Genomic DNA, 115,343 nt, shown 5'->3' on the forward strand with positions numbered 1-115,343 from the left:
CATTCCGTTACAGATGGCCGCCACACCTGACAGCCGCCGAAATTCAGATTCGTTGGGAAAGAGCTGACATGCTTCCGCGCCTTCAGCCTGAACTTCCGCCCACTTCAGAGATTTGGCCAGGATTCCACACTTAAGGCGATAATAATCCGCTGTTTTATCTGCAGCGGGAGTGTCCATGAGTAACTGCAGTGCCTGTTCGGAATAGCCTTTCTGCAGAGCAAGACCGGCCGCTTCCAGCCGAACTTCAGAATCCACACCGACGGAATGCCTGTCGAGTTCGACAAGCTCATCAAAAAGTTTGCTGAACTCCGGTGACGCCACCATCGCTGCAGTACATCGAATTTTCAGCATCTGGCGATCGGCGATCGACCAACCTGTACCGTTTTCGACGGTATCTGCTTTGTCCAGCAGCGCCATTGCTTTCTCAAACCGCCCGTCCTGATAACACAGATTCGCGGTCTGAAGGATGAGATCCATATTTTCAGGAAATCGTGTAATAGCCGCCTCAAGCTCGCGAAGAACGAACCCTGGGTCCGATTCCGTCCACTCATCTACGAAAGCCCAAAGAAGTCGTTCGTTGGCTGAAAACGGCTGATAACTGTCCTTAACCAGTTTACGAATGTGTTCCTGAGTCGTGCTGCCATGTTTCTGACCGAAATGCAAAGACTCCAGAAGCAGACTGGAACGAAGGAGTGTTGACTCATCCACACTCAGACAAAGTTCGACACAGGTTTCCGGGTCCTCACACTTCAGACAACAGTCGGCCATCTGCAGTGTTTCCAGGGATGTTAGTCGCTGCGGATTTAGTCTTCGATAAGCTGTCAGTGCATCGGAATAGTGACCACCCCAGTAAAGACCGTTTGCAGCAAATAACAGCACGCCATCCTGTGCCGCAAACCTGGCAATCAGTTCATTGCAGGCATCCTGTGTACCGGCCCAGCCGTCAGCTGCTGCCAGTGCATAAATCTGAAGAATTTTCGCCTCAAGCTGTCTGTCCGCCGAAAAAGATCCAGGAACAGTCATCATGTCCGATGCAATGTCAGCGACATCAGAATTGATCGCATATCCAATGCATTCAAGGCGCTGTGTCGAGGTCAGTCTGTGATCGCTGCTCAATCGTTCCAGTATGCGGGCAATCGCGTCAAGCCTGTCGCACGCCACAGCTCTTCTTAACGTTTCCAGCAGAAGTGGTGTCGACGGATCAGCCTGAATTTCCACACGATTCAGACATACCTTGAGGAGATCATCCGCAGAATGTGTCTGACCGAGACCTTCGGCATAACGCAAAAAATAACCGTCGTTATTCGGAAACTGTTCACAAAGCCGTTCGGTAACCTGTATGGACTCTGCCACGCAGCCGTTGGCGTTGAGCACATTCACCAGCCGCGAGGCCATCAGCTCATCACGCATCTCTCCATCGAGAAACCGGGATGTCAGTTCACGAAGTTGGTCTGCAGTCTGGTCCGGTGAAACCAGTCCCTGCTCCAGCATCGTCAGCGATATATGAGGCCGGTGAAACGTATAGATCATTCCAAACGTGGTGAGCAGACCAGTCATACAAATGACACTAATGGTCTGTACAAACCTTTTTGTTATCCGAAACGGAGCTTTGTTCTGTGCTCTGTCGACCAGAACAGCAACGGTGTCTTTCTGCGTGGTTTCCGCAAGTATACTTCGTCCCTGTTCTTCAAATTTGTCAAATGTGATCGTGTGTCGGTCTCCCGATGTTCTGCTTTGACCGCTTCCTGCGACAGCTCCCAGCGGAGTATCGATTTCAAATTTAACACTGCCGTCAGACACATCTGATTCGTCTACAGTGATTTTCCACTTGTCCGCAACAGTACACACTCCAAGGGATCTGGTATCACTGATGTCTCCGGTGTGAGACATTTCCTGACTGATCACGGAAATCGGAAGTGGTAAAGAGCCATCGCTGCTGGCTGACCCCGATTTGGATTCAGGATTCAGACGTTCGTAGACGTCGTGAACAACTTTGCCGACTCCAACCTGCCATAATTCACAGATGTCCTGTTCGGAAAGCTTTTCAAAACGAATACCGATCTCGTACTCGGTCCGGGCCAGACGATGAGGAATCGATTTATCCCTGCGGCGACAGACAGTCCCCTGAAAGTGTGACACTCTTCCATCGTGATGAAGGTCAATTTCCACTTTCGCGTTCACCGGAACAGGTTCGTACGATCGTACACCCATCCCGTTTTCGTTGATGTCTGTGCAGACACCCAGAACACCTGCTGTGGTATCAGAGTCTTCCGTACACACTATAATTTCAGCAGGCATCCGCGCGTTTTCGTGACGCGTTGAAAATCTTTTTTCACCCGGGGACAGCGCTCGCCGAAGGTACATCACAGCAACCCCGCCGTGCAGAACAGTCAGGACGCCCCCGATTAGAAATGTATGTAAAGACTGCGGAACTCCAATCAGCAATCGGCCCAGGCCCACAACCAGGGCAAGCACGCTGAACGAAAGCAGAATAACCTGTGGCAGAATCGCGCCCAGTATTTTGTTCGACTGCCGGCCACGTTTTTTCGTCACAACAAAGTTAGTATTCCTGCGTTTGATTGCCCGCCAGGTGGCCTGAATCTGCACCCAAAAACAGGCCATGCCGCTGAATTCATTTCCGATCAGTGAAAAACACCCGCGGCCCGAGGCATACAAAGCTGTCCAGGCCAGCGTCAGGTGCAGCGCCAACAGCATAAAATACGTCGCCGTAACGTGACCGATGGGGCTAATCCCCGTCAGCATCATCAAAATCGGCGTGGCGTATATGATTAGCCGGGGAATTCCGCTCGTCCATCCCAGCATACTGCCAAGGTAATGCAAACGTTGCGACAGCGTCAGCCCGGGCATTGTGAGTGGATTGTCGCATTTGACAATGGACATGTTGCCTTCACCCCAGCGAAGTCGCTGAGACTGAAAGGTTGTTACATCCGGCGCGGCCTGGCCGGCCACCAGTCGTTCGTCACAAAACACGGATCTCCAGCCTCGTGCGTGAAGACGCAGACCGGTGTGCATGTCTTCTGTGATTGTTTCAGTTGCGATGCGCCCGACATCTTCCAGCGCTTCCCGTCGAAACATCGCGGCACTCCCGCAGAAAACCACGGCATTGTCGTTGTGTTTTCCAAGCTGAATGCACTTGTAAAAAAGATTGCCCTCTTCCCAGTAATAGCGTTTCTTCAGATCATAAAAGCTCGAGAAATTGAAGAAATTGTAGAATGCATGTGGCGTCTGCACATAGGCCACACGGGGATCTTCAAAGTATCCGACGGTACGACTGATAAAGTTGCTGCGGGCGACATGATCGGCATCAAAAATGATGACAAATTCGCCGTCCGTCTGTTCCAGCGCATTATTAATGTTCCCCGCCTTGGCGTGTAGATTGTCTTCCCTCGTGATGTAATTCACGCCCATCGACTCGGCCAGTAAACGGACTTCCTCTCGATTTCCGTCATCCAGCACATGAATCCTGCACGGATAGTCGAATTTCAGGTAAGACTGAATACTGCCACGAAGCAGCGGAACATCTTCGTTGTAGGTCGCAAGGAAGACGTCCACAGTCTTCCCGGAAAGAACCGCTGGCGCAGGTGCGGGTTCCGTGTTGCGAATCTGATAAAAATACAGCAGCATCAGCATGATGCCGTGTGCTTCCCCCACGAGTAACAGAACAGAAACACAGACCGCGTAATAGCCATCCATGTTCATCGTGTACAGCAGTCGATACACGAGATACACGATGCTCGCTACGCTGCTCAGCAGGAGAGAAATACTCTTTGTTTTGGAATCACTCATGATGTGCAGGTGTGTCTGACTTACTTTGGATAGATTTCCAACTCGTTTGAGTTGCCCGCAGATTTCGAGCGTCCAGCTCACCATAAACAGTTGTCACCGGGGCTACTGAGATACCAAAACATTCCTGGCCGCACCGAGTGACCTGAAGGTCCCGAATCGTGGTTCGCCCGCACGAATGCAGTTTTCCGTTCTCCGGAATACATCCGAGTGGAACTTAGTTCATGTGCAGGATGGCACTTTGCAACTCTCACATTTTCAGGCGTTCACACCCTGCCGGTCAGTCATTCATCCGGATGACCGGATCCACCGCTACAAGCTGCCCAGTGGAGGCCAGGCAGGTTCGTGTCAGGCGGCCCTCCACACACCAGCCTGGCCGACACGCGCCCGAGTTCACAGGTTTGAAAGATTGTGTTCAATAAAACGTACGATTCGACGGTACCGGGTGACACCCGTGTGTCACACCATGTTGACATAACGACACATTCGTTGACGTAACGCAATCCGGAGAACATTGCAGTAGTCAGCACAGACACACTTCACGGACCTGTCTCACAGAAAATCATGCAGGTTTTCGTGACAGTATTACGCAGGCAAATACTGCGAATACCCCACACCCGCCATAACTTCACCGCGAAGTCCGATAAGTGGCATCCATTTTGCGTCGTGAGTTCGTCATATGCCGGCCGTTTTCGAACGTCACTTTCGGGTGCCACAGTTCAATGACAACCTACATTTTCAATGCTCTCGATGCCACAGGACAGAGGCATGAAGGAACAATGGAAGGCGTTTCTCGCAGGATTATTGTCCGTCAACTCCTTAAAAAAGAACTGCATCCCACCCTTATCGAAGAGACAGTGACGTCCGATCCCGGAACGAAATCCGTTCGCCAGTCAGCCGTGTCTTCGATGTATGGCCGACTTGGTGAATTGCTGGATACCGGAGTTCCACTGGCACAGGCGCTAAAACTGGTAGCAGACATCACCACAAACGAAAGTCTGCAGCACGTGATGCGCACACTGCACCGTGACGTCAATGATGGTATTGACCTGGCAACCGCCGCTGCACGCCAGCCCAAAGTTTTCTCCCCCGTGGCCGTTGCTGTTTTGCGTGCCAGTATGGCCGGAGGATTCACCGCAGCCGCTTTGAAACAACTTGAGGCCAGCATGCAGAAGTCAATTGAAATGCGTAATCGTCTGATCGGAGCAATGCTTTATCCGGCATTTCTGGTGGTCTCAGGCGTCGTCATGCTGCTTGCATTATTTCTGTTCTTCATTCCTCGTTTTGAAACCATGTTCGCTTCACTGAAAGATGCAGATCAACTTCCGGTTATTACGACCGTGATGATGTCAACACACGAATTCATCGAAGCTCACCTGATGTCACTCGTCACGGGTTTCGCGGCATTATTTTTTATGGTGGTGACCATGCTGAGCAGACCGGCGTGCCGTTTGGCGGGACTCCGGTTCCTGATGCAAATCCCGAAGCTCGGTGAATTCATTGCGATTATTTCACTTTCACGGTTTTCACAACTTATTTCGACACTCCTGAAAAACGGAGTTACCTTAGACAAGGCACTGCAACTCTGCGTCAACGCCACTAACAATATTCTGCTGAGAGAATTAGTCCGAGATGCAGCCGGTCGGGTGTCTGAGGGAGAAACTTTGAGTTCACGGTTCCGTAATGTCCCCTGGGTTCCTCTCGAATTCAGTGAACTTCTGGTCGTAGGTGAACGAACTAACAGACTTTCAGAAACACTGAGTGATGTGTCGGCACTTTATGAAACACGAATCTCCAACATAGTGAAGTCCGCATTAACGCTTGTTGAACCCGTACTGCTGGTGTGCATCGGACTCACCGTTTCAGCGATGGTATTTGCTGTGGTGCTGCCGATTCTTCGGGCTTCCAGTCTCGTGTGACTCGTTACGCTGATTCTGCCGGTTGAATCATAAACAACGGGTCAACTAAGCGAAGGAACAACGTACCATGAACAAATCACACCGACCTGCTGTCATGTGTTGCCTGACAGACAACTCACGCCGGGGCCGTCAACTTTCAGGAATCAGCCGGCCTCTTCGAGGCTTCACCCTGCTTGAGATCCTGCTGGTCCTGGCAATCCTTGGTGCCATTGCTTCTGTGATCGTTCCGGATTTGCTCAGCCGACAGAACAAAGCCAACCGGGACACCGCAATGCTGACACTCCAGTCCGCGGAACAGGCACTAAAAATGTACCTGATTGACCATCAGGGACGGTGGCCTGATTCCAAGTCGGGACTTGACGTACTGGTTGAAGAACCACCGAATGACCCACGATGGTTCGGTCCATACCTCACCGCTGAGCCGGTTGATCCGTGGGGACAGAAACTACTGGTCCGGGCGTCGAGACGAAAGGAGGGGCAGTTTACATTTTATTCTGTCGGCCCCGACGGCCGCGAAGGTACAGACGATGATGTGGTCATTCCTGACACTTACAGCCAAAGTAATTCATGAAAGATCTGAATCGTGACACAGCGCACACTCACTCATCAGCAGCAAACCCGCGCTGGGTTTACTTTTCTGGAACTGATGGTTGTATTGACTCTGCTGACCGGAGTCATCGGTGTTGCCACCCCTGCGATGATCCAGTGGATGAATGCCAGAAGTATCCGCAACACTGCGGAATCTGTTGCCGGAACGCTGCTGCAAACCTCTTCTGATGCCATGTGGACCGGATTACCGCATGCCTTTGAATATTCGCCGGAACTCAATTCCTATCGGTCAGTGACCGTTAATGAAAAACCACAATCTTCCCCGACCGGACAGCCCCTGGATGAAAACCGTAACTGGAAATCTTTACCGGACTCGCTGAGTCTGAGCCGCATGAATCGTCAGGACAACTCACCTCCGTATTTCAAAATCATCTTTGATGTCAACGGGCACAGTGACTGTTTGGGCCTGAATATTATTGGCCCCGGCATACATCAGGGGATTCACATTGATCCCGTATCCGGACTTCCGTCTCTGACCACAGAATAAACTGACTGAAGTGGTAAGTTATGTTCTGCCGCCGACATTTCTGCAAAGTTCAACGCAGCCGCAGAGGCGCCCTGGTGGCCGAAACAGTCATGGCGATCGCTGTTCTGATGGCCGTTGCCGTCCCGGCGGGTGTGCTGGTTGACAGTGCAATTGAAGCGGCTGGCCGCGCACGTCGCAACGTTGTTGCCGCCCGTGCTGCAGAGCAACTGATCAATCAGGTCGCCAGTACGGATTTCATGGCAGACAACGGGGGTCTGCCTCAGTCGAACCACGGTCTTCATGCGGCGCACCCTGCCTACAACTGGACAAGAACCGTCGAACACGACAACCAGAGTGGCGGCGTCATTGTGAAGGTAGAGATCACATTCTTCGATCGGTCTCAGCCTGATGTCAGTATGTCTCGCGTACTGGCCGTTTTTGATGAACAGTCTCGACGGAACAGTGACGAACGGCAGCACGGCCTTCTGCGAAGGTCAGATCAATGAACAAAACACAGAAACCGGGCAGCTACTCAATCCTGTCTCGTTCACAATACCTGAAGAAACCAGCAGTCAAACGAACCGGGTTTACGTTTGTTGAGTTGATGATCAGCCTGAGTCTGCTTGCGGTATTCGCTATGATCATCAATCAGATGCTGATGAATGTTGGAAGGATCTCGTGGGACAGTAATCATGAACTTCTGGCCTTCAGAACAACATCAGTCGTCACAGATCACCTCCGTACCAGAATGAATACCACGTTCTCCTGTGTTGGGCTGCAGACAGTCCTCAGCCGTTTGGACACCGCTTCTTCGGACAGTCCGTCTGTGCCTGACAACGAAACAGCCGGTCTGTCAGAAAACACCCGTAACCCTCGCCAAAACACCGTACTTACATCCCAGCAAAACGTTACGAACGGTCCTGACACCGGCCAACCCGTGATCTGTGCCCTGATCGGTACAAAAAAACAACTGTTTCTGTCGGATCAGATTCGTGACGGTGTGGCCACCCGGGGAACCTTTTACGGTGGTCCAAAACAGCAACTGACCCGTTTGCTGGGCAAAGCGGGAATCATTGTGCTGCACGCCGAGCAGCAAATTGATTGTTTCGCCACGATGTCAGCCGAATCACCGGTATCAGCCGGAGACATCCGCGGCGAACAGGTCATCATGCTGAGCGATTTTCCAATCAGCATAGATTTCCGATATCAGACCGAAGGAATGTGGGTATCAGAGTTCAATTCACTCGTCAGCGATCGTCTGCCTTCTGCGGTTGAGATCACAGTTCGTATGTGGCCAAATACGCCAAAGGAATATGAGAGCGTGAGTGTTTACAGCCCGCGGACTTTTTTTGACTGTGAAACGGCCACTACCCGGCAACAGCAACAACGGTCTTCAGGTTTCGGAAGTCGTTAAAACCGACAGACCGTGTCTCCCTATTAATTTCAAATGACTGTAGACAGTCGTTCCGCATCTGCACCGAAACTGAAACCAAACCCAACACCTATACAGCCGGTAAAAATGTGACAACGTTTCCTGTGCAATATTCAGACAGGCGGTCAACATGCGTAAACTAAACTTCAGCTCAACTCTCAGGGCCGGCCTGAAGCGTCAGGGCGTGATTCTGGTCACGGCAATGATTCTCCTGACAGTGGTTGCGTTTTCCGCGTTCCAGCTGGCGTCATGGGCCAACAACAGTTTAAAGATTGCAATAGCGATCAGACAGCAGATTGATCTGCGGGTTGCCATGCATTCGGGTGTCAGTCAGATGTGCCTGCGTCTGCGTCAGGGAATGATTTTTCCCGGACAGACAGATAACGAGGCCGTATCGACCTGTCAGGTCCGGACCGGAACTGTCCACGACCCCGTTACAGTGTCTGCCTGCAGACCCGTCTCGGACGACAGTAACGAAATACGTGTAAATGGCTTTACCGATGAAAGTGCAAAACTGGACGTGAACTGGGCTGCAGGACTGGAAGCACAGGCAGGCAGAACACTTTTGATGCATGTCCCGGGAATGACAATTCAGGCTGCTGACAGCATTCTGGACTGGATTGACAGTGACCACACTCCCCGACAGTTCGGTGCAGAGAGAAATTACTATGTTTCGCAGCACAGTCGAAGTCTGCCGCCAAACACAGGAATCAGCGATCTAAAAGAACTGCTGGCTGTTCGCCAAGTCAGCTTCGATCAGCTGTTTGGAACGCCGGTGACTGAGCGGAGTCTGGCAGGACCGGACTCCGCCAGTTCCCTCCAGCTGCGCAAAACACAGTCTTCGTACCAGCAGACGGCTCGGCCTATTCAGCCGTGGAACAATTTTCTGACCGTATTTGCTGCGGAAGAAGATGCGACCCGCACACAGCGTATCCCGCTGAACTCAGACGATTTGAAAATGGTTTATGAGTCCGTCAAAGAAGAACTGGGAAAAGAGGCAGCGCAATACATTGTCGCTGTCCGGTTGTTTGGAATTAAACAGAGACAGTCCCAAAGCTCTGCCCGGTCGCAGGTGCAGAATGTTCGAACACGTATCGAAGAGCAGCTGGGCATGCAAGATCCTTCTGATGACAGAAAGCAGTCCGACCCTGAACTAAAAACACTGGGCGGCTTCGATGCCTCCGGCGGACCACGCTGGAGCGTGGACAGTTTTTATGACCTGATTGGCACCTTTGTCATACCAACAACCGGAAACCGAAGACATAAAGTACTTCGCAGTCCCTGGCAGGGTGACAATAAAACAGGCGCCGAACTGGTGGTAAAAATTTCCGAAGTTTTGTCACTTGCAGGAGAACAACCAAGACGGGGACGACTGAACATTAATGAAGCCCCTGAAGAACTGCTGAGAAGTCTGCCTGATATCACAGACACTCACATCAAAAAGCTGTTGTCTTCCCGGAACCAGCGAGTTCGCAACATACAGCCTGCTCAGTGCCGTACTACAGAATGGCTGCTGACAGAAAACGTTGCCAACATTGATTTAGTCAGAAAATGGGGGCCGTATATTACGGGATGCGGAGATGTCATGACGGCCGACATTTTTTCAGCCTCCGATTCCGGCAACGGACCGGTTCTCACCTGCCGGTTGTCCCTGAGCGCAGCAAGTGAACCACCAAGAGTCCTCTATGCAGACTCAGCACGTCTGGTCCCGGCCAATGTCCGTACAATGTTACCCTGAACAGTCCATGTTTTTGCGAATTCATTGCAAAAACATATGACCTGAGACGTTTTGTGAGGCATGGTTCAACCAGAACAGGTCCGTAATACCCTTCTGTAAAGGTCGTTTCAGCCTGTGCCGAAGGAAATCATCCGACCATGCGCCAGATAACTGAACGATTAAGGATGCTTGCCAGACTGCAGCCGACCGCTGCCGTCCCGCCAGTGGAATCCGGCTGGATTCGTCCCGTTCCCAGCGGTCCTCTGCTGCTGATCAGAATCTGCTCCGACTGCTGTGTGATTTACGAAATTGCGGGTAAAGGCAGAAATCTAAACTGTCGCCACCGGACCATTGTACAGCAGTCGAATGTGTCAGAAGGTGACCAGCTGCCTTCCGCCGCAGAGATGCGCGCCGCACTGAAACGGTCAGGAATCAAAACACGCAACGCCGTCTGGATCCTGCCGGAAGCATCGGTACGACACTCGGCTTTCGTACTGCCGGCATCTACAGACACGGAAGAATACGCAACAGCGGAACTGGTTGCCGACGAAAAATTCGGTGACGGCATTCCAGATCTCCAGATGATCGTACACAAAGTATCTGCGGAATCTGTGGAACCTGCGTTGTACAGTGCCCACGTGATGTCGGGAGAATTGCTGGAAGACATTCATGAACTTTCGGACACACTGAAGCTGAAATGTCGCGGTATTTTTGCAGCAGAAATCCCGACCATCCTGCATGCTGAAACCCTGAAGACAAAGTCAGCCGTCACATGCGTACTTTCGTTTCAGAACGAAACATTCTGGATCTCTGTTTTTCTCGGCAACAGTCTGATAGCGGCTCACTCACGCGTTATTTCGGCCGACAGTCCGGACAAAGATAAAGATCAGCTGGTTGCCGGAGAAATCCGGCGAACTGTCCTGGCCACACGAAAATACAGTCCGTCCTCCGTTGAGGTTGGTTTTGTCGTGGTCAGTGAGTCCGCACTTTCGGATGAACTTCTTCAGGTGATGGAAGAAGATTTTCACGGAACCGTAGATTTGTTCGCGCCGAGTGAATGCCCGATCCCGGTATTACCGGGTTCACAGGATACTCCCCATTCATCTTCAGCAGCAGAACAGCGATGGCTGCACGATGTCTGCTGCAGCATTCGCAGCAGAACAGGCCAAGAACTGAACTTTATTGGCAAATACAAATATCGGCGCCCTCTCACAACGCGGCAGAAGATTACTGTCACCGGACTGGTGATTTGTCTGGCGGTCATCTGCTGGAGTCCGTTCCGCAATACCGAAGACAACACTTATCTCATCCATCAGCTCACTGCCATCCAGTCTGAGCAGACAAAACTGGAAGAGCATCTCAGCAGGATCATGAACTCCGGCAACACGGCTGAACAGTGGCAGCAGTGGTATGATGCCAACACCTCCAGTGTCCATCTGCTGTCAGACATCACCGGTATTTTTTTAGCCGATCGGTCCATTCGGGTGGAGCAGATCGACTGGTCTCTCGCCCCGACTCCGGAACTATTCCGCACCGTGATCGTGACAGGAACAGCACGGAATGCGGACAACGTCCTGGCCATTAACACAGAGATTAAGGTCGTACCAAATCTCGTGCTCGAAGACTGTCAGCTGGAATCAATGCGGGAAAACGAAAAATACGATGTCCGGTTCACTATGTATCTGCAGTGGCACCCGCAGAAATCACCGCAGATACAACAGGATATCTATGCGAAGGAAACCGACAGCAATATTCAAGCAGCCCCGGTACTTGGAATGGCAGACCAGACAAAGGTACCGCGGTCATGAACAGCAACAGAAAAAAAATACTGGTGATTATCATTGCCGCCGGATTTATCTGCACACGACTGGGCGAACTGAGACCAGTCGGTCAGGAAACCGGACCGGCTGTTACACCGCAGTCAGTTCTGGACGCCCAGTCACTCCTGTTACGCACTCGAAGGCAGCTGACAAAAACTGAACGTCGGATTGCTGACATTACATTATCACTTCAAAATGCACTTCCATCCGATCCGGTCGACGCGGGATTACTCCTGAGAAAACGAGTCTGTGACCTTTCTGAAGAAGCAGGACTTGACTCACCACAATTCCTCACAGAACCCACGATCGAAAGTATTGCGGAATCCGAACTGCTGACGCTGTCCTTCGAGTTCTCCGTCGAAGGCTCTCTCAAATCCTGCCTTCACTTTCTGGAGTTAACGGAGTCGATCCCGGAAGTGACTTCGATTGCGTTTGCGAGATTGTCGGCGCTTTCCCGTCAGCAGGGAGACCCGCTCAAACTTCAGCTGCGTCTGGAATCGATCGTGAGTGAGTTCTCGAACGAAGAATCACTACTCAGCAGTTACGAAACCACCCTGAGAAACCTTCCCGTCAACAAATATCATCATCAGCTGGAACAGCTGATGATGCCGGAGTCTCGTCCTCCGGTCGTTGTCCGCAGGCCCGCCTCTCCACCGAAAACTGCAAAGCGCAATCCACCACCACGAAAGAACGTCCCGCCGCCACCGCCTCGTGCCCCGGCCTTTATTCTGGTCGGAACGATGAAAGAAAAACATTCGGGACACGCAGTTTTCTACGACACGACAAATCGCAAAAGCATTGTTGTCAGACAGGGAGAAAAATTCCAGGAGCAGAATTTCGAAGCCAAGATGCTGCTCGTCAAACATCAGAGCGTTTTCCTGAAAATGCGAGGTGGAACTAAGGAGCTCCATTTATCTGAGTCACTGCAGACAATCCCTCAGAAATTCTGGCTGCCCAAATAGCAGTACTGCGAAATATGTCTGGCCGTCACCAGGCTTGAGTTCTGTGAAACACAAGTTGGTTTCTGATGCCCGCTCCCCACACACGAATCTGTGACCAACCTCTGTGCCACCGGTGGTGAATCAGTATGAACAGCAAACTTATTGTTGCCGTGGCCGGCGGAATCGTGCTGTGTGTACCCGTCATCCCACGTGGAGAAATGACCACGATAACGGCTGCGGACACCGAAGATGTATTCCAGACTGCTCGACGTCTCGGGCGAGGAATCAATCTGGGTAACATGCTGGAAGCTCCGAATGAAGGAGACTGGGGAGTGCGTTTCGACGACTCTTTCCCTTCACTGATTCGTGACGTCGGTTTTGATCATGTCCGTATCCCGATCCGCTGGTCTGCCCATTTGGTCGACCCCCAGGCTACATCCATCCGGCCTGCATTCCTGCGGCGAGTTCGTGAGGTCGTCGATCAATGCCTGGCTCACGATTTGCGAGTCGTATTAAACGTCCATCACTTTAATGAAATTCATGAAGATCCCGCAGGCCAGACAAAGACACTGCAAAACATTTGGACGTGCATCGCTCGCGAATTTTTTGGGTATCCAAATCAACTCTATTTCGAACTGCTCAACGAACCGCATGGAAAGCTGACCACTCAACAGTGGAATCAGATGTTCCCTCAAATTCTCCAACAGATTCGCCAGCGTCATCCGACCCGCTGTGTGATTGTGGGACCCGGCGAGTGGAACTCGCACCGCGAACTCCCGCAACTCAGGCTGCCAGTCGAAGATCGGTTGCTGATCGCAACCTGTCACTATTATCACCCCTTTGAATTTACTCATCAGGGTGCTGAGTGGCTTGAGGCATCTCCCCCTCCGGTGGGACGCCGCTTTCCGGCCAGCAGACAGGAACCCGCTTACATTGCGGAAGACTTCGAAAATATTGCCAGGTGGTCGCGCCGACATCAACGCCCCGTTTACATCGGCGAGTTCGGAAGTTATTCCAAAGCACCGATGCACGACCGTGTCCGCTGGACAGAACTTATTTCCCGACAGGCCCAAAAGCACTCCTTCAGCTGGGCCTACTGGGAATTCTGTTCCGGATTCGGTGTGTACGATCGGAAAAACAGAAGCTGGAAACACGAGCTGCTGCAAAAGCTGATGCTGAATTCAAACTAATTGCCGAAGTTGGACTGAGTGTCGGTCCGGGGATCTTTTAAACACCGAACGCTGCAACACATGCAACATGTCATTTGATTCTTATAATGACCGACGTGTTGTCTGACTTCCGAAACAACCGCCGGAATTTGCAACACAGTTTCCAGGAGCAGGTTTCTTTTACGTGCGTGCTTCCGACTCGGTCAACTCAGACACCGGAAGCCTCTCATAAACAGACCCGCCGCCCCTGTGATTCGTACTTCTTTTCCCTGACTGTTCTTCGCTGGCTTACGAGAGATGCCCGCCGCAGCACCGGCTCTCTTGCTCCATGTGCCGCCGGTTTGATAGTACACTCGCACGCCACGATACGGTAAAGAACCACGCCCCTTGCGTCTCATCGCCCACACAGGTAAACGGCGGTTTGAGAACATCCCGCGGTCCGGTCTGCTCCTCAGTGTCAGGTTGACGCACGGTCCAGGCAACCGGTACTCCCGATTTATGATCTCAGCAAGCAAACACAATCTTTTGGGTCTCGGCTGTTCCTCGCAATTAAGTTATTCTGAATCACGGATGATGTCCTGAAGCTCTGCCGGGGCATCGGTAAACAGACCGTCAACTCCCGCATCAATCAGTTGTCGAATGTCGTCCGGCTGATCGGCGCCGGCAACTAATAAAGCAATGCCGGCGTGGTGAAATCGGCCGACAAGTGTTGGCGTCAGTTCCTGCCAGGATTCGGGCGTGCAGCCGAGAACACGAAGTTGTTTGAGTCGATCGAGCAGTGACGCTGTTTCCTGTTTTGAAATCGAAGTGCGCAGGACGCATTGAAGTCCTGGATCAATTTCCCTGAGACGCTCAATCTCTTCAGCACTGTTGACCCGAAACACCACACGTTCGAGTGCCTCCGCCTGACTGATGATTTCCACCACCAGTGGCACCGCTTCCGGAACTTTGACATCCAGTAATATCGTTCCGGCGTCTTCGATGGTACTCAGTGCTTCTTCCAGCGCCGGAATACGTTCACCCGCGAACAGCGGTACACCGGTTGCCTGATCAACATATTTTGACCCCGCATCCAGCTGTCGCAGTTCTGCATATTTCAGGTCCGCAATATTGCCGGTTCCATCTGTCGTTCGGGAAACATCTGCATCGTGCATGAGGACAGGGACACGGTCTTGACTGAGTCGCACGTCGAACTCCAGTATGGGAACCTCGAGCCTGAGTGACTGTTTGACCGCGGCAATCGTATTCTCGGGTCCGGGTCCACCTGCGAAGGCGATCACCTGAGTTTGAGACCGGATGAACGGATTGTCGGATTTCACTCCGGCCTTGCTCCGGTTTCTCCGATGCTGCCGGTGCAGCCGACGCCGCATTTCCTGGTTTCGCCATGACAGAAACTCCCGTTCAACCCGGTCCCGGTCATCAGGACTTTGCCTGACGGCTGACGCAATCGTAATTTCACCAAACGTGATCACCTCTTCCTTTCGATCGACGGATGTGATTTGATTGTCGTTCACGACCAGAGTGACTCCCACGTTGGCTTCCACAACGGGAACACCGTTTTCCCGTCCGCGACTGAGGACCGCTTCGTCCTGAGCCTTTGATCGCGATCCCATTGACGGAATGATCAGAAATTGCGCACCGTCAAGGACCGGAATCCTTGCCAATTGCGGATTCCAGCGGTCGTTACAGATCATCAGTCCGCAACGTCCGAACGGTGTATCAAACGCGCGGCTTTGCGAACCAAGACGATTGAACCACCACGAAGAGTGGTAGCCTTCGGCAAGCTGCATTTTGTGGTACTTACCACTGATGTCTCCGAAATGGTCAATGAACACTGCGCAGTTGAAGACGTCATCTTCAATGCGTTCGGCCAAACCAAACACAAGACACATCTTCAGCTCACGGGCCAAACCCCGAAATTTTTTGATGACCGGATGATCGAGCGGAACGGCAACATCGTTCATCCTCTGTTCGTCGACTTCACCGGCAATGATCTCGTTGACGACATAACCTTCCAGAACGCCTTCGGGAGCCACAGCAATCTGTGCACCTCCCTGTCCGGCCTGACGAAATGCTGCTTCCAGACGTCGGGCGTTCCCTGCCAGATCGAATTTTTTCGGTACAAACGAAATGGCTGCCACACGTACAGTTCGAGACTCTGATTCGTCTTCAGCAGCAGCAATCGGGTCGCCAATCGCTGCGGTCAAAACAGTCAGGCAGCTGCAAAGACATCCAACAATGTCAGTCCGTGTCATGAAACCTCTCCTGTACCAGGTCTATCCCGTTTCCGGCGTGATGAATTTCCACGATGACAGTGCGTCACTGCCATAGCGATGATCCAGCTCAAGCATCAGCGGTACCATCAAATCCAGAGTCCGTGCGTTTATCAGCTCGCCACAATCCACGGCTCGCAATCCTGTTTCATCGATGAGCTGCATCACACGTCGTTTTGCTTCGTTATCGTCACTGCAAACCAGCACGTCCCTCTTGTCCTGACCGACGTTAGCCGACGGATCGATTGTCTGCCAGAAATTCGTCTTATACGCAGCAACCCACCGGGCCGCCGGTGCTGACTGGCCGTTCTTTTCGATCCCCGATGTCGTTCCTGGCGGCACGGCACCGAACGGGTTGGTGATGTCGATCAGAATTTTTCCGACAAGTACGTTTTCCACGGCCAGCACCGTCGCCGCCGCATCAGAAAACCCAACCGCCAATACGACAATCTCTCCTTCCTGAGCAGCCTTCTGCAGCGACGCGCCCCGCACACCGGGTCCAATTTCTTTCGCAGCGTTTTGGGCCCTGTTCGGTGAGCGAGATCCGAGAATGACCTCATGCCCGGCATGAACGTAACTGTGTGCCAGCCCACGACCCATGCGACCTGTCCCGCCCAGGATTCCGATTCTCATAGCTGTGTTCACTCCTGTTGTCTGGTCGATCCGATCTTTTGGGGTCTGAACAAACTGATCAATCTGTCCTGGACACTCGAACCCTGAACCTGTCTGCCGAATTGTGAGCACCGGACGACCGTGTCATGAAGGACTCACAGAAGGAATGAACCCTGGTGAACCGGACATCTCCCGGACTCAGAATCTGTCGGGCATCCATGGCGGTGGTCCGGCAAAAATCGATGTTGCGGTTGCAACAGTCTGATCTCCTGCTTCGATGTGTCCCATATGCCGCAACACGACCGGTGACAGAAATCCTGAAAACAGGGGACTGAGGCCTCGAACATGCGTTTTCAGGTCGCCGCGACCCCCATTACAAACCGTCGCAGATCCGTTCGCCACATTCAGAATAAATCGACCGTTGTTTACAGACACGATGTCATCCGTAATTTCCATATGGAGTTCTGCGTGGACGTGCGGAAGGTATCCACGCGCACAAAGTGCCCTGCGTACATCCACCAGACGCATCATCCAGCGTTCGTGGGAAACCACCTCGGCTTTCAGTTCCGTCGGCAGCAGCAGCAAGGGTTCGACGGCCGGCCCATTCCAGGAGACCGACTTGGCCACAGAGCGGTAACTCGAAAGGAATGCCCAAATGGCCTTCGCTGCTCCGGGACTAACCGCCATCATGTCACGTACACAGAGATTGAACGGACCGGGCTTGTCGGCATCGTAATAAAATATCAAGTATCCTTCCGGCTGATCTGATTCACCGACCAGATAACGATAGACAGATTTGTCGGCATAGGGGAATGTCACTGTTCGTTCCCACAGGCCGGTATTGCGTTCCAAATTTCCATTGGTGATCCTGGCACGAATCCGAGCCGATTCGTGATAGGGTTCGTGGTGGACGCCCTCGATTCTGGTTAGTGGAACATCTGTTTCCCTGAGTTGGATCGAGTTCAGTGACAACCGATGCAGACAGCAGCTGCCAGCCTGTTCGTAGCCAGACCCGCGATACAGCCGCTGAGTTGTAGGGTACAGCACCGAAAGCGGCACACCCTGATCCTGCAGTTCGTTCAGTGCACAGGCCATCAGATGAGCAGCTGCACCTGAGGACCGATCCTCCGGTGCTATTGCCACGGCAGCGATGCCGGCCATGTCCAGGCAGCGTCCACCAAACCACTGGCCCGCGTGATAAATTCCCAACCCACCGATAACCCGACCGGCACGCCGTATCACACGAAAATTCGTCCGCCCGATTCGACTGACGTACCTTGTCCAGTAGTCGGTCGACAAGCCAAATGACTGGCACTGGATTTCGCACAGACGTTGTTCTTCAGTGGCGTCGGTGAGAGTTGCGACTTCAAACAAAGCTGCCTCCATTGACACAAACTGGCAGGAATGCCCCTGATCGATCGAACAGGAACCAACCATGGCCACGGCTCTTACTGCCATTGTAGCGGGATCCCAGACCAATCGCATTTCCGGACGACCGGAACAATTGAACGCTGAATCGACCGCTACCGGCAACCACACAGCTCATCATCGCTGCTCAAAACAAGGCACGTCTCCGGCACACGAATCTTAATTGTCGCCATCGAGCCGGCGATTCTGTCGTCAAGCAGCAGAGAATGCGGGCACTGAAAACGTCCCATCGAATTCATGCAATATAAGACAAGCAGTTGAATCAGGTCATGCGAATACTACGATCCACTGTCAATCAGGCTCCGAGGAGAATGTACCATGATGACACGAACCGTGACGGTATCAATTCAGATGACGATTGCTGTTCTCACGTGCCTGAGCTGTACGGGAGCAGAAGAACTGCGGAAAGACCGTACAAAACCAACAGATCCGAATATCGCAGAAATCAGTTTTCGGTCCACGTCACGACCTTGCGCAGATATCATCGTCACACTGCCCGAACAATACGCCCCCTCTTTCCGTGTACTGCTCCCTGAAGATGTCAGCGGCTGCCCTCATCCGGGTTACTTCCACGTCAACCCTGTCGAATGGAAAAGGGAAGAACATGGCTCATGGTCAGGAATGATCAAGTTCAAGGATTATGGACGAATACTGATCTCTCTGGTGCCGCGTGATTACTATGTTGAAGTCATTTGGACATTAGAGAACCTTTCCCCCAGGCCCCTGCAGAGGACAGTCCTGAACTTCTGCTTCAATGTGAACAACGGGGGAGGTGGCTGGGCCAATCGGGAGTTCCTGCCGAAGAGCAGGCTGGATCGTATAGAAGACGGAGAATACTGGCATAACCAGCTCGCCAACAAAGGAACATTTGTCCACCGTGCCGGCAACTGGAGAAACGAGCCTGAGGGGACGCTCGACGCGTCGATCTTAGTGATTGCCAACGAGGTCAGAGACAGATATGCATTTCAGATGTGGGACAAACCGGTTGAAGATCCATGGATCAATAATGGCAATGCCTGCATGCACCTGCGTGCGGTGCTCTGTGAGTCGTTGGGCGTGGGAGAACAGGCCGTGATCCGTGGGCGAATCGGCATCAGCAGCAGGGGCCTCGATGAAATTTGGCTCCTTCATCAGAGTCTCACTCAGACCAGCAAAGAAGCTGCCGCGAAGGACAGGGCCCAATCAGAACGTTGAAGTCACCGGTGCCCGTCAGCAATGGCGTCTCCTGAACTGCTGACAAAGTCACAACGCGTCAGATTCCGGCCCGAAATGATTCGAACATGCGTACTCAACGGGTTGCACACAGCGGGCTGTCCAGGCTGCTGATCCTGCAATGTCAATGTGGAGAACCCGTTTCGGACTCTGATTCCAGCCTGTCTGAAGCTCAGGTTCGGTCGCGGAGTTTCGTCAGACGGTGTTCCGCTGAGCGAGTGTCATGCGTGCGAGAGGGAATGGCTGGCACCTGACTGGCAGGCCAATACTGAATATCTTCGTCGGTTCGTACGGGGCCCAACCACAAATCATCAAATCCAATTCTGCAGCAATAGAGCCTGAACTCCTGCGACCGCCGAATTCAGACAACGTCACGTTTTTTTTCGAAAAGGGCCGTGGGACGATAAAGAAATCCAAATCATGCGATTGATCGTGCGTATAATCAAACAATGATCGGACTTCGTTTCAATCAACCAGGTTTTCTGGCCGCCTTCGTGATGGCCCTGCCCTCACTGTGCTGCGCCGATTTCTCGCTCGACAGTCTGCAACACAGCACCCGGGAATCCTGCTGCCACACAGCACAGCACTCACCACCAGAATGTCCCTGCGATCAAAAAACGCCCGTCATCCATTGCTGCTGTCAGCCGGCGGCGTTGACCTGCAGTCCGGTTCGAATGGCAAACAACAACGTGGCGTTATCCGTTGTTCCTGTCAGCGCACCGGAACCGCCATTGACAATGACCGCTGCTGTCGGTTGTGGATTTGCCGACGCCGGCCCACCTTTTCGTGTGCTCCAGTGCGTGTGGCTGAACTAAGCTGCTGATCTCTGCACGGATTCCTGATCTCAATTCACTGTTCCATCGGTCCGCGCTGACTGAATGCGCTGACGTCAGGAACACATTCACCGGAGAAAACCATGTTTACGAAAATTGCTGCAGCTACCGTTCTGTCGCTGGGCCTTGTCGTTACCGCACTGACTGCGACCGAAAAACAATCCGAAGATTGCTGCTCCGCCGGACTTGCCTGTTGTGCCGTCGGAGCCGAATGCTGCCAGGTGACTAACCGGCCTGCCTGCTGTGCGGCCGGCGGACTGTGCTGCGAAGGTCCCGATGAGTGCTGCTTCATCATACCAGCCTGCTGTGTGAACGGTGAAGCCTGCTGTGACATCACAGAACCTTGCTGTGATGCTGATTCTGTTGAGCAGTCCTGATCTCAGTCCTGCTTATCGACGCTGCTCCCGGCAGGACATGTTCTCTGCCGGGAAGCTGCGTTTCGATGTGTGGACTGAACACCCGGACACTCAGAGCTGAACCTCCGGCATTCACCTGCATTTGCATACAGAACTTTCTGCAATTGAACTGGACATTTTGCTGTGACTCCGTTCGATTCATCGTCTATCCGTCTGATTGTCTTCGTCCCAGAAAACGCTGAACGGTCCGATCATGCAGGACATCTTCCCGGTCAACGACGACCTGCAGATCCGGGAAGAGCACGGGAAGCTCGCCAGGAGCCAGTGTGAACAGAGGATTACTGATGTGACTGTCTCCTCGGCTGCATTGTGACTCGGAAAACGTTTCATAAACCAGCCAGCCGCCCGGACGGAGCCCCGTTCGCACGATCCGCGGAATCGTTTTCCTGTCCAGAAATCGGAACACCACCACAAGATCATATTCACCGGCAGCCGGAGTCCAGTCGTCGAGATCCGCGAGGATCCAGCGGACGTCAGCGTCGTTTGCAGTGGCACACCGGCGAGCGAGCTCCAAACCGTTGGTTGAAATATCAACGGCGTCAGTCTGCCAGCTCCGCTGCGCCAGCCAGATCGCGTTATGTCCGAGGCCGCAGGCAACATCCAGTGCTCTTTGACCGGATTCTGTTTTCCCGCTCGCTGTCCCGATCAGCTGAAAGGCTTCCACAAGCCACTCATCCGGATCGACGTTCGGCAGCGGGTGACGTTTCGCGTACTTCGCATTCCAGCGATCTTGATCACGTACCGACATGATGATCATTCCAACTTGTCCGGATTCGGTTCACCGCATATGACCGGTTTCCAGCAACGGCACACACCGTCCCGCATCGTGACACCGACGACTTGCTCTCTGGTACTACGGTTTTGTACGCTCGGTCAGTTCCGAACGGGTTACTGATGTTGTCAAGTTCGGGATTCATGGATCGATGAAGTAACAGCTCGTGAACGTCACGGATCAGTCTGTTCGGCTGCGATCAGGCCCAGCTCGTCCGCAATTGACTGCATAGCCGCGATCACGAAGGCAATATGCTCGTTCAAATCAACGTCGAGGTCCTGAGCACCACTGATGATATCCTGCCGCTGAATCGCGGCAGCGAAGGAGGCCTGCTTCATCTTTTTGCGAACGCTTTTCGGAGCCAGCCCCTCCAGGCGTTTTGGACGCACTAGCGCGCACGCACTGATGAACCCACACAGTTCGTCGCACGCATACAGAGCTTTGTCCATTAGCGAGACCCGTGGACAGTCCTCAAGGTAATCGGCATGTGATTTGATCGCATAGATGATCTCCTGCGGATAACCACGATCGGCAAGGATGGCAGCCCCTTTGAGAGGATGGTCGGGCGGATCAGGCCATTTCTGATAGTCAAAATCATGCAGCAGCCCCACAGTCCCCCATGTTTCCTCTGCCTGATCAAACCTGCGGGCATAAGCCCGCATTGCTGCCTCAACAGCCAGCATATGCCGAATCAGACTTTGGCTCGTGGTGTACTCATTAAGCAAAGCCAGATCTTCCTCTCGTGACATCCGGTTCCCCATCAGTGTTGATCGCAAAACACGAGCACGTTTAACAAAACGTAAGGCGCGTTCCACTGCACAGGTCGTTCTTCATGGCCGACCGGATGCATGCATCCAGTCGGTGGCAAATCACTCTAAATTCATGGAAACACGCTGTTGTCTGATCACAACTCCGGGTGAAACCGATGGTCACCCCGCCGGTAACATTCGAGGTATACCTGCCAGCTTCACAGCCCGGTCAGGCACCTGATTCGATCGATTTCATCCGTGTCCAGACTGAAGTCATAAACATCAAGATCCGCCTGCATATGATCGACATTCGTTGTCCCTGTCAACGCAGTCATTCCGAGCTCCAGTGCGAACCTGAACGTGATCTGTGCAGCAGTTCGGGCATGACGCTTTGCAATTCGGGAAATCAACGACGATCCCAGCACGGCCCGGTTCGCAGTCAGTAATGAAAACCCCTGATAAACCATGCCTCGAGTCTGGCAAAATTCTCTGACCGGACCATCCCATCCCTGCACAGCGTAGCATCTGTTTTGAACAACATGCGGCTGAATGTGAGCATGCCGGCAGAAGAGTTTAAGCTGTTCCAGAGAGACGTTACTGACACCGATCAATCGAGTCAGTCCACGGTCATGAATGGCCTCAATCGCCCGCCAGACAGCACGATCGCCGGGTGTCAGGCCGTTCGCCGTTTCCGGACCATGCAACAGAAAACAATCGACGTTTTCTACACCCAGATGTTCCAGCGAACCGGCAAACGACTGGTCTACCTGGTCGGGAATCGATGCTGACGGGTCGTAGGGCAGACGACGATCCTGACCACGACGGAAGGTAAACTTGGTTTGCAGGAACAAATTTTCCCGAGTCACCATTCCGCGGGCGATTGACGTTCGGATCGCCTGTCCAACCGCGGATTCGTGATAATGTCGTCGCTGATTAGCCGTATCGATTCCACAAAATCCCTGGCTGATCGCCAGTTCAGTCAACCGCTGCGTCTGCTCCTTCTTCCAGGCGGTTCCATAAATAAGCCGGGGGATTTCGATCCCATTGATCAAAGCCGTCTGGTGAGTCATCCGGTCCTCCAGGCAGCATTCGAATCGGAACACGCGCCAGCAGAAACATCGGGTTCACTAATGATAACGAAGTGTTCAAACAGAACGTCACGGAGATCTGCAGTCATCTTCCCGCCTCACTCGTGTTGTCCAGTGCATCAAGTTCAACCGCACCTTCTCGAACTGCGGATGCCAGCTCGACGGTTACCAGCAGTGCCATGGCGCCACCGCGGTCGTCCGTTCCAAGAATTGCGCTGCGGTCAAGGTAATCCCGAAAACTGTTCTGTTTACCGGTCCCCGTGCAGACATCCACCAGATGACCGTCCGGCCCGATACGGCATTTGATGGATTCCCAGGCGCGCTGCAGAACCGGCTCGTACTTTTTCCGATCCAGCCACCCGTTTCGAAGCCCGCGTGCAATCGCAAACGTGGTCATACATGTCACGGTCAGTTCGCGATAACTCTCCGGATGATCGACGACCTGATGCCACATCCCCGTTTCATCCTGATAGCGAATCATCGAGTTGAGATGAGATCGATACACCTGCAGCATTCGGCTGTGATGTGAACTGCCCACTGGAAGATCACTCAGACACAGAGCCAGCCCCAGTGCGGGAAACCCATTTCCACGCCCCCACGCAGTCCCGTCCGGATCGATCGGTGAGTGCTGGTGCAGCCCGTCGTCTCGCAAATTCAGATCAAGCATGAACTGCAGATGACGCATCGCCATGTCGAAGTATTTGGTCTGGCCGGTCAGGTGACCAGTCCGCACCAGAATCGGCGTCCCCATGAAAACAGCGTCGCTCATTTCACTGTGGAATGGCATCACCGATTTCGGTGCACCGTCATTGTCAAATCCAAGATCTGCGGCAGCCCGTGCCAGTGCGGTGTAACGATCGTCTGCTGTCCGTTCGGCCAGATCGCCGAAGACCAGATGTCCGGACAACGTGCTCCCGGAAGGAGCGTCCCCCAGCGCCGACCTCGAACCGTCTGCATAGGGACTAACAATCCGCTTCACATCATTGATGTGCTGTTGACTCCCCGTCAGCTCTCCCAGTCTCATCCGGCCGATGAGTGCCAGCGCAGGAATGTACGCGACTGAAGGCAGCTTGTGTCCGTAAACACGGCTGAGTTCCTCCGCAATTTCGACGGGCCGGCGTCTTCGTCTTTGGATCAGTTGATTTTCAGCGGTCCCACGTGGAAACGAGTGACTCTGTCGGACCAGCGAGACCAGTGATTCCACCACACCGACGCCCTTCGGAGCTTCAACGTTGACTGCACCGATCGTGCCCACGTCGCACGCGGCGTGTTTCATCAATGCGCCGGCCAGACACTTCGAATCATCGACCGGACTCATGTCCCATTTCAGTGTATTTCCATCACGTACGACGATCACCAGATCGGGTGCGAGCATCCCGATCCACCGCCACAAATAAAGGTCCTCCGGGTGATCAACATCGCTGTAGGCCGTTCCGACCGGAGGAAAGCTACTGCCTTTGTGTGAGGGGCTGTCAGGATGTGTGTCCGGGACCAGACCTATCGTCAGGTTTCGACCTGCCGTCGTCTGTTTCGTGTTCCTGTGGATTTCTGTCCATTCATTCAGGACTCCTTCGCGCGTTGCCGGCCCGGAACATTCGTCGAGGACAATAAGAACCCGATACTGTGAACTCGACATATCCAAAAGGCCCGTCGTGACGAGAACCGGAATCGGTGTGTTTCTGCGTGTGACTCCAAGTGCCGTGAGGATTGCATTTGAATCTGCTGCGGCTTCCGCATACTCCGGAAAACGGGATGCAATCTCTGATGATTGAGCAGTACCGTCAGAGCAAACAGCCACGAAGAGCAACACAACAGGCAATGGTCCGAACATGGTGTGACAAGACATAAGTTTTGATTGCCTTTTGTATTTGTCGCAGAAGCACCGTATCTGCCGAAAAAAAGGACAGGCACATTGCCAGAAAAAATTAACACAACATTCGATGTCTGCGCCGATGACGGTCCGAAGCCACATTGGCTGGCGAATTTCGGGTAGATCCGGGGCAATGATCTCCCTGTTGTTTCCCTGTATACTCCTGGCGAAAATCAAATTTCCTGTCAGCCGGCATCGTCCCTGCACGTGTCGGTGACCGTCGACGGCAGTAACCAGAAACGGGCAAGTCATCTGATCGTCGGAAGTCTCAGGTGAACGGTTACACGAGAGGAGTCTCTGATGCGGAGCAAATTGGCTATTGGAACATGGTTGACAGTGGCTGTTGTCGCCCTCAGCTGTCCTGAACAAGCCAGGGCCGAACAGGCCAGGGACGAATACTGGAAACTCGGCTGGGGTGTCTTCGGTACGGGCTTGGAGCATGCAAAGCTCGAGCGTATCAGATGGGACTGGATCATGGTATGTCACGGTAGTGAGGACATAGAAGGGAGCAACCTCGCGGTCAACGAGGCACTGAAATACAACCCGGATCAGACATACCTGGTGCGGCTCTGGCCGATTATGGGCCTGGGCAGGTTCCCGGAATACGCCAACCGGGCCACCTTCCTGGAATATTACTTTGAGCCGAAGGTTCGAGCCGCAGTCAGAGAGACAATTAAGCCGAACATGGACGCCGTCCTCAACGGCATAGACAAGCCTGAGAACATACTGGGGTTTACCTTCCAAGAGGAAATCCCAGCGCACTGGGGACCATCTCTCCGCACGAGAAAGACGCGCGTCGACCTCAAGCACTACGGGACGCAGATCGCCGAGGAGATGGGCGTGAAAACATTCCAGTGGAACGCCGAGACTAAGACACACGTTTGCGGTATTTACGCGAACACGCTGAGGGACATCTACAGTTATATCAGGTCCCTTGCTCCGGGCAGGAAGGTCTTCCACTGGCAGCACACTTACACAGGGACGATAGGCCGAGTCAGTACGCCAAGAACAGAGGAGCAGCGTCCCCTCCTCCGGGGCCCCGATGATGACCCGATGAAGCTCAACTATCTTCCCATGAAACTCTCTGATGTGATCTGCCCGGGGGGGGGGGACGGGCTTTTCACCTATCCGAGTACGACTAGTACATCGAAGAGGTACATGGAGCTGGTCAAAGAGCATAACTGGCCGTACTTCTCTCAGCTGTCCCATCCGAGGGGCATGCACGTAGCCCCTGGGAAGAGTGCGAAAAGCTGGCCATGACGCGTGATCCGCTTAACTGGGGGAGCTTCTTTTTCTACTGGGGGCACTGTCTCGGGCATCGGGCTGGCGACGCCCCCAGCATATCGAAAGACCGCCACGGCGGCCGCCAGAAGGAGTTCGGGGGCTACCAGGATGCGGCCGTGCATCAGAGGATCTTTCAGAACCGCCACAAGGTGGGCATTGACGCACTGCTGAGCTATCTGCGCCCAAGGGTGCTGGTGCACGCGCCGCTGTCAGTGCTCAAAGAAAAAGGACGCGTCCTGCTGACCGTGTTCGTACACAACCCCCGCAACATCGATTACTGGCCGGAGTACCTCAGCAAGACCCAAACGATGCGGGAGGTTTCTGTCACGCTTAACGCACCAACGGGCATACAAGACCTTCAACTCCGTTTTTATCAAATAGGATTTCCACAGAAGTCTTTTTTCATCCAAGCCAATCAAAACATATCAACATTGGCGCATACATAAACACATCACATTTATATTTAATCAAATGAACTCCACCCGCCAACCCACCACCGAATACCATATCCCGGGCCAACCAGTTTATAAACCCATTCAAATATCAAAACAGGACGACGCACAGATCACACCTGCTTTGAGGATTGCAGAGATAAACCCCACAACTCGATTAACGCAAATAGTCATGTCAACACCGGGAGAACAACATGAAATTCAATAATATAAATGTACATATTAGCGAACGTGCCAATATTCATAAAGACGTTAAAATTGGTGACAATGTCACCATATACGATAATGTTGAAATCATGCCGGGCACAATCATATCGAATCATTGCGTGATAGGAGAACCTTTAAGTCGCTATTACGATGAAGGTGCCAGTTACGAAAACCCTGTTACCCGAATCAAAAAAAACAGTTTAATTAGAAGTCATACAATAATATATGCGGGCTCTTCTTTTGGGGAGGGTTTTCAAACGGGACATCGTGTTACCATCAGAGAAAAATCCAACTTCGGTGAATTTTGTTCTGTTGGCACCTTATCGGATATTCAAGGATATTGTTCTGTAGGTAATTACTCGAGATTTCATTCCAATGTTCATATTGGACAACAGTCCATAATTGGAAACTATGTATTCATCTATCCATATGTTGTACTTACCAATGACCCAACCCCTCCCTCTGAACATATTGTGGGTCCCAACATTGGAGACTATTCTCAAATTGCGACAAGCAGTGTTGTTTTGCCTGGTATTAAAATTGGAGAGCACAGTCTCGTTGGAGCAGGAACAGTTGTCAGTAAAAATGTCGACGCGTACTCTTTGGTTGTGGGTGCACCAGGGAAAATATTAAAAGATGTAAGAGAGATTAAAGACAGAAAAACAGGAGAACCTTACTACCCCTGGCCACAAAGGTTTTCTAGAGGAATGCCTTGGGAAAAGATCGGTTTCGAACAGTGGTCAAAATCCTTATGATTTCGCAATGCACTTCACACAAAATAACGACCCTGTACGGGTTCCGAGGTGAACCGGCCGCTTTCCCGGCTCATTGCTATCAAGGTCGAATGCAGCAAATCGCCCGCTGCCGAAATAGCGATTAGTACAGAGACCTTTATTCCCCGCTTCCAGACCCACCGGCTCGAATATGCTGCTGAAAAACCACGGGTCGAGTCTGGTTTTGGTCTCAGGGAAGCTGCCAGACCGCGAATAATCATCAAGCCGTTAAACATTCCGGTGACCGAAAAGCCTCCTGTCAGCATAGACGGAGAAAACATAACCTACGACGGTGAGGTGAAACTGGGCCGCCAACTGGTCATATCGCCGGACGGCAGCGCCAAAATCAGTCCGAGCAACATGATCAGTCCGCTGAACGAAAACCTGCGGGACGAGGCTTCCCCTACCGGATTCAGGATATTCGAGGACGGGTACGGAATAGGTTCCTACACTGCAAACCTCCCCCCTTGAAATCGGCAAGGAGTACCTGCTGGAGTTCGAGGGCATGGCTACCGGCGGCGCCAACACCCAGGTGGCCTGCGCTTCGTGGGGCAATTCGAGAAGGATTATCACGTAGACAAGCGGTATCAGCTCTGGATAGGCCTGCATGGCCGGTTCACCGATAAGTGGTCGAAGGTAAACCATACCTTCGTTCTGCCGGAGGGAGGCACCGGATTTTACACATTGTACTTTTACTGGTTCCCTAAGAAAGGCGCGATATCCTATGGGAACTTCAGCCTCGTTCCCGTGGGCGAGGACCGGGATGTTTCCGATCGTATAAAGGACAAGATGCCGCTATTGCAGCCCGGCAGGCTTAATCACGTGTCTTATCGGGACGCAACTGGCGAGAGGCATTATCCGAAGGTGGAAGTGGGCCTCGATTTGCCGTCCCGCTGAGATCCTCCGCCAGGGTCAGAATCCGGGTCAACGAAGATCTCAATATCATATGCGACTACGGGTTGATCGATTTTCCTCTAATCATCCGGAACTGTGGACTCGCCACGATTGTTTCTACCGCTACCGCAAAACGAAAGTCACCGGTGGAAAGTCGAACCAGCATCGTGTCCAGCAGTGGTGTGTCGGAAAGCTGCACCTCGCGTCCCAGCGCGTAACCCAGCAGCTTTCGGCAGAACTGCCTCAAAAATTCTTCCCGACGTTGTTCCAGCAGATAGCCCCGCAGTCCGGCAAGTCCTTCAATCTTTGTTCCATCCGGCAGTGTTGTTTGGGAACTGATCTTTTGGCCTCGCGAATCTATCTGTCGATAACGACCGATGGCATCGAATTCCTCTAAAGCAAAACCGAACGGATCAATGCGCGCATGACATTTTGCACACGCCGCCGCGCTGCTGTGCTGTTCAATCAGTTGCCGCTCGGTCAGACCTTCCGGAGGACCATCGGGAAGCTGTGGTACATTTTTGGGCGGGCGCGGAAGCTTCTCACCAAGCAGCACTTCGCTCACCCAGTTGCCTCGCAAAATCGGACTCGTGCGAGTGGTTCCTGACTGTTTCGCCAGCGTTGTTGCCAGCCCGAGGATCCCACCTCGACCGTACTGATGTACGCCCTCGACGCGTCGCCATGCGTCCCCTTCAATCCCCGACATCCCATAGAATTTTCCAAGTCGGCTGTTCACGAACGTGTGATCAGCATCCAGCAGACTCAGCAGTGAACGGTCGTTTTGAAACAGATCAGTGAAAAAACGAATCGATTCTTCATACATGTCGCTGCGGAGTTCCGTGAATTCAGGAAAATGTGTTTCACTCTTTGTTTCATAAGGATCGAACAGATGGATGTGCAGCCACTGCCCCGCAAACTCTGTGGCCAGTCGTCGCACGCGGGAATCCTGAAGCATGCGTCGCGTCTGCCGCAGGAGTTCCGTGTTTGCATTATGACCATCGGAGACGTCGTTCTCACCATACAGACCAGGGTCGGGTCTGCCGCCACTCCCTGTCAATCGACCGGCCCCGGCTGCAGCAAGAAGTTCATCGTCGGGCATTGAGGACCAGAGGAAATAGCTCAGGCGGTTGGCAAGTTCCCGATCGGAGACCACTGCGGCGCGCCCATCGGCTGCCTCTTCCAGCCTGTACAGGAAAGGGGCCGCGACAAAAACACGGGCCAGTGTGTACCGGAATGCTTCTTCGTGGGGCAGTTCCAGTTGACGCAGCCGGCGATACAGGTCGCGCAATTCCTGATCTTCAATTTCGGTGATCGGGCGACGCCACGCTCGCTCCGTAAACTGCACCAGCGCATCCAGATGTTTTGCCTCGGATTCCTCGAGTAACGTTCGAAATGAATCGGCGCGGGCGTTGAATTTCTCCACCGCTGCATCAAATATTCCGGCCTGTGGCTGATCAATCGTGGTTTCCAGAAGGGAATCCAGCACATCGATCAACCGCAGCGGTTCCCGGCTGACGTAATACAGATCGTCCCACAGCCGGTCCAGCTGAACCGACTGCCCCTTGTCAAGCATGAGTCGAGCCAGATGATCATCCTCCCGGTATAACAGCGTGAGGGTCAGCAGTTCATCGACGGGTACAATCTGGGTATAGCATAGTGCCGCTGGAAACAGTCTGCGAAACTCTTCGGTGGCTGCTTCAAATCGTTTCCAGGCACTACTGTTTTCGGTCACAACAATCGGACGTCTCCAGGTGACAATTCGTTTGTTGGCTCCAAGGTTCAAATCGTCATATTTCACACCGATTTCACCAGGAAACAGTCCTGATACAGCATCAGGAGTGCCTGCCACCACATCCGTCTGCACACTTCCTTCGTCGCCGGATCCCGGCTGGAGTGCCGCTGTTGTCACCAGCTCCCGACCAGCCAGATCGGGGGGAATATGCAAAGTAATCACAGATGGTGCACGAACACAGACAGACTCTGCTTCGATCGATTTGCCATCGACAGTGACCCAGTCACGCAACAGCACGTCGGGCTGATCTTCAGCAACCAGTCTTGGCTGCGTCCACACGACAAAGTCGTGTTCATTCCCGTCTCCCGCGTCTCCTGCAACGAGCGAAACGACAAACTCACCGGCCTCCTGGCCGTCTTCCGGGACAGGAATTTCCATTCGCAGCTCGTGCTGTGTCAGCAAAGGACTGACCGCCTCCATCCACCTCGTTCGGGTTCCTTTACGACCCAGTAACCCCACCGGGTTGAAGGTCCACAATCCCTTTTGCCATGCACCAACATGGGCAACCAAAGCCGCCGTATCTCCCGACGTGGCGCTGCGCCAACGAGAACACAGATCGTTCAGCAGAAGTGACTGATTGTCCCCCGTCAGTGTCGTCCAAAGGGCCGACAAATATTTTGCGTTCAGATCATGTTGTTCGGCAACGGCCTGAATCGTCGTGTGACCTGCTGTGAGCGAATCGCGTTTGGCAATCGTTGCCGCAAAATACCTTTCCAGTGGAATCCGACCGGCTTTTCCAAGATGTGACATGCCATACCCATAGTGGTCCGCAAGCTTCTCAATCACACTGAAGTCATCGTAAAATCTACGGATCCTGGCCAGGCTTTCATCCGTCCAGTCGCGCCGTGTGGTGTGGACTGAAAATCGAAATTCTTCGGGCAGCAGCACCGCATGCGCCGCGATCTGTTTGCCTGCATCCAGGTACTTTCGCAGCAGACCAGGCGACATGACCAACGCGTTACCTGTGTTGGTAAATCCTTCTCCGGCTGCGCCTTCGGTGGGAAGTTCGCGGACAGGATCCAGAGCGACTCCGATCAGATCACGAATCGTCCATGTGTATTCCGCGTTTGTGAGCCGTCGCAGCACAACCGGACCGGGGTCTCCGGCCCCCGCCAGTGCCTCGGCATGCGTGTATCGTTCGATCCAGCTGCGCAGCGAAGCCTGCTCCTGAGATGTCAACTGCGGCGAATCTTCCGGCGGCATTTCGCCCAGATCCAGCATCTCGATCACCTTAAGCCATACCTGCGTCGCGCTCCGCACGTCTTTCAACGATGTGAACCGTTCGAGATCAAGGTCGCCCTCCTGGCGTTCGGTTGAGTGACACTTGAAGCAATATTGATTCAGTACCGGACGAACGTCCTGATCGTACTGCGTCCTCAGTGAATCGAAAGAGTCCGCTTCCTCAGCCACAACGAAAACGAAACTAAACAGGAGACTCAGACAAATACCCAAAGCCGTCGTTATGGATCCAGAGATGACCGAAAACACGGAGCAGTACCTAACCGGATCATTTTTCTGAGCCGGTCCGCACATCACGAAAGGATTTCCCCGACCGGTCGAGCCAGTTCCTGGACTCCGGTAAGTCGTTCGTCGAGCCCGCGATGCCGAACCGTAAAACGAGCGTGGTCGATTCCCAGCCGATTAAGAATCGTTGCATTCAGATCGCGGATATGAACCGGGTCACGCAGGATGTTGTAACCAAACTCATCGGTTTCGCCGTGAGTCACGCCACCCTTAATGCCTCCACCTGCCAGCCACATCGAATAACACTTCGGATGGTGGTCGCGACCATAATTCGTTTTGGTCAAAGTCCCCTGGCTGTAAATCGTACGTCCAAATTCACCACCACAGATCACCAGGGTATCTTCCAGGAGACCACGCTGTTTCAAGTCCTGAATCAGTGCCCAGGCTGGCTGATCCAGTTCTTTGGTCTGTCGCGGAAGTCGCGATGGCAGGCTGCCGTGATGATCCCAGCCGCGATGAAAAATCTGGATGAAGCGAACATCACGTTCGGCCATTCGCCGTGCCAGCAGACAGTTGTGACCAAGTGTCCCTGGCTTCAGCACGTCTTCACCGTACATGTCCAGAATATGCTTCGGCTCTCCGGAAATATCCACCAGATCAGGAACCGATGACTGCATTCGGAAAGCCATTTCATATTGAGCGATTCGCGTCTGCGTTTCCGGATCGCCAACGTCCTGGTGAATCCGCTGGTTCATCGCCTGCAACCTGTCGAGCATCAAACGTCGAGTCTCCGGACTGACGCCGCCGGGGTTGGACAGATACAGAACAGGATCTCCCTGGGCACGGAAGGCCACTCCCGCGTGCGTCGATGGCAGGAACCCGCTGCCCCACAGGCGCGAATACAAGGCCTGCCCACGGGGTTCGCAGTTCAACACAATAAATTCCGGCAGGTTGCGGTTCAGACTACCGAGTCCGTAGCTGATCCATGCCCCCAGTGTGGGTCGCCCGGGAATCTGGTTCCCGGTCTGGATAAAGGTGATGGCCGGATCATGATTGATCGCTTCCGTCCAGACGGTGTGGACAGTCGCTACTTCGTCAGACATCGAACCGATTTTTGGTAACAGTTCGCTGACCCATTTTCCGCTGTCACCATGTTGCCGAAACCGAAATGTGGACGGGGCAATAGGAAACCGCGACTGCGACGCGGTCATGTTAGTCAGCCGCTGTCCCTGACGAACTGATTCAGGCAGATCTTTGTTGAACCAGTCGACCATTTTCGGCTTGTAGTCATACGTGTCCAGTTGCGACGGCGCACCGGCCATAAACAACCAAATCACACGTTTGGCGCGCGCAGGAAAATGCTGATGCGGTCTGTCTGTCGTGGAATCACCGACGGCTGTTTGGCCAAGTATTCCCGCCAGTGCCGCTGCACCCAGGCCCTTCGATTGATGTCCGAAAAACTGCCGCCGGGTTTCGAGGTTGATCCATTGATCGATTGGATGTGTGTTCATAGTTCATTTGTTAACAAAGTCGTCACGGTTCATCAGTGTGTTTGCCACAATGGTCCACGCTGCCAGTTCGGCTTCATTCAACTTCTCATCCGGTTTGCTGTCCCCGGTCTGGACAAGCTCTTTTGCGGCTTCCGGCTGTTGTTGAAACATGGTTCGCAACTCACCGGCGACAGTCATCATATCGTCCAGATCCGCAGAACCGGCCGGTCGGCTGAGTACGGTCGTCAGCATCTGTTCTGCACGAGACCGCTCATCTTCGGTCCCCCGGATTATGTTTTCTGCAAGCCGACGGGCTGACTCCACAAACTGCGGATCATTCATCAGGACCAGTGCCTGAATGGGTGTGTTGGTGCGTTCGCGTCGGACGGTGCACTGTTCTCGTGTGGGCGCGTTGAATGCAGCCATGGACGGTGGAGGCGATGTGCGTTTCCAGAAACTATAAACGCTCCGTCGATAGAGCGCGTCACCCGAATCAGCTTTGAAAACTCGAGTGTTGCTGCCGACAATGGCCACGACTTTCCAGAGTCCTGCCGGTTGGTAGGGTTTGACACTGGGACCACCAAGATCCCGCCGCAGTAACCCGCTGACTGCCAGTGCCTGGTCACGCAGAACCTCCGCATCCAGACGCAGACGCGGACCTCTGGAGCAAAACCGATTGTCGGCGTCCTGCTCCAGTTTTTCAGGTGTAACGACACCACTTTGACAGTACGTCGAAGATGTGAGAATCAGTTTCAGAATATGATTAACGTTCCAGCCGGACTCAATAAATTCGACAGCCAGCCAATCGAGCAGTTCAGGGTGTGACGGACGATCTCCCATCACTCCAAAATCTTCGGATGTTTTGACCAGCCCCGTACCGAAGACAGATTGCCACAGACGATTGACCATGACACGTGCGGTCAATGGATGATCGGGGTGGACCAGCCAGCGTGCCAGATTCAGACGGTTCTGCAAAACGGCTTCCCCTGAGTCGCCGGACTGAAAATCTGCACCGGGAAAGTTGAGGACTGCCGGGATCCCGGGTGTGACTTCTTCCCGACGCTGATCGTACTCGCCGCGTTCCAGCACCCAGGCACGGGGGTCGGACGGTTGCTCCTGCATGACCAGCGTCGTGGTGGAGCGTGAATAAATGAAGTCTCTGCGAATCTGTGTCCTGGCAAGCTGTTGCAGTGTGGCAACAGATTCCGGATTGACTGCCTGACGGTGAAATGACCTGGCCAGATCCTGCTGATGTTCGTCAAGCTCGTTCCATGCTGTGTCAGTCCGTAACAGCTGTCGTAACAGATGTTGCTGTGCGAGCAGTTGTACTTCCTGGTTTGTGATCCAGCGTTGGTAGATGCGAATGTCACTCAAACCCGCCGTGGGCAAATTGGTGCCAATCTGCAAAGGCGTTGCCGGCAGTTCCGTGGCATCAATCAGGTCTTCGGTGGAGTTCCGCAGTACTCCCGCACGACCATTCACCAGAATACTGATTGACGAATTGGATTGTCCTCCGGAGTAGCGAACGCACACCTGCTGCCATGATCGAGGTTTCAACGCGGCTTCCCCCGGCAACAGCGCTCGAACGCGATTTCCCTGTCCGTCATGCATCTCAAAGCTCAGCCCCCCCTGAGTATCACCGGAAATTTTCCAGCCGATAGTCTTGCTGTCTTCCGATTTTTCAGTCTCGGTTTTGGATGTCTGATCGAACACGGTTGTGGACATCAACCGGTCCGGCGTCCGGTACCAAAAACTGATGGTGAGTGGTTGATCGGTTCGATTAACCGGCAATTCCGCGCCAAGGGATCCTCCTTCACCAAATCGAATTCCGCGGCGTCCCACGGGATGATCCGTCGCCCATTCGGCCGATTCCGGCAATTTTACGGAGGTGCCTTCTGCTTCTGTGAGCGACATCGACAGTACCAGGTCGTCGTCCGCAATCGGATGCGTCATCTCCTGTGAACGAGACGACCACCAATCTTCAACACGGGACGCAGACGTATCCGGTTCGGAACGCAGACGTTTCCGAAGAGCGTGCAGTTCATTCCATTCCTGTTCATATTCCTGGGGTGGCAGGGCCACCACAGGAGGTGTGTCCTTTTGATTGCCATCCATTGCCGGTGTGGTCGTGTTGTTGAAGAACGCACCCAGCTGGTAAAATTCCCGCTGACTGATCGGGTCATATTTGTGATCGTGGCAAACAGCACAGCCGGCAGTGAGTCCCAGAAACACGGTGGCCGTTGTCTCGACTCGGTCGACCATGTACCGCACGTGAACCTCTTCAGGAATCGCTCCACCTTCTGACGTTGTGATGTTGCAGCGGTTGAAGCCGGTGGCGATGAGCTGATCACGCGTCGGTTCGGCGAACAGGTCACCCGCCAGCTGTTCGACAACAAACTGGTCAAACGGCATGTTGGTATTGAATGCCCGCACAACCCAGTCACGATACGGCCACATCTCTCGATAGTTGTCGACGTGCATTCCGTGCGTATCACCATATCTCGCCGCATCCAGCCAGTAGCGGGCCCGATGCTCCCCGGAGTGTTCGGACGACAGCAGCCGATCAATGTAGTCTTCCCAGGCAGTGACAGATGCGTCATTGATGAACGTACTGAGCATTTCCCGGGTGGGTGGCAGTCCGGTCGCATCGAGCGCTGCACGCCGAGCCAGAATGTAACGATCAGCCGGGCTGTTTGGCTTCAGCTTCATTTCACTGAGCGCCTGCAGAATGAAACGATCGATCGAATTCTTCGACCATTCGTCGGCCCCGCTTACCAGTGGCGGCACTGCTCGTTCCGGCTTGACAAACGACCAGTGCTTTTGCCAGTCAGCTCCCTCACGGATCCAGCGAGCCAAAAGCTGCTTGTGCTCGGGATTGAGTGACTTTCGGTCCGCCGGAGGCGGCATCACCACTTCCGGGTCGTCACTGGTGATTCTGGAAATCAACTCGGATGCTTCTACGTCGCCAGGCACAACAGCCCCGCTCTGAATTGCCATATCTCGCAGATCAAGACGCAGGTCCGCCTTGCGGCTCGCCGCATCAGGTCCGTGACAGGAAAAGCAATATTCGGAGAGAATCGGACGAATGTCATCGTTGAATCGAATCGCACCAGTGTCAGCCGTCTCACCGGCTGACGTGACAGATGTCAGGATGACGAACCAGATGGTTACGTGTATTGAACTGATTTTCATGTGACACAACCGAAAGCGGAACTTGTCAGGCGGACCACCGAGGTCAATCTGTTTGTTATAATATAATGTCATTCCCACCGCATTCGACCTTCCGAGATCTCAATCTCGTGTAACCCGAATCCGCCCTGAACGAGAACAGCGGAGTGTTTTTTACACCCGTGCATGGTACTTTCGAAGCGTCCTGTAATCAAAAGGCAAGTCCATGAAACGACGCACGGCTCTTCAAACGGGATTGACACTCGCTCTCGGCACTCGTGCGCTGGCGACTCCACATAAGACCGGACTGGAAATGGCGGAACAGGTATTGACCCGATCCGTCCGTTCCGGCGAGGTGGAAGCGGCAGCATTATTCGTCCGCCACAGGGAAACAGTATTTGTCCGCTCATTCGGTGCCGCACAGACCAGGGACGCGATTTTTCTGCTCGCCTCTATCTCCAAACCAATCACCGTCGCAGCGGTAATGACGCTCTTTGAGGAGAATGAATTCCGGCTAAATGATCCTGTCGGTAAGTTCATTCAGGAATTCAGCGGTGACGGCCGCGACCGCATTACCATGCGGCAGTTGTTCACACATAACTCCGGTTTACCCGATCAGTTGCCACAGAATCAGAGACTCAGGGCCGGTCATGCTGAGCTTGCAGAATTCGTTGAAAGTGCCATACGCACCCCGCTGTTGTTTCCCCCAGGATCACAGTACAGCTATTCCAGCATGGGAATTCTCCTCGCCAGTGAAGTGGCCCAACGGATCAGCGGTGAGCCAATCGACTCGCTGATCAATCAACGAGTGTTTCAGCCACTGAAGATGAAACATTCCGCACTGGGCGTTGGTAAGCTCGATCCCGAATTACTCATGCGCTGCCAGGTGGAGAATGCCGCTCCGGAATCCGGGTCCGGTGATGCGAACGCCAAAGACTGGGACTGGAATAGTGACTATTGGCGCAGTCTGGGTGTTCCGTGGGGAGGTGCTCACGGTTCAGCGGAAGATGTCGGGCGATTCCTGGATGCCTTCCTGCACCCGCAACACAAATTGCTTCAGCCTGAGACGGCACGCATGATGGTCACAAATCACAACCCACCTGGCGTTCGTCCGCGAGGCCTTGGTTTTGATCTGGGAAGTGGCTCCGGCGGACCATCACAATCTGGCAAAGTCTTTGGCCACACCGGATCGACGGGAACCCTGTGCTGGGCGGACCCGGAATCGGATTCTCTGTGTGTGGTACTCACCACTCTGCCGGCGCGCCCGGGACAGCCGCATCCACGTCACCAGGCATCGCACCGTGTCGCTGACGCAGTGAGCGGAAGTTGCCGGAATCCGCCGGGGCGATGATCGAACCGGCAAGGTGCACAACAAGGCCCTGATCACCGGACTCATTGATCACCAGGTTCAGCCCGGACTAGCAGCTAGAGATGCACCGTCACAACGCTGTGTGGTACGACCTTCACCAGGAATTTGGAACAGTCCGGATCTCAGTACTGCTGCCCCCGTCGAAACAAAATACTGAAGATCCATTGCTGCCGGTCAAAGGGAGAATTGTGAAAAGAAAATGGACGGCCAGGGTGCTCGACGTTCCAGTCCCATGCCCGTTTGCATCTACAGACATCGTTCAAACGCCACGGAACAAATGGTGTAGACGCTGCTGAATGCGGTTCGAACGATTGCCGGAAACGCTCGGCCGGAAGACAACCGGACGGCCGTCGGTGTCGTCCGTGGCTGATCACAAAAAATGCCACCCGCATCAAGAAAGATACAGATGGCTATCAGAAGCCGGACTGGTCATGCGGCATTTAGTTACGGGTGAAGTTGATTGCTGCGGTATTCATTCCAGCGACCTTGAAACTGAAATTGTTCTGACTGTCGTTTGTCATGCTGCCTTCCAGACGCTGGCTGTCATTGTCTCGAATCAGCGTCAGTGAACCGTTGCCGACCATAAAGCGACCGGAAAAGCTGCTGGCGATTCCCGCTTTGTTGGTGGCACTCCAGCGGAAGTTTCCATCAGCCTGAAGAATCAGTTGAACATGAGCACCATTGCCCAGGGTTGCGGTCCAGTTGCCCACGTGAGTGGGAGTCTGAGTTTGAACGGGAGCCGACTGCGGAGGCGCAAAACCACCCAGAGCCTGCAATGCGGTCAGCTGTAGGTTACCGTTTTGTGCCGGAACGGGAGCTGTCTGCTGTGGGGCTGACTGTTGCTGAGGAGTAAACTGCTGCTGTTGTTGAGGAGCAAACTGCTGCTGTTGTTGAGGAGCAAACTGCTGCTGTTGTTGAGGAGCAATCTGCTGCTGTTGTTGAGGAGCAATCTGCTGCTGAGACGGATGTATTGATACCGGTGGTGCAGACAGGGAGTAGCCATAATGGTGACGAGACAGTTGGCTACGATAATGAGATAAACGGCTAATGTAGTGGCCGCGGAATCCGCCGCGTCGTCCGCGGCAACCCGCCTGAACATCCTGAGCGATCGCCAGTGCCCCCATCGTCATCACAGCTGCCAGGAGTGTTCTTCGTGAAAATGTCATCGTTGTGTTCCTTTGTCGGTGTTTTCAGTGGTTGAGTGTTTTCTTGAGTACATTCACCTCAGCGGAAACTCTGTGAGTTTGTTACAGCAGTTTTTGGATATTCTTAATTCGTGCGACCCGGCAGGGGACAGACAAGCCAGAGCACAGGCCCGGTATTCCGGCCTCGATTCTCGGTTAAATCAGCGTTTTTGAACTCAGGAATCAGACACTGGTGCGTTTGGCTTTTCATCAACGGTCGGGATCCGGCGGACCAGAGGTGCACTTGCCTGATTATGCCTGGTGAGCCACTCCCGTCCGTTGGTTCACACCGCCCCGGCTAAGGTCACGTTTTTCACAGACAACAAAAATAAAAACGGTCGCAGCGTTTCCCGGAGGAAGTCACTGCGACCGTTTCGGAAATGGCTCAACCCTGAACCAGCTTCAGTCGCTCAACCATGACGCCAGCACGTTGGCAGGATCTTCCGTGGTCGCCGTCGGTGCCAGGTCCTTCTTTGCCAGATTGCTGAGCTTAGCTACATATTCCATGGTGCTCTTCAGAACCATGGGAGTGGCTGTTGCGTCGATCTTGCAGACAAAGATCACCAGAAAGTTACCGGAATCGTCTCGTTCAACACTCCAGGCTCCGATTTTCGTTCGAGCACTCTGCTGAAGCAGCCTGAGCGCGGTTTCAAGAACCGGTGATTCCTTCAACGTGGCGGCCAGAGCCCACACTTTGCGAACATCCGCCTGCTCAAAGTACTCCACATCCTTCGTCACAAAGACAGACTGCTGCTGATCATCCGGCTGATCAAAAGACACTTCGTATGGCCCGTTTTCAACCTGTTTGAATTTGAGGTCGGCCTTGTTCAGTACATCTGCGATCGGCAGTGGAGCCGGTTTCCAGTTGCTGTCCAGGAACGTTTTGACTTCCGAAATATCGACGCTGTAGCTGACCAGCCTCGCTTTGGGAGAAATCGCCTGAGAAATGGCGACCAGTTCGCCCCTGTTGTTCACCACCGGACCGCCACTGTCACCGGAATTGATCGGAGACTGGGTTTCCACGACCATGAAATCGTGTTCACCGGCACCCGTGCGAAACTGTTTCTGATAGACCGATCTCACGGTTCCCGAAGTGAAAACCCAAAGAGCATCCGACGATCCGGTGTTGCCGATGGACTGTATTTCTTCGCCGGGACCAATGCTGGTTTCCGCCAGCGGAAGTGCCTGGGCTCCTTCCGGCAGGCGATCCAGTTCGATCAGGGCCAGATCACGTTTACGATCGATTCCCAGAACTCGACCGCGAATCCCCAGTTTTTTTACATTTTTCAGGTAATGCTGACGGCTCACCACGGGCTTTTCGTTCTTCAGATCAGGGAAGAAGAGCACCGCGGCGCGAGCGTCACCGACCACATGAAAGTTGGTGATTAACAGCTTCTTTCCGGCATCTACCAGAACACCCGTTCCGCTGGACGTTTCACCACCGGTTTTGGCAAGAACCCATGCGGTGGACTTGAGTGTGCTGCTGTAAATTTTGACATCGGCTTTGACGATCGAGGCCAGGATGGCGAAGACCGCAGTACAGACGGCATACCGAATCAGCAGTTGTTTGATTGAGGACATCATCATTGCACCATTTCCGAATGTGTGGGTCGAGATTGACCAGGAAGAATCCTGATTCAGTAACCTCAGCGAAAAACGCCGTGGTTTGTTACACTCGTTTTGAAAATCCCACGAAAAATTTCCCACCGGAAAACACGGCGTTTGCTGTCGTCGAATCCACTGAACGTCAGTTCGTCGAAGGAGATATCTCCGCGGATTGCCTGTAAATCAGGCTGCGAATTGTCCGTCACCGCTTCGGCCCTGAGCCCCGCTCAAATAAGATCATGATGTCCGAATTCGGACACCACCTAAAAACTCGTCCCCACAACACCCTGACCACTGCAAGGGAATCACCGCAAGTTCCTAAGTCATTGAACATACCGGGTTTGCCACGCAACCCCGGTATGAAACCCGGGTCTCGTGGTGTTTTGAATCCCAAAACGGAACACCAGCCGGACGGAACAGTTCCCCGCGGGAAACAGCGTTGTGGTTTGAGGCGTTTAATTTCACTGCTGCCCTGTTTCCTTCCTGAGCGTGACAATGCGAATGTTGAGGAGTTTGCCATCAAACTCTGCCGAGTTCAGCATTTCCTGTACTTCCTGAGAACTTACCAATCACATGCCTAGCTGAATATTTTGTAGGCTGGCCGATCCGCACGGTACATTCGTACGGCTGCTCGTTTCCCAATCCAATCTGTGAAATGTCCTGTTGTCCTTAGCAAAGACCATTTCAATGCCCTCTCAGGATTCTCAATCACAGTTCAATCAGCAGGTGGGACGACTGCTGTGGTCCAGCAGCATTTTGAGTGCAGTGGAAGATTTTCCGACTCACCGTTTATTCAGTAATCCTTTGTTGATGAACGACAAGTCCTGTTGCCCAGATAAGTTCTGTGTCCCTCGGCGACGTCAGCGTGCGACGTTTCCGTATTTCCAGAACGCTGCACCGGACCAGACGAAGTTTTTTGAATCACAATTTGAACAGATGCCACTTGAACAACTGCCTCAGCGGAATGGTTCCACAGGAATGGCCGCGGCCACAGACCCTGTTTACCTGCAGATGTCACATGACCAGACACAACAATGGTTGCAGGAATACGAGCCGACAGCAGTCCTTACGGAACACAAGTCAACAACGATGGTACCGGAGCGGCGGCAGTTCGGATGCCAAACAATTTCACGTGGCCCCGCAGAATCAGCAGCCGAAGAGACGGCCCATGAGTAATACGGGGAATGTTTCACCGGAATCGATTCCGTCTCTGTACGCACAGCAGGTGGTATCCGGCGATCACGCGTTGCACCAACATGCAGACAACGAGTGTTGCTGTGTCTGCAGCGGGCAGACGTTTAAAGAACAAATGCGTCTGCCCGGCACACGGTTTGGAATCCATGACTGCCAAAGCTGTGGCACAGGAATGCTGTTCCCCTCACCGACGCCCGATGAACTGGCCTCGTTCTACGTTTCGCAGTACTACGGTGAGTCTGGTCAAAAATTTGGACGTCTGACAGAAATCCTGGTGCGACTGGTCGGCAATCGACAAACGCATTTTCTGACGAGACATCTGTCCCCCGGAGGACATGTACTGGACGTAGGTTGCGGTCGCGGCGTGGTGGCATCCCCTCTGGCTGCTGCCGGCTATCATGTCACAGGGTTCGAAATTTCCGCAGACGCTGTTCAGGGAATTCATCGTGATGTTGAGGTACTGATCGCAGCCTCTCTGCAGGAAGCCCCCGTACGGGCCGCCGAATACGATTTAGTGATCATCTGGCATGTGCTGGAACACGTTACGGGTCCGGATGCCACGCTGCAGGCCGCCTGCCGCGCCCTGAAACCCGGCGGCAAACTGGTGGTTGCGGTCCCCAATTATTCAAGCTGGCAAGCCCGGTTGTTTGGATCCGCCTGGTTCCATCTGGACCCGCCAAGGCACCTGTATCACTTCCCTTCGACCGCACTGCAGACACTACTGAAAAACTGTGGTCTGGATGTCTTGCGAGAACATCACTTTTCGCTTCGGCAAAATCCATTCGGCTGGGTTCAAAGCATTCTGAACAAATTGCTGCCACGGCAGCGGAACCGTCTGTATTCGTATTTACTCAACGAACCCCTGCCGGAGGGGAACTTGACATTGGCTGCACGCATCGGCTGGTTGGCAACCTACGTCGCAGGCATGGTCATCGTGCTGCCGCTGGCTATTGCGGCTGCCGTGTTTCGCTCCGGAGGAACCATTCATTATCTGGCTGCCCGACCGGTAACCGATCAACAAACGACGGCTGCCGAAAGCGTATTGGATGGTTAATGATATTGTTCTTAGTCAGGAGTGATTCCCGGAACAATGTCAGAATTCTGACACAACGTAAAAAACCGTCGCAGCAATGCACTGATTGCGGCGACAGGTGTCAGGCTGAAGTCGTGTGACGGTAAGACCTATGAGGCTTTACTAAAGACCAGTGGTGTGGTGTTTTGAATCTGAAAACTGAACTGTGTATCGGACGTCAGCGTGAGCTTCCCTGCCAGTTTCACTCCATCGTCCCCCAGGAGACTCAGTGAACCCTGAGTCACCGTGAATTTTCCGCTGGACCTGGTTTGCTGCCCATTTTTGATATGGACCAGATTGAACGTCCCGCCGGCACTAAATTCCACAGCGAACGCTTCGGTGTTCGATCTGACAGCTGACCATTTTCCTGCCAGAGAGGCCGTCGTTGTCTGCGGAGTCGAATTTGATTCCTGATCCGGTTCCGATGGCGTTTCGGACTTTGATGCCCAGATATCTTCCGTATTTTTCGCCAAAATGGCCATGCGATTGATTGTGTCTCGAAGCTGTTGCCCGGTGAGACCCTGGTTTTTCACCACCAGCGACAATTCCATCCGTTCCCGCGTTGCATGATACGCGAACAGGCTCGGAGCGTTGTTTTGGCTGGCATTCATCATCCTCAGCAGAGTCTTCGCAGGCAGATCCTTTTCAACGTCTTTGATCGTGCTCAAACCCAGCACGATTGTAAGTGTGGTTTCGTCTTCGGCGAGGATCACCATCACAGGAAAAGACCACGGAGCCAGTTCCTTCTTCATTGTGACAATCCGATTGCTGAGGACTTTGGCATCAAACTCTGCCGCATTCAGCATTTCCCGCACTTCCTCGGGACTCACCAGCCTCTTCGACGGTTTGGTTCCGGTTCCGGCATCAGCGTTTCCGGAAGACGAACTACCGAAGACAGATCCAGGTCGGACGTCGGAAAACAGGTCATTGCTGTCGGCGAAGCCGACAGAACCAAGACCAATAATGAAGGCAGCGGTGAATCCAGGGACGATTGTTCTCATGGCAGCACCTGTTTTTCAGATGGAGGATTAATGGAATACAACTGCCAAAGCGAGAATTTGCCGAGGATGTTACGCGGAAAGTCAATTTGTTCTACGTCATCAGATCAATGCGGTCCTGTTCCAGGTTCCCGGCCTGGGACCCCGTGAACTTAAAGCTCCACTTGATCGAATACGTTCTGATTATCGCCTGCACACCGCCAAGCAGAGTTTCGCGACAACACAGTTCCAAACCATTAAGCCTTGGACTTCGCGAATGCGAATGAATGATCGAGAGGGGCCGCCGAACGTCTGCAGGCGATGATCGGGCACCTGACAGACGGAATACAGGTCGCCGGCATGAGTGCGTTTGGTCATCCCCGCCAGATGTAGATCACCGCTCATGCGTTGGCAAAGATGTCCATTGAAGTAACGAAAACGAGTCAGACTACTCCGCAGCATCCAGGATTTCGTGGAGCTGCTTCATGGTTCGAGTCAGCATGACTCGAACGGCAGCGTCCGATTTCCCCAAAGCAGCTGCAATTTCTTTGGAAGGCTTGTTTTCGACGTACTTCAACCGGACAGCTTCCTGTTGATCAGACGACAGTCCTGACAAGGCTTCGTAGAGTCTCATTTCACGGGCGTTTCGGGAAAATGCGGCACTGGGAGTCGTCATGCTTTTCACGAGCATGTTGATCATTCCTCCTTCGCTGCTCCGGGAAGAACGGCCTTCCAGCGGGCGTTCCCTGCGAGCGTCCCGCTTCTGAGCGCCAAAATGATGGCGGTGGGCGTCCACAATCCTGCGTTCTGCCATGTGGCACAACCACGAAAATGGGTCTCGCTCGCCGGGAAACTCGGCAGTGATGGAACGCACGGCTTCCGCACTGACCTCCTGAAAGATGTCTTCGACTTCGACTTTGTTTCGCAGGGCGTCTCCCAGTCGACGACTGATAAACGCCATCAACTGTTTTTGGTTAACGTTCAAAAATTCCGCCAAAGATTCAACACAGCCTTCGCTGATCCCTTTCAGCAGTACGGGATCGTCTTCATAGTCACTCATGAAATCGCGATCGTTTTAACGTCTGTCGGACGGAATCACGGATTTGGGGGGCAGCCGGTCGTGCTGTTCTGCAGCGATGGTATCATCCTCCCCTGGATTGTTCACCGAACACGGTCCTCCACGTTCTCTGAATTACTGACACAGAATTTCCCCATGAATCAGCCGAATGACTTCTGTTCGGATCCCGAAAACAACTGGGAGATTCTGGCGGGTTATCTGGAAGCGTTTCTGGACGCATGGGAGAACGATGGTTTCGGACCACCACTGGGTGAACATCTTCCTGAGGACCCCGGATCCCTCCGCAAGATGGTCCTGATCGAACTCATCAAAGTCGATCTGGAATATCGACACAACGGGGAGGGCCCGGTCCTGCAACTGGAGGACTATCTGGCAGAACACCCGGAACTGGGAGAACCCGACGGAATCCCGATCGAACTCATCCAGGAAGAACATCATCTGCGCCGCGTCCGGTCGGGCAATCCGGTTGACACCGACGAGTACATCGCTCGGTTTCCGGAAAAAGCTGGCGAAATTCGTCGCCGGTTGCCGGCAGATGCTGCCAGTGAACAGGAACGGACCGGTCAGCAATTAAGTGAACAGTATCAGCCCGGTGATCACATCGGTGATTTCTACCTGATGTCGGCTCTGGGGACCGGAGCCTTCGGAAGTGTATTTCTGGCCCGACAGGAATCCATGCAGCGACTGGTGGCGTTGAAGGTGTCGAACGATAAGGGCACCGAAGCCCAGACTCTGGCTCAACTGGACCACCCGAATATTGTTCGGGTCCACGATCAGGTTCGTCTGCCGGTACAGAGTATTCGTCTGCTTTACATGCAGTTTGTGGCCGGTGGCACGCTGCAGTCTGTTGTAAAGGCCTCCCAAACCGCAGAAAACAAAAACGGCCGACTGGTTGCCGACTGCATTGCAAATGCTTTGGATCACTCAGGGATCTCGTCGATACAGAATGTCTCTTTGAACAGAGGCCTGGCGGACAAGTCGTGGGCGGAGGTCACCGGTCAGTTGGGAATGGAACTGGCTCAGGCACTGCACTATGCCCATGAACAGGGCGTGTTGCACCGTGATCTCAAACCAGCCAACGTCCTGCTGGAAGTCAACGGTTCCGCCAAACTGGCGGACTTCAACATCAGTTTTTCTTCCGAAGTCATCGGTGACACTGCAGCAGCTTCCTTTGGAGGAAGCCTGGCTTATATGTCGCCGGAGCAACTGGAAGTCTGCCATTCAGACAGAAGGACTCAGGCGGATGACCTGGATGAACGTTCGGATGTGTTTTCTCTGGGAATCCTGCTGTGGGAACTGATGTACGGGAAACGCCCTTTTCCCGATGAGACAGTCACCGAAAACTGGAACCAAACCCTGGACGATATGACGGAACTTCGTGGTCAGGGCGTTGGTGATCCACCCACACCACCCGCAAACGCCACGGAAGAACTTTTGGTACTCATCCTGCGTCGGTGTCTGGAACCCGATCCGGAGAATCGGTTTCGGACCGCCGATGAACTGGCGCGGGAACTGGGCCTGTGTTTGCAGCCTCAGGTAGCAAAGCTGATCCGGTCCAGTGAAACCGGCTGGCGAAAAGCCGCTGTGACCTGGCCGATGCCGGCCTTTCTGTTCGCCGCAATCGTGCCTCATATTTTTGCCGCCTGTTTCAACTACTTTTATAACGAAACAAAGATCATCAGAGATCTGACCGCTCTGACAACGGATCAACCCGATCAGTCTCAGCTGCTGGTGGACAAGTTTCGGATGCTTGTGATCGTGATCAACCTCATCGCCTTTTCGATCGCTTTCGGTCTTTGTATTTCCTATATCAAGCCGATTGTCCGGGCCATTCGCCGCGATGGTGACAGAACCGGTCCGTCTCCTGCAGCAGCCAGAATCCGATCACTGCGTTTAAGCCGTTTCGTGACGATTCTGGGAATCACGGAGTGGGGCATTGCCGGACTGGCTTATCCTCTGGCTTTGTACCTGTTCGCAGGCAGCCTGGACGCCGTCGTGCCGATTTATTTCATTGGCTCTTTGGTCATCTGCGGGCTGCTTGCCGCTGCGTATCCGTTTTTTCTTACCGCGACGCTAACGATTCGAGCCTACTTTCCCGCATTGTTGCGACACGACTGTTTGACGTCACAGGATGTCAACAGATTGCAGGCATTATCAATGCAGTCTGCCTGGTCTTTGTATCTGGCGGGCGGTGTGCCGGCAGTGGGAATGTTGATTCTGATCGCAACCGGTGAAGGAAAAGATTCCCTGGGTGGACTCGCTCTGCTGGTGTTGAGCGTCCTGGGAGCCATCGGATTCGCCTTCGCCCTGTGTCTGTCACGAACACTGCAACGAGATATCGAAGCCCTGCACGACGCCTACCGGCTAACCAGCCGGAATGCTCAGAAAACGTAAGCTATACAGGAACCGGCAACGGATCGATCTTTCAGGCCTGGTCCTGTGTGTTTCCGAAGTTCCAACGGCTCCGACACGGAATTACGGGTTCAAGGACATGGACCCGTGAATTGTCGCACTATGGTTTCCGCCGCCCCTCTCGGAGTGAAGTCACCGTGATAGTCCGTCATGACATCAAAGCGTTACAGCAGGCAGTGTCAGCGGACAGGCGTCCAGTACCGGTCGGACAGAACGATGCGTCAGGATCATAGGCGCTAAAACAGTGAATAAACGGCCCGGCACGCGAATGCCAATTGTTTGAAAAGTCATGTAACAGATCTCCGAAGGTTTCGCTGTGGGGAGTAACGACAAATCGAAACAACGGCCGACCGGCAATCTGCTGTTTCATTTTACTCACCCGTGCCGGACCTGGAGAAAGAGAACCATGTTGAAGAATATTTTACTGGCCCTGGTGCCACTGGCCCTAATGGCCACCACGTCTGTCAAAGCAGATGAGGACCTGTCAGTCGATATCGCATCCATCACGGATGCCAACGTTGAAATCGTAACTGAAGATCCGGACATTGATGTCGACGCTTTGAGTGCGAATACCGGTAAAGAAAGCGAAGACGCCATCGAAGCCTGCTTCCGACGATTCGGCTACAACTATCGCAACTGGGGTCACGGATTCCGCTACAGGTGCTTCAATTACTGTCGCCCGCTGTACAGCTATCACTCGATGTGCTGGCCTCGTCCGATTTACCGCTGTGTCCTGACACCGATCTACCACCATTACTGGGGTTGTTTCTAAAAGACCGGCACCATCCGGCTGTCCGTAAAGCCCGGTCGTCTGCGCAACGCAACTTCCGGGCTTTATTTTCATGTGAATCCGTTTAGCACACACTTTCCTGATAAGGAGAACGCAAAATGCGATCTCAACAGACCACTTTTAAACTGACTGCAATGAGCATCATCGTCGGTGCCGGCATCAGTCAGGTAATGGCTCAACAGCCAGCCGTTCCGGATTCGGCAGGATCACCGCAGGTGATGCAGTTCCTGCAGCCGGCGAATCCCGACCGGATCAGAACCAGTCAGTTGTTGGGGATCCCGACATCCGACTGCAGTCACGTGATTGATCTGCTGCAGATCAATCAACTGCGTCGCGAAACCGGTAACATCGGCAACAGCCAGGTCCTGCTGCCGTATTTAACTGCCGGTGTGACGCCAGGCGATCTGCAACTGCTGAGTGTCAGCCTGGTCTGTGACGGCGACCCCAGCAAAGGACCAATCTTCCAAATCGGCATGAGCAACAACAGCAACCTGCCAATCGGAAATTTTCGGGTTTCTGTCGTCGGCGTGCTGGGTCAGATTTATGTGCATTCTCCCACATCAACCGTCTGTATTCCTCGCATGGAAGCTGGTGAACAACTGCAGATTCAGGTTCAGTTGCCTGTGACCTGCATGTCCATTGGACCGTACCACCAGCAGGCTGAATTTGACACTGTGATTGTCGCCGTGGACAGCGATGATTATTTACTGGAACGAGATGAACTCAACAATGTTCAGATCCTCAAACGATGTGATATTCCGGCCCTGGTTGTGGAAACACCGGTGCCAGCTGAGGTAGCGGAAACAACTCCGGTCGCTCCGGACGACGTTGCCCCGGCAGTTCCTGCTCCTGAAATCCCTCAGGAAAGAACACCGTCACCTCTGGACGGACTGGATCTGGACGACCTGGACCTCAATCAGTCGCAAAACCTGCGTTTGCGACATAGCTGAGCAGCCGCGAGAAAATCACCAAAGCCATTCCTGCGATTCATTCTGCTCGCCGCTTCGGTGAACTCAATCATCAGATTGAACACAACAGCAATGAATCCCGGGAACACTTTGGTGTTTTCGTCAGACGACTTCGACGACAGCAGTTCTCCCGCGTTGATCGCGAACAGTCACCGGAACGATTGTGGCGAGGGTGCCGTATGCGGAACACCCCGAATCGCACTTCATAACAGTCCGCCGTTTCCAGAGAGGTCAAGAACGTCACCGCTTCTCTGCTTTTCTATCGTGGTGACATTCCCGTTAGAGATACTTTGCAGCCCGATGACTGACGGCCTATGGTCTGCCAGATTGTACCGATCTGACGCGGTACTTTCGTAACGCTGATTTTATCACTCATGATTGCCATTGTGCTCATTCAAACATGCCGGAAAACTCCACAGAACGATGGACGACCGACGATGCAAGTGAACTGTATGGCGTCGACCGCTGGGGGAACGGGTATTTCTCAATCAGCCCCGACGGAAATGTTCTGGTCCATCCCGATCGTGATCCGGACAGGTCGATTGACATCAAAGAACTGATCGATCGACTCAAACTGAGCGGCGTAGAACTTCCGGTTCTGCTGCGATTTGACGGAATTCTTAAAGACCGGCTGCGGCAGCTGAACTCAACCTTTGCCACAGCAATCGAGGACCACGATTATACGGGCACATACCGCTGCGTATATCCCGTTAAAGTGAACCAGCAACGTCGAGTCGTTGAGAAACTCATCAAGTACAGCTCAGCGCACGGTTTTGGTCTTGAGGCCGGCAGTAAACCGGAACTGCTGGCGGTCATTGCCATGGCCGGCGCGGACACCCCCATCATTTGTAACGGATTCAAAGACACCACGTTCATCAGGATGGTGATGCTGGCACAGAAAATTGGCCGGACCGTCATTCCTGTGATCGAACAGTACAGTGAGCTGGAACTGATTCTGCAGCAGGCACAAAGTGTTGGTGTTCGCCCACGGTTTGGAATGCGGATCAAACTGGCAGCCTGCGGGGCCGGCCGCTGGAAAGACTCCGGCGGTGTCAAGTCAAAATTCGGACTCACGACAGCCGAAGTACTGAGAGGTCTGGAAGTCCTGGACCAGCGAAATATGGCCGATTGCTTTTGTCTGCTTCATTTTCATTTGGGAAGCCAGATTACAGACATTCGCCGAATCAAGCAGGCTCTGGTGGAATCCGCCCGAATTTATGCCGATTTGAAACAGCGGGGCGCGGGCCTGCAGTCGATCGATGTGGGGGGCGGCCTGGGAGTCGATTACGACGGATCACAGACAGACTCCAACTCCAGCATCAACTACAGCCTGCAGGAGTACGCCAACGATGTCATCTACCACTTTCAGACAGTGTGCGACGAGGCCGAAGTTCCGCATCCCGATATCATTTCCGAGAGCGGTCGTACGATCGCCGCGTACTACAGCGTACTCGTGTTCAACATTCTGGGCGTCGCGCAACACAACGAACACGTTGTCGAGTCGTTACCGGACAATGCAGAACTTCCCCTGCTCACACTTGCGGAAACGTTTGCCGATCTCAACTCCGGCAATTTGACGGAAAGTCTGCATGACGCACAAACGGCGTATGAATCGGTTCTCGATCTATTCAGCAGCGGACACCTGACTCTGGACCGGCGAAGCATTGCCGAAAATCTCTATTGGACCATCTGCGATCGAATTCGCTGGATGGCGGCAAATATGGACCATATTCCCGAAGAATTCGAGCGACTTGACCGCACGTTGTGTGACACCTATTTCGCCAATTTTTCACTGTTTCAATCCATCCCGGACAGTTGGGCCATTCATCAGATCTTTCCAATCATGCCCGTGCACCGTCTGGAAACCTGTCCACAGCGGCATGCGGTGATTGGTGATGTGACTTGTGACAGCGACGGAAAGATCGATCAGTTTATCGGCCGGCGCGATGTCAGTCAGACATTGAATCTCCACGCATTTGACGGAACCCCTTACTATCTGGGCGCCTTTCTGGTGGGTGCCTATCAGGAAATCCTCGGGGACATCCACAATCTGTTCGGTGACACGGATGCAGTCCACGTGGACGTGCCGTCCAGAGGCGAAATTACGATCGAGTCGATAGTGAAAGGCGACAGTGTGCGTGACGTGCTGCGTTACGTGCAGTTTGACGGAGTCGATCTGGTCCGGCGAATGCAGTCCGCCGTGGAACAGGCCGTCAGAGAGGGCGCGATTAATCATCACGAAGCAGGCACTTTTCTTAAATCCTACGAAGAAGCGCTGGCGGGCTACACATACCTGGAGGAATCGGGCGGCTGATCAATCTGACTGACCGGAATCTGTCGAATCCCGCGTCAGCAGGTCATTCGTACCGCAGCACAGACCAAATCATTTTCAAACCCATGGATTCCGCATGACGACTCATCTGTTTATCGATCTCCCTGATGTCGGCCTCGAAGCCGCCGACGTGGTGGTGTTACCATTACCGTACGAAGGCACTGTTTCTTATGGAAAAGGGACGTCCCTGGGGCCCGCGGCAATTCTGCACGCATCTTCGCAGAATGAACTGTGGGATGAGGAAGTCGATTTTGATCTGGACCGTCTCGCCTATCACATTGCGGCCCCCGTTGTACCTGGTGACGCTCAACAACCGGGCGATTATCTTGAATGCGTGGCAGCGGAAGCACGGCGACTGCGTTCAGACGATCGACTGTTGATTGGTATTGGTGGCGAACACAGTGTGACTTTCCCGCTTATCTGTGCACAAACCGATGCCGACGATTTTTCAGACATCACGGTGGTGCAGATTGACGCCCACACAGACCTGCGGAGCGAATACGAAGGCTCAAATTTTTCTCATGCCTGTGTGATGCACCGCGTGGTGGAATCGGGAGCAAAGCTGATTGCAATCGGCATCCGGTCAGCCGAGCGGAACGAGTTCAGCTACGGACGTACCTCCGGCCGTGTTGAAACATTTTTTGCTCAGCAACTGGCCGGCAACCCTGACAGAGAACGGCAACTCATTGAACGCCTGCGACTGCTTTCCGGCAACGTTTACCTGACGATCGACGTGGACGGACTGGACGTCAGTCTGTGTCCGGCAACCGGCACACCACAACCGGGAGGACTGACCTGGTGGCAGGCATTGCGTTATCTCAGGGTGATGCTTGACGAAAACAAAAACATCCGACTGATCGGCTGCGACGTGGTGGAAACGGTCCCACAGCCGGATTCTCGCGTCAACGAATTCACGTCCGCCCGATTGCTCGGCAAGTTACTGGCCTACCACTTTGCCCAACGCTGCCCCTGAGACTTCGTGAACGAACCGACCGATCAGACATATGGTAACACAGGTCCCTGTTTGTTAGTCAACAGACTGGTTGCATAAAACAACGAACACTGCATCCGTTCAACAGGCTGTCAACAACAGCTGTAAACCGTCGATTAGAACGGCTTTTCAGCCGCTGCTGTTTATTCTGAACTCGGTGTTGTCGCTTCGCCGGAATATTCGGTTGCAGCTTCCTGGCTTAGAGAGGGCTGAACACGATCGGCAATGATGCGAAAATTTTGTATGGACAACAGTTGCGCGTGAATCAGGTCAAGCCCCCCGGATTTGTGCATTTCGAGAACCGACTGATCCTCCAGTTGACGCAGTCGGTTGCGATCGACTCCCCGAAATCCGGTCAGACGATTGGTCTCTCCAGTACCTAACGTCACATTGGCCTGCATTTCTGTAAGCAAACCCAGGTCCAGGATTTGCTTACAGAACTCTGTAGTGGCCTGAAAACTCAACTGATAACTCCTCAGGAACTCCAGCACGTTCTTGAGGTACATGGTTTGATTTCCGTCTGCATCAAACAGACGCTCCCCCTGCCCCTCACGGTTGAATCCGGGATAGCTCTCGTCAATACACAGCGTCAATGTCTGACCGTCGTCGGCACTGGAAAACACGAAAGGATATCGGCGGATAAATGCGGGAACATACTTGCCCTGCCACTCACCGTCTTCATTGACGAACAGATTCTCCTGTTGTCGGGTCCCAATGATCGCGTGCGGCAGAATGTTATCTTCGTTACCCGCAAATACGATAGGAAACTCACCCGCGGCGCTGAGGAACTCCGAAGTCAACAGTGGCACAGAATTCACATTTCGTGTGAATCCATAGTCACCCATTGGTTTCAGAGCCAGGTCACGGTGTTGTTCCTGGGAGACAACAGAAATGTTGTCGTAAAAAAGCATTTGAGTTGTCATCGCTCCGGGGCCCTTTTTTAATTATTAACATGTTCGCATTTTATAATGCGTCATGAGTCGGAGGCTCTGCCCACACCCGCTCTTCAGTGAACTGCTGCAGCCGTCCTGACGATATCACTATGCACTCCTCACCTGTTTAAAAACAGATTTTCCTCATGTTTTGCCGCAGTTTGACCTTTCTGTTGTTCGGGATCTTTCTGTTGTTCGAGATCTGATAGTAAGGCATCTTGCAGGTTGTCTACGCTGTCCCTGTTAGATCAAACCCGGTTCGCTGTTTCACGGAACCAAGTCGAAAAACGTGGTTGTGAGTCTGCTGATACGGTGGCGAATTCTTCAACCGGCACCAGTTCACAGACTTTCGTACGTGATACGACTGAATCAACTGCTACGTCTGAATCAGTCAAGTGATCCGGAGTGCTGCCAGGTGTGATTCAGTCTGTATGTTGTGAGTGAAAGGCATACTGATCGGATGTCATATACCGACCGGTCGACCTCACGATACGGATTCAATTTGTGACCCTCACACAGGTAAGATTCGCTCCAGGCTGCTAAAATTCGGTAATTGCACTCAGATCAGCATCCGTCAGGTCTGTTTATTTCTTCTGGAGTGATGTTCTGTCGCGTGACTGTTCAAAAACACTCGGCGGAAGACGGATCGTCAACAACCGGTTTCGCGGCAGATCTGACTCTTCCATCCAATCCTCAAAGAGAACTCGCGTAATTCCTGTAAAACTTGCGGCAACGTCGGTGCTGCAGTTTGTCGGAAGACAAACCCCGTAAACACGGGAATTGCCGTTCACCAACAGGCACGTTCAAAGACATGTCAGTAATGCTCCACGCAACTTTTGACAAGATGAAGACAGTCGTCTGTTACACGGTCTGTCTGCTGGCTGCGCGGGAACTTCATGCTGAGCAGCCCACAGCCGAATTGACTGCCTGTGTTGCCGCAGTGGCGATGCACAGCAGCATGGGAAAACCGGCGGCCAACCTGGATCGCGTTGAACAATGGTGCCTCAAAGCTCACGAGGCCGGTGCTCGATTCGCCGTGTTTCCGGAAGAGTGTATTACCGGATCGCTGAACAAATCACCAAGACCACCTGATGAAATTCGGCGTATTGTCGATGAAGCAACTTTGTTAGCTGTCCCGCGTCTGGAAGCGATGGCACGCCGTTTCCGAATGACACTGGTCGTGGGAACCATTGAACGGGAAGGCGAAAAATTTCGCAACTGCGCTCTCATCGTGGGACCGCGCGGACACTTAACCACGTTTCACAAATTGTGGCTGCCGAATAAAACTGAAGAAAAGTACTTCATCGCCGGCACCACATTGCCCGTTGTCCAGTCACAGGGATGGACGCTGAGTGTCGGTATCTGCGCTGACCTGAACCACGCAGACTATTTCCATACCGCCGCCGCGCACGGCGCTGAGATTTTCCTGCTGCCGGTGGGTGGTAGTGGAGCGGCAAAACTTGTCACTGACAACGGCGACCAGACAAAACAGGCCCTCTACCACAAGTCGCTCCACGAAAACCTGATGCGTCAGCACGCCATCGACACCGGCATGTATGTGTTTTATGCAAACCAGGCAGGTCACAGTGGCAATGACTGGTTCCCAGGACTGTCACTGGTTGTTGACCCCGAAGGTCGGCTGATTGATCAACACCTGCCGACCGAAGGCATGACCGTGACTGAAATATCAAAAACTTCTATTACGTCCCGGTCAAACAAACGGGCTGCGGTTACCGCAAAACAATGTCTTAACTCTTCCGGAAAAAACGTCGGTGTACGCATAATTTCCAGATGAAGCCATTGTCGCGAACGGCCATTAGCTGTTGTCCTGACCGATGAAACTCAGCTCCAATGAGCACAGCGGAAACCGGGTTTGTCCCCGGGGTTCCACCACACACGATGAATCTTCAGCTGCTTTTCGGCGAATCAACTCAAATGCCGGGTGCAGTCAATCCACAGTCTGTCGGCCCAACGATGCCACGTCTCGGTCACCAAGCAGACAATCGGCCTAATCATGCCACTCATCTCACCAGCCTTCGGTCAGTTCGGGACAGGTATCTTTCAGTATTTCCAAGATCGCCCGGTGGTCATTTAACTCGAGATGAGCGCAATCATCCGCGATCGAAGCGGCTGTCAGTACCTTGTGCAACTCCCGTCGGATGTGAACCGGGATCCGGGAAGGAAGTCTCCTGAACGACTCCGTGTACACCCTGTAACTCATGGGATCTTTAAACAGCCGGGTAACGAGATCCAGCTGGTTCAGGCTGCGTCCCTTCCGGTCACGAGGCCCCTTGGCCGAAAACTCCCTGGCAAAGACGGAGGTCCCTTTGGCGGGGCGTTGCAGTCTGCGATTCTTCTGTAAACAGCATATAGATCAGCAGGTCGTCCCGGGCCGAACGGCCTCTTAGAGAGGTCGCTGCGAACATCCCGGGTCGGTTCAAGAGCCTGATCGTAATCTCTGCCCCGGACTTCCTCGTAACCGGCCCGGGCGATCAGGTTTTACATCTGACTCTGGTGCTCAAGTACCATGAGCGCCACGATATCGCTGTGTGCAGAGCGGTTGGGACTCGTATCGCAGCAATCCGACAGGTCAGAGACATGGGCCCCGCGGCTGATGTCGCACAAGAACGATGCCCGGACCAGCAATCCACCGACCATGGTCGTCACCGAATTCATGCTGGAGCATCACCGCAAACACCCCGCCGATTTGTATCGCGTGCTGCAGCAAACGCGAAACATTCCGATGGAGTCATTTGAGGCACCGTTGGGCGACCTGTACTCCTGGTCATTGCCGTCTGGATGAGCCTACCCAAGGTCATGAGTCCGAGATCAAAGCTCATCTGAATCTCGCCAGTTTACCGACTGAAAGAGGTCATCTAGATATAACTCTCAATCACAGCCGCCCTCAAAACGAACGCCAATCACCAGGCCACAAACAACGGCTCTTAAGATAAACAAGTACCCCACGCAAATTTTCACGTAGCCCCAAAAGAAACATCGAGGCCAACACGGGGAGGGATGAACACAGGCCAGCACAAAACAATTTACTATACATTCATAAATTTACTTAAATACCAATATGGCCTAAAAAATCTGACCAACTTAACAAGCATAACAGACAGCACTCCCTTTCTGTTACTTGTCAACGCTTTAATAACCAACTGAGAATAAAGATCAACATATCTATCAACAATAAATAGCAGATCTTTCACCCCTAAGTTCGGACAAATCAACACCCTAAATATTCTTATCTTTTGCAGTAAAAACAACTCATTTACAAAGACGTCAGCCGGAGTTGTAATCGAATCCCCAATCCTATAACGCACAGTCACCTTATCCAGAAATCTCAGACGATGCTCACTTCCTGTTATCTTTAACCATAGAGGTAAATCTTCAATCATTTCGAAGCGCTCATCAGCCCAATCAACCTCAGCTAATAGATCTCTCTTCAAAAAGGCGGTGGGTGCAATATTAAAACTCTTTTTCAGTAAAAACTCAAACTGATCCCTGGCCTCCAGATTAAACAGGGACATATTCAATCTACTTGGCAACAATCGTATCTTTTTATTATTCACACATGAAAACTCCTCCATCCTTGAAAACAAACAAACAATATCCTGATCATTATTAACTGCAACCAGATTATCTTTAACACAATCCGGCATTAACACGTCATCAGCTGCGATAGATTTAATCCACTCACTTGTGGCTGCTTTCCAGGCTCTATTAATATTGCTAGAAACACCAGTGTTGCGATCGCTTGATATAACCCTGGTGGAATAAAACATCCCGCCAAATTCAGAGATCCATTTCTCTATTTTTTTTAACGTATCATCACTTGAACAATCATCACTAACGATGAGCTCTATATTATTAGCGCCTACAGATTGCGACACGATACTTTCTAAAGTATCGATAATCGTAGCACTAGAATTATAAGATATAACAGTGACGGAAACGATCATAAATAGAGATCACATTTAAACGTACTATACCCGATGTGCCATCCTGCTTATTACGCTCCCCAAAACTGAACCCAGCCGACACAAGCCTGTTCATTGAAATAAAGAGCCCGTGGACGAGCCGGGGAAATCTTCTGTAACTGCGCGCTGGATTTTCAGTAAACGAGAGACTGAGTTGATTTGGAGATCTTCAAATGTCGAAGACATCGAGTCCAGAAACCCCTCGGTTTTTCAAAGACAAGTTCCACCCTGCCTGGATCAATTTCTGACTAAAGTCTGGTCACTACGTTGTCAGCAGCCAAGGTTTCAAAGTTAATCGGTGCCCGTTCAAAGTCAAAATTTTTCTGGAATGAAACATCGCAAACGGACGGACGGTCAGGCCCAGGCTGAGCAGCAGCAGAAAGGTTTTTGCGGTGTTGATCGCATTCATCCCACGGGGCAAGATGGACGCAGAACTGGTCGTGCACAGGTACAGTCGTCCGGTGAAAACCAGATGCACCTTTTACAGCATGTAGACCTGTTATGTGGAATTGGCCAGCTGCTGTGCGTGACTGAAATACAACGAACGCCCGACCTGACCACCCTGCTCAGTCGATCGGCCAGTATTTTGTTCCACGCCACGCCCCGGTTTTCTCACCATCGCCGGAAACGTCAAAAGCTGAATGAGCCACGTTTACTGGTAGACAGGCGGAACTCAAAATTCCTGTCAGTTATCAATTTTTGCGCTGGAAAGTGTGTATTCCGGCCATTGCTCAACCGTAGCAACCACGTCCGCAACGGTCGAAAAGCGAAAACGCTGCAGCAAATGACGGAGCTTTCGCTGCGTCGTACGCAGGTTAACGTAATATTTGAAGGACTTAATGCGTGGCAGTGGCAGTCGTGGCTGATCCGGGTCGATTTCGCGGGGATGGATATAGCACATGCCCACACGTTTCTGGCGATGATTCTGGCGAAAGCCGGCGTTGATTACCGATTGCGGCAGTAATCGAAGATAGCCCCCGCCGGAAAATGGAATCGCCCGTCCCAAAAGTGTCATTACGGAAACCGGAAAACACTTGACCTGTCCGTCGGATGTTTTCAGTAGAAACGGATCGCGGTGAAGCCCATCAACGCCGCCATTGTCTCGTCGGGCAGGGACCAGGGACACGTCAACCTCAACTCCGTTTCGACTGAGAATAGGATAGGCCCAGAAACATTCATTTGTGATTGAAAAACTCGGTGCCCGATACACGGAAACCGGCTGTCCTGACAGATCGCGCAGAATCGCCAGACTTCTCTGAAGATCTGTCTCGAATTCATCTGGAGTCATCGTGTAAACAAGTTGATGAAGGTAGCCGTGGCATCCGATTTCATGCCCGGCACCGGCGAGTCTCCGGATCAGAGACGGATGTTGTTCGGCGACCCAGCCCAGACAAAGAAACGTTCCGCGAACACCGGCATCATCAAGGAATTTCAGCAGGACATCTGTGTTCCGGACGACATGTGATGGTGCGTCCTGCCAGGTGGCCGGATCGGAATAAGGGGTCTTCACTCCGCAAACATGAAACCACTCTTCAGTATCGACACAAAACGCGTTCAGCATTGTCCGGGACTATTTTCTGCAGGAGCCGAACAAGGCGTCATTGCCGGACGACCGTCCTTCGGATTGACATTTCTCCTGCGACGCAGAACACACACTTGGCTTGGATTCGGGAAAGCTGCAATGAATTCCTCAATTTCCAGCGAGCTTTGAGCAACCAACTCAAGGATCCGTTCCGTCTCCACGTAGAACGAACTAAACCCCAGCAGGACCCGGCCGTTCTCGTCCAGGTAATCCGGCACACACTTAACGAAACGTCGAATAAGTTCCATCCCGTCGGATCCCCCATCCGTGGCCACCTCCGACAACCCTCCGATCACCCCCTTTGCCGGAGCATCGCGAGGCACGTAGGGCGGATTCCAGAACACCACATCAAAGGCACCGCTGCACGCCTCGAACATGTCACTTTGGCGCAAGTCGACATTGACAGCATTCTTTTTGACCGTCCGACAGGCGTGTTCGACAGCGGACGGTTCAAGGTCAACACCGAATGCCGTGACCTCAACGTGTTTGCAGAGAAAGATGCTGAGAATCGCGTGTTCGCCGACGCCGATTTCCAGCGTCCGACTTCGTGGCTGGACGTGTTTCAATAGCGCTTGTCGAAAAACCAGTGTCGTATAATCCCAATACTGGACTCGTCGGCCTTTCTGCACGTCTACACCGAAGAACCACCGGGTTATCAATCGCGAGTTTCTGATGCGGGGGGCAAGCATTTTATTCACTCGCATCAGTGGAGCGGCATACCACCGCCTCACATTCATCAGCTGTGACTCCCGGTGCCGGGATCCGTTTTCGGTCTCCGGTGCGTGATCCAGCTGTCCCCCATCACCAGCGCATCCGTGGTGGAATCGGCAAACGTTGCCAGCGCCTCCTGTGGACTGCACACGATTGGTTCCTGAATGTTAAATGAAGTGTTAAGAAGCACGGCAACACCGGTCCGTTCTTCGAAAGCGTCGAGTAATTTCCAGTACCGCGGGTTCACATCCCTGTCGACTGTCTGCGGACGCGCCGTTCCGTCCACATGAGTCACCGCAGGGATTCGATCTCGTGCCCCCTCCCGCACGGGAACGATAATTGTCATGAACGGCGATGGTTGATCGATTTCAAAGTACTCCGACGCCTTTTCCGCCTTCACACTTGGCGCAAACGGTCGGAACAGCTCACGCTTCTTGATCTTCGCGTTGATTGCATCACGAATGGAATCGGAACGAGGATCCGCAAGAAAGGAACGATTACCGAGAGCACGCGGTCCAAATTCCATAGGACCCTGCATCCACGCAATAACTTCACCCCGTTGAAGTGCATCTGCGGCGCGGGCGATGAGTGCCTCTTCGGAGAGTTGTTCGCAGCAAATCTCCGCCTGCGACGCGACTGCGGATTCGATCTGCCCCGTATCAAACTCCGGACCAAACTGTGCGTGGCTGACCGGATCGGGACGCCGCCCCGTGAGCGTGTGGTACAGAGACATGGCGGCCCCAAGCGACCCACCGGCGTCATGGGGCACCGGTGGGACATAGATCTGCTCGAACACCCCTTCCCTGAGAATGCGGCCGTTGGCCACACAGTTCAACCCGCACCCCCCGGCAATTGTAAGATTCCTCATCCCGGTCTTTTTGCGAAGATCGATCGCAAGGTCCAGTACAACGTCTTCGAACGCACTTTGTGCCGATGCGGCAATGTGACGATGACGATCGTTGAATTCCGCGGTGTCACTTTGCGGACGGGGATCACCGAAGTGATGCTGAAACGTCCCGCTGAAATCTCCCGCGAGAGCACGATGGTAATCCAGTGCTTCCGTACGTACCCGATAAGTACCGGGATGCGGGGTTACCAGATAATTCTGTCGAATCCAGTTCGCACCGGAGGGATCGCCGTACGGGCTGAGTCCCATCAGTTTGTATTCCCCGTCGAGCATCCGGAAACCGAGGAATCCCGTAATCGATGAATAGAAATGTCCGAGGGAATGAGGGAGAAGATGTTCGTGCAGAACCTTAATCGTATCTCCCCGGCCAACACCGGTTGTTGTGCAGGCCGCTTCACCCGCACCATCCATAATCAGAATCGCCGCTTCGTCAAATGGTGACGCAAAGTAGCATGACGCCATGTGTGCGAGATGATGGTCGACGTATTCCACTCGCTGTGGCTTCACACCAAAGTGTTTTGCAAGCTTGGAGCCGATTCCGAACATTCCCGTCCAGCCTGCGTCCTGACCTTCACTGTGGCCACCACGCCACACAGTCGTCGCCCGGTTCATTTTGCGCAGAAAATCAGACGGGTGACTGACCATCAGCTTCAGCAGATACTGAAATCGATGCCTAAGTTTGTACGGATCCCAGTAGACGGACACAGCATCGATGTCAGCGAGCGACGTGTTTCCGGCATCCAGAACGAACTGAATCGACTCATAGGGAATCCCGCCGTCGTGTTTCCGCCTTGTGAAACGTTCCTGTTCAACGGCGGCAACGACCTGACCGTCGCGCAGCAACACGGCCGAGGATTCCGTCATGGTTGTCAGACCAAGGATATCCATTGCTTAATTAATGCCCCCGGTTAATGAAATTTCGGCCGAACACACTCGTCCGACGTAATTAAAGAATCCCTTGCCAACTTTTCGCTCACACCGTGATCAAACGCTGATAGATGGATTGATATGCCCGCACACCTACTTCCAGAGAAAATCTCTCCTCGCACAGCCGACGGCAACGTGCCGAGACATTCGGGTCCTCAAGAAGTTCGTCAACTTCGTTAATACACTGCTGATAGCCCGCTGAATCGAACGATCTGAGGTTCACACCAACGCGGTTTTCCGGAACGATTTCAAGCAAGTCGCCAATCCCGTCGCAATTCGCAATCACCGGAACTCCCGACGCGAGGTACTCCGCAAGCCGAGTGGGACTCGACGCCACTTTGGCAACGCTCGGCTGAATCATGCACAGCCCAAGGTCTGCAGTACTCAAATACCGAGGAACTTCCGAAGGTTCCACCGCCGCAACATCGATCCTCGACAGGTCGCAACCCGCGGCTTGCGCGACCTGATCAATCACTTCCTGTTTCGTCCGTGTCAGAAGCTGTAGTCGGGCGTTCGGCCACTTGTGTTGTGCTGCAGCAAAGACCCCGAAGACGGCGCTGGCCTGATAACCCGGTCCCAGAGATCCAACGGAAATGATCCGGCGCACGTTTTGACGGCGCTGACCGTTCCATTGAAAGAGATCTGTGTCGACACAGCAGGGGATCACATCGATCGGAGTTGAGATATCTCGGTCCTGAAGCTGCCGCTTTCCACTGTCTGTCAGTGAAACCAGCCGGTCGGCTTTATGAAACAGTCGATCTTCCGCCCGCTGAACCAGCTTCTTCAGCATCTGCTGCCGAATGGTTCCCTTCGCCCATTTCTCCTCCGCCCAGAATCCTCGCATATCGTACAAAAACCTGGCATTCGTTTTGCGGCAAGCTCTAAGACTGATGTTGCCGGGAACAAAGCTCCGACCGTGAACGATATTCAGTCCGTGTGTCCTGATGAGCCGTAGCGCTGTTTTACAGCCATTGTTAATTTCGCGCCATCCATTCAGAACACGGCTCCTGCTTCGGGCAACTAACGGGGTCCACGTGATCCCGTCGGTACGAAGATTACTCTCGATCTCGGCAGACTGCACAGGAGTTAAGGGGACACGTTCAAACGTCAACAGATGACAACACGGCAGATCACGCGCCAGTACCCGGAGGTATCGCACAACCTGTGAGACAATCAACGGGTCACAAATGCTCGACGACGCGATATACAGCACGCGCGCTTCCTGTTGAGTTCCGCCTGAAGACACCATCATATGTATTACGTCACCACCATTATTCTTCACAACTGCAGTTCGTCACTCCACGATGGAGGAAGGTTCTGAAGAATCTCGATCCCTGAAAACAACGGAGATCGTCTCGGCCCGATTTCCTTGGCCCAGTCAGCCATTCGTGGAATCCCTTCCTGAATCGAGATCTTCGTCCGGCAATCGAAAACACGATCAGACTTGGAATGATCCGCGTAGGCGTGGACGACTTCCTTACGTGCGGCCAGATACTCCGGTTGGAATTCGACACCCATTGCGCTACTTACGGTACGGCCCAGTTCATTGACGGTAAGAATCTCGTCGGCCCCGACATTGAAAACCTGGTTGCGTGCTCCGTCAACATCGGGAGATCGCGCAATGATGTCAGCGATGTCGGCCACATGAGTGAACGCCCGAGTCTGGTTTCCGTCGCCAAAGATCGTGAACGGCTCGTTCATCATTGCCTGACGCATGAAGATGCCCACAACGTTGCGATAGCGGTCTCCAATATTCTGGCGTTCGCCGTAAACGTTATGGGGCCGAAATGTGACGTAATCGAGCCCAAACATTTCCTTTGCAGCCATGAGATCGAGTTCCACGGCCCGCTTTGCAATTCCGTACGGATCTTCCGGATTGGGCATGAGGTCCTCGGACATCGGAACCTGATTGGCTCCGTAGACGGCGATTGACGATGTGAACACGAAACAGTCGACGTCGGAGTTGACGCTGGCATTGATGAGATTGATACTGCCGACCACATTATTCGTGTAGTTGAAACGCCGAATAAAGTGGCTCAATCCTTCCGCAGCGTAGGCTGCCAGGTGGTAAACACGCCGAAACCTGTATCGGGAAAACAACTGATCGATCAAATCGACATCGAGAATGGAACCTTCGATAAAAGTCGCACGTGAGTTGACGTTCGCCGCGTATCCGCCACTCAGGTCATCAAGAGCAACAACATCGAATTCGCGAGATACCAGAGAATCCACGACGTGCGATCCGATGAACCCGGCTCCCCCTGTTACCAGAACGGAATCATTCATATCAGTCTTTTCTGTCGTATTCATTCAGCGTACCAAGAATCGTCGGGACGACGGCGGCCGGCGTGTATCTCGCCCTGACAACCTCATGGCCGGCACCGCCAAGCCTGTGCCTGAGGTCAGATGACTGCAGTAGCGACGCCAACTGCTCACACCAGTCCGTTTCGCTCGCAAGCAGGCCGGATTCCCCAGGTGTGATCACATCACGGTTCGCCCCAAAATCCGACGCCACTGTGGGGATTCCATGCGACATATACTGCAGCGCTTTCAGAGCACATTTGCCTTTCGACCATTCAAAATGTGGCAATGGCATCAATCCGATATCAATCGAACGAATGTCGTCGTACTCTGTTTGAGCCCTCCACGGACGGCATTCAACATCAATGGATGAACTGGAAACGCTGCCGCCAATCACCAGCAGCTTGAAATCGAAATTGTGCCGTAGTTTTTCGAGCTGTGGCAGCAACTCCTGAATATACCGGACAGTTGTTTTACTGCCGCTCCACCCGATCACTAAAGGGCCACTGTCTCGCTGCTGTTTGCATTCCTGCAGCTCTACGGTCGTGGGTGCGACAATCGCTGGTCGACCTACCGCTCTGACATTGTCGGCCAACCATTCGTTTCCACAGAAACTGAGATCCGTATTCCGCATCAAGAACTTGGTGTAATTGAGGCATCGTTTCACGAAGGTCTTCACCCGACTTCGCGACGCGAGCACGCTGATGAATACCGCATCATCAAGATCAAAGTAAACGGCCCTGCAGCCGGCATTGAGTACTGCTTTTTCAAGAAACGGCCAGCCCAGCCGGCCCAGCCGGCGCTGAATCACAACATGTGCACCCCTCAAAACGCCCGACCGGATGTAACGGATTGCCGATCGATAATCCATCAGGCGTTTCCCGAATGTGCCAGAAAATGATCCTGCATCAGACGAGTGAATAAACACGGTTTCAACGTCAACGACTTCCTGAAGCAGCGGCGTCCACATTTCCCAGCGAAACCGCTGAGACGGCGTGGTATTCGCCGGTGCCGGCATGAAGACAATCAGCCGTGGCCTGTCAGTCCGGCCGAAATCAATCGAAGACGAATTCAAGTCGTTCTTCCCGCTCGGATTTGCTTCCGCAGGCCTGTCCAACACCTTCACACCATCAGGTTTGATTGATCCGAAGTCCATCACTTTTTTTATCGCCTGACAATCGAGGCCAGGTATTCCTTCATCGCTCGAGCATTGATCAGGAGCGCTTCGTGACGGGGAACGCAGTCACGGATGACCGCTCCCGCGGGAAGGTCTCTGACGACTCCGCGCCCGATGAAATTGCTTGGCACCGGAACGGCCGAAACTCCGGCAGATTCGGCCAAACGCATCGCCCGAGGCAGATGCCAGGCCGATGTGAGAATTCCCACGCGGTGATCCCCAAACCTTTCTGCGATGGACTCCATTTCCTCAAATGTATTGCGGCCCTGCAGTCGCACGACAGCCTCCTCCGGAACGCCCAGATCGATCAGAATGATTCGCGCCTGCTCGGCTTCATCTGTTGCCGCCTTGCTGACTTCGACCGTTCTTGTGCCGCTACAGTATATGCACTCCACAAGTCCGCGATGAAACATCCGCGCGGCAGTCACAATCCGATCTCCGTTGTCGTTGACTTCGAATCCCCCGGAAGGAGTCTCACACGTCGCTCCACCCAGCAAAACAAGAACGTCCAGCCGTTCCATTTGCATTGGATCAATCGAAGAGTAACGTCCTTCGAGTGATCCAATGACATGATTCGCCACATACCGATTGCCTGACACAATGATGATCAGCAGGACGACCGCAACAAGCCCACTGTCTCGAAACCGCCGCATCCGAAGAAAGGTGGCGGAAATCAAGAGCAGGAGACAGCTGATCAGTCCGACAGGTAAAACCAGATCGACAAGAATTTTTTCAACAACACGACGTCCGAGAAAGCACCACAGCAAAACAAACAGTGCCACAATTGTGAACAGCAGCCGCAGGAACGTACCCGTAATAGGGAAATGCTGATCGCCGACATTTTTTTTCTGCACGTCGCGACTCAACAGCATCACCTGGCGCTACTCCCATCCTCTTCACGTTCGAGAGAGCGAATCACACGTGCCGGAACGCCGGCAGCCAGTGTGCCTTCACCCACGTCGTCGCGAACGAGTGCATGCGCCGCAATCACACTGTTGTCACCAATCGTCACTCCCCTGAGCAGGGTCGATTTGGCTCCAAGCCAGACGTTACTGCCGACGGTCACTGCCGAGACCTTCTGCTGTTGCCTGCTGAATGGAGTCGCTCCAACACGCAATCCGTGGTCCTGATCCCGAATCGTCACGTGTTCCGCAATAAGACCGTTGGGACCGATCACGATACTCTCATTCGCAACAAGAACACAATTATGACCAATAAACGTATCATGCTGAATTTTCACAATGCCGTGTTTCGCGATAATCCGGCATCCACGGCTAATCGTACAACCGGCGGCGATATGAACACTCCCTCCGTCAGTCGCTCGAATCTCGGTCCCCCCCTGAATAAGAACCGATCGGTGAATTCTGCAACCACTGTAAGTCGCACAGACACAGAAACGTATGAAACGCGACAATACCCGCCGGTGGATCCTGACACCCATTCTCAGAAAACGTGAAAACAGTCTGTGAATGATCGACGACTCCCGGATTCACTCAGGCCGAAGCACCTGGTGTTTGGCAATACAGATACTGGTCTGTGGACGCAACAGCCTCAAGCACATTTGCATAACTCGGACGACCTCGCACACGCCCCGAAACCCACCGCAGATGCTCGAGTCCGGTCCTTAGCATGGACAGCAGTCCGGTACGATACAGGACACGCCTTGTCCTCCTGGTACGTACATCTCTCGTTTCCAATTCCAGCCTTCCACTTTCCACAACATCTCTTTCGCTCTGCGGAAGATCTGCAATTGCGGCGGCCCACTCCTGCCGCATCCCGATGGTATCCAGAGGGGATCCTCGCAGCTCCTTGATCTGGATCTCCCGATAAAGTGACAAGTAGTACCCAGGCCGACTGTAATCTCGCTGCTGCAGTGCCGGTTCGAGACGCTGCGTTTCAAGAAAATCACTTACGATTGTATTAAACACCGAGTCGATTCGGGTTGGACATCCTGCAAACTGATCCATTCCTGGATATGTTGACACGTACCCTGCCGTTCCGTGAATCGCTGAGCCCTCTCCGTTACTCTGATTGCCCCATGAACAATAAAACGGCAAGTTGACATAGGTGACGTCGGAGGCTGCGGCAAGAAACAGAAATGCAGACGTGTTGTCGGGTGACAGCGGCCGATAGAGCGTTTTGTGGCGGTCGCGTATTTTGTCGGCCAGTTTGCGCCGGTGCAGACAATTCAGACTTCGTGGTAACTCATTAAAAAACATGGACTCAGCCTTCCATCCGGAAAACTGAAGAAAACGGTCCAGCACATGAAGTGGCGTTTGCTGTGTGACCTGGCCGTCAAACGGTGAAGTACGTTCGAAGCCTGACACGGACGAATAGCCGGAACGAACGTTCCAGATGAGGAGGTCCGGATTCGTTTCTTCAACAATCCTCTTCCAGACCGCGACTGAGCTGGGGCGAATCACATGCCGGTCTGTCAAAACAGCAACGTACCGTCCAGTCGCGTGCCGTGTCGCGTATTCCCAATTGTCGGCCATATTGAGCGGCTCCGGCGGCTGAAGATATCGCACTTCAGCGTCGCAATACTTTGCGACCTGCTGCACCAGCTCACCAAGTCTTTCGCTGTGGTCCAAATCAGTGGAATTATCTGAAAGGATTATTTCATAGTCATGATTCGTCTGGGCCACAGCTGACTGGAGGCATGTTGCAGCGAGTTCCCAGCGGTTGCGTGTGGGAATCACGATACTGACAAACGGTGGCGACTTGAACATCTGTTCGGATTTAGGCTTTAGTGAACTGAGAATTGGATTCCGGTCATCTGACCCTTCGCAGGTATCCGCTCGGCGCCACAGTAATCATCAGTTTGTCCTCCATGTTCTGATCGATTTCAAAGTGCGGGTGTAATTCGACAAATTCCTGCACGGCTGTTTTGGGGTTGTTGCCCACCCCCCAGGGTCGATCCGGAAATGCATCTGCAGGCATATCCTCAATAACCGTATCAAATACAACACAGTAGCTCCCAACACTGACGAGCGGGGCGTAGGCATTGAGTTCAGCGAGTACATGCTCGTGAGTATGATTGGAATCCAGCAGGACAAGAATTCGTTCCCTCGAATGAGCAGCCGTCTGGACTTCGTCTATGATCTGAGGCGCAATGCTGGATCCCTCGAGCATACGAATCCGTTTGTACATAGGATGGGCTTCAATCGCCTGTCGGTTGTGCTTACGTATATCAATGTCTATTCCGAGCACTTCCGAGTCCTGAGGCCCCCCGCACGCAGCATTCAGTTCAAGCATCGACGCCGACAGAATCAGCGAACCACCATGCGCAATGCCTGTCTCGATGATCAACTCCGGCTGTACACTCCAAATCAGCTCCTGCATTGCCACAATGTCCTGGGGGTACTGGATAACAGGACGACCCAGCCAGGAGAAATTGTAAGAATAGCGCTCTGCTGCACTTGTGGTAATGAAGTCCGCAGACAATTCGCGGAGGTGTTCCAGAGTGTTACCGCTCTGTTTCGTTTCGTTCATATTTTTCTCGCCGGGCATAGTTATGCCTTTGCACTCGACTGACGTTCCAGTACGTAAAGTTCAATTGGTCCGTATTCTCCGGCAGACGGCAGCAGACTGCCGATTCGATGATGTTCATCGTAGTAGTCCGGAGTGGAGCCGTTGTCTCTGCATAATCGGGAATACAGTATTCGACTTACCAGGTAATACATACTGCTGATGTTTTCCCGGTGCTTCACATCAAACATACCATCAAGGTGGTCGGCAAGGCGTTCCTTCCTGAGGAACAGGTTATGGTTTCTGACGGAGATCTCATCGAGTTCAAACGCCCGCCGCACCTCATTAAATGCATTCTGTCCCTCTTCGAAATTCTCGATCATTAGATAGTGGCCGCCAGGCGCAAGAGAATCTCCGATGCGGTCGATGGCCTGTTTCTGTGCGTCCCATGTGGGCAGGTTGATAATAACGCGATCTGTTATGACGACATCCGGACGGATCGGCAGTTCTTCTGCAGTCAGATCCCACACGTCGAACTTTGTATTGGAAACGCCCGCCTCCGTATTCAGATTCCTCGCAGCGTCGATCATTGCAGCTGCGTAGTCTAATCCGACAAACTGCAGAGAAGGGAACTGCTTCGCGAGTTCGATTGTCGAATACCCGTTCCCACAACCCACATCAACGACAGTATGAATACTGTCCTGAAATTTGCCCAGCCAGTTCTTCAGAGTGCGAATCTCCAACTCGCGGAGATAGACATCGTTGGTAGTCGCCTCCACAGATGTGCCTTTACTGTCGGCGCGTGAGTTCCAGTATGCTTTGGTTTCTTCGAAGTTCATAGAGCTATTCTGTTCCCTTACCTGTTCTGGGTTCGTGTGAGCGCAACGTTGGCCGCCGCATCGATGAGCGCATCGGCTACGTATGCTATGTCCTGACGTGAAAGATCGTGATAACTGGGCAGGTTAACTGCACGAGGCGCTATCGAATAAGCAACGGGATTTTCAACGTGATCGAATGTTTTAAGGCTTGAGAGCGGATAGAAAAAGACACGAGCATCTATGCCACGTTTCCTGAGACTGCTCAACAGAACCTCACGCTGGAATCCTGGACTTTCCGGGAAGACCACGGTCGGCATCCAGGCACCGATTTCAACGCCTTCGGGCTCGGGGTTCATTGCGATACCCGGAATTTCTGAAAGGGCCCGTTTGTATTCGCACAAAATACGTTGTTTCGTTTTAATCAGTTCGTGAACGCGTTCCATCTGAGCGCAACCGATCGCCGCCTGAACGTTGGACAATTTGTATTTGTATCCGATGACGTCCGGAAAGAATTGTTTGGGCTGTGCCCGTGAGCGCCCGTGATTACTGAGTGTCAGTACCCGCTCGTAGAGATGGTCGTCGTTCGTGACGAACATTCCTCCTTCGCCGGTTGTGATGGTTTTGGTCCCGTGGAAGGAGAAGGCGCCAAATCGCCCCAGAGAACCGGCGCGTCTTCCATGGTACACAGCACCTATCGCTTCAGCAGCATCCTCGACAACCGGGATATTGTGGCGTTCCCCGATCGCCGTCAGAGCGTCCATGTTGCATAGGTTACCATACAGATGGACCGCAATAATCGCCCTTGTTTTTTCGGTAATGGCCTGCTCGACACGTAGTGGATCGATGCACCATGAATCCGGCTGAATGTCCACCAGAACGGGTTCGGCGCCGAGATATGTGATGGGCGCGGCGGTCGCGATCCAGTTGATATCAGCCAGAATCACTTCGTCGCCGGGCCCGATCCCGAGGCCTGCAAGCCCCATATGAAGCGCGCCGGTACAACTCGATGTCGCGACCGCATGTTTCACTCCCAGGTGCTCTCGGAAAAGCTGCTCAAACCGTCCGATGTATTCATAGCACTTTTCTCCCCACCCGGTGGCTGCAGCGTCAGTTGCATATTGAACCTCCAGTTCGGTGATGGACGGTTTGGTGTAGTGAATCCTCGACTTCACAGCACTGTCAGCTCCGGAATTGCCACAGTGAATCGGCCCGACCAGTTTCGGATGTTTGTCAATTGCGTGGAGATTTCTGTTTTTAGATTCCACGGGAGAATCAATACGAAGTCCGGACGAAACTGCTCGATCGCATCGGGATGTCTGATCGGAATGTGGCTGCCGGGCAGGAATCGTCCCTGCTTCGACGGGGCCGCGTCCGCGACGAATGCCAGTAAATCCGGTTTCACTCCGGCATAGTTCAGCAGGGTGTTTCCTTTGGCAGCGGCCCCATAGGCAGCCACCGATTTCCCCTCACGGCGCTGACTGATGAGGAAGTCCAGCAAATCGTTCTTGACCTGATCAGCACGTTGCTGGAACGCCGTATATGTTGTCAGCGAGCGAAGACCTTGCAATTCTTCAGTCGTGACCATTTCGGGTACAGAATTCCCAGTCGGCCTGGGATCGTCGTCGTGGCAGCCAAATACGCGAAGGCTTCCTCCGTGGGTCGATAATTCCTCAACATCAAAGACCCGAAGCCCCGCCCGTTCAAAGAGGTTACTGACGGTAGACAGAGACAGATACGAGAAGTGCTCGTGATAAACTGTGTCGAATTGAGTTTCTTTAATCAGGCACATCAAATGCGGGAACTCCAGCGTGATTACTCCTCCAGGTTTCAGAGTCGACTTCATTCCCGCCGTAAAGTCGTTGATGTCCGGTACATGAGCGTAGACGTTGTTGCCGATGATAAGGTCCGCCTGTTGCCCTCCCTTCGTCAATTTTTCGGCAAGATCCTGCGTGAAGAACTCGCGCAGGACGTGAATTCCAAGCGTCTCAGCGGCATCGGCAGTGCCCGATGTAGGTTCAATTCCAAGACACGGGATGCCGGCCTCAACAAAGTTGCGCAACAGGTATCCGTCATTTGACGCGATCTCCAGCACTAAACTGTCGGCACTGAGTTCGAAACGTTCGATCACCATTCGTGAATATCGTGCTGCGTGTTCGAGCCACGATACTGAGACTGAAGAGAAATAGGCATAGTCATCACGAAATAATTCAGCGGGTCGAGCATAGTCTTCTGTCTGAACCAGCCAGCATTCAGCACAGACTTTTAGTTTCAGGGGGAAGTATGTCTCCGGCTGGCCGAGCTCCTCAGGTTTCAGGTAGGCATTTGAAAACGGCGCAAACCCCAGATCAAGAAATGTGTGTTCAAGCGGAGCGGAGCAGTGACGGCAATTCACAATGAAACTCCGTCAAACGATGAGTCTTCCATCAATGCATGGGACTGATCTCGATCCGAAAGATCGCCCACTTCCATTGGCCAGTTGATTCCAACCAGCGGATCATTGAACCGAATTCCACCTTCTGCCTCAGGTTGATACGCGGCCGTGTGCAGATAGAGCAGCTCGCTGGATGGAGCGAGAACCTGAAAACCGTGTGCGAATCCCTCTGGGATGACCGCCATTTTGTTGTCGGATTCCGTCAGTGTTTCGGAGTGCCATTTGAGAAACGTCGGAGACCCCGTCCGAAGATCGAGAGCAACGTCCCACACAGATCCGCGGATGCAGCGAATTAACTTCATTTCCGCGTGAGGCGGACGCTGAAAGTGCAAACCTCGAACCGCGCCCTGTGTTTCTGTCCGTGAACGGTTGATTTGGATAATTCGTCGGTGTCCAAGAATCTCCGAAAGTTCCTCTTCACAAAACCAACGTGTGAACACACCACGATGGTCGCCCAATGATTCTGATTCGACGATCCTGACGCCATCCAGTTGAGTCGGGATAATTTTCATCCGGAAGCCCAAACGGTCTTTCGCTCTGTTGCCGCCTTCTGGTACTGAACGATTTGTTCTTCAGTGATGACTCGGGATTCACGAAGGTACCGGCGATACCAGTCCGCGGTCGCGTTGATCCCTTCGTCGAGCGACCAGATCGGTTCCCACTGTAACTGGTCCTTTGCTTTCGCGGTGTCCAAACAAAGCAGCCTGGCTTCGTGCGGCTGCGGCCTGTCAGTAACGTTCCAGGCACACTCGGACAACCGCGACTTGACGGCATGGAGAACGTCAATCACCTGCCTGTTTCCGGACCGTTCCGGACCAAAATTCCACTCTGTTGCACAATCTCGATCCTGCTCCAGAAGCCGCTGTCCAACCATCAGATATCCACTCAAACAATCCAAAACATGTTGCCACGGCCGTGTCGCATGGGGAGATCGGATTTCAACAACATCTCCCCGTACGGCTGCCCGGATGAGATCCGGAATCAGGCGATCTTCCGACCAGTCTCCGCCTCCGATGACATTCCCGGCCCGTGCCGTCGCCAGGAGAGGATACTGTGTCCCGGAAAAAAACGACCTGCGATAACTGGCGGCAACGAGTTCACTGCACGCCTTCGACGCACTGTAGGGATCGTGACCACCCAGGCGATCCGTCTCCCGGTACCCCCAGGCCCATTCTCGGTTCTCATAAACCTTGTCGGTCGTGACCACGACAATGGCGCGCAGGCTTCCGATTTGTCGACAGGCATCCAGAACGTTCACCAGCCCACCTACGTTGGTAGACCACGTGTCAATTGGTTTTCGATAGGAACGGCGAACGAGCGCCTGGGCCGCAAGATGGAACACGATCTCCGGAGAGGATTCCGTAATCGCTGCACGTGTACGATCCGGATCTCTAATATCCTGCCGAATGTCCGGACAGTCCAGATCGAGAAGGTCCCAGTGATTGGGATCTGTCTCGGGAGACAGACCAATTCCACAGACACGGGCGCCAAGTCTCTGCAACCAGCAGGTCAGCCAGCTACCTTTGAATCCCGTGTGGCCGGTAACCAGTACTCGTTTTCCGGAATAGATGTTGTTAAACACTATTTCCACGACTTCCAGGGAGCATTACCCGAATCCCAGAGCTCTTCCAGCAGGTTCTTTTCACGAAGTGTATCCATGGGTTGCCAGAACCCGGGATGAAAGTGGGCTCTCAGCTGATCCTGTTCTGCCAATTTAACGAGACTGGCGGACTCCCAGCTTGTACGATCACCATCGATCAAATCGATGACATGCGGTGACAGCACAAAGAAACCGCCGTTAATCCATCCACCTTCCCCCTCAGGCTTCTCTGCAAATCGCAGGACCTTCTCATCCCTGAACTCGATCGCCCCGTAGCGGCCCGGCGGCTGCACGGCCGTAAGCGTCGCTAACCTCCCGTGCCGCTGGTGAAAAGCAATCAGTTCACCAAGATCAACGTCTGAAACACCGTCTCCATATGTCAGACAGAACGCGGCGTCATCCTGAATATACTGCCGAACTCGTTTCAGCCGTCCTCCCGTCAGTGTCGCATCACCAGTGTCGACGAGTGTGACTTTCCATGGCTCCGCGTGGCGCTGGTGGACATGCATCTCATTGGATCGCATGTCGAACGTGACATCCGACATGTGCAAAAAATAATTCGCAAAGTACTCCTTGAGGACATAGCCTTTGTAACCGCAACAAACGATGAACTCTGTGATCTCGTATGCAGAGTAATGCTTCATAATGTGCCAGAGGATCGGCTTGCCGCCAATCTCGACCATCGGCTTCGGCTTGATTTGCGTTTCTTCAGAGATTCGCGTGCCCAGCCCGCCCGCCAGGATGACTGCTTTCACAATGTGGCCTCCATCGGCTGCTTGATTTCGCGAAGACATCCGTTCGACAGTTCAAAGAGCACGTCACATTCCCGAAGGGTGCTGGTGCGGTGAGCGATCATCAAGATCGTCATTCCCGGCTGTGAAGTCAGCACCGATGCAATCACGGCCCGCTCGGTCTTGCTGTCGAGTGCACTTGTGGCTTCGTCTAGCACCAACAGATGGGTTCCTTTGTAGAGAGCCCGGGCAATTCCGATCCGCTGTCGCTGTCCCCCCGACAGACGGACACCACGTTCACCGACATGGGTTGCGTAACTGTCATCCATGGTTTCAATAAAGTCCGCGATACAGGCCATGCTCGCGGACTTTCTGAGGCGGTCTTCGTCCACATCAGCGACCGCCACCCCAAAAGCAATATTCTCTCGAAAGGATGAATCTGTCAGATAAATGTCCTGAGCCACGTGTGATACGTTTTGGCGCCACGCAGCACGGCTCGAAGCATCAATCTCAGTTCCGTCGATGGATAAAATTCCCTGAGAAGGCTCGAGCAACCCCATAATGATGTCGATCAGCGTACTCTTTCCGCTCCCGGTCGCCCCCATAAAACCGACAACCTGGCCTTTGAGAACTCTGAGATCGACGTCGATCAATATCTCTTGAGAGTCTCCGTATGCGAATGAGACCCCGCGTAATTCAATGGTGGACTCGAAACGAATTGGAGTAGCTTCGCTGTCTGTCTGTTCGGCCACAGGTTGTATGACGAACTGCACAACGTCTCGAAGCACTTCACGATGCCCATGAATGTATGCCAGTCCACGATACATTTGCTGAACCAGCGGCATCAGACGCTGTGCCCCCATCACGATTGCACCGATTACAGGAATTGCCGACAAAAGACCACCGGGACGCAGACTGATTTGGTACGCGACAGTTCCTATCAGGACCATACCCAGTGCTTCGACGGCGAAACGCGGTGATGGCATGATGGTGTTGTTGCTCGCGGCGGCAATTCGCATACGGCGGTCTGTCTTGTTAAACCGATCAATGAAAACTCCGTGAGAACGATCGAGGAGCACGTCTCGAATGGCACCAAGGCCTTCCTGCACGGCCTGAATTCTCTCGGTGTAAGAACGATTCATGACTGCGCTGTTACCAATGAGTTGTGGCCGGGTGAGTGCCGAAATACAGCCGTAGACAGCGCCCAGTCCGAACAGTGTCACCAGAGCCACCGTGGGGGCGATGTAGATCAGCGCAGACACAATTGCGACGGCCATGAGGCCGGCACTCACCGAATTGAGTGAATAAGACAGCACATGGGCGACCGCATCCACCTTTCCCATCGCGCCAACAATCTCACTGCTGTTACGACCGACGTGCACGCGATAGTCCTGAAGCAGCGACCGGCGATAGACTTCGGCCCCAATTTCATGGACAAGCGCAGCATTTACGCGGGCTGTGGCAAAAATCGTGGCGAAGCGAACCACTCCCGCAAGAACGGCTGCGACTCCGAAGAGAACGGTCAGTTGCCAGCGCAGATCACCGGCGTCCAACGCAAAGGATTCGACAACCCAGCCAACCACCGGTTGTTGCACAGCATCGTCCGGCGTTGCCAAAATTGAAAGGAACGGAATGACCGCACCCAGACTGAGCACTTCGGCCAGCGCACTGGTGAGCATTAATCCAATCAACCCGACCAGTTGAAGTCTGCGAACGCTTCGAACACTCGAAATGAGTGCAGTGACGTCCTGAATGACTGAGTTCGTAACAGGTCGCATGTACTTAGCTTGCCGGTATTTCCTCGGATTCAGGGCCGTTCGGAAGACGGACCGGATACGTGTTGTAGATGTCATTCATATAGTCGAACAGGTCTGTTCCGACTGATCGCAGGCAGTGGCGTCCAGCATTTTCGTCATAGCTGACATGGAGTAGTTCTCCAGAAGTCCCTGCTTACGGAGTCGGTCGGCATGGACTAACACGTCCCTGATCCCGTGGATCAGTTCGCTCGACCTCACGCCCAGATTGAACGGATGAGTCCATAAGTGAAAAACCCCTCGCTTGTCGGCCGCCAGATTGATCCCTTTGATTGCCCGCGCAACACGGTCAGCAACTGATATCCAGCGTCCCACACTGCGAAAAGACGGATAGAACTGGCTGGAGGGAATAACCCAAAGTCCGTCAGAATCCCGGGTGGGATATCGAACTGACGGCGACTGCCGCATTCGCGTGGAAGCGAGACGTCCCACGGCCTTGAGTGATTTTGTTGGCAGGTGCTCAAACCAGCCGGCTTCAGGACCCCGGTAACATTCAAACCCGTGCCGGCGCAGCAAATCAAAGTGAGCCATATAGTGCTTTGGAAAGATGAATGACCGAGGACGTGGCAACCCAAGTGATTCGAATAGCTCGACGCTTCGCACCAGCTCAATATCGAATTGATTACGTCCGTCATCCGTATCCTGGACGAATGCATGTGTCAGTGTATGGCAGCCAATATCCTGAGCGGGCGCAGCCGACTGCAGCAGTTCCAGAACGTCGTTGGCATACCAGTGAGGATGCGACCGACAATCGCCCAGGGGCACATCATCGAATTGCGGATCGGCAAGCCATGGATGTCGAGTTGCTCCTCCGAGAAACAACCCCCCAACCACGACCCAGGTGGCTGAAACGTCAAATTCCCTGAACAGCGAGAGTAGATCCTGAATCGCCGGACGCGTTCCCTCAAGATCGCAGTCAATACGTCCGTCCCAATGACGTCCGCGCGTCCCCCATGCAAGTTCGAAGTCCATTGAGACGACAAAAGCTCCTGTCCGGAGCTCCACCGGAGGGCTCAACTTCATGGATTCGACGTCTCGCATTTGTTTCGCTGTGATTTCCCAAATGTCCTTTGAAAGAGTCGTCCTGCATAGTACGCCGGACTTGCAAAGAACGGTCCCGGGTCACGCAGAGTACCAACCGCTCCGTGATTGGCGGGTGAAAACGTTGACAACAATGACAGAGGAGAAATGTCGCGTTTTCGCAGGTGATGCCTCCACGTGAGTAGATCCTTTTCCCAAAAACACCACCGTGTTCCGTCCTTTTGCGGTGCAGCCGGCGGGACCGGACGACCAGTGAGATCCAGACAGGCTCCATGCAGGAGATTGACACCCGACGCGCTGGCCAGGTGAAACCACAGTGTAGGACGTGGATTGACCTCAATCATTTTAAAGACGCCGTCACGTTCATCAAATTTGAACTCTGTGCCACAGATGCCTCGAAAGTCCGCGCGCTCGACAAACTCCCAGCTGAGCTCCGCGACTTCTTCACGAAACCGGGCCGTTGCTAAAGAAGCAGACCCAAAGTCAGGAGGATGCTGACGCGTCTTTTCGGCGACAAAACAATAATCACGGTTTCCGTCAACCCCCCGGTAAATCGCGGCCACATAAATGTTTCGTTCGGGCCCCGGGATCAACTCCTGAACCATCAGCTCGCCACAGTCGTCAGCAAGCCCGTCGACCAGTTTCCGCAGGTCACTCATCGAATCCACAACCAGAAGTTTCCGCCCGTGCAGGCGATCGCGCCATAGATGCCCCAGAACCGGCTTCAACAACAGTGGAAACCTGCGACCCTCTGCAGCCGCTAATACATCCTCGGAAGATTTGGGAAAAGCAGTATCCGCTGTCGCCATGCCAATGTCGTCGCACAACTTCGCAAACGACTCCTTGTGTACCAGCTTTGAAGCCGTGCCATCGGTGATGGCTCTATAGACAACAACTTCCCCATCGATCACTTTCGGTGAATTCGCCAGCGCCAGAATCATCGAGTCACTTGTGGGAATGACAAGTGGTTTCACGCGTTCTTCGGCAGCGAGTTCCAACACGCTGTCGACAACTTGTTCCGGAGATGAACCCAGAATCGGACTCCCAAACCGATACCGACTTCGGAAGGCATGACGTCGGCTGTCCACGTCGCCTACACGGCAACGCACCCCATGAGGTCCCAGCGCACGCAGCACCGCTAAACCCGTTGGCGAAGCCCCAAGTACAAATACCGTCGGAAAAGTCATATGAGCCCCGTGCCCCGACTCACTTTGAAGACCCGATGCCGTTGTTTATTCGGTTTTCTCATGCATTTGATTCGCGGAACCCGCACCCGATATCGGACGACCCTGCATTGCGCTGCCGTCAGCCCATAGCTCCGGGAACCGCGACTGTGAACTGTGATTTCCGATCGCGTATCTCGAAGGATAACCGATTGCCCCGATAATAAGGTACACGTTTGCAACCTGGAGACGCCATCGCATCATTGGTCCTCCGTTTGTGGTGACGCCGGAATAGCCGAAGGTGATTGCTCCGGCGATAATCAGCAGCGGCATGAAGGAAAAACGATGATACACCCAGACTCTGCGTACCCCTCGATAAAGTTTTGGGATCATTACCATGACAATGAGCACTTCAGGGATGGCCATCCACTGGCGGATACTGTCGAGACTCCCGGGATTGACGCTCATCACAAAAAAATAAAGCCCCACGGCAATGCTCTGGACCGTACTAACGATTTCTCGGCCGATTGTGGGCGCGTCTCCACGAGCAAACATCGCTCCACTACCATGATTCAGACGGTCACGCGCGACATTGGCAAAATCAAGGGCAGACTCATAGCTCATCAGATGGGCAGCTTTACCTGTTACGAACGCCTTTTCGATCCCCGCCATCGCTCCGACGACAGCGAACACAAGCAGAAAAAGAAACGCTCTCTTGACCAACCGGGAGGCCTGCCGGGATTTCACAAAAACAACAGTCACCAACCATGAAAAGGGAATCAGGACCAGGACGATCACGAACATATATGTCCGAAACCCGGCTGTCAGCAGAAGGCCGACAAACAGAGCACCGATATCACGTGGTTTTCCGTTGACACTCATGGCAACCAGTCCCAGAAATATGAAACACATGGCCAGCGTGCTGAAGCTGTCACGGACAGGAAGCGTCGAATAATAGACCTGGGTGGGAAACCATGCGGCCCACTGCGCTGCCCGCATGGAAGTGGGACCATCGGTGATATAGCGGGAAATTCTCCAGATCACGACACAGGTGAACGCCCCTGCAAGGCACGTCATCACTCGCAGCATGAACAGCGAATCAAATGTCAGGAAGAAGATTCCACCGACGATGTAGTAAAACAGAAAGTTAATGACACCTTCGACACGTTGTGGCCACTCGGTTGTACCGCCGCTGCGGTAATACTCAGCAATTTGACTGCCGGCAGCGGTGTACACGAAACCATCTTTTGTCAACCGCAACGTACGATCCAGTTCTGTCACGTTAAAGAACACGGCCAGGGCAAGTCGTACCAGCAGTGCAGTGACAAACAGCCGTTTTAGGGCCAATTTTTCCGCAGGATGTATAATGCGACGGTCTATGGTGCTGTCCCGGAACAAATCAGGTTTCGGTGCAGGTCGAGAAGACCATTCACATACCACCTCGGATGAAAACGCGAATTCCGCAGGTCAGACGCGTCCGGAAAACGCCGGGACAAACGGCGTTTGTCACCGACCATGTCCGCCATCGCGCGAGAGAGGACACCGGGATTCTCCGGTGGAACGAGATTCGAATTTTCAACAATTTCGGGAATCCCTCCACAATTGGCAGCAATAACCGGTAAGCCGGTGGCCATGGCCTCGAGCAACGCGATTCCAAGCCCTTCGTTGACGGAAGGAAACACGAAGACGTCCATCGCAGCCAGGAATTCAGCGGGACTGGGACGTTGCCCAACCCAGATGACAGAATCCAGATCGGCGGACATGTTCCTTAACTCTTCGCCAAGCGGCCCGTCACCAACAATCAACAGCCGAACGGACTGATGATCGGTCGTATCAAGTATCAACCTCCAGGCATCGAGAAGTACGCGGTGTCCCTTTTCACGTCGCAATGTGCTGACGGTGCCGAAAACAACAGTGTCGTCGGGAATTCCCAGTTTCTTTCGAACACGTTGTCGCGACGATTCATTTGCGCCATCGAGTGACTGCATATCAACGCAGTTATGCAGTACACGGAATCGACGTTCCGGAAGACGAAGCCCCTGCTGAGCAAAACGTTTGACACTGTGAGAACAGCAAAGAACGGAATCGGCACGAGCACACACCATCCGGTCAAGAAAGCGATGGTACCAGCGCTTCCAGTGGTAATGACCGTGCTCCTCAATAACGACCGGTCCAGTCCCGGCCAGAATCGAGGCTAACGTCGTATGCAGGTTCGTCAAAAACTGTCCGCCGTGGATGATCCGTGGTCGAATGCGACTGATGTAGGATGCCAGTTTCAATGTTGTGCGCAGGCTATAAATTTTTCCCGAGACATCGAGAACATCCGTAGGGATTCCCAGACGCCGGACAGCGCCAACCAACTCTCCGGAGTCGCGAAACACACACACTCGACAGGGGATCTCCTGACGACGCAACTCCTGTAACACTGTCACTCTGAGTTGTTCCGCTCCTCCCAGTCTCAGTCTGCTGTGGACGAACAGAATCTCGTTTTCCGATCCGCTTCCGGTAATCGTCAATTTAATTCCTGCAGCAGCGTCCTGTAGACCTGTATCGTTTCCCGAACAACTAAACGCTCGTCGAATCGCTCTTCCATTCGACGTCGTCCGGCCGTGCCCATCGCCTGTCGCAATTCTGCGTCAGCCAACAGTTTCAGTATGGCATTCCCAACTGATGGGCCGTCATGTGGCGGAACCAGAATTCCGTTGACGCCGTCTTCAACCACTTCACGACAACCCGGCACATCGGTGGTAACAATCGGAATTCCGCTGGAGGCCGCCTCAAGAAGAGACCTCGGAACGCCTTCACGGTAGGATGGAAGAACAACGACATCTGTCTCTTTCAGGACCTCGGCCATGTCGCCAACATGTCCGCGAAACTCGATCCCGTCAAGTGTCTTCCATTGCGTCAGCTGATCCGATGAAACCGCCGAACGATTCCCCTGGTCTACGGTCCCACAAACCAGCACACGTGGCGGACAGGACATCCTGCTGTGGACAGCCGCAATCCCCTCCATGAATTCATAGATCCCTTTCTCGCGAATTAATCGCCCGATGAACGTGACGGTAAGTTGAGCATCCCTGGCAGGAATCCGCGGGCGGAAACGTGACAGGTCGACACCCGATCCGTTAATCAGTGTCGACGACGCCCGAACCTTCGGAACAATCGCGGAAATCTCATCCAGATCGTCTTTGTTCTGAAATGTGCTTCGAGTGCGGGCACCGTACAGACTTCTTGCATACCACTGCAAAGCGCCGCTGCGCGCCAGTCCGGTGAGTCCCGCAGACTGTTTCCCCATAAAATAGTATGGAAGTCCGGTGACGCAGTTGATGACTCCCGGAACGCCTGCCAGCCGCGCTGCAATTGTTCCGAAAAGCACAGGTTTCACGGTGAAGTGATGTACGATCTGCGGACGGAGCCGTCTGTAAAGACGCCGCAGTCGATCGATTGAAGCCACCGCCGAAAGCGGGTTGATACTACGCCGGTCGTGGAACCAGGCGTGACAAGTGAGTCCCGCACATTCCAGTTCGCGTTCAAATCCATCCGGTGTCGCAACAGCTTCGACATCCAGCCCTGCCTCGTCACGCAGCCCCTGGACAAGCTTCATCCGAAAGTTAAAAATATTCCAGGCGGTATTTGAGACAAGCAGAACGCGCATCGGCAGCCGTAATTTCTATCCCCGGTTCCTCATGTCTCGCGGATTGAACAAACAACCGCCGCTGACATTACGATCCATCAGGTTCAGGAACCGTGAAATCAGTTCTCCGTTCCGGCAACATCGTTGAGCAGTCTCCGCCGAAGCGAACCGCCACGCCTGCTGCAAAGGCACCGCCAGCGTAACTGACATAAGATCAAGCTGATTCCCGGCGGGACAGAACAGCGTCTTTGAACACAGAAGTCGTAAAATTTGTACAACATCCAGATCAAACGGATAGATCAGTACGGAAGTCAGCCGACCTCAATTATTCAAAGGATGACTGCAAGAGCGGTCTCTGGATTCGATCTGCCGGCGCAAACTCCGTTCTCCTGGGTGACATTTAGTCAGCTTTCCCAGTGACAACCGGTAGTACTGAGACACAGAATGAAATCAATTGCCACACGTTTCTGAAAGAAACTACAGAGCCCTGCCTCACTAATCCGCAGCTAAAAATCTCAGGGCGCTAACACCAAGAAACTTGCCAAACACGCATTAAACAAAGTGAGGAGCTTACGGAAAATGTGTGATTTTGATCGCTTTGAGGGTCTCAGGAACCCGGCCGAACTACCGTGACACAGCATCAGTGCCAACAACACGATTGATCAGGCAATGGTTCTTTTCATTGGTTTCAGGAGGCGTATTTAAATTACGCCACCCAAATGGCAAATAGCCAGCAAACGGGCAGGTTTATATCCAGCCTGAAAGCTGGTTTACAAGATTTCTGTTATGCCGCGAACATGGTGGGATTTCAAGGAATGTTTTCAACATTGTGAGCCCAATACCTAACCAATAAGATCGATTGCAACGATCATACGAGCAACGCAGTTCACGTCACGGAAGCCGCAGGCCTGGCGTTTCAGAATCCTGATTTTGTTGTTTGTGTTTTCAAGCTATCCGGCGGAAATCAGGGATGATCTCAGTTCACGATACCGTTGCGATGTATGTGCAGCATTATGGCCATTGTTTGCACGACTCGAACGCCGAAGGCTCTGGCAGAGGCAAGAAAAGCTTTGTATATGAATTGTTCCGGGCCGCACTTTCAAAAGCTGACCTCCCGTACGGTCGAACATCTGCAACGTTCCACTCTTGGGGTTTGACAAACATAACATCGTCCGCAATTTGAAAGTTCATGGACGTCACATGCTGAAACCCTGTTACAACAATTGCCCGATACGACATCGACGTGGATAGCTCGGTCTGCGTAGCAATGTAACATCTGTATCAGATCAGTTCCTGGATCACTTCCCCTTCGGACAGGATCGGAATCGGACGTCCGGAACGATTGAAGAGATTCGTCCGGGGATCGATTCCCAGGTGCCGATACATCGTGGCCAGAACGTCGTGAGGACTGACGGGGCGGTCTGCAGGAACGGCACCTTTCGCGTCCGACGCTCCAATAATCTGACCTGTCTTCAGTCCACCACCAATCATTGCCACGCAGAATACGTTTGGCCAATGGTCACGTCCGACGCATTTGTTGATCAGTGGAGTTCGGCCAAATTCACCCCACACGACCACCAGCACCTTCTTGTCCAGGCCCCGGCTGTAAAGATCATGCGTGAGAGCGGACACCATCTGATCCATCTGTTCCGCCGCCAGTTGCATCGTATAGGTTACCGCCCCGCCACGTTTGTCGCCGTGCACATCCCAGGTCAGCGATCCCGGGTCGGTGTTGACAGTCACAAAGGTCACGCCGGCTTCAACCAGTCGTCGCGCCAAAAGCACGCTCTGCCCCCATCGGTGACGTCCGTTGCATTCGCGGGTTTTGGGGGACTCCCCGGGAACAAAGTCAAGTTGTGTAATCCCGTAGCGGTCTCGATTTCGTGGATCTTCACGGCTGAGGTCAAACGCCTCACGCGCTGCAGGACCGGTCACCATTTCGAACGCGGACCTCTGAAAATAATCCATGGAATCCATGGCACCAAACACATCAGCCTCACGGCGGATACGATCAAATTGTTTGGCCAGGGCTGTACGATCTTCCATACGTTTCAGAGAAAGACCGTGAACAAGGCCCAGATTGGGAACCTGAAAATCGTCAGTCGCAGGATCTTCATAAATCCAGTATGGAGCATTGCGGTTCCCCACATAACTGGACTTAAAGGCATCAATAAACTGTGGATTGGCTTTGGGACGAAAGCTCAGATGCGCGTAGGACGGCACGCCCAGCGCGTTAGGACCTCGTAACAGAGATGAGATGGAACCGCTGGAGGGTTCGTGCATCTCCTTCTTGCCGGTGCTGCAAATCCTCACCCCACCGTGATGATCCGAAGTGGTATGGCAGGCACTGCGGATAATCGCCATTTTGTCCAGCAATCGGGCCTGACGCGGCAGCAGCTCGCAAAACTGCTCACCGGGCAACGAAGTTGAAATCGCATCCCACGGACCGCGATTTTGTTCGGTTGCCAAAGGTTTCGGGTCGTACGTTTCAAACTGTGAAGGCCCGCCACCCAGCCAGATCTGAATGATGGCCGTGTCATTTACAGATCGGCCCTTATGTGCCGCTTCTGCCCGACAACGAAGGATCTCCGGCAGCGGCAGCCCGGCTGCCCCCGCACTCACGGTACTCTTCAGAAATGCCCTGCGGCTTTTTCTGAGATGTCGCATAGCCCTTATTCCGTCAGATCGTCACCCGAAAGTCTTCCAAACGGCACCCGACTACAGCCCGTTATACCCTATCGCATAACGTTTTAGAACCACTTCGACAGAGAACACCGCATTGACACCAGAAGCCACCCATCGCTGCTGTGATATAGTGGACATCAGAAAATTTTGGCTGGTCTGCCCACACGGTCCAGGCCTGTTGTCAGACAAATACCGGTTTCAGTCGTTCCGGTCATCGTCGATGGCTGTGTGTGCTGTTCTGTGGTTCGAATCCGGATCAATGCCGGTGAGGGAATCGAGCAGTGCCAAGGTGGCCCAGGAGGTCGCACTGGTTGAAATAAACTGGTGCTTATCATGTGGAAATCCACTTTCGAAATATTCCTGAAAGCCCTCAGCTCGTGTGTGCACTAACCAGGAACCGTCATCATGCTGTTCGTTCAGTAAGTATTTGATGGCCCGGCGGACAGCCGGGCCATGCCTGATTTGAACGTTGGTCGACAGCAAAGCTGAAACAACCGTACCAGTCGCGTAAGCATCGGATTCCATATCAGGCAACTGAGCCCACCCACCATCCACTCGCTGCAATGCAAGTAATTCTTCCCTGGCCTGATCGATTCGGTTTGATGCGTATTGGGTCGATGACAGCAGACGCAGGCGAAACACATGATCTTCTGTGTCTTTCGGATTCGTATTGTTCAGCCACTCCCACAGTGCTGAACGCCGTTCAGTAATCCGTTCTTGCTGTTCTGTGGTACCGAATGAGTCCAGTCCACGCATGGCTACATAACTGGTCATGAACGGACTCCCGGACGACGGTGGTCTCCTGCCGGTATGCTGCCAGTGGTTGCTGTCTTCCTGGTAGCCGAGTAAAAAACCGGACACAGCGGCTGTGATATCGTCCGGCTCGTGGCCACCTGCGTCCAGTGTCCACAGTGCGTAACCTGCAGTGACCACTTTGCCTCCCTGCCCTGTTCCTTCGCTGTATTTCCGAAGGCCTCTTTTCAGATGTGCAAACGTGTGGTCAATCTGTCGCTGAAGGTTGTCGCGGTCGACAACAAACCCCATTTTTTGTGCTTTGGTCAATACAAATACGGGGATGGCCTGACTGTGACAGCTAAAGCAATCACGCTGTTCGACGAAACCCGCCGATGCTTTCTCCAGCAACGGAATGGCACATGCGATGGCGGTGCGGAGTTCTGATTCTACGATACTCGACCGAGATTCCTGCGCAGGAAGAGGTAAACCCGGACTGAATCCCAGAAACGCAAGACCAGACACAAGTTGTTTCATGACAACCGAGAGGCCATTCCGCAGTGGGACACGCGTCCTGACAACCATGTGGCAGGTTCTTCAGTGAATGGTTTAGAAAACGGGCACAGTGAATGCCGGAGCCGGAGTGATCAGGAAATCACATCAGATGAGACGGGTATCACCAGTGAGAGAATGTGATCCGATTCAGCTGAAAGAGTCCCAATCAGATTTTCTTCCTGCCTCCCAGCGAAATCAGGTGACGAAAAGTTCTCAGGTACAGACGCCCGCCGGCGACAGCCGGAGACGCGTGCATGTCGTCCCGCAATCTGTTTTTCGCGAGAAGCCGATAGTTCTTACTGGCGGCCAGTACGACAGTGGTACCCTGAACATCAGTACAGAAAATCCGATCGCCAATGATGATCGGTGACGAAAAAAAGTCACCTCCCACCCGTTCCTTCCAGTGGATTTCTCCGCTGGGACCGTCAATACAGGTGACAATTCCTCCCTTATCATACCACAGAAAGACCAAGTCGCCTTTAGCAATCAATGTCGGAACATAGGGCGCATGTTTTTTTACTTCGTAAACGATTTCGGGAGACGTCCCGGGGCGCACGGCGACGACTTTATTCTGATCACCTCCGGATCCTGATCCGGAGGTGCCAAAAATCAGACCTGATGCGAAAATCGGTGAGCCGATCGGACGTCTGTCCAAAGACTCCAGTGACCAGTTAACGGCCCCGGTCCGGGGGTTGTAAGACGTGATCCCGTACTTGCGGGAACTCATCACCAGCTCAATCGGGCTGCCGTCCTGGTTGTAGAGAAACGGCACTGCATGTGCCGCGCTGAGTGAATTCTCCCGAATTGTCTTCCATACGGTTCGGCCCGTTGTGCGGTCAAGCGCCAGCACGCAGCTCTCAGTTGACTCCACGGGGTCCTCATCCCGCGGCAGACGCTGATGCAACTGCAGAATAACCAGATTATCGAATATAATTGGTGAGGTGCAGAACCCGTGTCCGCTCAGGTAGGGTCCCAGTTCCCGTTCCCAGACCAGTTCCCCGCCGTGCGTGAACACCTTCAGAGTAGTGGCGTCCCCCTGGGACCAGGCGGTATACACATGCCTGTCATCCACAACCGGGGTGGAAGATGCCAAACTGTTTTGTGCTCGGACGCGGTAACCTTTCGCTAATGTTGAAGGAAACGATTTTTTCCACAATGTCCTGCCATCGGATGTGTGCAAACACATCACAGAGCGGGTTGCTGACTCACTTTCTGCTGTGGCCGGCCTCGTTCCGGTCAAAACGTCTGCCGTGTGAATGAAAATATTTTCTCCCCACAACACCGGTGAGGCATGACCGATGCCCGGCAAATCAACCTTCCAGTTGTAATCGTCTTCTGTCCAGCTGGTAGGAATCGACTCCGCCTCGGAAATTCCGGTGCCATTGGGACCTCGGAAACGCGTCCATTCCTGCGCATCGGTCGATTGTGAAGTCACCAACGCTAAAGCGGTCACCTTGATCAGTAATTGAAAACGTCCGTCCATTGTCAAAAATTTCCTGTGACTCTCTGAAAATTGTTCGTTCCCGGTTAGCCGCAACACGGGTCCGGACGATTGTTTGCTGTCAAAGTAAATCCAAAAAATGAATTAGGTCAGCCGTTGAGTAGATTTCCGCGGCAGCCTCGACTTCGTCAGCAAACGTGCCCCGGACAGACAACACTGAACACTATCCTCAACGATACCGAAACGCAAAAGTGGTCCGTCGACAGCAACGGGAAACCGATCAGAGGTGACTGTGTTGTTACGAATCGTCGGTACTGTCAAACTGAACGAACGGGAGGGTTCCGTCGGACGGCTGTCCCCCCCGTTACCGGTCAACGTGTAATTCCCTGTCGGGACAGTCTGACAATGCCTTCGGAACAAGTGAAACCACGTCATTACTCACCGGACTGAAAGTTCGATTTTGCACCGTCGGGAAAACCACAACTCGCAATGATTGACCGTCACATCCACTGATAACGCAGGGCCTGACAACCACCTAACATCGGGAAAACACAAAGAATGAGTGAGAGACGAACAACCCTCATCATGGCAGGAACCTGGCTGCTGACACTGATGTTAACTGATCAAGTGCCGGCGGCAGACGAATCCGTGGTTCAGCACATTGGGGCCCGGCGCGAGCTGTTTGTAGACCGGTTCCTGGTGGAAAAGCTTCAGGGAACTCGCTTTCAACTGCATCACCCTCACCCCGCCGAAGTTTCAGTAGCACTGGATCAACCCTGGGAAGAGCGACTGCACAATGGTCTTTCGGTGATTAAAGATCGACACCGGTTTCTGCTCTACTATAGCGCTGCCAACCGCCTGGCCGTGGCTGAAAGCTCTGATGGAATCCACTGGAACAAGCCGTCACTGGGGCTGATCAAAGTCAACGGAAACAGACAGAACAACCTGGTTGGCAGTGTTGACGGACACCTGATGGTTCCGGACAGCGGACCTATACCCGAAGTGTTCCTCGACGCACGACCGAAGGTGAACCCCGGCGAACGATTCAAGGCATTCACTCTGATCGAGACTCCGGGACTGACGCAGGTCATTTGCTGGGTATCAGCAGACGGTTTCCGATTTCGCAAACTTCGGGACGAACCGATCATCGCAACTTCGCTGTACGGGGCCTTTGACGGTCTGGAGTCACTGTTCTGGTCGGAGTCTGAACAGCAGTACGTTCTGTACGTTCGCTATGCCATCCGCGTGGAACCACCGAACCCGGATGATCCGAATCGCCGGTGTGTGGCGCGTATGACATCAAAAGATCTGCTGCACTGGGAAACACCCGAACCAATGACCTTCGGGAGGAATGGTGTGATGCCACCGGACCATCACTACAATAACCAGACATCACCGTATTTCCGGGCACCTCACCTCTTCATTGCACTCTCCAACAGGCTGGCTCAGAATCGTGCTGCGCTGACTCGAGACCAGGCTATTGCTGCAAATTTAAGGTCATCCCGGACTGACATGCCGGACCCGTTGACGTGGCTGCTGAAGGATTGTGCCGATACGGTGATGATGACCACTCGTGGTGGGAATCACTATGACAGATTGTTCCAGGAAGCGATCGTCCGACCTGGTCCCGGTGCGAAAAACTGGGTGACGCGATCCAACTACACTCTGCGGGGGCTGCACCCAACCGGTTCGCGGGAAATGTCGATCTACGTCAGTCGCCACAACGGTCAGACGACCAGTCATGTGCGTCGCTATGTATTCCGCACAGACGGTCTGGTTTCAATTCACGCCCCGTTTGCAGGCGGCGAGCTTCTGACGCAGCCGTTGACGTTTCAGGGAAATGCACTGGAAATTAACTATGCCACGTCAGCAGTGGGCTCGATACGAGTCGAAATTCAGGATCTCAGCGGGAAGCCGCTTTCGGGACTGACTCTTGATGATTGTATTGAAATTCTGGGAGACGAAATCACCGGTACGGTGCACTGGAATTCATCGGTCAGTCTTTCACAGATTGCCGGACAGCCCGTCCGCCTGAGGTTTGTGATGAAAGATGCCGATCTTTATTCTCTGCGATTTCATGAATGAACCCACGCGGTGCAGTCGGGGAGGAGTATTAACCAAACCACGGTATTGCCGGACTGAAACGAAATCTCCCAGCCAGTCGGTTCTTGCCGGCGACACGGTGACATCCTTCATTTCAGCACCACCATCAAATCATCCGAAAAGCTCGCGGCGACGGAAAAACAGACTCAGACAGTCGTGCCTGCCATAGTAGTTCGTGCAAAAACAACTCACCATAGAATCACGCTGAGTTTCGAACAGCGTTACATCAGCCGGTCAGTGGAACTCAAAACACACGACGGGCGACAGAGCGAGTCTGACTATTGCTTTGACGAAGCCTCAAAGCTGCTAATTCCCGCGGCGTCATGCAGTGATGCTGACAGATCCACGAACGGTCCGGATACGTTCCACACCACACGAACTACCTGTCATCTGCAGCGGAAAGCACGTCACGCATTTGCTCAACGAGTTCCGGGGTTTGCAGGTCTTTGGTATTGAGAATGAGGTGCACAAAGTTGTCGGCAAGAATTTCATCAGGATGAATAATGTATGAGGTGTTGTTTCCGATGTGTTTGAAATACCCCGGTGTCTTCTTCGGATCCAGCAGTACAGGTGCTCCGGCCACCTCAATCGGTATCCACCCTGCTTCATCCTGCTCCACCACCATCAGCCGGAACTGAAGAAAGCGAAAGAACGGACCTCCCAGCCTGGATTCATACCGGTCAACATTTGCGAAAAGAACAGGTGCCACGGTAACGTTTTGATTGTGATGCCTCAGGTCAATCACACAGTTAACCAAAGGAGCATCCGGATTGGTGAGTTTGCGATTTGAAAGTGATCCTGGCAGCGAAATTTGATCGCACGTCCGGAAATCAATGATCGCATACAGTTTTTGTCTCAGTTCGGGATTATGGCTGCTGAGCACGTGAAACAGTTCATGAACAATCAGACGTTCAAGGCGATCCCGGGACACGGCAATTCGTGATTCCGGTAAAACGACAGCATTTTCGCGACAATACGCTGCTCCGCCTTCTTCTTTACCGTCAGTTTTGACAAACAGGATCTGTTCCGGCAGCGACAGACTGAAAGGACGAAAACGCTTTTCGATGGATTGGACAACCTCAGTGATCGACAGGATTTCGGCATCGGTCCACTGCAGAACGTGCAGTGAAACAAAATCCAGATACTCCTCAACGGTGACATCTTCGTCGCTCAACAATCGGCTTTGACGGTCAAACCGACTCATAGCACTGACAAAAGGATCACGCAGGGTGAGCTTTTTGATACCGGTTTCTCTGTCCGCAAATCCGGCGAGACTCTGCCGGTGAATTCGGATCGTTTCACCAGCAGATGAAGGTCCTGCCAGCAGAACACAGAATCCTGCAATTAAGAGCTGTCGCGTCATGGGCTGATTCCGCCCGATCAGGAGTTTGTAACAAACAGTACGGGCCCACCGGACAGCCCTCAGCGCAGTTTGACACCATCCTGTCAAACTGCGAAAACATTCTGCAGTGAATCACAGTAAGGTTGGAAACGAATATGACAAGCCTCAGATCGTCACACCAACTCAATCGATTGGTTATTCGGTTTCGAAACTCGCCAGGGCGACTACAGGAACGCGCTGCATGGAGCAAATCTTCAGCAATCCGTTATCTGAATCCGCAACAATCGATTTGACGTTCAGGAAACAATTCCCAACTGGCCCCCACGTATTGTTTCACCTGACTGTACCTCTGATAACACAGTATTCCACCGACGAAATCTCATATCCTTGATCACATTTCAGCATGTGTCACGGTCAGGCCGGTATCATGCCGAAAGCTCCGCCTGCAACCTTCTGACGCTGATCCGTTTCCGGATTCATGCAACAGGCGTCCGGAAACTGATGGAAATGCGGCGGACGGCTGTCGGGTGCGTTTCAGAATTTCAGACAGGAAGCTTAGGCACACGTTTTGTCTGACACTTTTAGTAAGTTCGCCTGACACCAGAGAGTGTCTGTGCGGGAAGGCAGTGGAATCCATATTGGAGAATATATTATGAAACATCACATCCTGATGCTGGCTGTCGCTGCCGGCAGTTTGTCGCATGGTGCCGAACCCGGTAATGCAGTGAAAACGCGAGTGATGGATGCGCTGCCAACCGTTGACGGGCTGGCCAGGAAGGTAATGGGAAAGGTAACCTTTCTGGAGGCCGGCGGGTGCCCTGCATTTCTGATCCGGTCTCGGAACGAAAATATTTCGACACCGGTACCGTGGGTGTGGTATGCCCCGACGATCCACGGACAACCGAGACCCGCTCACGCCTGGATGTTCGAAAAGTTTCTGGCCAGAGGCATCGCCATCGCCGGCATCGACGTCGGCGAATCGATGGGCAATCCTGCGGGCCGTGCCACATATACCGCATTTCACAAGCTCCTGACCGAGAAGTACGGATTTGCACAGCGGGCGACTCTGATTCCTCAGAGTCGCGGTGGACTGATGCTCTACAACTGGGCTGCCGAGCATCCCGACAATGTTGCCTGCATTGCCGGGATCTATACGGTTTGCGACATGAGCAGCTGGCCCGGACTTAAACGGGCCTGCGCGGCTTACGAAATGAGTGAGCAACAGCTGGCTGAGGTCCTTCCGATGCACAATCCCATCGACCGTCTGTGGCCTCTGGCGAAGGCCGGCATCCCCATCCTGCATATCCACGGAGACAGTGACACGGCCTGTCCCGTCGAAAGAAATTCGGGGGAATTGGCACGACGCTACCGCAAACTGGGTGGCAACATCAGGCTCATTGTGGTTCCGGAAAAAGGACACGAAGAGGCTCCGGAGTTCTTCCAGTCCCGGCAGGTGGTCGACTTCGTGATCGGAAACACGTGTCAGGCCGTTAAGAAACGTTAAACGAGCTCATCTTCGTGAATGCACGGGAAGGTCTGTAAGATCCTAATTCCGCCACGTAGGTCATCGCGGTAGTGATCGGGCTGGAATTAGAGACCAATGGTCGTTATGGTGCGTGACTTGGTTTTCGCCGTTTTGTGATTAAATTCAACTTTCTGTGTACGGCTGCTTCACCTGTTGATTTTGCAGCAGAACAAATTAACTGTTTCGTTATGCCAAACTCCATTTCCGCCAAGAAGTCTCTGCGTCAAAATCAAAAACGGCGAATGCTGAATCGTCAGTATCGGTCCCGGTTGCGCACTGAATTGAAGAAATTCCGTTCGTTGATGCAGGAAACTCCTGCTCAAGCCGACGCCGACAAGGCGTTGAGTCAGGTAACAAAAGTCATCGACCAGGCTGCTGCGAAGCGACTGATCCACAGAAATACGGCCTCACGTACCAAGTCCCGACTGGCTGCTCTTAAGAAAAGTGTCTGCAGCTAAGCTATGCCTGGGACTTAGAGTTCTGAGTGCAGGCCGTTTCTGATGCAATCGATGCAACACAAGATAAAACGGCTGCGGACCAGTGGTCCGCAGCCGTTTTTGTGTGTCGGCCCCAGGCAACGACAAAAGGGCGTGAAAATGTCGTTCGGAATGGTATCGCCGTCATTCTGTCTGCTGGCCGCAGTAAGCTGCCTGACCACAAGCCATTCGGCAGCCGAGGCAGAACATCCGGTTTCGGTCACGGAAACGCATGTTTTTGTGACACAGCGGTCCGCTCGTGCGCGTATCCGACTGTTCGCTGAGGACTTGTTGTTGTTTCAGCAACTGGAACCCGACAGCGAAGGTAAATTGTCCGAACAACAATTGAAGCGAGGCCTGGAGCAGCATCGTAATTTCCTGACGAAACGTGTCACAATCCGAGACGCAGACGGCCTTCTGATTCCATCAAAAATCACCGACATAGTGCCGTTTGAGATCCCTGCCGGGGGAATTCCGGAAGAAGATCTGATGCTCTACGAAGTCACGTACGAACTGGAATTTCGATTTAAAACCCCGCCGGAATTCCTGACGTTTCAGCAGGATATTACCGACGATAATTTCATCCTGCCTTCTGAAATGAAGCTGACGATTAACCAAACCGGCAGTGGCAACATCATTGCCGGGATTCTGCTGCCTGGATCAGCAGTCACTCATCGGTTTGACTGGGAAACTCCACTCAGTCCGGACGCTTCAGACGATGAGTATAAGTCATGGCTGCAAAAACAGCGACAGGACACCCTGGGAATCACCAGTTACAGCAGTGTCTATTCATTTGTCTATCTTGAACCAGGAGAAGTCCGTCACGAGCTTCTGATTCCACTGGCCAGTCTGGCTTCCGTTCTGCCGATCGAGCACGCTGATCCTGCGTTCCTGGAAATTCCCGAACAGGAAGCAGCAGCCGGACTGATCCGGGACTGGCTTGCTCAGGTCAATCCAGCGCGAATCAATGGAACGGACGTGGCAACGGAGTTCAGCCGGATTGACTTTTACGGTCTCAATCTGCGGGATTTCGCCCGCCAGGCGGAAGCCCGTCGAGTCAGTTTCGCCAGTGGGCGCGTGGGAATCATCCTCCGATATCTTCCCCTGGATAATTATGTCACTGACGTGGAGCTTCGTTGGGATACTTTTCACTCATCAATGCGAAAAATCCGTTCTGTCGTCGTCCCGTGGACCGGTGAAATTGAACGATTTGAGTTCTCTCGATTTAAAGCCTCAGAAGACAACATTTTTCGCTGGTCAGCAGATGAGCAGGAGGTGCCCGGTCTTGCAGAACCGGTGCCTCGCGAGCTCCCGGAAATGCCACGCCTGCGAGTCCCGCTTGTATCCTGTGCGCTGGTTTTTTGTGTTCTGCTGGTCCCGTTTATCACGAAACGACAGTGGCAGGGCACACTGGTCTGTCTTGTGCTTGCTGCTGCATGCTGGCCAATTGCAGGCACCGAGATCCCGCATCCATTGAAACCGGTTCCCAGGCTTTCTTCGGTAAAAGCGCGTGAAATTGCACAGAGGCTCCACTCAGGAACCTATCAGGCACTGGATTTTGGCACCGAACGTCGGATTTACCTGGCGCTGGACCAGTTTGTCGACGGACCACTGCTGGAGTCACTGTACCTCCGGCTGCGCGAAGGACTTGCGGTCAGAGAACAGGGCGGTGCCGTGGCAAGAGTTGCTTCTATTGAATACGTTGATGGAACCCTGCCTGCCTCATCTGCGGATTCACCTGAGTGGCCAGGTTACAGATTTCGGACTACGTGGATCGTTGCAGGCACAGTGGAACACTGGGGGCATGTTCATGAACGGCGAAACAGATTTTCTGCTGTAGTGAACATAGAACCGCGAGACGGCTGGTGGAAAATCACAAACATGCAGGTTGACTCTCAGGAAAGTCTTTCGGGAGTCACCAGTCTGCGAAAGTTTCAGGACTAGTCGATGTCAGAATCACCCTGTATTTTTTTGTTGTGTAGCGATCTGATGATGACCAGCGCTGTCAGCAGTGATGCTGCCCGGAATGGACTGAATTTTCGGAATGTGGCAACTCCGAATCAGCTTCACGACTGCACAGATCACGATCTCATCATTATCGACCTTGCGTCACCGGGACTGAACCTCCAGCTGGCAGGCAATGCGTTGAGTGATCATTTAAGGCGGTCTGCAGTCCTGTATGGTCCACATGTGCATCACAAACGGTTTGAGCAGGCCCGCGATGCCGGGTTCGAAAGACTGATGACAAGAGGACGCTTCAACGCGGAAGTGAGTCAGATCATCGACGACTTTGCTGCCAAATGACATGCTCTCCGAATGTCGTTTGTGTGGAATGTTCTGTCCGGCGGGCTACGACTGCGGGCCCGCGGTATTGTGAACTCCAAAAGAAATCGACTGGAAGTCGAGTGCCTGGCAGGCTTCATACAGGGTAAACCACGGTTGATTCGGCACCCGGTCATCGATATCCAGAATGACCCGTGTGGTCGGATCGATTTTGGAAAGCTGAACCAGCCTCTGACCGAGATCTTCCGCCTGAATGGACTGAGAATTGAGCTGCATGGTGATATTCCCCGGCGTCCCCCCGGGGAGAAGAGAGATTCGAACAACCTGCTGCTCAACACGATCAAATTTTTCCGACGGCGGAGCCTCATCCGGCACCAGGGTACCGGATCCAAGTTCCACAGGCACTAACAGATCCGGCAATTGTCCCACTGAAGCACAAACGAAGAAGACAAGCAACAGAAACACCACATCGATCATGGGTGTCATGGCTTCTCCCTGCAGCGAAGACTGACGATTGTGCTGTCCCGGAATTCTCATGTGGCGTCCATCGAAACTGCGAACTGAATCGAACGAATGTTGTGGCGGGCACATTGTTCAATAAGCGGACGAATCCTGCCGAACTGACCGTTTCGATCGGCACGAATTCGCACTTCGGGAGAACTGTCCTCCGAATGAGCGGTTACCGCAAGTCCCGTAATTCTTTGCAGAACATCGTCCTGAGTTCTTCGAATGCCGCCGAGAGAGTAACTTCCATCCGCCAGAATCGTAATGGTGATTCGGTGTACCGGATTCTCGTCTGTGCTCGCCACGGACACTTGCGGCAGATCGACAGCTTCTGAATTTTCGCTGCGGACGAAATGGCTGGCAACCAGAAAAAATATGATCAGCAGAAATACGACGTCGATGAGCGGCGTGATGTTGAACTGCAGCGTTCCGCGACCGGAAAACCTTGCTGGTAATCGCATCCGTGACCTCCTGTCTGCAGTGTATCCGTTTTGTCTTTAGCAGAACACAACCAAAACAAAATGCCGCAGAAGCTGGGCTCTGCGGCATTGTCTGACACTCAGGTCTTACAGGTCACACTCGACAGACGTCATCAGTGACGGCAGCCGCCATAGTATCCCCCGTAATATCCGCGGCGGCCATAGTACCGAGGACTGTATCCGTAGCTGATTCCGAAACTGCGACGGTACGGACTCCGACGATACCCATAACCCCAGCCGCCATAGCCCCGGCCGCCATACCCCCGGCCGAAGCTGATCGAAAATCCACTGCCTCGACCTCCGTAACCATAACCAGACCCGTAGTGAAGGCCTCTTCCGAAGCCTCGATGATAGTGACCGGCACTGGCTTTTGTTGCAGTGGCAAACATCATTCCTCCGGCCACCAGAAACAGGAACATAAATCTCTTCATGGGTTCTTCTCCGTCAGGAATTCAATACGTTCAAAATGGGTTGGAAAAAATTGCGAGGATGGCCGATTGATCACCGACCGGTGAACATTGAGAGGATCCCCTGCGATACGATGCAGGCGACCGATCATTCAGTCGTTTCTCATGATGCAACAAGAGCTTCAGATATCGAGGACAGTCTCGAACTCACTCAAGCGCCCCGTGAACTCGGACCGTTCGATACTGCAACCCGGTTGATCGGCTGGACACACGCGTGCCTATGCAAATCTCAATTCCGTCCGAGCTGGTCACAACCGTTGACACGCAAACTCGATACCGAAAAGGGATCCGAAGAAACGGATTACCATAAACCCCTGAGGGAAAAGGGACTTAACGCAGAATCGCTGCCTGTTAAATCTTGTTCTAACGGCTATCAACCGTCGTCAGTCACACAACAAGTGTCATCATCACGACGGCACTCGGTGAATAGCTCAGACTCAATCTGCCGATCACCAGTCAGGCAGATGTGGTTCAGACCAGACTTCAGACCTGTGCGAAACTCCAGTGGGGAGGGATCACTGCACCTCGACGAACGACAGCAATTCCATCGCGCACAAACACATCACCGTAGTCACCATTGGCCGATGGAGCCTCACTCGCCACGATTCTGGCTCCCGCACCGATCACCACGTTCTTGTCAATCAGGGCACCTTCGATTTCGGCACCGGCACCGACACCCGGACTGGGCGCATCGGAATTGGGGCCGGATTCGTAATAGTCGGCTCCCATAATGACGGTGTGACGCATCTGGACCTGCTCAGCGATCTGACAGCGCAGACCGACAACGCTGTTCAGGATTTTGGCATTGGGTCCGACAAAGCAGCCATCGGAGACAAGACTGCTTCTGATGTGGCAGCCGTCGAACCTCGATGACGGAAGAAAACGCGGGTGCGTGAAAATCGGCCAGCGGCGGTGGGCAAGTGTGAACGGAGGATGCGGCTGAGCCAGCATCAGATTGGCCTCATAGAAGGACTTAATTGTACCGATGTCGGCCCAATAACCATCAAACAAATGGGTCTGCACATGATGATTGCGGATAGCCAGGGGAAAGATATCCCTGCCAAAATCATCGTGGGTGGTTGTCTCCAGCAGATCGACAAGCACGTCCCGATCAAACAGGTAGATTCCCATACTGGCCAGGTATTCACGTCCGCGGGCTTCTATTCCCTGACGGTCAATCCATTCAGTGGACATTCGCACAGTCGACAGGGCATCCTGAGTTTGCGGCTTCTCCACGAACCCGGTCACTCGTCCGGTATCGTTGAGCTGCATGATGCCAAATCCTCGTGCCGCATCATCGTCAACAGGGACGGTTGATATCGTTACAGCGGCATCTGCCTTCAGATGCGTATTCAGCATCTGATTATAATCCATACGATACAGCTGATCGCCGGAGAGAATCAGCACATAGCGAATCCCTGGTTCCCTGAGGAACCGTAACTGTTTGCGAACGGCATCAGCAGTCCCCTGATACCAACTTTGCAAGTCCAGAGTCTGCTGGGCAGGAAGGACTTCAACAAACCCGTCGGAAAAAACGTCAAAACTGTAGGTCTGCCGAATGTGTCGGTGCAGGCTCACCGAATTGAACTGAGTCAGTACATAGATTTGGTTCAGCTGACTGTGCAGGCAGTTGGAAATTGGCACGTCAATCAATCGATACTTGCCTCCAATCGGAACCGCAGGCTTCGACCGTTTCTCCGTAAGCGGTCGAAGCCGAGTTCCTTTACCACCACCAAGAATAATACCGATTGTGTGCCGCATTGCGCGTCGGTTTCTCCTAGGGAAGGGGAGACATCACAGACTTCGATTGTCTGTCATCACGAGTTCACTTGTGTGTTGTGTGACGTGAACTAAGGGGCTACAGGGCTTCGTCGTTCTGCTCGCCGGTACGGATCCGAATGACCTGGTCAACATTGGTGATAAAGATCTTACCATCACCGACCTGACCGGTTCGGGCAGCCCCGACAATCGCTTCCACCACCTTATCCAGTGCAGCATCTCCCACAACGACTTCCAGCTTGACTTTGGGCATAAAGTCCACGATGTACTCAGCACCACGATAGGTTTCTTTGTGGCCTTTCTGACGCCCAAATCCGCGAACTTCCGTGACGGTCATTCCGTGGATACCCGCTTCTGTGATTGCACTTTTGACATCTTCCAGCTTGAAGTGCCGTACAATTGCTTCCACTTTTTTCATGATCAAGTCTCCTGTGACACTTTAGTGTCCTGCTATCGGTTGATACTGAGTCATTGGCGATGGCTCAAAAAGGACCAATGCTGTCGCAAATCTACTGAAAGATATAGCCTTCTTCGCCGTGTTCAGCCATGTCGAGTCCAAGGATTTCGTCATCTTCTGAAACACGAAGTGTCATGGTCAAATCAAGAATCTTAAGCAGAATAAAGGTCACGACGACTGAAATTGCAATTGCAGCAACAATGCTGACCGCCTGTGTGACCACTTGCCCCGGATTACCTTCCAGCAGTCCGCTAGATTCGGATACGGCACGAGTCGCGAATACGCCGGCCAGCAGTGCGCCAAGCGTACCACCTATTCCATGGACACCGAATGCATCCAGAGAGTCATCATAACCGAACGCATTCTTGACTTTGGTGCACCCGAGATAACAAACGGCACCGGCCAAAAAACCCATGTAGATTCCGCCAATCGGTGTCACAGCTCCGGCAGCCGGTGTGATGCAGACCAGACCGGCCACTGCTCCGGAACACGCCCCCAAAACACCCGGTTTTCCGTCACGCAGCCATTCGAGTAACACCCAACCAAGGACACCAGCTGCAGCTGCCATGTGTGTCGCTACAAACGCGTTCACTGCAGACGCATTCGCTGCACCCGCGCTTCCCGCATTGAACCCGAACCAGCCTACCCACAGCAATCCGGCACCGATACACGTGTAGGTAAGATTGTGAGGCGGCATCGGTTCGGAAGGAAATCCTCGTCGTGCGCCAAGCACCAAAGCGCAGACCAGTGCAGAAAATCCGGAACTGATGTGAACCACCGTACCACCGGCGAAATCAATGGCACCATCAGCCAGTAACCAGCCTGACTCAGACCAGACCCAGTGACAGATGGGACAGTACACAAATGTCCCCCAGAGAACACAGAAAACACACATCGCACAGAATCTCATTCGTTCAGCGAAGGCTCCACAGATCAATGCCGGAGTGATGATGAAAAACATTCCCTGAAACATCATAAACAGCGAATCAGGTATGCTGCCGCTCTGGGGCACAACGGCCTGACCATCAACCAGGTGCGGTATCACCCCGTTCAGCGCAAAGTACTGAGTGAAACTGCCGAAGTACGCATTGGAACCTCCAAAAGCAAAGCTGTATCCCCACAGCGCCCAGACGATGCTCATCAACCCCATCAGGAAAAAACACTGCATCAGCACGCTGATGATATTTTTCCTGCGAACCAGTCCTCCATAAAACAATGCCAGCCCGGGACATGTCATCATCAGGACCAGCGCGCTGGAGACAAGCATCCATGACACGTCACCGGAATCCAGTACCGTTGACGCAGCTACCTCGGCTTCCTCTGCTGATTCAGGCGATGCAGAAGGTGTTTCCTGAGCAATCACCGATACACACCAACCGCTGAACACTCCCATCATCACCGCAATCAAGATCAGCCTGCGAATCATTTCAAGGTTCCTTCTTCTGGCCCGTTTACCTGAGATTTACGTACGTCACGATATCGCTTTGATGACGATTGTTCGACAACTCGTGTTCAAATGTCTGATGAGCCACGGCGCCACACTCAATTAACCTGCACGACAATTCACGGCTCATGCTTCAATCACAGATTCCCAAATAATCGATGGATCGGTCTTCATCAACCTGGATGGACAATTCCCTGCACGACTCCGGATATTGAGCGAGTTATGCGTACGTTTGTTTAGGTTAGGTTAGGTCGTCGTGGAATCCACCCCGGGGCCTTAAACCAACATCAAACGCAGCAGTCCGCTGCTGACCTCATCCCACCTGTCATTTCCAGAACACTCCGGTCGCCCCCGGCAGGCAGAAACACCTGGTTCCCGGCCGGTTCAAACGCAAAACCACATCCACTCCCGGTTTCAGTTCGACGCGGCCCACGCCGGCTCCCGTCAACTAAAGAACGGATTAAGCACCGCAAGCTTCCTATTTACTCACACACTTGCTGCGACTCCCACTGTAACTTAACGCCAAAGGAGCCGGCATTAAAAAAGCCCTTTGGGGTTGTCACGCTGGGACTTAATCGAGCTGGGGTCAGATACAGGAGCTGGGTGACTACCTGAATTCTTGTCTCGATTAAAACGCTACAACCACCAAAAGGGCTTGCTGGGTGAATTCACTTCGTAGCAACGTTTATGCCAATCAAACCAAACCTGTGCGCCGAACACAGAGTCAATCACAATCATCAATGTTTTCATTAACCAAAAGTACCAATATGCATCGGGCAACCGGCACTCCACACAGCGCCGACAATTGAATTTTCGGCGCCGAAACGGTACTGTCGAGCGTCAACCCTGTTCGGCGCCGTCACATGTCATCACTTTCACCTACCGAAAACTCACGATTGGTTCGTTTTACAGTGCCGCTGATTGTGGCATTTTCGATGATCTATGCGCTGATCGTGCTGTGGTATGTGGCAACGTTTCCTGAATTGGGTATGCGTTGTCTGTTCCCGAAAACATTGAGCTCACAATCGGAGAACTCAACCGTCACCTTAGTGAAGTTTGGCGGCGAGAGCATTGGATATGTCCTGGAAGGTGGTGACGAACTTGTCTCGATTAATGATCGTCCCGTTCGTACGTTCCTTGACTTCCTTTCTACCATCGGAAATCTGAGATCGGCCAAGCTGCAATCAGGTGCGACGTTACCTCCCGGCTCCGATCCTACGGAAGCAACGGAACAGCGGCCACTCGTTGAGATTTTACATCCGGAAACTGACGGGGCCGCCATTCGCTATGTACGAGTTGAATTTCTGCGGCACGATGCTGCACCGTCTGATGTTCCACTGATTACTTATGTTGCGGTCAAACCGCCCAACACAAGTGGTGTTTTGATGACGGTGCTGTGGTTTCTGTTTCAGTCTGCCATCCTGCTCGTCGCCCTGACCGGGTTCTGGCAGCGGCCGACAGATTCTGTTGCTCAGACGTTCTGCATTATGTCCAGTTTTACAATGGTTGCTTTTGTGGGCGGTTTTCACTGGTGGATCATTGCCGGAGATCCGTTGCTGAATATTCCGTTCATCATCTGCATTGCCGGCGTACCCGCCACCACACTGCATTTTTTCCTTAAGTTCCCCCGGGAAGTCAGTTCACTGACCAAGCATCGGCGAATCACACTGGCCGGAATATATGCACCGATGGGAATTGCAGGACTGCTGATCACGTTTATTTACTGGTCGGCCTATTGTCTGAATGGCAACACAGGAGCAAGTAGCTTAAGCCCCATACAGCAACTATCGGGTGTGGCCCGAAGCCTGCTGAATGATAGTGATCCATCCCTGCCTTCAACGGCTGTTTCCTGGCAGTTACTGTTCCGGCTGCGTCAGGTCATATATTCCAGCATCATGATTGCCGGCCTGTACTTCGGAGCGACCGTTGTTTCCATTGTCTTCGGGCGTCGCAGAACTCAAACGGTGATCGAGCATCGTCAGGCCTCGACAATTCTTAAGGCAACTCTTTTTTCGACTCCATTTGTCATCTGGACAATATGTCTCGCATTTTACAGCAAAGACGTGTTCGTACTTGGCGGCGCACAATTACCCATGTTCGTCGCAAGCGGTTCATTCATGGCCGCATTCGCTCACGGAATGCTGAAGCATCGTTTGATTCTGGCGGATGAAAAGCTGCATCGGGGACGCTCCTATCGGATTGTGACGGTGGTGGTTACGGCCACTTTCGCAGGGTTGCTTGCGGCAGGTATCGTGTCTGCGAATCAATATTCGATTCCAGGGAATACGTCGCTTGCCCTGCGACTGGCTCTGTATTTAATACTGGTAATTGCAGTCAGCTTCGCGCTGTGGATGCGGGACCGGCTGCAGGCCGCCATCGACCTGCGGTTTTTCAGTGAAAAATATCAACTCGACCGGGCATTGAACCAGCTCAACCAGGCCGCCGGACATCTTACCGATCCAACGGCCATGGCCAATATGACCCTGCGTACCTGCCGTGAAGTGGTGGATGCATCATCTGCCATGATGTTCGTGCGTGACGGAACCGGAATCTTTCGGCTCATTGGCGCGTACGATGTACCCGACGCACCTTCCTCGATTCCATCGGACCGGGTCACACTGCTGGAATCCTCGGAACCGGTCGTGTTGCGTGTGCCGGCGTTCAGCAGGGAAACGCTGGTCGGCGTCCAGCAGCTCCTTGACGAAACAGGTTCCGAACTGATCTTCACCCTGAGAGATGACCAGGGACTTGCCGGAGCAATTTTTCTGGGTAGACGTGCATCTGATACGGCCTATTCCGCTGAGGACATTGCGTTCCTCAGAGCAATCGGTCAGATGACACTTCTGGCGCTACACAGTTCACGTGCGAACCAGAATCTGGCCAGACTGACATCCGAACTGCAGGTCAAAGTGGACCACATTTCCGAACAGCAGCGTCAGTTATCTGTGCTTCGGGCTGAACTGATGTCCATCGATCAGCCATCTCTTGTAACCGGAGAGGTTACAAACGACCAAAATTTTGACAGGTCGGAACTGCGTGGCACCAGTCATGCGATTTCACAGGTCCTTGAAACAACTCGTAAGGCAGCAGCGAGCGTCTCAACGGTACTGATTCGCGGCGAAAGTGGAACCGGTAAGGAATTACTGGCTCGAGTCATTCAACGAAACAGCCAGCGAAGTTCTGAACCGTTCGTCAGTGTCAACTGTGCAGCGCTGGCACCGTCACTTCTTGAAAGCGAATTGTTCGGACATGTTCGTGGCGCCTTTACCGGAGCAGACTCAAGCAAATCCGGTCGTTTTCAGGCAGCCGAAGGGGGAACACTATTCTTAGATGAGATCGGCGACATTTCACTGGAAACGCAGGTAAGGTTGCTGCGGGTGCTGCAGGAACGCAGTATTGAACCGGTAGGCAGTGATGACTCGATTTCAATTGACGTCAGAGTCATTGCAGCAACCCATCGCAACCTGGAAAAAATGATTCGTGACGGAACGTTTCGTGAAGATCTTTATTATCGCCTTAATGTGGTAAGTATCACTCTGCCTCCTCTTCGAGATCGGCGCGAAGACCTCATTGAACTGGTGTTCTGTTTTTTAAAAAACACCGTCACAAAGACCGGAAAAAAAATTCGACAAATCGATCCCGGTGCACTGTCCGCACTGGAAGCATATTCATGGCCAGGCAATATTCGCGAGCTTGAAAATGCGATTGAACGGGCCGTTGTCCTGGCTGACGGTGACACACTTCAACTGGCCGATCTGCCGGATGATGTCGTCAGGAGTACAGACATCGTGATTGACAGTGTGGCAACTCGCGGGAGTCAGCCAACCGTCTGGATGGGCGATTCGATTTCTTCGGCTCCGGTGGTACAGACAACTCTTGAGACATCCGTCAGTTCCATCGAGGAATATTCAAAATTGGTGGAGGCCCTGGCCGCAGCAGGCGGAAACAAGTCGCTTGCAGCCAGGAAGCTGAAGATACCTCGCAGTACCTTCTACAGCAGACTCAAGAAATTTGGAATCGATGGTTCCGAATCGTGAAGATGGAATGCAGGCACAGCCCACGTCGGGAATCGGCATCCTGAGGGACGGTTTTGTTCTTGGCAGCATCGCAGCAGTCGGCTATTCGCTCGTCAATCTTGGACTGCGATACCTGTCCGACTCCGCAGGGAGTGATGGCAGTGGATGGGAGTGGTGGGTAACGGCAATGAAAACGATGCCCATGGGCATCGTTGCCTGGGCCCTGGTTTTGCGTCGGTGTGTAATGGGCCTGGACGCATTTCCGCCACTCCGCATGCTGCCTGCACTCACAGGTGCCGCGCTGCTGATGCAGTTTGGCGGAAATCTGTCGTTTCAGACAGCATTGGGATATCTGGGTCTGGGAATCACCGTTCCACTGGTCTTCGCCTGCATCATCTGCACGGGAGCGAGCCTCGGACGACTTCTTCTGGGAGATCCGATTACAATTGAAATTGTTAAGGCAATGAGCGTGATGCTGGTGGCCATTGTGCTGCTGTCAATCGGGACAACATTCGGTCAGTCGGACATTGCAGGTCCTTCCAGGGTCTCACATCAAAATTCAGCAGGAATCCTGACCGGTATCAGTGCTGCTGTATTGTCCGGATGTTCGTACGGAGCGGTCGGGGTCTTGATTCGCCGGTTTGTGCGGTCTGAACTCGCAGTGGAGTCGATTTTGATCGTGTTCAGCACTGTGGGCGGCGTCCTGCTCGCCACCGGCGCTGTTTTTCTGTCAGGGTGGCACGTTATTCAGCAGGCAACAGTCTGCGAATGGCCGATATTGCTGGCGGCCGGTTCAGCTAATGCAATAGCCTTTTTCGCGATCGCTCATGCGCTGCGCGTCATCGATGTGAATCGATTGAACGTGATCAATGCGTCACAAAACGCTGTGTGTGCAATTGGAGCAGTAGCATTGTTTGACGAACACCTGAGTCTGCCTGCGATCATCGGAATAATACTCACGATCGTCGGACTGCTCGCACTGGGTCGCCAGCCTGACACTCCTGCCACATAGCGCTGTCAGCAGGATCAAAGACACCGGCGAAACCAGGCGCAGACGGCCTGGGGTTGAACTCCTGACACGTTACCAGCCAACGGACGCCCTTGCAGGACCGGTATGCTGTTACAACCTGACCGCCTGAGAACCCAACAACTGTTGAAACAGTCGTCAAAGCATTCCTGTCGTTACGAAATTCAGTTTTCCGGCGTGGCAACCGTCTGAAAGTTCCACCATAACCTTGTTCCACCCCGATCCGCAGTTGCTCCTCCATCACTGCTGTCATCGGGTCGATACCGTTTCAGCATCGGCAAAACTCTGGCCCATCGTCAACTTAAGCTGTTGATTCCCCGACTCAACAATGGTCCAGTCTTCCCCGATCTCCACGATTCGTCCGCTGAGTGCCGTGGTATCGAATGTTGCTCCGGCTCTCAGCTTGTGCAGTCGATTGCCGATCTGTTCCGTGATCCACACCTGAGGAACATCGTTCCGCCAGATTACGCCCGTAAGCTTCGTCATTTTCATAGGATCCCTGAGATCGACATCAACACCAAAGATATTGTCGCGGGCGACGATGTCATAACTGCGTCGATCAGGAGAGACGAGTCGCTGCGTATGAGCCGGCTTCAGTATCTTCCGTTTAATTCCGGGCATCATCACAGCTTCAATGCTCATCGCCAGATCGAACTGGCCACTCTTACCGATTGGTGTAAGTCGAATACTGTCGATTCTGTGCAGCAGTGCCGTATTCTCGAACGTAAACAGAGCATCTGTAATCTGACTAAGTGTGCCTCGTGCCTGTGCGTTGATCGGCACAATTTTAAAACCGGCATTCGATAAAGGAGTTCCTGAATCGACTCGGGCATTACGCAGTTTCGAGGTACGAATCGTCTCAAGCAACCAGTTGCGGTACAGTGATCGGGCTGTCTCCGTACGGGCCGGGAGCGCCTGCTTTTTCCAGTGGCTGACTTTCCTTCTCAATTCCTTTGCACGTTTGAGTGTCCGGGTTCGTTTCTCAAATTTTTCAAGCAACCCGGTGTATTCCAGCCTGAGTTCATCGAGTGGTTTCTCAACTTTTTCATACCAAAAATAGTCACCGGCGCAGGCGCCACCGATCAGCAGAAGAACACCCAGCAGTACCTGTCGACGTCTATCGTTCATGACTGTGAAGCCCCTGGCCCGGACTTTGGTTCATCGCGCAGTCTGAATGGTTTATCCGCCGGTGGCGATGGTTCCTGTTCCGCCTGTTCTGTGATCCTGGTCTGCGGGGATCTGGTCTGCGGGGATCTGGTGGTTCCGGATTCTCGTAAATCACCTGGCCAGTCCGACTGCCGGTGAGCTGTATAGTCTTTGTTTTCCCGCTTGAGAATCTGCAGTGTCGTTCGAAAATTCCAAACAACGTCTTTCCCGCTGCGACTCTCGCTAAACGACGGTGTACGCGTGGTGTGATAGCGATCCTGAATTCCAATCTCCATGGCACGATGAGCTTCAGGTGAACTTGATATTCCCTGAAACGTGACCGTAAATCCCGTGCGGGCCGGTGTGGCCGCAAACTGCCGCACCGACACATCGGGACTGGATGGCATGCGAATCGTGATGTCGCGAATCTCATCCAGCCAGTTCATACGAGATCGTTCCCAACGTGACAGTCCGGATGCCTGCCGTATCAGTGGTGCTGTTTTCCGCAGGCTCTCAGTGATCGGTTCGAGTTGTGCCTTCAGCTCCGCAATCTCCCTGTGCTGTTCTGCAAACAGTGAGTCTGTATAGTACCAGCCTCCGCCGCTGAGGATCAGCAGCAGGACAGCGACGGCCAGCCATCGATTTCTCCGGCCGCTTGATGCCGACGGACGTCTCGGGTTCAGAAAATCCACAGCCGGGGTCACGCCGCTGGCAGTTTCCAGCAGGGCTGCGATCAGTGGGGCATAAGCCCCCTGCTCAAGATCCGCGATGTCTCCGGTCACGAGCTTCGACGCAGAAACGTGTGAAATGGCAAGCTGAACACGCCCCTCCAGCTGACCGGCCAGAATTTCCGTTTCCAGCGGTGAACCAACAAGTACGGCCCTGTTGACCTCAACGTTTCTCTCGCGCCGGTCCCCGATGGAGAGCATCGTCCGCTGAATCTCTCCGGTAACAAAGCGAGCTTCGGCTTCGCGACTTTGCCCTCGCGCCAGACTCAGCGTTCGTGAGAGGACAGGACGTTGATGCCTGACAACAAGAAGATGGGCTGATTGCGAGCCAACGCTCACAACCAGCACTGCGGATTGATCAGTTTCCTGCTGATCCGGTACAAAAACTCGCAACGGATGGGTCACCACGACCGCACTGTTTTTTGTGCAGCCGGAAAATTCCGCCAGGTTGTGAATCAGCTGTTCGTCTTCCGGTGCCATTGCCATAGCATTGACATAGCCTGAACCATCATCCCGCGGCGGGAAACTGATGAAATCGATCGACGCATCTTCACCGGGACCTGATAACTGTCTTCGAGCCATGTTCTGGACGAGGGTCGGAAGTTCGTCATCGGTGGCAGGTGGAACAGTAAACTCAACGGACTCGACGCAACCACGATTCACACAAAGAATTAGTTTTGCCCGCCCGACCTTCAATTGGTCAGTGATTTCCCTTAACCGACGCAACACATCGGGTGCTGGTCCGTCAGAATCAGACTGAACGGATTCCACAAGTTTTTTTTCTCCCGCTGCCAACACGTGGACAGCATCGCCTTTCCGCTTTTCACCAAACACGTAATGGAGTGATTGGGAATTCCAGCTGACAGCAAGAAATTTGCTCATGGGTGTACTCTTTGTTCGATTGTGTCTCGGACCGCTGCAGGCGGCATCACAGTCCAGGTTGTCTCCCGGTATTCAACTGTCCATCATCGTACACCAGTGAAGACAATCTAACGGGCAGACCACGGTGCGTCAGATCAAGCCAGGCCACACGCCGGGCCGGCACAACGGACGCATCAATCACAAGTCTGCGACGCAAAAACGGCCCCCCCGAATTCCGATACACCACAATCTCTCCTGAATGCACTGCACCACGTGTGGTAATATGCGGATAGATTTGGCGATAGGTATTGTAGTCCACCATTTGTCGAGTCAGCAGCCAGGCAGTGGACTCCCGTTCGCGGGCATCAAGAGTTTTTCGCTGCTCAATGATTCGGGCAACCACGCCCTCATCACCCATCAATGCTCTCAGAACCGGTTCCGTCGCCGTGTTAATGTTAATCCGGCCGACAAATCGTTCATTAATGCTGACTGTGACACGATCTTCCAGTTCTTTCATTATCTCAGGAAACTCCGGACTCTCTGAGTTCAATGGGCTGACAACCAGATTTCCACCAGCGAGCTGCGGCAATCGAACCGACGTATCCACCAAATCGACCAGGCTAACGATCTCCTTCAGAACAAACTCATCACTGTCCGGAATCACCAACTCGTTCAGAAACGCTTTAGCCTCCGATGCCCGTATTTGGGCTGAACCGGAGAACTCATCAACGACAGCCGCAGGACGTGAGATTCCGTAGAGTCGAGCAAGCAGAATGTACTTGAACAGTTCCTGTGGAAGAAACGAAAGCTCCGTATCAATTTCACCCGCATCATCAATGTGACCAGCCGGAAACACATTGTTGAGATTAATTCGATCTCTGCCGAAACGACTTTTGTTAGGTTCAGTAGAATGGACGGTGAACAGATCGGTCCATGAAAGACCGTTTAATGATTCATCATCCTGTCGCTGTCGGCTCCCGTAAAAAGCAGCTCGCGTCACTCCTTTGACGAACAAGAGCTCTTCAACTGACGTGGGGACGCCGTTGCGAGGTGTGTATGGGATGTTGAGCCGAGCGTAGTATTCCTGTTCTGCGCCAAATTCACGAGGCTGATCGTCACTGTCAATCCAGTCCAGAATACTGTCAGCGGCCACAACTGTCATACCGGGAAATTCCATCAGTACATTTCGCCCGGCTCCTGTAGTATCGTGTTCCCACTGCAGAACACGTCCCAAATGCAGTTTTCCCGATTCATTCTCCAGACCGAATCGGATCGTCGGCCGATGAATAAACTCACGAAATTCGTCGCCATTCTGATGTTCCGTCAACGCGTCCGGCCACTGATTAACAACAGAAAATTGCCACGGGAAATCCTGAGACACAGACAAGGTATCGATGTTCGCCGATGCCTTGTCTGCCGGTTTGATCGTACGTGAGACGAACAATCTCTGATCGTGATGCAGACGACCAAACGGTTCCGGCTGACCAGCCTCACGCTCGGCCAGAAGCACCAGAAAGGTTTCGGCACTGGCCAGTGTCTGCTTTGCCTGACGGAGTTCACCGTTGATCACCGCAGCTTCGTATTCTGTCGCCATACGATTCATAAAGGTAAAACCGGTCAGTGACATCATCACCACCAAAACCAGTACCACAATCAGAATCACACCGGTACGTGACCTGTTCAAAGAAGATGCAGAACGACGCCTCATTGCCAGGAACCTCCGGCAAGTGAGTGGCCGGGAATACGGCCAGCGGCTTCCATTGTGGAATCCAGCAAAATCAACTCACTGTAGCGACGGGGAGTCAATTGAAGGTTCGCTGTAAGGGGACTGCGGGTCTGTATTTGATTCCGGACGAACGATAGATGAAGTCGTCGTTCCAGACGTCCTGACGAACCTTGGGAAAGATTGACAGCGTGCATCTCGTCGAACTCACGCAGCAAAACCACATCCAGTGTGATTCGGACTGCACGCGGCAGTTGTCCCGCTTCATTCGATTTCCAGTCGGGCTGCCATCCTTCTCCACCGGAATACTCAAACCGACAGTCAACAACTTCGGGAATCAGTTCACACGATGATGGTCTCAACAGTGAATGATGTCGTTCCGTGGAATTATTGGCCGGTAGAAACAGCAATTCTTCGATATTGCTGCGATCCAGACGAAGATCATCTCGAAGGAAGTCACCATCCGGCGGGGAACGTCGATCCGGCATCGCCAGCAGTCGGACCGCATTGGCCTGTATTCGATACAGACCAAATGGCAGATCACCTTCACGTGTGGAGCCAAAAGGTAGAATCTGATAGATGATGGTTTGAAATTCATTCACAGACGGTGTGACACCGTCTGTTTCAGCGGCATCATTCGCAGGCAAACCGGCATCATCGAGGGACGCGGTTAATCCCCCGCCGCACGGCACTGTTATCCTGAGAACCTCAGATGTGCCCCGAATCAACACATCGGCCGGTCCGTTATGTTGGTTGTTGGACAGGTTGTTGATGTCAAAGATGAAGCTGGATCGATCATGATCAAGGCCGCCAGTAACGGTGTCGGCATCTGTCTCCACGTCATCAAATACAGCAGACGGATCGTGATATTCGGTTGTGTTTTCTGTCACGGGCAACGTAACGGTTTCCAGATCGTCACGGATCAGTTGCAAAACAGATCGCACGAGTTGTTGTTCGGCGGCCACGTCAGCCCCGGCCTTCTGCAGTGCCGCATACATTGACATCAGGCCCCAGACGGCAGTCATCAGAACAGCCGTCAGGCTAACGGCGATGATCATTTCAATGAGCGTATAACCATACCGCGGCACTGAGGTTCGGTATGACCATGCTCTCACTTCGGCCACACGGCGACCGACCAATCTACGTGCTCCCGGTCGAAGAAACGCCGAAAATGTACCCGAGGAGTCTGTTCGAAGGCACTTCATTGAATACTGCCTTCGATTAATTGTGTACCGTCGCTGGTATCGTCAACCCGTGCGTCCGGTGACATCCGGCGAATCCATCGTGTCAGTGAATATTGAACTCCTCGATGACCGGACTGTCGGGCCTCAGCAACGTCCACTGTAAGGATAGTCAGTCCCGGCAGATCCGGGACTGATTTAAGCCGAACGGAATACAGCCAGCGTACGGAGTCATTGTTTTCGACCAATCGGCCCTGAGGTAAACCTGGACGCAGAATCTGTTGTGTGCTTTGAGCGACGGAAACATCCGGCTTCAGCGCTAACAACGGAGCAGATTCAACCGGGAAAAGAGGCCGAAGCCCCAACATCATCTCGGTCAGAGTATTTTCACAGATACGCTGTGCTTCAGTCAGTCCCGAAGCATTTTGTGCGTGAATTCGCCCCAGCCCCGCAAGACGCGCAAGGACAACGACACTACCTAGCAGAATGGCCGTTGCCATAATGATTTCGATCAGACTGAAACCGCAGCGGGGCAGCGTCCCCGGCACCTGTGAAGAGTGACGCGATCTCACTGTTGTCTCCCGAGATCAGTGGATGTCTGTGTTTCACGAAACGGAGCAGTGAAACTCGCTCCGGATGTCAAACCTCGAATCTTCACCAGAATAGCAAAGTCATCGGCCCCGCTGATACGAAGACAGGCATCCTGACACCGACCGTCCGCCCGAAACGTCAAAGGCATCGACCAATCTGGCTCTGTCTCCGAAACCATCGCTGAACTCAGACTCCGGTCACTAACCTGATGCTGATTGCTGTACGGCAAACCAATAAATTCGAAGTTCACGAAAGAAACACCATCCGGCAAACGGCCTTCACGCATGAGTAACCCGTCGCCACCGTCAGTTTTTAGCCGACTGCTTGTTGATTCATCTTCCGTACTCCCACCTTCCTGGTTCTCCGAATTTACTGACGGGATTTCAATATCGGTGGTTTGGCGACTGCGTTCAATTTTCCAGCTCCTGCCGCCAGGCCTGCAGCGGAACGTCATGGATCTGCCCTCACGAATTGCAAACGACCGAGCCTTGCCCCACGCATTCTGAACACGGACTGCCCCTGAACGAAGACGACTGCGTTCAAGTGGTCCATTCAGTGCAGGCAATACGAACCCTGCTGCAATCGTGAGAACCGCCAGCACGATCAGTAACTCAATAAGCGAGAATCCAGGGCGTATGATGACAGGCAAACCACAACTGCCGCGGTTCGCCTGCCCCTCAGCATGGCCGCGTCTTCTGCTGCAGGGGGAAATCATCATAACGCCCTGATACACACTGACGTATCGCGCAAAATACAGCTATTCGCCCAGATCAATTTCAGCCCCGGCGTCGGGATCCTCGTCTGTGGTATCAAATCCTTCATCAGCACTGTCACTCCGGTTGCCGCCGCTGTTGCGTTTACCGGACCAGCTTACGACATCGTCTGCGGTGTTGTCTTTGCGGTCAGGACCAAGTGACCAGATATCCGGTTCACCAACCTTATTGTTCTGACCGGGAAACTCATAACGATAAGCGGTCCCCCACGGATCTTTTGGCAGACTGTCCGATTTGAGGTAGCTTCCCTGCCAGTTGGAATTTCCCCCGCTGTCCCCGTCCAGGCTTTCTGCTTCGTCATCGAGTCCAAGGTCAGCCAGATCTTCTTCGACACCAAATTCATCATCGCCGCCGAAGCCGTCATCGCCGGAAGTTTCACTCAACGAGCTGCTGGACGGACGTTCGACAAGGGCCTTGAGCCCCTGTTCCGTACTTGGATAGCCTCCCATGTGAAGGCTGTACATTTCCAGACTTGTCTTCAATAAACTGATTTGTGTTTTAGCGGCATCAACATTGGCCTTTTCACGACTTCCCAACAAACGAGGAGCCACCAAAGATGCAAGCAGCACCAAAATTGCCAGAACGATCAACAGTTCGATAAGCGAAAAGCCGTGGCGACCAGCGGCACAATTGTTTCTTTTCTGCATTTTTTTCATAAGTGTGCTCCTTCTTTGAAAGTCTTCAGTCCCGGTCCCGCAGTGAAACAACCAACGGGATCCTTAATGTTAGACATAACCGAGGAATCAAATCCCGAACCGCAGTGCGTTCCGGTTGCGGGCTCATTCCACAGTGATACTCAATCATTAGCGTCGACAGGTCACAGACCGATGCCAACTCACTTTTTTCATTCCTTAAATACTTGAACTCATCTCAAACACCGGCAGCAGAAGTGCCACGATCACAAACAAAACGGCACTACCCATCACCATCAACAACGCGGGTTCAATCAGACGTACCATACTGTCCAGTTGCCGTGACACTCGTTTATCCAGACTATCTGCGATCCTGGTGAGTACGTCTTCAAGATTGTTGGCCTCTTCGGCAATACTGATCATGGCCATCACGTTTCCGGGAATCAGTCCGCACGCGGACAATGGTTCAGAAAGCGTGGCGCCGGAGGAAATGTTCTCGGCAGAATCACGGATGGCCATTCCCAGGACAACATTGCCTGCTGAATCGCTGCTGATTTCCAGGGCCTTAAGCATCGGAACCCCGTTTCGCAGAAGGGTCCCCAGTATTCGACAGAACCGCGACGTTGCACCATTCAGGAACAGCGGCCCGAACACCGGCAACTTCGTTTTCGTACCATCGACAATTTTTCGTCCCCGGGGTGTCACCATCCATTTGCGAATCCCAATCACAGCGCCTGCAGCCCCAATCGCCACAAGAACTCCATACACGCTTCCCAGAATATCACTGAGCTGCAACAAAAGTATGGTTGCAACAGGAAGCGTCCCGTTTCGTTCCAGTTCGCTGAACATGTCTGCAAATTTTGGAACGAAAAACACAATCAATACGATGGTCACAGTGATTCCTGCGACCGAAAGGAACGCCGGATAGGCCATTGCTCCGCGAATCTTTCCGTTGAGCTCCTCCTGACGTTCCAGAAATCCCGCGGTTTGCTGCAAAGATTTTTCCAAAAACGCTCCCTCTGTTCCGGCTCGAATAATGCTCAGTGTCAATTCATTGAAGACATCACTGTGCGCCGCCATCGCTTCGTGCAGTTGCTGCCCTTCCGACACGCGACTGCGTATGTCAGACAGTACAGTCTGCATGCGTTCGCCGGGCGACTGCTGAATTAATATCTCCAGCCCCTGCAACAGAGGAACTCCATTGCTAAGCAAATCAGACAACTGTGTAAGAGTGGCTGCCAGCAATTCCGTACTAATACGTCCGCTAAAAGAGAACGTCACTGCCGACTTTTTCTTTGTCGGCTCCACGCTCATCGGAAACAGGGACCGATCGGTCAGCAGAGCTATGACATCGTTACGTGAGTCTGCTGTGATCAGCCCTGTGACGTTCTGACCTTTCATGTCTCTGGCGGTGTACGCGAATGCCTGCATTATCAATTGAAACAGAGTGCTTTGTGCGGTGTCCAACCATATCCCGGCGCACACAGAAGATAACGTGCCATCCACGCCAGTGGTGCGTGTGAAATGTTCAGTGCTCCCCCCCGGATTCCATAAGCCAGCGACCGGCTGACTATAGATCCGGTGTCTGTCAGTCGGCCCGGGTCACTCGCAGGACCTCGTCAATACTCGTGACGCCCCTGGCCACCTTGGTCCATCCATCGTGTCGCAGCGTTTTCATGCCTCCGGCAACAGCTGCTCTGTGAATAGCATTTGTTCCTGTACGATCATTGGCCAGTTGACGAATATTGTCACTGGTTTCCAGCAGTTCATAGATCCCCATCCGTCCTGAGTATCCTGTCCCTCGGCAACTTCGGCAGCCCCCGGGATAATAGAACGGTTCATCGGTTGTCAGTACTTCTTCGGGAAAGTCTGACGGCAACTCATCCATGGAAGGCATGTATGGTTTTCGACACTCCGGACAAAGTGTTCGAACCAGACGCTGAGCCACTACCCCTTCCACTGTACTGGCAACCAAAAATGGTTCGACTCCCATGTCAATCAGTCGCATGAATGATCCTGCCGCATCATTCGTGTGAAGAGTGCTGAATACCATATGTCCGGTCAGCGACGCCTGAACGGCATTTTCAGCAGTTTCGAAGTCTCGAATCTCTCCGACAAGCACAACATCCGGATCGTGCCTCAAAATGCTGCGGAGGCCCGCGGCAAATGTCAGTCCAACCTTAGGATTCACCTGGATCTGATTGATACCTTCCAGCTGATACTCGATTGGATCTTCAGTTGTAATGATTTTGTTACGTTCGCTTTTGATCTCAGACAACGAACTGTACAGCGTTGTCGTCTTGCCGGAGCCGGTTGGACCGGTGACCAGCACGATCCCATGGGGCAGACGGATCAAGTCACCGAATCGTTCGCAGATTTCCGGTTCCATTCCGATGCCGTGCAGCGAAAAGGACATGGCGTCCTTGTCCAGTACCCGCATCACGACCCCCTCGCCATGCAGCATCGGAATGATGGAAACGCGAATGTCGATTTCCCGACCGGATACGCGAATCTTGATTCGGCCGTCCTGAGGAACACGCCTTTCAG

The 115,343-nt window shown here is 53.2% G+C and carries 90 protein-coding genes (2 of these 90 running past the window's edge); 31 read left to right on the top strand and 59 right to left on the bottom strand.

Translation table 11 applies throughout. The features are described from left to right. Positions 1-3,807, bottom strand: partial view of a glycosyltransferase gene (locus MK110_09775; GenBank protein ID MCH2211580.1) — the 5' portion only. Its footprint begins 1,434 nt before the window's first position; only the first 3,807 of its 5,241 coding nucleotides appear in the window; its start codon is at positions 3,805-3,807; the stop codon falls past the left edge of the window. Positions 3,808-4,526: 719 nt separating this feature from the next. On the opposite strand from MK110_09775, the gene MK110_09780 reads away from it, so the two are divergent. From MK110_09780 to MK110_09820, 9 genes are all read left to right on the top strand, one after another. Then, positions 4,527-5,723, top strand: a complete 1,197-nt coding sequence (locus MK110_09780; GenBank protein ID MCH2211581.1) for a type II secretion system F family protein — start codon at positions 4,527-4,529, stop codon at positions 5,721-5,723. A 67-nt stretch (positions 5,724-5,790) separates the two neighbouring features. Then, positions 5,791-6,294 carry a type II secretion system major pseudopilin GspG gene (gspG, locus tag MK110_09785; GenBank protein ID MCH2211582.1) on the top strand — a complete coding sequence of 168 codons (504 nt, stop codon included), beginning with the start codon at positions 5,791-5,793 and terminating at the stop codon, positions 6,292-6,294. Between the two features lie 12 nt (positions 6,295-6,306). Next, entirely contained in the window at positions 6,307-6,819 is a 513-nt protein-coding gene (locus MK110_09790) for a prepilin-type N-terminal cleavage/methylation domain-containing protein (GenBank protein MCH2211583.1), read from the top strand. 20 nt (positions 6,820-6,839) lie between these two features. Next, on the top strand, positions 6,840-7,304 hold the full coding sequence (locus tag MK110_09795; GenBank protein MCH2211584.1) for a hypothetical protein: 465 nt from the start codon (positions 6,840-6,842) through the stop codon (positions 7,302-7,304). Then, positions 7,301-8,212 (top strand): prepilin-type N-terminal cleavage/methylation domain-containing protein, encoded by a 912-nt coding sequence (locus MK110_09800; GenBank protein ID MCH2211585.1) that lies wholly within the window; start codon positions 7,301-7,303, stop codon positions 8,210-8,212. The genes MK110_09795 and MK110_09800 overlap by 4 nt, the downstream gene beginning before the upstream one ends. 148 nt (positions 8,213-8,360) lie before the next feature. After that, positions 8,361-9,968, top strand: a complete 1,608-nt coding sequence (locus tag MK110_09805) for a general secretion pathway protein GspK (protein MCH2211586.1) — start codon at positions 8,361-8,363, stop codon at positions 9,966-9,968. Between the two features lie 137 nt (positions 9,969-10,105). Then, complete coding sequence (locus tag MK110_09810) at positions 10,106-11,755, top strand: hypothetical protein (GenBank protein MCH2211587.1); 1,650 nt, start codon at positions 10,106-10,108, stop codon at positions 11,753-11,755. Beyond that, the gene (locus MK110_09815) at positions 11,752-12,729 is read left to right on the top strand and encodes a hypothetical protein (protein ID MCH2211588.1); all 978 of its coding nucleotides are present in this window, start codon (positions 11,752-11,754) and stop codon (positions 12,727-12,729) included. The genes MK110_09810 and MK110_09815 overlap by 4 nt, the downstream gene beginning before the upstream one ends. A 125-nt stretch (positions 12,730-12,854) precedes the next feature. After that, a complete protein-coding gene (locus tag MK110_09820) occupies positions 12,855-13,898 on the top strand; it encodes a glycoside hydrolase family 5 protein (protein ID MCH2211589.1) in 1,044 nt (347 codons plus the stop codon). Between the two features lie 182 nt (positions 13,899-14,080). On the opposite strand, the gene MK110_09825 is transcribed toward MK110_09820, so the two are convergent. The 4 genes from MK110_09825 to MK110_09840 all read right to left on the bottom strand — a co-directional run bounded on the left by MK110_09825 (position 14,081) and on the right by MK110_09840 (position 18,220). Beyond that, positions 14,081-14,308: a hypothetical protein gene (locus MK110_09825; GenBank protein MCH2211590.1), complete on the bottom strand. Its 228-nt coding sequence runs from the start codon at positions 14,306-14,308 to the stop codon at positions 14,081-14,083. Between the two features lie 123 nt (positions 14,309-14,431). Continuing rightward, positions 14,432-16,132, bottom strand: coding sequence for a hypothetical protein (locus MK110_09830; GenBank protein MCH2211591.1), 1,701 nt, complete (start codon positions 16,130-16,132; stop codon positions 14,432-14,434). Between the two features lie 21 nt (positions 16,133-16,153). Then, the gene (locus MK110_09835; GenBank protein MCH2211592.1) at positions 16,154-16,783 is read right to left on the bottom strand and encodes an NADPH-dependent F420 reductase; all 630 of its coding nucleotides are present in this window, start codon (positions 16,781-16,783) and stop codon (positions 16,154-16,156) included. A gap of 177 nt (positions 16,784-16,960) precedes the next feature. Beyond that, positions 16,961-18,220, bottom strand: a complete 1,260-nt coding sequence (locus tag MK110_09840; GenBank protein MCH2211593.1) for a GNAT family N-acetyltransferase — start codon at positions 18,218-18,220, stop codon at positions 16,961-16,963. A 288-nt stretch (positions 18,221-18,508) separates the two neighbouring features. On the opposite strand from MK110_09840, the gene MK110_09845 reads away from it, so the two are divergent. Next, complete coding sequence (locus tag MK110_09845) at positions 18,509-19,384, top strand: hypothetical protein (protein ID MCH2211594.1); 876 nt, start codon at positions 18,509-18,511, stop codon at positions 19,382-19,384. 1,412 nt (positions 19,385-20,796) lie between these two features. On the opposite strand, the gene MK110_09850 is transcribed toward MK110_09845, so the two are convergent. From MK110_09850 to MK110_09865, 4 genes are all read right to left on the bottom strand, one after another. Further along, positions 20,797-21,408, bottom strand: a complete 612-nt coding sequence (locus MK110_09850; protein MCH2211595.1) for a methyltransferase domain-containing protein — start codon at positions 21,406-21,408, stop codon at positions 20,797-20,799. Between the two features lie 188 nt (positions 21,409-21,596). Then, positions 21,597-22,238: an HDIG domain-containing protein gene (locus MK110_09855; GenBank protein MCH2211596.1), complete on the bottom strand. Its 642-nt coding sequence runs from the start codon at positions 22,236-22,238 to the stop codon at positions 21,597-21,599. A 152-nt stretch (positions 22,239-22,390) separates the two neighbouring features. Then, positions 22,391-23,242 (bottom strand): aldo/keto reductase, encoded by an 852-nt coding sequence (locus MK110_09860; protein MCH2211597.1) that lies wholly within the window; start codon positions 23,240-23,242, stop codon positions 22,391-22,393. Between the two features lie 103 nt (positions 23,243-23,345). Continuing rightward, positions 23,346-25,106, bottom strand: a complete 1,761-nt coding sequence (locus tag MK110_09865; GenBank protein ID MCH2211598.1) for a glycoside hydrolase family 88 protein — start codon at positions 25,104-25,106, stop codon at positions 23,346-23,348. A 324-nt stretch (positions 25,107-25,430) separates the two neighbouring features. Here MK110_09865 and MK110_09870 point away from each other — a divergent pair, with 324 nt between their 5' ends. From MK110_09870 to MK110_09885, 4 genes are all read left to right on the top strand, one after another. After that, complete coding sequence (locus MK110_09870) at positions 25,431-26,390, top strand: hypothetical protein (protein MCH2211599.1); 960 nt, start codon at positions 25,431-25,433, stop codon at positions 26,388-26,390. After that, positions 26,387-26,860, top strand: coding sequence for a hypothetical protein (locus MK110_09875; GenBank protein MCH2211600.1), 474 nt, complete (start codon positions 26,387-26,389; stop codon positions 26,858-26,860). Before MK110_09870 ends, MK110_09875 begins: the two co-directional genes overlap by 4 nt. 200 nt (positions 26,861-27,060) lie before the next feature. Further along, complete coding sequence (locus tag MK110_09880) at positions 27,061-27,828, top strand: hypothetical protein (protein MCH2211601.1); 768 nt, start codon at positions 27,061-27,063, stop codon at positions 27,826-27,828. Between the two features lie 48 nt (positions 27,829-27,876). Then, the gene (locus MK110_09885; GenBank protein ID MCH2211602.1) at positions 27,877-28,317 is read left to right on the top strand and encodes a hypothetical protein; all 441 of its coding nucleotides are present in this window, start codon (positions 27,877-27,879) and stop codon (positions 28,315-28,317) included. Positions 28,318-28,798: 481 nt separating this feature from the next. Here MK110_09885 and MK110_09890 read toward each other — a convergent pair whose 3' ends face one another. From MK110_09890 to MK110_09900, 3 genes are read right to left on the bottom strand one after another with little or no spacing between them, the layout of a single operon-like run. Next, positions 28,799-32,020, bottom strand: coding sequence for a DUF1592 domain-containing protein (locus tag MK110_09890; GenBank protein ID MCH2211603.1), 3,222 nt, complete (start codon positions 32,018-32,020; stop codon positions 28,799-28,801). A gap of 44 nt (positions 32,021-32,064) precedes the next feature. Then, positions 32,065-33,507, bottom strand: a complete 1,443-nt coding sequence (locus MK110_09895; protein ID MCH2211604.1) for a DUF1501 domain-containing protein — start codon at positions 33,505-33,507, stop codon at positions 32,065-32,067. Between the two features lie 3 nt (positions 33,508-33,510). Then, positions 33,511-36,678, bottom strand: coding sequence for a DUF1553 domain-containing protein (locus tag MK110_09900; protein MCH2211605.1), 3,168 nt, complete (start codon positions 36,676-36,678; stop codon positions 33,511-33,513). Between the two features lie 202 nt (positions 36,679-36,880). Here MK110_09900 and MK110_09905 point away from each other — a divergent pair, with 202 nt between their 5' ends. After that, a complete protein-coding gene (locus MK110_09905) occupies positions 36,881-38,005 on the top strand; it encodes a beta-lactamase family protein (GenBank protein ID MCH2211606.1) in 1,125 nt (374 codons plus the stop codon). Between the two features lie 458 nt (positions 38,006-38,463). Here MK110_09905 and MK110_09910 read toward each other — a convergent pair whose 3' ends face one another. Continuing rightward, entirely contained in the window at positions 38,464-39,189 is a 726-nt protein-coding gene (locus MK110_09910; GenBank protein MCH2211607.1) for a hypothetical protein, read from the bottom strand. A 420-nt stretch (positions 39,190-39,609) separates the two neighbouring features. Beyond that, positions 39,610-40,788: a serine protease gene (locus MK110_09915; protein ID MCH2211608.1), complete on the bottom strand. Its 1,179-nt coding sequence runs from the start codon at positions 40,786-40,788 to the stop codon at positions 39,610-39,612. A 960-nt stretch (positions 40,789-41,748) separates the two neighbouring features. Here MK110_09915 and MK110_09920 point away from each other — a divergent pair. Further along, complete coding sequence (locus MK110_09920) at positions 41,749-41,988, top strand: hypothetical protein (GenBank protein MCH2211609.1); 240 nt, start codon at positions 41,749-41,751, stop codon at positions 41,986-41,988. Continuing rightward, positions 41,981-43,060 (top strand): class I SAM-dependent methyltransferase, encoded by a 1,080-nt coding sequence (locus tag MK110_09925; GenBank protein MCH2211610.1) that lies wholly within the window; start codon positions 41,981-41,983, stop codon positions 43,058-43,060. The genes MK110_09920 and MK110_09925 overlap by 8 nt, the downstream gene beginning before the upstream one ends. A 128-nt stretch (positions 43,061-43,188) precedes the next feature. Here the strand turns inward: MK110_09925 and MK110_09930 are convergent, their stop codons facing one another. Together MK110_09930 and MK110_09935 are read right to left on the bottom strand one after the other, a co-directional pair. Next, positions 43,189-44,079: a hypothetical protein gene (locus tag MK110_09930; protein ID MCH2211611.1), complete on the bottom strand. Its 891-nt coding sequence runs from the start codon at positions 44,077-44,079 to the stop codon at positions 43,189-43,191. Between the two features lie 424 nt (positions 44,080-44,503). Continuing rightward, the gene (locus tag MK110_09935) at positions 44,504-45,115 is read right to left on the bottom strand and encodes a sigma-70 family RNA polymerase sigma factor (protein ID MCH2211612.1); all 612 of its coding nucleotides are present in this window, start codon (positions 45,113-45,115) and stop codon (positions 44,504-44,506) included. Positions 45,116-45,268: 153 nt separating this feature from the next. On the opposite strand from MK110_09935, the gene MK110_09940 reads away from it, so the two are divergent. The 5 genes from MK110_09940 (at position 45,269) to speB (ending at position 52,608) form a co-directional block, all read left to right on the top strand. Then, entirely contained in the window at positions 45,269-47,527 is a 2,259-nt protein-coding gene (locus MK110_09940; GenBank protein ID MCH2211613.1) for a serine/threonine protein kinase, read from the top strand. Between the two features lie 424 nt (positions 47,528-47,951). After that, positions 47,952-48,317, top strand: a complete 366-nt coding sequence (locus MK110_09945; protein ID MCH2211614.1) for a hypothetical protein — start codon at positions 47,952-47,954, stop codon at positions 48,315-48,317. Between the two features lie 116 nt (positions 48,318-48,433). Beyond that, on the top strand, positions 48,434-49,285 hold the full coding sequence (locus MK110_09950; GenBank protein MCH2211615.1) for a hypothetical protein: 852 nt from the start codon (positions 48,434-48,436) through the stop codon (positions 49,283-49,285). A 418-nt stretch (positions 49,286-49,703) separates the two neighbouring features. After that, entirely contained in the window at positions 49,704-51,617 is a 1,914-nt protein-coding gene (gene speA, locus MK110_09955) for a biosynthetic arginine decarboxylase (protein MCH2211616.1), read from the top strand. A gap of 94 nt (positions 51,618-51,711) precedes the next feature. Beyond that, the gene (gene speB, locus MK110_09960; GenBank protein ID MCH2211617.1) at positions 51,712-52,608 is read left to right on the top strand and encodes an agmatinase; all 897 of its coding nucleotides are present in this window, start codon (positions 51,712-51,714) and stop codon (positions 52,606-52,608) included. Between the two features lie 161 nt (positions 52,609-52,769). Here the strand turns inward: speB and MK110_09965 are convergent, their stop codons facing one another. Beyond that, a complete protein-coding gene (locus MK110_09965; protein MCH2211618.1) occupies positions 52,770-53,549 on the bottom strand; it encodes a SapC family protein in 780 nt (259 codons plus the stop codon). An 820-nt stretch (positions 53,550-54,369) separates the two neighbouring features. Between MK110_09965 and MK110_09970 the strand changes: the two genes are divergently transcribed. Further along, a complete protein-coding gene (locus MK110_09970; GenBank protein ID MCH2211619.1) occupies positions 54,370-55,353 on the top strand; it encodes a carbon-nitrogen hydrolase family protein in 984 nt (327 codons plus the stop codon). A gap of 732 nt (positions 55,354-56,085) precedes the next feature. After that, the gene (locus MK110_09975) at positions 56,086-56,361 is read left to right on the top strand and encodes a hypothetical protein (GenBank protein MCH2211620.1); all 276 of its coding nucleotides are present in this window, start codon (positions 56,086-56,088) and stop codon (positions 56,359-56,361) included. A gap of 244 nt (positions 56,362-56,605) precedes the next feature. On the opposite strand, the gene MK110_09980 is transcribed toward MK110_09975, so the two are convergent. The 26 genes from MK110_09980 to MK110_10105 form a co-directional block, all read right to left on the bottom strand. Beyond that, on the bottom strand, positions 56,606-57,523 hold the full coding sequence (locus MK110_09980; protein ID MCH2211621.1) for a glycosyltransferase: 918 nt from the start codon (positions 57,521-57,523) through the stop codon (positions 56,606-56,608). Positions 57,524-58,226: 703 nt separating this feature from the next. Then, the gene (locus MK110_09985) at positions 58,227-59,102 is read right to left on the bottom strand and encodes a polysaccharide deacetylase family protein (GenBank protein ID MCH2211622.1); all 876 of its coding nucleotides are present in this window, start codon (positions 59,100-59,102) and stop codon (positions 58,227-58,229) included. Then, positions 59,096-59,860 (bottom strand): methyltransferase, encoded by a 765-nt coding sequence (locus MK110_09990; GenBank protein ID MCH2211623.1) that lies wholly within the window; start codon positions 59,858-59,860, stop codon positions 59,096-59,098. The genes MK110_09985 and MK110_09990 overlap by 7 nt, the downstream gene beginning before the upstream one ends. Continuing rightward, complete coding sequence (locus MK110_09995) at positions 59,860-61,605, bottom strand: hypothetical protein (GenBank protein ID MCH2211624.1); 1,746 nt, start codon at positions 61,603-61,605, stop codon at positions 59,860-59,862. The genes MK110_09990 and MK110_09995 overlap by 1 nt, the downstream gene beginning before the upstream one ends. Before the next feature lie 109 nt (positions 61,606-61,714). After that, positions 61,715-62,950 (bottom strand): glycosyltransferase, encoded by a 1,236-nt coding sequence (locus tag MK110_10000; GenBank protein ID MCH2211625.1) that lies wholly within the window; start codon positions 62,948-62,950, stop codon positions 61,715-61,717. Further along, entirely contained in the window at positions 62,947-63,954 is a 1,008-nt protein-coding gene (locus MK110_10005) for an NAD-dependent epimerase/dehydratase family protein (protein ID MCH2211626.1), read from the bottom strand. The genes MK110_10000 and MK110_10005 overlap by 4 nt, the downstream gene beginning before the upstream one ends. A 1-nt stretch (position 63,955) precedes the next feature. Then, positions 63,956-65,044 (bottom strand): glycosyltransferase, encoded by a 1,089-nt coding sequence (locus MK110_10010; GenBank protein ID MCH2211627.1) that lies wholly within the window; start codon positions 65,042-65,044, stop codon positions 63,956-63,958. An 89-nt stretch (positions 65,045-65,133) separates the two neighbouring features. Next, positions 65,134-66,018, bottom strand: coding sequence for a YdcF family protein (locus MK110_10015; GenBank protein MCH2211628.1), 885 nt, complete (start codon positions 66,016-66,018; stop codon positions 65,134-65,136). Then, complete coding sequence (locus MK110_10020; GenBank protein ID MCH2211629.1) at positions 66,018-66,386, bottom strand: acyltransferase; 369 nt, start codon at positions 66,384-66,386, stop codon at positions 66,018-66,020. The genes MK110_10015 and MK110_10020 overlap by 1 nt, the downstream gene beginning before the upstream one ends. Positions 66,387-66,639: 253 nt before the next feature. Continuing rightward, a complete protein-coding gene (locus MK110_10025; protein ID MCH2211630.1) occupies positions 66,640-67,875 on the bottom strand; it encodes a glycosyltransferase in 1,236 nt (411 codons plus the stop codon). A 43-nt stretch (positions 67,876-67,918) separates the two neighbouring features. After that, positions 67,919-68,638: a cephalosporin hydroxylase family protein gene (locus MK110_10030; GenBank protein ID MCH2211631.1), complete on the bottom strand. Its 720-nt coding sequence runs from the start codon at positions 68,636-68,638 to the stop codon at positions 67,919-67,921. Positions 68,639-68,658: 20 nt separating this feature from the next. Further along, a complete protein-coding gene (locus MK110_10035; GenBank protein MCH2211632.1) occupies positions 68,659-69,453 on the bottom strand; it encodes a class I SAM-dependent methyltransferase in 795 nt (264 codons plus the stop codon). A 17-nt stretch (positions 69,454-69,470) separates the two neighbouring features. After that, on the bottom strand, positions 69,471-70,604 hold the full coding sequence (locus MK110_10040) for a DegT/DnrJ/EryC1/StrS family aminotransferase (GenBank protein ID MCH2211633.1): 1,134 nt from the start codon (positions 70,602-70,604) through the stop codon (positions 69,471-69,473). Then, entirely contained in the window at positions 70,601-71,824 is a 1,224-nt protein-coding gene (locus tag MK110_10045) for a class I SAM-dependent methyltransferase (GenBank protein ID MCH2211634.1), read from the bottom strand. The genes MK110_10040 and MK110_10045 overlap by 4 nt, the downstream gene beginning before the upstream one ends. After that, complete coding sequence (gene rfbC / locus MK110_10050; protein MCH2211635.1) at positions 71,821-72,375, bottom strand: dTDP-4-dehydrorhamnose 3,5-epimerase; 555 nt, start codon at positions 72,373-72,375, stop codon at positions 71,821-71,823. Before rfbC ends, MK110_10045 begins: the two co-directional genes overlap by 4 nt. Further along, positions 72,372-73,454, bottom strand: coding sequence for a CDP-glucose 4,6-dehydratase (gene rfbG, locus MK110_10055; GenBank protein MCH2211636.1), 1,083 nt, complete (start codon positions 73,452-73,454; stop codon positions 72,372-72,374). The genes rfbC and rfbG overlap by 4 nt, the downstream gene beginning before the upstream one ends. Beyond that, positions 73,445-74,218, bottom strand: a complete 774-nt coding sequence (gene rfbF, locus MK110_10060) for a glucose-1-phosphate cytidylyltransferase (GenBank protein MCH2211637.1) — start codon at positions 74,216-74,218, stop codon at positions 73,445-73,447. Before rfbF ends, rfbG begins: the two co-directional genes overlap by 10 nt. After that, a complete protein-coding gene (locus MK110_10065) occupies positions 74,215-75,972 on the bottom strand; it encodes an ABC transporter ATP-binding protein/permease (protein ID MCH2211638.1) in 1,758 nt (585 codons plus the stop codon). The genes rfbF and MK110_10065 overlap by 4 nt, the downstream gene beginning before the upstream one ends. A 75-nt stretch (positions 75,973-76,047) precedes the next feature. After that, entirely contained in the window at positions 76,048-77,049 is a 1,002-nt protein-coding gene (locus MK110_10070; GenBank protein MCH2211639.1) for a polysaccharide deacetylase family protein, read from the bottom strand. Beyond that, positions 77,028-78,236 (bottom strand): ATP-grasp domain-containing protein, encoded by a 1,209-nt coding sequence (locus tag MK110_10075; protein MCH2211640.1) that lies wholly within the window; start codon positions 78,234-78,236, stop codon positions 77,028-77,030. The genes MK110_10070 and MK110_10075 overlap by 22 nt, the downstream gene beginning before the upstream one ends. Positions 78,237-78,281: 45 nt before the next feature. Next, on the bottom strand, positions 78,282-79,559 hold the full coding sequence (locus tag MK110_10080) for a hypothetical protein (protein MCH2211641.1): 1,278 nt from the start codon (positions 79,557-79,559) through the stop codon (positions 78,282-78,284). Positions 79,560-79,588: 29 nt separating this feature from the next. Then, positions 79,589-80,728, bottom strand: a complete 1,140-nt coding sequence (locus MK110_10085) for a glycosyltransferase (protein ID MCH2211642.1) — start codon at positions 80,726-80,728, stop codon at positions 79,589-79,591. Then, complete coding sequence (locus tag MK110_10090) at positions 80,725-81,867, bottom strand: glycosyltransferase family 4 protein (protein ID MCH2211643.1); 1,143 nt, start codon at positions 81,865-81,867, stop codon at positions 80,725-80,727. Before MK110_10090 ends, MK110_10085 begins: the two co-directional genes overlap by 4 nt. 1,260 nt (positions 81,868-83,127) lie before the next feature. Further along, complete coding sequence (locus MK110_10095; GenBank protein MCH2211644.1) at positions 83,128-84,513, bottom strand: DUF1501 domain-containing protein; 1,386 nt, start codon at positions 84,511-84,513, stop codon at positions 83,128-83,130. Between the two features lie 216 nt (positions 84,514-84,729). Next, positions 84,730-85,800 (bottom strand): terpene cyclase/mutase family protein, encoded by a 1,071-nt coding sequence (locus tag MK110_10100; protein MCH2211645.1) that lies wholly within the window; start codon positions 85,798-85,800, stop codon positions 84,730-84,732. 184 nt (positions 85,801-85,984) lie between these two features. Beyond that, positions 85,985-87,301, bottom strand: coding sequence for a PQQ-like beta-propeller repeat protein (locus MK110_10105; protein MCH2211646.1), 1,317 nt, complete (start codon positions 87,299-87,301; stop codon positions 85,985-85,987). A 516-nt stretch (positions 87,302-87,817) separates the two neighbouring features. Between MK110_10105 and MK110_10110 the strand changes: the two genes are divergently transcribed. After that, a complete protein-coding gene (locus tag MK110_10110; protein MCH2211647.1) occupies positions 87,818-89,344 on the top strand; it encodes a hypothetical protein in 1,527 nt (508 codons plus the stop codon). A 397-nt stretch (positions 89,345-89,741) separates the two neighbouring features. Here MK110_10110 and MK110_10115 read toward each other — a convergent pair whose 3' ends face one another. Next, entirely contained in the window at positions 89,742-90,725 is a 984-nt protein-coding gene (locus tag MK110_10115; GenBank protein ID MCH2211648.1) for a hypothetical protein, read from the bottom strand. Between the two features lie 631 nt (positions 90,726-91,356). Between MK110_10115 and MK110_10120 the strand changes: the two genes are divergently transcribed. From MK110_10120 to MK110_10135, 4 genes are all read left to right on the top strand, one after another. Further along, complete coding sequence (locus MK110_10120) at positions 91,357-92,208, top strand: prolyl oligopeptidase family serine peptidase (GenBank protein ID MCH2211649.1); 852 nt, start codon at positions 91,357-91,359, stop codon at positions 92,206-92,208. Between the two features lie 209 nt (positions 92,209-92,417). Next, the gene (rpsT, locus tag MK110_10125; GenBank protein ID MCH2211650.1) at positions 92,418-92,687 is read left to right on the top strand and encodes a 30S ribosomal protein S20; all 270 of its coding nucleotides are present in this window, start codon (positions 92,418-92,420) and stop codon (positions 92,685-92,687) included. A gap of 258 nt (positions 92,688-92,945) precedes the next feature. Then, entirely contained in the window at positions 92,946-94,649 is a 1,704-nt protein-coding gene (locus MK110_10130) for a hypothetical protein (GenBank protein MCH2211651.1), read from the top strand. A 3-nt stretch (positions 94,650-94,652) separates the two neighbouring features. After that, positions 94,653-95,009 carry a hypothetical protein gene (locus MK110_10135; protein ID MCH2211652.1) on the top strand — a complete coding sequence of 119 codons (357 nt, stop codon included), beginning with the start codon at positions 94,653-94,655 and terminating at the stop codon, positions 95,007-95,009. A 45-nt stretch (positions 95,010-95,054) separates the two neighbouring features. Here the strand turns inward: MK110_10135 and MK110_10140 are convergent, their stop codons facing one another. From MK110_10140 to MK110_10165, 6 genes are all read right to left on the bottom strand, one after another. Further along, positions 95,055-95,525 carry a biopolymer transporter ExbD gene (locus MK110_10140; GenBank protein MCH2211653.1) on the bottom strand — a complete coding sequence of 157 codons (471 nt, stop codon included), beginning with the start codon at positions 95,523-95,525 and terminating at the stop codon, positions 95,055-95,057. Beyond that, positions 95,522-95,953: a biopolymer transporter ExbD gene (locus tag MK110_10145; GenBank protein ID MCH2211654.1), complete on the bottom strand. Its 432-nt coding sequence runs from the start codon at positions 95,951-95,953 to the stop codon at positions 95,522-95,524. The genes MK110_10140 and MK110_10145 overlap by 4 nt, the downstream gene beginning before the upstream one ends. A gap of 131 nt (positions 95,954-96,084) precedes the next feature. Then, positions 96,085-96,402 (bottom strand): hypothetical protein, encoded by a 318-nt coding sequence (locus MK110_10150; protein ID MCH2211655.1) that lies wholly within the window; start codon positions 96,400-96,402, stop codon positions 96,085-96,087. Between the two features lie 519 nt (positions 96,403-96,921). Continuing rightward, entirely contained in the window at positions 96,922-98,199 is a 1,278-nt protein-coding gene (locus tag MK110_10155) for a glucose-1-phosphate adenylyltransferase (GenBank protein MCH2211656.1), read from the bottom strand. A 97-nt stretch (positions 98,200-98,296) separates the two neighbouring features. After that, positions 98,297-98,635 carry a P-II family nitrogen regulator gene (locus MK110_10160; GenBank protein MCH2211657.1) on the bottom strand — a complete coding sequence of 113 codons (339 nt, stop codon included), beginning with the start codon at positions 98,633-98,635 and terminating at the stop codon, positions 98,297-98,299. A gap of 91 nt (positions 98,636-98,726) precedes the next feature. Continuing rightward, a complete protein-coding gene (locus MK110_10165) occupies positions 98,727-100,100 on the bottom strand; it encodes an ammonium transporter (protein ID MCH2211658.1) in 1,374 nt (457 codons plus the stop codon). Between the two features lie 881 nt (positions 100,101-100,981). On the opposite strand from MK110_10165, the gene MK110_10170 reads away from it, so the two are divergent. Together MK110_10170 and MK110_10175 are read left to right on the top strand one after the other, a co-directional pair. Then, positions 100,982-104,155 (top strand): sigma 54-interacting transcriptional regulator, encoded by a 3,174-nt coding sequence (locus MK110_10170; protein MCH2211659.1) that lies wholly within the window; start codon positions 100,982-100,984, stop codon positions 104,153-104,155. Next, positions 104,139-105,146, top strand: a complete 1,008-nt coding sequence (locus tag MK110_10175; GenBank protein MCH2211660.1) for an EamA family transporter — start codon at positions 104,139-104,141, stop codon at positions 105,144-105,146. The genes MK110_10170 and MK110_10175 overlap by 17 nt, the downstream gene beginning before the upstream one ends. Positions 105,147-105,410: 264 nt before the next feature. Here the strand turns inward: MK110_10175 and MK110_10180 are convergent, their stop codons facing one another. The 9 genes from MK110_10180 to tadA form a co-directional block, all read right to left on the bottom strand. Next, positions 105,411-106,289, bottom strand: a complete 879-nt coding sequence (locus MK110_10180) for a hypothetical protein (GenBank protein MCH2211661.1) — start codon at positions 106,287-106,289, stop codon at positions 105,411-105,413. Next, the gene (locus MK110_10185; protein MCH2211662.1) at positions 106,286-107,917 is read right to left on the bottom strand and encodes a hypothetical protein; all 1,632 of its coding nucleotides are present in this window, start codon (positions 107,915-107,917) and stop codon (positions 106,286-106,288) included. The genes MK110_10180 and MK110_10185 overlap by 4 nt, the downstream gene beginning before the upstream one ends. A 46-nt stretch (positions 107,918-107,963) precedes the next feature. Next, complete coding sequence (locus MK110_10190; GenBank protein ID MCH2211663.1) at positions 107,964-109,604, bottom strand: general secretion pathway protein GspK; 1,641 nt, start codon at positions 109,602-109,604, stop codon at positions 107,964-107,966. Then, the gene (locus MK110_10195; protein MCH2211664.1) at positions 109,601-110,824 is read right to left on the bottom strand and encodes a GspJ family type II secretion system protein; all 1,224 of its coding nucleotides are present in this window, start codon (positions 110,822-110,824) and stop codon (positions 109,601-109,603) included. The genes MK110_10190 and MK110_10195 overlap by 4 nt, the downstream gene beginning before the upstream one ends. Beyond that, entirely contained in the window at positions 110,821-111,372 is a 552-nt protein-coding gene (locus MK110_10200; protein MCH2211665.1) for a prepilin-type N-terminal cleavage/methylation domain-containing protein, read from the bottom strand. Before MK110_10200 ends, MK110_10195 begins: the two co-directional genes overlap by 4 nt. Beyond that, positions 111,369-112,106, bottom strand: coding sequence for a prepilin-type N-terminal cleavage/methylation domain-containing protein (locus MK110_10205; GenBank protein ID MCH2211666.1), 738 nt, complete (start codon positions 112,104-112,106; stop codon positions 111,369-111,371). Before MK110_10205 ends, MK110_10200 begins: the two co-directional genes overlap by 4 nt. Before the next feature lie 42 nt (positions 112,107-112,148). Beyond that, a complete protein-coding gene (locus tag MK110_10210) occupies positions 112,149-112,820 on the bottom strand; it encodes a type II secretion system protein GspG (GenBank protein MCH2211667.1) in 672 nt (223 codons plus the stop codon). Positions 112,821-113,015: 195 nt separating this feature from the next. Then, positions 113,016-114,227, bottom strand: coding sequence for a type II secretion system F family protein (locus MK110_10215; GenBank protein MCH2211668.1), 1,212 nt, complete (start codon positions 114,225-114,227; stop codon positions 113,016-113,018). Between the two features lie 157 nt (positions 114,228-114,384). After that, positions 114,385-115,343, bottom strand: partial view of a Flp pilus assembly complex ATPase component TadA gene (gene tadA, locus MK110_10220; GenBank protein ID MCH2211669.1) — the 3' portion only. 748 nt of this gene lie beyond the right edge of the window; only the last 959 of its 1,707 coding nucleotides appear in the window; its start codon lies off the right edge, out of view; it ends in the stop codon at positions 114,385-114,387.

Origin of the sequence: Fuerstiella sp., from assembly GCA_022447225.1 — a bacterium.
Classification (GTDB): domain Bacteria; phylum Planctomycetota; class Planctomycetia; order Planctomycetales; family Planctomycetaceae; genus S139-18.

What these genes read in the sequence shown, in the direction of transcription:
- MK110_09780 (MCH2211581.1), top strand. Translation starts at nt 4,527, where the DNA reads ATGACAACCTACATTTTCAATGCTCTCGATGCCACAGGACAGAGGCAT.
- gspG (MCH2211582.1), top strand. Translation starts at nt 5,791, where the DNA reads ATGAACAAATCACACCGACCTGCTGTCATGTGTTGCCTGACAGACAAC.
- MK110_09795 (MCH2211584.1), top strand. Translation starts at nt 6,840, where the DNA reads ATGTTCTGCCGCCGACATTTCTGCAAAGTTCAACGCAGCCGCAGAGGC.
- MK110_09800 (MCH2211585.1), top strand. Translation starts at nt 7,301, where the DNA reads ATGAACAAAACACAGAAACCGGGCAGCTACTCAATCCTGTCTCGTTCA.
- MK110_09805 (MCH2211586.1), top strand. Translation starts at nt 8,361, where the DNA reads ATGCGTAAACTAAACTTCAGCTCAACTCTCAGGGCCGGCCTGAAGCGT.
- MK110_09810 (MCH2211587.1), top strand. Translation starts at nt 10,106, where the DNA reads ATGCGCCAGATAACTGAACGATTAAGGATGCTTGCCAGACTGCAGCCG.
- MK110_09815 (MCH2211588.1), top strand. Translation starts at nt 11,752, where the DNA reads ATGAACAGCAACAGAAAAAAAATACTGGTGATTATCATTGCCGCCGGA.
- MK110_09820 (MCH2211589.1), top strand. Translation starts at nt 12,855, where the DNA reads ATGAACAGCAAACTTATTGTTGCCGTGGCCGGCGGAATCGTGCTGTGT.
- MK110_09825 (MCH2211590.1), bottom strand. Translation starts at nt 14,308, where the DNA reads ATGTTCTCAAACCGCCGTTTACCTGTGTGGGCGATGAGACGCAAGGGG.
- MK110_09830 (MCH2211591.1), bottom strand. Translation starts at nt 16,132, where the DNA reads ATGACACGGACTGACATTGTTGGATGTCTTTGCAGCTGCCTGACTGTT.
- MK110_09835 (MCH2211592.1), bottom strand. Translation starts at nt 16,783, where the DNA reads ATGAGAATCGGAATCCTGGGCGGGACAGGTCGCATGGGTCGTGGGCTG.
- MK110_09840 (MCH2211593.1), bottom strand. Translation starts at nt 18,220, where the DNA reads ATGGCAGTAAGAGCCGTGGCCATGGTTGGTTCCTGTTCGATCGATCAG.
- MK110_09845 (MCH2211594.1), top strand. Translation starts at nt 18,509, where the DNA reads ATGATGACACGAACCGTGACGGTATCAATTCAGATGACGATTGCTGTT.
- MK110_09850 (MCH2211595.1), bottom strand. Translation starts at nt 21,408, where the DNA reads ATGATCATCATGTCGGTACGTGATCAAGATCGCTGGAATGCGAAGTAC.
- MK110_09860 (MCH2211597.1), bottom strand. Translation starts at nt 23,242, where the DNA reads ATGACTCACCAGACGGCTTTGATCAATGGGATCGAAATCCCCCGGCTT.
- MK110_09865 (MCH2211598.1), bottom strand. Translation starts at nt 25,106, where the DNA reads ATGTCTTGTCACACCATGTTCGGACCATTGCCTGTTGTGTTGCTCTTC.
- MK110_09870 (MCH2211599.1), top strand. Translation starts at nt 25,431, where the DNA reads ATGCGGAGCAAATTGGCTATTGGAACATGGTTGACAGTGGCTGTTGTC.
- MK110_09875 (MCH2211600.1), top strand. Translation starts at nt 26,387, where the DNA reads ATGACGCGTGATCCGCTTAACTGGGGGAGCTTCTTTTTCTACTGGGGG.
- MK110_09880 (MCH2211601.1), top strand. Translation starts at nt 27,061, where the DNA reads ATGAAATTCAATAATATAAATGTACATATTAGCGAACGTGCCAATATT.
- MK110_09895 (MCH2211604.1), bottom strand. Translation starts at nt 33,507, where the DNA reads ATGAACACACATCCAATCGATCAATGGATCAACCTCGAAACCCGGCGG.
- MK110_09900 (MCH2211605.1), bottom strand. Translation starts at nt 36,678, where the DNA reads ATGAAAATCAGTTCAATACACGTAACCATCTGGTTCGTCATCCTGACA.
- MK110_09905 (MCH2211606.1), top strand. Translation starts at nt 36,881, where the DNA reads ATGAAACGACGCACGGCTCTTCAAACGGGATTGACACTCGCTCTCGGC.
- MK110_09910 (MCH2211607.1), bottom strand. Translation starts at nt 39,189, where the DNA reads ATGACATTTTCACGAAGAACACTCCTGGCAGCTGTGATGACGATGGGG.
- MK110_09915 (MCH2211608.1), bottom strand. Translation starts at nt 40,788, where the DNA reads ATGTCCTCAATCAAACAACTGCTGATTCGGTATGCCGTCTGTACTGCG.
- MK110_09920 (MCH2211609.1), top strand. Translation starts at nt 41,749, where the DNA reads ATGCCACTTGAACAACTGCCTCAGCGGAATGGTTCCACAGGAATGGCC.
- MK110_09925 (MCH2211610.1), top strand. Translation starts at nt 41,981, where the DNA reads ATGAGTAATACGGGGAATGTTTCACCGGAATCGATTCCGTCTCTGTAC.
- MK110_09930 (MCH2211611.1), bottom strand. Translation starts at nt 44,079, where the DNA reads ATGAGAACAATCGTCCCTGGATTCACCGCTGCCTTCATTATTGGTCTT.
- MK110_09935 (MCH2211612.1), bottom strand. Translation starts at nt 45,115, where the DNA reads ATGAGTGACTATGAAGACGATCCCGTACTGCTGAAAGGGATCAGCGAA.
- MK110_09940 (MCH2211613.1), top strand. Translation starts at nt 45,269, where the DNA reads ATGAATCAGCCGAATGACTTCTGTTCGGATCCCGAAAACAACTGGGAG.
- MK110_09945 (MCH2211614.1), top strand. Translation starts at nt 47,952, where the DNA reads ATGTTGAAGAATATTTTACTGGCCCTGGTGCCACTGGCCCTAATGGCC.
- MK110_09950 (MCH2211615.1), top strand. Translation starts at nt 48,434, where the DNA reads ATGCGATCTCAACAGACCACTTTTAAACTGACTGCAATGAGCATCATC.
- speA (MCH2211616.1), top strand. Translation starts at nt 49,704, where the DNA reads ATGCCGGAAAACTCCACAGAACGATGGACGACCGACGATGCAAGTGAA.
- speB (MCH2211617.1), top strand. Translation starts at nt 51,712, where the DNA reads ATGACGACTCATCTGTTTATCGATCTCCCTGATGTCGGCCTCGAAGCC.
- MK110_09965 (MCH2211618.1), bottom strand. Translation starts at nt 53,549, where the DNA reads ATGACAACTCAAATGCTTTTTTACGACAACATTTCTGTTGTCTCCCAG.
- MK110_09970 (MCH2211619.1), top strand. Translation starts at nt 54,370, where the DNA reads ATGTCAGTAATGCTCCACGCAACTTTTGACAAGATGAAGACAGTCGTC.
- MK110_09975 (MCH2211620.1), top strand. Translation starts at nt 56,086, where the DNA reads ATGAGCGCCACGATATCGCTGTGTGCAGAGCGGTTGGGACTCGTATCG.
- MK110_09980 (MCH2211621.1), bottom strand. Translation starts at nt 57,523, where the DNA reads ATGATCGTTTCCGTCACTGTTATATCTTATAATTCTAGTGCTACGATT.
- MK110_09985 (MCH2211622.1), bottom strand. Translation starts at nt 59,102, where the DNA reads ATGCTGAACGCGTTTTGTGTCGATACTGAAGAGTGGTTTCATGTTTGC.
- MK110_09990 (MCH2211623.1), bottom strand. Translation starts at nt 59,860, where the DNA reads ATGAATGTGAGGCGGTGGTATGCCGCTCCACTGATGCGAGTGAATAAA.
- MK110_09995 (MCH2211624.1), bottom strand. Translation starts at nt 61,605, where the DNA reads ATGACGGAATCCTCGGCCGTGTTGCTGCGCGACGGTCAGGTCGTTGCC.
- MK110_10005 (MCH2211626.1), bottom strand. Translation starts at nt 63,954, where the DNA reads ATGAATGATTCCGTTCTGGTAACAGGGGGAGCCGGGTTCATCGGATCG.
- MK110_10015 (MCH2211628.1), bottom strand. Translation starts at nt 66,018, where the DNA reads ATGCTGTTGAGTCGCGACGTGCAGAAAAAAAATGTCGGCGATCAGCAT.
- MK110_10025 (MCH2211630.1), bottom strand. Translation starts at nt 67,875, where the DNA reads ATGTTCAAGTCGCCACCGTTTGTCAGTATCGTGATTCCCACACGCAAC.
- MK110_10030 (MCH2211631.1), bottom strand. Translation starts at nt 68,638, where the DNA reads ATGAACGAAACGAAACAGAGCGGTAACACTCTGGAACACCTCCGCGAA.
- MK110_10035 (MCH2211632.1), bottom strand. Translation starts at nt 69,453, where the DNA reads ATGAACTTCGAAGAAACCAAAGCATACTGGAACTCACGCGCCGACAGT.
- rfbC (MCH2211635.1), bottom strand. Translation starts at nt 72,375, where the DNA reads ATGAAAATTATCCCGACTCAACTGGATGGCGTCAGGATCGTCGAATCA.
- MK110_10065 (MCH2211638.1), bottom strand. Translation starts at nt 75,972, where the DNA reads ATGCGACCTGTTACGAACTCAGTCATTCAGGACGTCACTGCACTCATT.
- MK110_10070 (MCH2211639.1), bottom strand. Translation starts at nt 77,049, where the DNA reads ATGCGAGACGTCGAATCCATGAAGTTGAGCCCTCCGGTGGAGCTCCGG.
- MK110_10075 (MCH2211640.1), bottom strand. Translation starts at nt 78,236, where the DNA reads ATGACTTTTCCGACGGTATTTGTACTTGGGGCTTCGCCAACGGGTTTA.
- MK110_10090 (MCH2211643.1), bottom strand. Translation starts at nt 81,867, where the DNA reads ATGCGCGTTCTGCTTGTCTCAAATACCGCCTGGAATATTTTTAACTTT.
- MK110_10095 (MCH2211644.1), bottom strand. Translation starts at nt 84,513, where the DNA reads ATGCGACATCTCAGAAAAAGCCGCAGGGCATTTCTGAAGAGTACCGTG.
- MK110_10100 (MCH2211645.1), bottom strand. Translation starts at nt 85,800, where the DNA reads ATGAAACAACTTGTGTCTGGTCTTGCGTTTCTGGGATTCAGTCCGGGT.
- MK110_10105 (MCH2211646.1), bottom strand. Translation starts at nt 87,301, where the DNA reads ATGGACGGACGTTTTCAATTACTGATCAAGGTGACCGCTTTAGCGTTG.
- MK110_10110 (MCH2211647.1), top strand. Translation starts at nt 87,818, where the DNA reads ATGAGTGAGAGACGAACAACCCTCATCATGGCAGGAACCTGGCTGCTG.
- MK110_10115 (MCH2211648.1), bottom strand. Translation starts at nt 90,725, where the DNA reads ATGACGCGACAGCTCTTAATTGCAGGATTCTGTGTTCTGCTGGCAGGA.
- MK110_10120 (MCH2211649.1), top strand. Translation starts at nt 91,357, where the DNA reads ATGAAACATCACATCCTGATGCTGGCTGTCGCTGCCGGCAGTTTGTCG.
- rpsT (MCH2211650.1), top strand. Translation starts at nt 92,418, where the DNA reads ATGCCAAACTCCATTTCCGCCAAGAAGTCTCTGCGTCAAAATCAAAAA.
- MK110_10135 (MCH2211652.1), top strand. Translation starts at nt 94,653, where the DNA reads ATGTCAGAATCACCCTGTATTTTTTTGTTGTGTAGCGATCTGATGATG.
- MK110_10140 (MCH2211653.1), bottom strand. Translation starts at nt 95,525, where the DNA reads ATGAGAATTCCGGGACAGCACAATCGTCAGTCTTCGCTGCAGGGAGAA.
- MK110_10145 (MCH2211654.1), bottom strand. Translation starts at nt 95,953, where the DNA reads ATGCGATTACCAGCAAGGTTTTCCGGTCGCGGAACGCTGCAGTTCAAC.
- MK110_10150 (MCH2211655.1), bottom strand. Translation starts at nt 96,402, where the DNA reads ATGAAGAGATTTATGTTCCTGTTTCTGGTGGCCGGAGGAATGATGTTT.
- MK110_10155 (MCH2211656.1), bottom strand. Translation starts at nt 98,199, where the DNA reads ATGCGGCACACAATCGGTATTATTCTTGGTGGTGGTAAAGGAACTCGG.
- MK110_10160 (MCH2211657.1), bottom strand. Translation starts at nt 98,635, where the DNA reads ATGAAAAAAGTGGAAGCAATTGTACGGCACTTCAAGCTGGAAGATGTC.
- MK110_10165 (MCH2211658.1), bottom strand. Translation starts at nt 100,100, where the DNA reads ATGATTCGCAGGCTGATCTTGATTGCGGTGATGATGGGAGTGTTCAGC.
- MK110_10170 (MCH2211659.1), top strand. Translation starts at nt 100,982, where the DNA reads ATGTCATCACTTTCACCTACCGAAAACTCACGATTGGTTCGTTTTACA.
- MK110_10175 (MCH2211660.1), top strand. Translation starts at nt 104,139, where the DNA reads ATGGTTCCGAATCGTGAAGATGGAATGCAGGCACAGCCCACGTCGGGA.
- MK110_10180 (MCH2211661.1), bottom strand. Translation starts at nt 106,289, where the DNA reads ATGAACGATAGACGTCGACAGGTACTGCTGGGTGTTCTTCTGCTGATC.
- MK110_10185 (MCH2211662.1), bottom strand. Translation starts at nt 107,917, where the DNA reads ATGAGCAAATTTCTTGCTGTCAGCTGGAATTCCCAATCACTCCATTAC.
- MK110_10190 (MCH2211663.1), bottom strand. Translation starts at nt 109,604, where the DNA reads ATGAGGCGTCGTTCTGCATCTTCTTTGAACAGGTCACGTACCGGTGTG.
- MK110_10195 (MCH2211664.1), bottom strand. Translation starts at nt 110,824, where the DNA reads ATGAAGTGCCTTCGAACAGACTCCTCGGGTACATTTTCGGCGTTTCTT.
- MK110_10205 (MCH2211666.1), bottom strand. Translation starts at nt 112,106, where the DNA reads ATGATTTCCCCCTGCAGCAGAAGACGCGGCCATGCTGAGGGGCAGGCG.
- MK110_10210 (MCH2211667.1), bottom strand. Translation starts at nt 112,820, where the DNA reads ATGAAAAAAATGCAGAAAAGAAACAATTGTGCCGCTGGTCGCCACGGC.
- MK110_10215 (MCH2211668.1), bottom strand. Translation starts at nt 114,227, where the DNA reads ATGCAGGCATTCGCGTACACCGCCAGAGACATGAAAGGTCAGAACGTC.